Raw genomic sequence first — 109,063 nt, 5'->3', positions numbered from 1 at the left:
TGCGACGTCGCCCGGCAGCTCGCACCCGACCTGATCATCGAGCGCGCCCGGACGTCCGTCCTGCTGCGCCAGCCGCGCGACGAGGCCGAGCGGCGGCAGCTGCTCGCCGCGGCCCACGCCTGCCCGACCCGCTCGATCCGCCCCGGCGGCGGCCGGCTCGACCCGGTCACCGACCCCTTCCCGCTCGCCCTGGACGACGGGGTGCTGCTGCTCGGTCACAACTCCCGGCGCAACGCGGGCGCCAACTCGTACCTCTGCCGCCGTCCGAGCGGCTGGGTGATGATCGACACGCCCCGCTACAGCGAGGGGCTCGCCGCCCGCTACGAGGCGCTCGGCCCGGTCACCGACATCCTGCTCACCCACCGCGACCACGCCGCGCACGGTCGCGCCTACGCCGACCGGTTGGGCGCCCGGCTCTGGATCCACGAGGGCGACCTCGACTCCGCGCCCGACGCCGACCGGGTGCTGCGCGGCACCGAGCCGGTGGAGGTCTCCCCGGGCCTGGTCGCCCACCCCTTCCCCGGCCACACCCTCGGCAGCGTGCTGTACGTCGCCGACGAGCGCTACTGCTTCAGCGGCGACAGCCTGTACTGGTCCCGCACCAACGAGGACATCGAGGTGCAGGAGGCGGTGACCTGGTACTCGATCGAGGAGCAGTCCGCCTCGCTGGACCGCAGCCTGGGCGCGCTGCGCTTCGAGTGGCTGCTGCCCGGCCACGGCGACAAGCGCCGGATGCCCGCCGAGGAGGCGGACCGCCGGCTGCGCGACCTCGCCGTGCGCGCCCGGGCGCTGCGCACGGAGCCGGTGGACTTCGCCTCGGTGCGCTGGTAGTCGGCGGACGCCGGGGCCCGTGCGCCGGGGCTCGCGCCGGGTGCGCGGGGGGTTTGCGCCCGGCGGGGGCGCCCGCGCGGGTGTGCGAACGGGAGCGACGGGGCAGCCGCCTCTGGAAGGAGGTGCACCCCCGACGAGGTGCGCCCCCCGGCGAGGTGTAACCCCAACTTCCGGCGATCCGAGGACGGTTGAGCAATGCCCACGCACACCCCGGCACGTGCGGCGCGGCCGCGGCGCTATCTGATGTGCCGGCCGACGTACTTCACGGTGGACTACGCGATCAACCCGTGGATGGACCCGGCGCAGCCCACCGACACCGCGCTGGCCGTCCGCCAGTGGGAGCGGCTCTACCGGACGTACCGCCGCCTCGGCCACACCGTCGAGCTGATCGACCCGGTGCCCGGGCTGCCCGACATGGTGTACGCCGCCAACGGCGCCACCGTGCTGGACGGTCGGGCCCTGGTGGCGACCTTCCGCTACCCGGAGCGGGCCGCCGAGTCCGAGGCCTACCAGGCCTGGTTCCGCTCGCGCGGCTACCGCGCGGTCCACCGGGCCGGGCACGTCAACGAGGGCGAGGGCGACCACCTGGTGGTCGGCCGCCGGGTGCTCGCCGGGACGGGCTTCCGCACCTCGCGGGCCGCGCACGCCGAGGCGGGGAAGCTGTTCGGCGTGCCGGTGGTCAGCCTGACCCTGGTCGACCCCCGGTTCTACCACCTGGACACCGCGCTGGCCGTGCTCGCCGACGACCACGTCATGTACTACCCGGAGGCCTTCGACGCCCACAGCCGTTCGGTGCTGCGCTCGCTCTATCCGGACGCGATCCTCGCCGACCGCGCGGACGCCGAGGTGTTCGGGCTGAACGCGGTCTCGGACGGCCGTCGGGTGCTGCTGCCGGAGGCGGCCAAGAACCTGGCGGGCCGGCTCGCCGAGGCCGGCTACGAGCCGATCCCGGTGGACGTCTCGGAGCTGCTCAAGGGCGGCGGCGGAGCGAAGTGCTGCACCCTGGAGCTCAGGCCGCAGTGACGTCCGGCGAGGTCAGCAGCACCTCCAGGGTGCGCGGCCCGTGCACCCCCTCGACCCGCTCCAGCTCGATGTCGCTGGTCGCCGACGGCCCCGAGATCCAGGTCTGCGGGCGCGCCGGGTCGAGCCGGGGCAACGCGAGCGGCACCGAGGCGACCACCTGCTCGGGTGCCCGGACCACGCAGATGTGGTGGTCCGGGACGAGCGAGAGCAGCCGCCGGCCCTGACCCGGGCCGGCGTCCAGCACGATCGTCCCGGTCTCGGCGATCGCCAGCGCGCAGCCGGTGACCACGCTGTCCACCGCGTCCAGCCGGGCGGCGGTGAGGCCGCCGTCGTCCGGCAACAGCTCGACCCCGGTGGCCGCCGCCAGCCACTCGTCCGGCAGCCCGGCCGGCACGGCGACCGTGCGGCTGCCGCGTGCGGTGAGCAACCCGGCGATGCGGCCCGGCAGTTCGGCGGCGGAGCAGCGGTGCACCCGCGCCCGGTAGTCGGCCAGGTTGCGGTGCAGCAGGTCGAGCAGCGCCGCCGGATCGTCGGGCGCCACGTGCGCGCTCGCGTACTCACGCGGCAGCGGCTGTTCCGCCACCTCCCCGGTGTTCCCGAGCGCCGCCCGGATCCGGCCGAGGATCAATTCCCTTGATTTCATGCCCGGTTCCTCCGCCACCAGTCACGGAACGGTTCGGCCGGAACCTGTGGCAGGTCCCGGGTGTCGGTCCAGGCCCGCCCGGGCCCGGGCAGCCGGCTCGGGTGCAGGGCCCGGGTGCGCCCGGCCAGTCGTTCGGCGGCCGCCAGCGCCGCCGGGTGGTCCAGCACGTACCCGGCGGCGGCCATCGCCGCCCGCTCCAGCGGGTGCCCGCCCTGCTCGGCGACCCGCTCGCGCAGGTGCACCAGCACCTCGGGGATGTCGATCGCCACCGGGCACACCTCGTAGCAGGCCCCGCAGAGCGAGGAGGCGTACGGCAGCGAGGCATCCACCGGGCTCGCCGTGCCGCGCAGTTGGGGTGTCAGGATGGCGCCGATCGGGCCCGGGTAGACCGAGCCGTAGGCGTGCCCGCCGGCCCGCTCGTACACCGGGCAGACGTTGAGGCAGGCCGAGCAGCGGATGCAGCGCAGCGCCTGTCGCCCGACCTGATCGGCCAGTGCGGCGGTGCGCCCGTTGTCCAGCAGCACCAGGTGGAACTCGGACGGGCCGTCGCCGTCGGTCGTCCCGGTCCACAGCGAGGTGTACGGGTTCATCCGCTCGGCGGTGGAGGAGCGGGGGAGCAGTTGGAGGAAGACCTCCAGGTCCCGCCAGGTCGGCACGACCTTCTCGATGCCGACCACCGAGATCAGGGTACGGGGGAGGGTGAGGCACATCCGGCCGTTGCCCTCGGACTCCACCACCACCAGGGTGCCGGTCTCGGCGACCATGAAGTTGGCTCCCGAGACGGCCACTCGGGCGCGCAGGAACTTCTCCCGCAGGTGCAGCCGGGCGGCCTCGGCGAGTTCGGCGGGGCGGTCGGTCAACCCCTCGGGCGCCGGGCGGCCCCAGGCGGCCATCCGCTCGGCGAAGATCTCCCGGATCTCGGCCCGGTTGCGGTGGATCGCCGGGACCAGGATGTGCGACGGCCGGTCATCGCCCAACTGGACGATCAGCTCGGCGAGATCGGTCTCGTAGGCGGTGATCCCCTCGGCGGCCAGGGCCTCGTTGAGCCCGATCTCCTGGGTGGCCATCGACTTGACCTTGACGACCTCGTGCATGTCCTCGTCACTGGCGCCGGTGGCCTTCACGAGCCCGGCGACGATCCGGTTGGCCTCTTCGGCGTCGGCCGCCCAGTGCACGGTGCCGCCCGCCGCCGTGACCGACTCCTCCAACTGCACCAGGTAGCGGTCGAGATGGCGCAGCGTGTGGTCCTTGATCGCCTTCCCGGCGGCGCGCAACTCGGCCCAGTCGGCGAGCTCGGCGACGGCCCGGGCGCGCTTGTCGCGGATGGTGTGGGTCGCGTGCCGCAGATTGGCGCGCAGCCGCCCGTCCCGTACCGCCCGGGCGGCGGCCTGCGGGAAGGCGGGCATGCCGAGGAAAGTGCCGGTCATGCGGGCCTCCAGGGGTGCTCCTCGGTGCTGGCCAGGATCTCCGCGAGGTGCAGCGGACGCAGCGCCTCACCCCGGCGGCGCAGCGTGCCGCCGAGGTGCAGCAGGCAGGAGTTGTCGGCGCCGCACAGCACGTGGGCGCCGGTGCCGAGGGCGTTGGCGAGCTTGTCCTCGGCCATCGCCGCCGAGACCGCCGCGTTCTTGACCGCGAACGTCCCGCCGAAGCCGCAGCACTCCTCCGCGTCGGGCAGCTCCACCAGCTCCAGGCCCTTGACGGCGCGCAGCAGCCGCAGCGGCCGCTCGCCCAGGCCGAGCATCCGCAGGCCGTGGCAGGAGGGGTGGTAGGTGACGGTGTACGGGAAGTGGGCGCCGACGTCCTCGACCCCGAGCACATCGGTGAGGAACTCGGTGAGCTCGACCACCCGGGGCGCCAAGTCGACGGCGGCATCGGTGAGTTCGCTGCCCCGGCCCTCGGCGGCGGCCCGGGCTCCGATCCGGGGGTAGTTGTCCCGGACCATCGCCACGCAGGAGCCCGAGGGCGTCACCACGTGGTCGTACCCGGCGAAGGCCCGGGCGGTGCGCCGCACCAGCGGCTCACAGGCCCGCCGGTAGCCGGTGTTGTACTGCGGCTGCCCGCAACAGGTCTGCCCGGCGGGGAAGTCCACCGTCACCCCGAGGCGTTCCAGCAGCCGCACGGTGGCGACCGCCGTGGCGGGGTAAAGCGCGTCGTTGACGCAGGTGGCGAACAGCGCGACCCGCAACCCTGGCTCCTTCGGTCGAAGCGGCACCGGTCCGCCCGAGATCGTATCGGGCGGACCGGCGCTGACGAAGGACCTGACGAAGGACCTGACGAAGGAACTCAGGCGCCGAGCCAGAGGTCCGGCCCGAACACCTCGTAGTGGATGTCCGCCGCCGGGACACCCGCCGCGAGCAGCTGGCCGCGGACGGCGCGCAGGAAGGGCAGCGGGCCGCACAGGTAGGCGGTGGTGCCGGCCGGGATCTCCACGGTGGAGAGGTCGACCAGCCCGGTGCGCTCGGCCGGCCACTCGCCGAGCGGCTGCTCGTAGAAGACGTGGGCGGCGGCGTTCGGCAGCTTGGCGGTCAGCTGCTCCAGGTCGGCGCGGAAGGCGTGGCTGAGCTGGTCGCGGTCGCCGTGCACCGAGACGACCTGCCGGGCGGAGCCGGTCGAGGCGAGGTGGTCGAGCATCGCGATCATCGGGGTGTTGCCGATCCCGGCGGAGGCGAGCAGTACCGGGCCGTCGCCCTCGGCCAGGAAGATGTCGCCCATCGGGGGTGCCAGTTCGACGGTGCCGCCGGTCTTCAGGTGGTCGTGCAGGTGGCCGGAGACCTCGCCGCCGGGCTCGCGCTTGACGCTGAAGCGCAGCGCGCCGTCGGCGCCGCCGGACAGGCTGTACTGGCGGATCTGGTGGGCGCCGTCGGCCAGTTCGGTGCGGACCGAGACGTACTGGCCGGGGCGGGAGGTTGGGACGGGACGGCCGTCGGCCGGGCGGACCAGGTAGCTGGTGACGGTGTCGGTCTCCTGGTAGCGGGTGACCACGGTGTACGGGCGCCACAGGTCGGCCGGGTCCCCGCCGCCGGCGGCCTCGTCGCGCAGCCGGTCCTCGATGGCGATCAGCGCGTTGGCCATCAGCCAGTACACCTCGTCCCAGGCGGCGGCGACCTCGGGGGTGACGGCCTCGCCGAGCACCTCGACGATGGCGGCGAACAGGTGCTCGTGGACGACCTTGTACTGCTCGTTGTCGATGCCGACCGAGACGTGCTTGTGCGCGATCCGCGCGAGCATCGCGTCCGGCCGCTGGTCGGGGTTGGCGATCAGTGCGGAGGCGAAGGCGGCTATCGAACCGGCCAGTGCCTGGCGCTGGGTGCCGTTGGCCTGGTTGCCCCGGTTGAACAGGTCGCGCAGCAGCTCCGGGTGCGCGGCGAACAGCCGGTCGTAGAAGCGCGGGGTGATGTCACCGATCGCGGCGCCCACGACGGGCAGGGTGGCCTCGACGACCTCGGCGGACTTCAGGGACAGCATCAGAGGACTCCTAACTGGTATCTCAGATTCGCATTAAAGGCTGTGGATGCCGACTGACCCCCGGGGGGGGATGGGGTCAGTCGGCGGGTCTCGTGGTGAGGCTGAGCAGCACCGGACCGGTGGGGGAGGCCACCAGATCGTCGATGCTGAGCGGATCGAGCGCGGCGAAGAAGGCCTCCTGCGCGTTCCGCAGTGCCCCGCGCAGTCGGCAGGCCGCCCGCAGCGGGCAGGGCGGGTCGTCCTCGCAGCCGACCACGTCCCCGACGCCCTCCAGCTCGCGCAGCAGTAGTCCGATCGAACCGGTCCGCCCGGCGAAGGTGAGCATCAACCCGCCGCCACGCCCGCGCCGGGCCTCCACCACCCCGAGGTGCTGCAGCCTGCTGACCACCTTCGCCGCGTGGGTGTACGGCACGCCGACCGACTCGGCCACCTCCCGGGTGGTCGGGTTCTCGCCCTCGCCGAGTACGGCCAGCCGCATGGCGATGCGTAGGGCGATGTCGGTGCTCTTGGTCAGCCTCACGTTCAAAACGCTACCGAATACGACTCTCCAACTCCAATTTTCTGCACGATCCCGATCGAGACCCTGGTCACGTCCCCCGGTGGGCTCCTCGGGGGGCCGTCGCAGCCGCAGTCCGGTCGAATGACAGACGAGAGCAACGGGATGTCTGGACGAACTGTCCGAGCTGGACGTACAGTCCATGTATGCCTGCCGAAAACCTCGACCCGCGCGTCCGGACCTGGTCGCCGGTCTGCCGCGCGGTGGCCCTGCTGCTCGGCCCCTACGCCGAGGTGGTGCTGCACGACACCGCCACCGACCGGGTGCTGGCCATCTGGAACCCGATGACCACCCGTGCCCCCGGCGACCCCTCACTACTCGGCGAACTCGACCAGCTGGACCCCTCCGCGCCCGACGTCTACGGCCCCTACGAGAAGCTGCTGCCGGACGGCCGGCGGCTCTCCTCGGTCAGCGCCGTGCTGCGCGACCGGGCCGGACGCCCTTCGGCGGTGCTCTGCGTCAACCTCGACCGCGGCCCGCTGGAGCAGGCCGCAGCCCTGCTGGCGAACTTCGCCGCGCCGACCGTGGCCCGCCCCGAGCCGCTGTTCGAGCGTGACTGGACCGAGCGGATGAACGACGTGATCGGCGGCTACGTCCGCGCTCAGGGCCGCCCGCTGGAGCGCTTCACCCGCGAGGACCGGCTCACCGTGCTGCGCGAGCTGGACGAGGCCGGGGTGTTCGCCGTCCGCCGCGCCGTCCCCGCCGTCGCCACCGCGCTGCAGATCTCTCGCTCCACCGCCTACGCCCTGCTCGCCGAACTCAAGCACCCCGCGGGCCCCAGTGCCGCCAGCCTCAGGAAGGACTGAGACCATTGACCCAGCTGCCCGACTTCCGGCTCGAAACCTACTTCTCGCGCTGGGAGTTCACCGCCCGCCACCACCTCACCGCCTCCGACGCCCAGACCATGACGATGGCCGAGCTGCTCGCCATGGCCGGCCCCGAGGACCGCGAGGCGTGGGACACCCTCGCGCTCGGCTACACCGAGACCTTCGGCGACCCGGGCCTGCGCCAGGCCGTCGCCGGGATGTACGAGCGGGTCGGGGCGGACGACGTGATCTGCTTCGGCGGCGCCCAGGAGGGCATCAACCTCGCCATGCAGGTGCTGCTCGAACCGGGCGACCACGCCGTGGTGCTCACCCCCAACTACCAGTCCGCCGAGACCATCCCGCTCTCGCTCTGCGAGGTCACCGGCGTCGCGCTGGACGAGCACCGGGACTGGGCGCTCGACCTGGACGCGGTCGAGGCGGCGCTGCGCCCCAACACCAAGCTGCTGTCGGTCAACTTCCCCAACAACCCGACCGGCAAGGTGATCGACGCCGCCGACTTCACCCGCCTCGTCGAGCTGTGCGAGGAGCGCGGCATCCGGCTGTTCTCGGACGAGGTCTACCGCGGCCTGGAGCGCGACCCGGCCCGCATCCTGCCGCAGGCCGCCGACCTCTCGGCGACCGCGCTCTCGCTCAACGTGACCTCCAAGTCGCTCGGCCTGCCCGGGCTGCGGATCGGCTGGATCGCCTGCCGGGACCGGGAACTGCGCACCCGGCTGGAGCGGGCCAAGCACTACACCACGATCTGCAACTCGGCGCCCAGCGAGGTGCTGGCCCGGATCGCGATCACCGCCCGGGACCGGATCCTGGCCCGCAACCGGGGCATCATCGCGGAGAACCTGCCGCGGTTCGACGCCTTCTTCGCCGAGTTCCCCGAGCTCTTCGACTGGCGGGCCCCGGACGGCGGCTGCGTCGCCTACCCGCGCTACCTCGGTGCGGACGGGGTGGAGGACTTCTGCACCGCGCTGGTCGAGCAAGCGGGCGTGCTGCTGATGCCCGCGAGCATGTTCCGCTCCGAGCTCACCCCCACCCCGGTCGACCGCTTCCGGATCGGCGTCGGCCGCAGCGACCCGGGCCCGGCGCTGGAGGCCTTCGCGGACTGGCTCCGCAAGCGGTAGGAATCCGGACGGCCGCGGCGCCGACCACGGAGGTCGGCGCCCCGGCCGTGATGGCGCAAGGGTCAGAGCTCCTGCCAGACCGGCTTGGCCGCGTAGGTGTCGCGGAAGTAGTCGGCCAGCTTGAGGCGGGAGGCGGCGGCCTCGTCCACCACCACGGTGGCGTGCGGGTGCAGCTGCAGCGCCGAGGCGGGGACGGCCGCGGCGAGCGGGCCCTCGACGGCCAGCGCGACGGCCTCGGCCTTGGCCTCACCGGTGGCGAGCAGCACCAGGTGGCGGGCCTCCAGGATGGTGCCGATGCCCTGGGTGATGACGTGGTGCGGGACCTCGTCGATGCTGTCGAAGAAGCGGGCGTTGTCCGCGCGGGTCTGCCGGGTCAGGGTCTTGATCCGGGTCCGGGAGGCGAGCGAGGAGCAGGGCTCGTTGAAGCCGATGTGGCCGTCGGTGCCGATGCCGAGCAGCTGGAGGTCCACGCCGCCGGCCTCGGCCAGCGCGCGGTCGTAGGCGGTGGCGGCCGCGGCGATGTCGGCCGCGTTGCCGTCCGGGCCCAGGAAGGAGTCCTCGGTCAGGCCGAGCGGCTCGACGACCTCGCGCAGCACGACCGAGCGGTAGGACTCCGGGTGGCCGGCGGGCAGGCCGACGTACTCGTCCAGCTGGCAGATGCGTGCCCGGGAGGCGTCCAGGCGGCCGTCCCGGACCCGCGCGGCGAGGGCCTGGTAGATCGGCAGCGGGGTCGAGCCGGTCGCGACACCGAGCAGGGCGTCGGGCTTGTCGGTCAGCAGATCGGTGATCGCCGCGGCGATGAGTTCGCCGGCCGCTGAGGCGTCAGGGACGATCACGATTTCCATACTGGGTCCACCGTTCTGAGGCGAGTCTGAGGTCTAGACCTCCGAGGTCTAGACCAGTTTGCCGTGAACGGGGCCCCAGGTCCACCCGGGGCCCGGTGCGGACCCGTGGGCGTCGTGCCTGGTGGGGGCCGCCGGGGCGGATGCGGAGGGAGCCGGGGCGTGAACGCCCCGGCTCCCGGTGCCCGGTCTTGCGGATGCCGCCTCGTCGCGCGGAACGGGTGGCGCGTCTCGGTGGCCCCCGGTCAGAACGGGTTGGTACAGGTGGTGACCTGCTTGCTCGCGTCCAGCGCCGGGCCGGCGGTGGCGCAGATGATGCGCGGGGCGGTGGCGGTCACACGGGGGGTGACCGCCTGGGCCGAGCCGAGCCGCACGGTGGTGGCGCTGGCGACCGGCTCCCACGGGCTGCCCCAGGCCCGCTGGGTGCGGACCTCGACCTGAACCATCGTCAACTGATTCGCGTCGGCGCTGACCTGGGCGATACCGACGATGCCCTCGCCGTCGACCTGGTGCGATATGCAGGGGCGGTTGAGCACCGTGGCGCAGGCCGCGGTGCCGGTCTCGGACGTCGCCGTGGCGGCCGTGGCGGGACCGGCCGTCAGGGTCGCGATCCCTGCCACCGTCAGCATCACAGCTGCGATCCGAGTGCGCATGATACGAACCTCCTTGGAAATTAAGGGAATCTCACTCCTTGAGATGAGTCTTGCATAAATCATGGACGTGTTGTGTGTGCGTTGCGTCACACCCATGGTGACCGTTCAACTACTGGCTGCAATCATTCGCTGAATGTTCAGCGCGCGGACGAATTGTGGTCTGACGGATGATCAGTTCGTAGGTGGCGCGACCATCCGCCGCACGGTCGTCGCCCTGCCGTCCACCGGCACCGAGGCCCCGGCCTGGTGGACGAAGTCGTCGCAGGTCAGCGCCGGGATCGCCCGGGCGATCCCGGCCGGCTCGGCCATCTGCTCCAACCCCTCGACGTTCAGCGGTCCGTAGGCCTTCTCGAACTGCGCCCAGGCCGCGTCCGGGATGCCCGGCGGTCGGACGAAGGCGGTGTCCGTGGTGCCCGGGAGGGTCGCGTTGATCCTGATGCCTCGCGTCCCGTACGCCAACGCCGCCGCTTTGACCAGCCCTTGAATCGCCCTTTTACTGGCCGTGTACGCGCCGCCGCTCGGCCGGGGCGGCCTGGGCCCGCCCGGCGCCCAGCGTGGCGGAGGGCGACTCCCCGCCGACCGACCGGGGTTGGCGGTGGTCCTTCACTCGTCCGGGTGGCGCGTCGCCACTGCGGCGAATCGGACGGATACCATCGACCCGATCCCAGCGGAGGTGGCTGCGTGGACACGGTCATCGTGCAACTGCCCGGCCCGGCGCCGGACATGACGCCCGGCGCGGCGCCCGGACTGCTGCGGATGGGTCCGGGCGAGACGGCGGTGTTCGGGCGTGGCGAACCCGGACGGCCGGTCGCCATCCCGCTGCCCGACCAGGGTGTCTCCCGCCGCGCCGGCGAGGTGGCCGCCGCCGAGGACTACTGGCGGCTGTCCAACTTCAGCACCACCGCCACCTATGTGGTGGAGAACCTGGAGGGTGCGGGGGAGCACGTCAAGGTGGCCCCCGGCCGCCTGGGCGCGCCCGTGCCCTTCGAGCTCTCCCGGGTTCTGCTGCCCGCCCTCGGCGAACCCGCCTCCTTCAAGGTCTTCGCCCCGCAGCACGCCTACCTGGACGGCGGCCCGAGCGGTGTCGGCGGTGAGCGCACCGTCAGCCCCTTCGCCCTGGACCCGACCGCCAAGTACTTCCTCGTCCTGCTCGCGCTCTGCGAACCCCGGTTGCGCTCGCCCTCCACCGCGGCCGTCCCCGGCGTGACCGACGTGCTGGCCCGGCTGCGCGCGCTGCCCTCCTGCCGCGGGCTGACCCGCTCGGCGGTGAACTACCACATCGACTACCTGGTCTGCACCAAACTCCGGCTGCGCGAGCCGTACGAGGAGAGCCCGGCCGGCGGCAAGCGCGAGGAACTCGTCGCCCTGGCACTGAGGTTCGACCTCGTCCGGGAGGAGCACCTGGCCCTGCTCCCGCCCCGGCGCCCGGTCGCCCGGCCGTGAAGCCCGCCGCCCGGCCCGAGCCCCAGCCGCCGGAGGAGCACCTCCCGGCCGCGCGGCCGCCCTTCGAGGTCCCCGAGGGCTATCCCCTGGCCGGCTACCGCACCGGCGCATTCCTCGGCGCGGGCGCCTGGGGCAGCGTCTACGCGGCCGAAGGGCCGGACGGCACCCCGGCCGCCGTCAAGATCCTCGGCCCGGCCCGGTCCAGCCCCGGCCAGCGTCGCACCGCGGCCCAGATGGCCCACAGTGAGCTGCGCTTCAGCCGCCGCGCCGACCATCCCCACCTGATCCGCACCCTCGCGGTGGTCACCGTCGACGACCCCGACCGCCCCGCCCTGGACGGCGCCGTGGCCCTGGTGATGGAACGTGCCGCCCGCAGCCTGCAGGACCTCCTCGCCACCGTCCGCCCCGGGACGGCGGTGCCCGGCGCCGAGCGCATCCTCGCCCAGGTCTGCGCCGGGCTGACCCACATGCACCGGGCCGGCTGGGTCCACGGGGACCTCAAACCGGCCAACATCCTGCTGATGCCCGACGGCACCGCCAAGATCGCCGACTTCGGCCTCACCGCAGAACTGGAGGGCACCCACGCCTACGCCCCGCCGCTCGGCTCACCCGACCACGTGCCGCCCGAGTGGTGGTCCCAGCGCCCCGGCGCGCGCGGGGTCGCGCTGCGCCCCAGCGCCGACATCTGGGCCTTCGGGGTGATCGCCCACCAGCTGCTCACCGGCGGGCTGCACCCCTTCCTCGGCGCGACCGCCCGGGCCCGCTCGCTGGCCGCCCAGGCGTACGCCCGCGGCGCGGCCCCGCTGCGGCCGGACCAGGCGCTGCCCGCGGCCTGGCGGGCCGTGGTGGTCGCGTGCCTGGTCGCCGACCGGGACCAGCGCGCCCGTACCGACCTCGCCGCCCTGGTCGCCCGCGCCACCGTCCGAGCAGCCGGGCGCCGCCGGGCCGCCGTCCGGCCCGGCCTCGGCCTGCTGACCTGCGCCGCGGTGGTGCTCGCGCTGACCGGCGGCCCGGAGCCGGTCGGGTCGGCCGCCCACCGGGCCGCGCCGCCGCCCGGGGCGATCCCGGCCGGCGCGGACGTCCCGACGCCCTACCGGGGCATGATCGAGGACGCCGCCCGGCGCTGCCCCGAGTCGGAGGTCACCCCGATCCTGCTGGCCGCGATGGTCAAGGCCGAGAGCGGCTTCGACCCGAACGCGGCCCGCCCGGAGACCGGCGAGTACGGCATCGCGATGTGGACGCCCGCGGTCTTCGAGGCCTGGTCCAAGGCCGCCAACCACCCCGGTCCCACGTCGTACCTGGACCCGGGCGACGCGATCGCCGCGATGGGCAACTACGTCTGCTGGCTCGACCAGCAGCTCAAGCGGCGCGGCTTCACCCGCGACCTGCCGGCCCTGGTCACCGCCGCCTACCGCACCAGCGACAAGTCGGTGGCGGCCGCCGGGGGCGTCCCGGAGCGGGTCCGACCGCATGTCGACAAAGTGCTCAGGTACCTTTCCGACTACGGCGGGTGACTGCTCGAACGGGGATGAGTCGTGCCGCATCCCTACGTATCCGGCGCGGGCACCCGGGTGACCGGACCGAGGTCTGGGATCCTCGGCCGCATGATCACGAAGCTCCGCGCGGTCGCCGCGCAATGGACCGTCGCCGTCCCCGTGACGGCGTTCGTCGTCCTCGCCCTGACCTGGCACGAGAACCTGCCCGGCTGGGTGGTGGGCGTGGTCGCGTGCTTCCTGATGGGTGCCGTGCTGGCCGCCGTGCACCACGCCGAGGTGATCGCCCACTGGACCGGGGAGCCGTTCGGATCGCTCGTGCTCGCGGTGGCGGTCACCGTGATCGAGGTCGCGCTGATCGTGACGCTGATGGCCGACGGCGGGGACAAGTCCTCGACCCTGGCCCGGGACACCGTATTCGCCGCCCTGATGATCACCTGCAACGGGATCCTCGGCCTGTCCATCCTGGTGACCGCGCTCAAGTACCGCACCGCCGTCTTCAACGCCGAGGGCACCGGCGCCGCGCTCGCCTGCGTCGCGACCCTCGCCACGCTCAGCCTGGTGCTGCCGACCTTCACCACCAGCGCGCCGGGCCCGCAGTTCTCCACCACCCAGCTGAGCTACGCGGCCACCGCCGGGCGACCCTGCTCCAGGGCGCGGTGCACCTGGGGGTGCTGGCGGAGTTCGTGGTGCTGGCGGTGAACCCCTGAGGGCCCGTCGGCCGTACTCAAGAGTGGAAGCCCCTGGCCCGTCCCCCCGTACGGGCCAGGGGCTTCCCTGATGCCGCGGCTCAGACGCGGCGTGCGGCCTCCGGAGGGCTCAGACCCCCGGAGGCCGCGGCATCAGGAGACCCGGGGGCCTCCGGTGCCTCAGGAGGAGGTGCGGCGACGGCGGGTGTAGACCACCGCGCCCGCGCCGGCGGCCAGCAGGGCGGTGCCGACGCCCGCGTACAGCAGGGGGCCGTCGCTACCGGTGGTGGCCAGCTTCTTGCCGTCCGAGGCGGCGCCCGGGATCGGGGTCGGGACGCTGACCTTGGCGGGAACGACCAGCGGCTGGTCCGGGCTGACCTTGGTGCCGGTGCCGGGGTGCACCGGCACGGTGGCGGTCGGCGCGGTGGAGGGGCCGGCGCTCGGGGCGGTGCTGGGCGCGTCGCTCGGGGCGTCGGCGGCCGGGGTGGTCGGCGTGGGGGTGGCCGGAGTCGTCGCCGACGGCTGGGCGGCCGGGATGGTCGGCGGGACCGGCGCCGGGGTGGTGGTCGGGGTGGCCGAGTGGGTCGGCTCGGGGGTGTGGGTCGGAGCCGGGGTGTGGCTCGGCTCGGGGGTGTGGGTCGGCGCCGGGGTGTGCGACGGGGTCGGCGACGCGCTGTGCGAGGGTGTGGTGCTCGGCACGGCGGTCGGGCTGGCCGACGGGGCCTTGGTCGGGGTGGCGGTCGGCGAGGGCTTGCCGGTCGGGGCCGGGGTCTGGCCGCCGCAGTCGACCTTGAAGACCTTGTGCTTGGGGTTGCTGACGTCCGGGTGCTCCGGCAGCTCGCCGTTGACCAGGGGGACGGCCTTCCAGAACAGCTTGTAGTGGCCGTCCGGCAGGCTGATGTCCTCGGTGCGGACGTGGCCGTGGTCGTCGACCGGGATGTCGCCGTAGACGACCGGCTCGGACATGTCGTTCATGTCGAAGATCGCCCAGAGCACGTCCTGGTTCGGGTCGAAGCCGAAGGAGTCCAGGTAGAAGGTGCAGACCTTGGGCTCGTTGCGCACGTCCTCCTGGCCGGTGGCGGCGTCGTGGATCTTCACGGTGCCGTTGTTGCCGGGGGCGCCCTTGCCGTTGCCGTTGCCGCCGGCGGCGGCGTATGCGGCGGGGGCGAGCAGCATCAGGGCGGCGGCGGTCGGGACGGCCACCAGGGTGCGCGCGGCGGTGGAGCGGATGTGCATACGTGATCCATCGGGTACGGCAGGTCGGGACGAACCTGCGCAGTGGGAGGGAGCCCTCGGGTCGGCCGCCGGGCCGGGGGCCGGTGCCGTACGAGCGGGAGGGCACAAAAGTTCCGTAGTCAGAAACATGACGCAAGGGCGGTTTGGCCGAAATACATCACTGGGGGCGATAGATCCGATTAGTCCGCTACAACAATCCGATCACCCGATTGTGTCCAACTCGTGTGTGCCGCAAGTGGTTGAGGTGCCGGTCAATGGCGGGCCCCGCGTCGACGGGTGAACCGACGGGCCGCGAGGGTGGCCGGTTTCGGCCGGTCGGGACGGCGGGGTCGCGTGTCGGGGCGGCGGGCCGGGGCCGCGGTTCTCTATCGTCCGTCTGGAACCACCCGGTCCGCTCGGTCCGTCGGGTGATCCGGCGTGTGTTCCGTTGTCATGTGCAGCCGATCCGACCCAGGGGGAATGCTCGATGCCTGGCCCAGAGCAGCAGGTGCGACCGGACCGACACGCCGCAGGTCCGACCGAGGGCAGCGCCGACGTCATCGTGGTCGGCGCCGGACCGGCCGGCTCCACCGCCGCCTACCACCTCGCCCGCACCGGTCTGGACGTCCTGCTGTTGGAGAAGTCCGCCTTCCCGCGCGAGAAGGTCTGCGGGGACGGCCTCACCCCGCGCACCGTCAAGCAGCTGGTCGACATGGGCGTCGACGTCTCCGAGGAGGCCGGCTGGCTGCACAACCGCGGCCTGCGGCTGATCTCCGCGCGGCGCTCGCTGGAGTTCGACTGGCCCGAGCTCTCGGCCTTCCCCGGCTACGGACTGGTCCGGCGCCGCGCCGACTTCGACGAGCTGCTCGCCCGCAAGGCCGCCTCGGCCGGCGCCCGGCTGGTCGAACGCGCCAACGTGGCAGGTCCGTTGACGGACGAGCGGACCGGCCGGATCATCGGCGTCGGCGTCAAGCTGGGCGAGGAGCGCAAACCCGTCGAGTACCGCGCCCCGATCGTGGTCGCCGCCGACGGCAACTCCACCCGGCTCTCCGTCGCGATGAAGCGCCACCGGCGCACCGACCGTGCCATGGGCGTGGCCTACCGCACCTACTTCACCACCCCTCGCCACGACGACCGCTACCTGGAGGCCTGGCTCGACCTGCGCGACCCCACCGACCCCGCCCGCCGCCTCCTGCCCGGCTACGCCTGGGTGTTCGGTATGGGCGACGGCACCGCCAACGTCGGCCTCGGCGTCCTCGACACCGAGAAGACCGACCTCGACTGGCGGGATCTGCTGCGCCGCTGGTGCGCCGACCTCCCGCCCGGCTACGGCTACACCCCCGACGCCGTCACCGAGCCCATCCGCGGCTCCGCCCTCCCGATGGGCCTCAACCGGCAACCCCACTACGCCGACGGCCTCCTGCTGATCGGCGACGCGGGCGGCACGGTCAGCCCCGGTACCGGCGAGGGCATCGCCTACGCGATGGAGTCCGGCCGCTACGCCGCCGAGACCATCGTCCAGGCCCACGCCCGTCGCACCGACCGCGGCCGCGAACTCGCCCTGCGCGCCTACCCGCAGGCGCTGCACTCCGCCTACGCGGGCTACTTCGCGCTCGGCCGGCTGGCCGCCGACGTGCTCGGCCGCCCCAAGCTGCTCGGCGCCGCCGGTGCGGCCGGACTCGGCCAGCAGGCGCTGCTGAAGGTGGTGTTCCGGCTGATGGTCAACCTGACCGAGCCCAACTCCAAGGACGCCCTGGACCGGCTGCTCCACCTGATCGGGCGGGTCGCACCGGGGCGGTGACGACGAGGTCCGGGGTTTGGCCGAAACCGTGGAGTTCAGCGGGCGGTCGGCCAGGGCATGTTGACGAATGATCAGGCGGCCCGATTGCCTGGTGTCGATCCAGCCACGGAGGGTGAGCACCACGCCCCTCCGTGGCTGTTTTTCCGACCGATTCCCCGTTCGACGGAGACAGCGTGCGCCTTCGCCTTGGCCGCACGGGCCGTCAGCAGCTCGATCACAGCCCGATCCCCGCACCCGGCCGGCCCGCCGGGAAGCGGAATATTCGCTGGCGGGCGAGGGCGGGCAGGGGATAGGAAGGCCGGGTGACCCTCAGTGCCGGCGCGACCGACCAGCGCCTCTTCCGCCCCGCCGTCGTCGACCTGGGCGACGTCCAGCTGCGCCCGTGGGGCCGGGCCCTCGACCTGGCCGGCGGCACCGTCGCCGCCGTGACGGCCGCCGCCGTCGACCCGGAGATCGCCCGCTGGAACCCGCTGCGCGACGCCGCCGATCCGGCCGGCGCCGAGGCCTACCTCGACCGCTCCGACACCCGCTGGGCCGAGGGCAGCACGGCCTCCTTCGCCATCACCGACACCGCCGACGGCAGCCTGTGCGGCAACGTCGCCCTGCGCTGGACCGACCGGGCCGACGGCGTCGCCATGGTCGGCTACTGGCTGCTCGCCACCGCCCGCGGCCGCGGCCTGGCCACCCGTGCCACCACCGCCGTCACCCGCTGGGGCGTGCGCACGGCCGGCGTCCGCCGGATCGAGCTCTACCACGATGTCGACAACCAGGCCTCCTGCCGGGTCGCCACCCGCGCCGGCTTCCCGTACGAGGGCACCCTGCGCGACTCCTACCGCTACGGCGACGGCCCCTACACGAACGAGCACCTGCACGCCCGCCTCGCCACCGACCCGGACCTCGGCTGACCGAGCGCCCCGCCGAACTCGCCCGCCCCGTCACCGAGTCCCCGGCGAAGGCGCCGTAGACGCGACCCGTCGGTGGTACTGGGCGAGCTGGATGAGATTGCCGCAGGTGTCGTCCAGGACGGCGATGGTGACCGGGCCCGTCGCCAGCGGCTCCTTGGTGAACTGCACCCCGAGCCGGTGCAGGCGCTCGTACTCGGCGTGCACGTTGTCGACGGCGAAGGAGGCGGCCGGGATGCCGTCGGCGACCAGGGCCGTCTTGTACGGCTTGACGGCGGGGTGGGCGTCGGGTTCCAGCACCAGTTCGGTGCCCTCGGGCTGTTCGGGCGAGACCACCGTGAGCCAGCGGTGCTCGCCGAGCGGGACCTCCTCCTTCTTCACGAAGCCCAGCATCTCGGTGTAGAAGCGCAGGGCCTTGTCCTGGTCGTCGACGAAGACACTGGTCAGGTTGATCCGCATGAGCTGCCCTCCGGTGTGCGCTAGTCCTGGCGGCCGTCGCCGAGCCGATCGTAGATCGCGCGCAGCCAGGGCTGCCGGACGGCGGGCAGCCGGGCGAGCCGGTGCACCAGCAGGTGCCGGTCGGGCTCGAAGAGCCGGTACGGGCGCAGCGGCAGCGGGTCGTCGCGCTCCTCACCCGCGGGCAGCCGGGTCGTGGGGCGAAGGGGCGGGAAGGCCAGGTACGTCCACACCTCGGCGTCCAGCGCGGCGGGCACGGTGCCGTCGGCGGGCTGCCAGGCGGCACCCGTCCAGGGGTGTCGGGGCACCAGGGCGATGTCCGGAGCAGGGTCGGGGGTGAGCCCGGGCCCGGCCAGGCCCAGCGTGCGGGCCGGGCCGTCGGCGGGGAGCAGCCGGTCCAGGGTGCGGCCGAAGGTCTCGGCGAGCAGGCCGTCGGGCACCGCCACCGGCCGACCGTCGGAGGCCGCCAGGACCTCGGCCAGGGCGACGGCGACCGCGGCGCTCCACCGGTCGCTCCACCAGCCGTCCGGCTCGACCGGGGGCAGCGGTGTCACCGTCCAGCCGTCCCCGGCCGGACGGGCCGGTCCCGGGACGGGGAGGCGGCGGACGGCCTCCGGGCGGAGCCAGACGGCCTGCCAGCGGTAGCAGTCGTCGATCCGGGCGCCCACCGTCCGCCCGCACCGCTCGCAGGCCAGGTTCGGCCACCCGCCCGCTGCGCAGCAGCCGTCGCACTGCTCGGGGATCAGGACGGTGTCGCGGGTGTCACCCGGCGCCAGCAGCACCGCGCCGCCGGGGCCGCACCACAGGCCGCCGATCGGCGCGTACACGCCCCGGGCGGCGGCCTCGTCCACTCCGAGCTCGTGCCAGGGCCGCCACGGCGGTCCGGACGGCTCCGGATCGACCGCGAACGTCCCCGGCTCCATCAGCGCCGGCAGGTAGCGGTTCCCGCCCTCCCGGTGCGCGTGCGGTGGCAGCGCCACCTCCGTCACCGGCCCGGTCAGTTCCGCACCGCACCCCGCACACGCGAACACCGCCACGCGACCTCCCCCCGCCCGCGGACGCCCCGCTCGCGAACAACCGGAGTATCCTGCCCCGCCGACCGCCCGCCAAGCGGTTTTCGCAGGCCCGCGAACCCCTCCCGGCAGGCAGCGCGCCCGGCCGTGCGGCGGCCTAACCTGGAAGGGCGCATTCGGTGCGTGGCCTGCGGAACGGAAGCACGGAAGCGATGGCCATGACGGTGATCTCGGCGGCTCTCTTCGGTACCGACTGGCGGCCCCGGCTGCCCGGTGGGGCCGAGCTGCTGCGTGAGTGCGCCGCCCGCGGCTGGACGGTCGTGCTGACCGGGCCCGGGCCGGCCGGAGCGCCCGCCCTGACCGTGGCCGCTCCCGGCAGCGACCCCCTACGGGCGGCGCTGGAGCTGGTGGACGGCCCGCCCTCGCACGCCGTGGCCGTCGCCGGGAGCGTGCGCGAGGTGTTGGCGGCGAGGCGGGTCGGGGTGCCCTGCATCGCCCTGGAGACCGGCGGGGACGCCGGTCCCGAGCTGAGGGCGGCCGGCGCGGTCGAGGTCCACCGCGACGCCGCCGCCCTGCTGCGTGTCCTGGACGACAGCCTGCTCGCCCGTCCCCGGGCCTTCGGCCGCGTGGGCGTGGGAACAGGCGGTGCCTGGAGCGGTTAGCGCCGGCCCGTACCGGGCAACCGCCCGGGTGCGAGCACGTCACCGGGAAGTGTCGGAGGTGACCGATATGGACGGACCCGCGTTGAGCGGATGGGAGCGGCGGCTCCTCGAGGAGATCGAGTCCGATCTGCGCCAGGACACGCGCCTCGACCGGAAGCTGAGCACCATGGGTGCCAAACGGCCGAGCCGGGTTCTGGGCGTGCTGCGCAGCGCCGGGCACCGTGTCTCGGCCGCGGTGGTGCTGACCGCGCTGGTGATGACGACGATCTGCCTCAGCATCGGCGTACGGACTCCGACCACCGCCGTGCTGACCGCCCTCGGGGTGGTCTGGGCGGCCTCGGTGGCGGCCGCGGTCGCCACCTCGGAGCTGCTGCGGCGCCGCCGCGGTACGCGCCGGGCCGAGTCCGTGGACCCGGACCGGCCGGATCGGGAGGAGCGGCGCGAACGCCGTGAACGCCGGCCCTGGGACCGGCCGGAGGCGGGCGGCTGAGTGATGGGCACTGACCTGTGGGAGTACCGCCCGGGCTCCCATCCCGCCGCCGATCTCAGCCTGGTCGGGTACGAGGTGCACGCCACCGACGGCCCGCTCGGCCGGATCGAGCAGGACGCCGGGGACCATCTGATGGTCGACGCCTCGTCCTGGGTGCCGGGCACCCGGGTACTGGTCCCGGCCGGGCTGGTCGCCCGGATCGACCACCTGGACCTCGCCGTCCACCTCGACTGCCCGCGGGCCCGGCTCAGTTCAGCCCCGCCTGCCGCCGAGGACCTGACCGCTCCCTGTCCGCGCTGAACCATGGGCTGGCCGTCCACCACCCTGACCGGCCGGACGATCGCCTTCCTGGTCGCCCCGTACGGTGCCGAGCAGGACGAACTGACCTCGCCCTGGCAGGCTGTCGCCGAGTCCGGAGGCACCCCGCGCCTGCTCTCCACCTCCCCGGGGCGGGTCCAGGCCGTCCGGCACCGCGCCCTCGGTGACACCTTCGCGGTGGACGCCCTCGTCGCCGGTGCGGACCCGGCCGACTACGACGGGCTGGTCCTGCCCGGCGGCGTCGCCAACCCGGACCGGCTCCGGCTGGACCGGGCGGCGGTCGCCTTCGTGCACGGCTGTTGCGCCTCCGGCCGCCCGGTCGCGGCGATCTGCCACGCGGCCTGGACCCTGATCGAGGCCGACGCCGTCCGCGGCCGCACCCTCACCTCCTGGCCCAGCCTGCGCACCGACCTGGTGAACGCGGGCGCCCAGTGGGTGGACGAGGAGGTGCACGTCTGCCACGACGGCCCCTGCGTGCTGGTGACCAGCCGCAAGCCGGGGGACCTGCCGGTCTTCAACGACGCGCTGGTCACCGAGTTCGTCCACGCGACGGCGAAGCACCACCGGACGTGAGACGCCCGGTCAGACCGGGGCGAAGACGCTCTGGAAGACGCCGCCGGCCTCGGCCGGGCAGGCTCTGAGGAGCCGACTCCCTTGCCTGATGGTTGTGTCGATCGGTCTTCGCTAGTCCCCGCGCAGGCGGACGAAGGTGGCGGTGGGCGGGCGGCCGGTGAGGGTGATCTCGGCGCGCAGCGGGGTGGTGAGGGGGTGGACCAGGCCGTGGTCGGGGTCGGTCGAGGGCGGGCCGAGGAACGCGGCGGCGGCGTGGGCGATCTCGCGGGCCTGCACGGGGGTGAGCCGGGGTGTGGTCAACAGGACTCTGTCGTCGTCGAGTCGGACCACCAGCGCGTGGGGGCGGCCGGCCGGGCCGGTGAGGGCGTGGACGGTGGCGTCCACGGTGTCGCCGCGGCGGTACTTGACCCAGGTGCGGCCCGCGCCGCGCGGGCGGTAGGGGGAGCCGGAGGCCTTGCAGACCAGGCCCTCCACGCCGATGTCGGCGAGCTGGGTCATCCACTCCAGCGCCTCCGTCCGGTCGGTGGTGGCCATCACCGGCTGGATCGGCGGCGGGACGTCGGCCAGGGCGGCGAGCAGCAGGCGGCGCCGGTCGGTGAGCGGGAGGCGGCGGACGTCGCGGCCGGGCAGGGCGAGCAGGTCGAAGGCGATCAGCCCGAGGGCGACGTCCGGGGCGGCGGCCCTGGCCCGGCGGGTGTGCAGCAGCTCCTCGAAGGCGAACCGGCCCGACCGCCAGGCGACCAGTTCGGCGTCCAGCACCAGCCCCTCGGGCAGTCGCGCGACGGCGGCGGCGATCGGCGGGAACTCCGGTGCGAGGTCGCGGCCGGAGCGGGACTGGAGGAAGGCGGGGCGGTCGCCGCGGGCGAAGGCGACGCAGCGGAAGCCGTCCAGCTTCAGTTCGTACTGCACCCCGCCCCCGCCCAGCGCGTCGGTGAGCGGGACGGCGGTGACGGCGACGGGGCGCATCACCTCGACGGGCGGGCGCAGCACCTGGCGGGGCTGTTCGGGCGGTTTCGGCTGCGCGGGTTGCGACTGCGCGGGCTCGGGCCGTGCGGGTTCGGACCGCTGCGGCGGTGACGCCGGCGCGCCCGGCAGGGCCCGGGCCTCGTCCGGGTCCAGCAACGGCGCGAACAGGTCGCCCCGGGCCGCCAGCCGCCTGGGGACGGCGGCGAGGGTGAAGGTCAGGTCGTCCACGCCGCGCGCCCGTTCCAGCTCGGCCCAGGAGAGCGGGGCGGAGACCGTCGGCAGCGGCCGGGCCCGCAGGGTGTACGGCGCGGCGGTGGTCTTCTTGGCGTTGTTCTGCGACCAGTCGACCAGTACCCGGCCCCGGCGCCGCGCCTTGGCCATGGTGTGCACCACCAGCTCCGGGTGCTCGGCCTCCAGGGCGGCGGCCATCGTCTTCGCGTACGCGCAGACCCCGGCGCTGGGGGTGGGCTCGATCGGGACCAGCAGGTGCAGGCCCTTGGAGCCGGAGGTCTTCACCCAGGCCGTCAGGCCGTCCGCCGCCAGCCGTTCGCGCAGCAGCAGCGCGACCGCCCGGCAGGTCAGCACGTCCGCGCCCTCGCCCGGGTCGAGGTCCAGGACCAGCCGGTCGGCCAGGCCGGGCGCGGTCGCGTGCCACTGCGGGACGTGCAGCTCCAGGCAGCCCAGGTTGGCGACCGACAGCAGCGCCGCGCCGTCCTCCAGCACGACCTGGCGCAGGTCGCCGCTGCTGCTGGGCACCTCCACCGTGCGTACCCAGTCCGGGGTGCCGGGCGGCGGGTTCTTGGCGACGAACAGCTCCGCCTCGACGCCGTCCGGGCAGCGTAGGAAGGAGACCGGGCGGTCGCGAAGGTGGGGGAGCAGGGCGGTGTGCACGGCGGCGTAGTAGCGCAGCACCTCGCCCTTGAGGGTGCCGGTGCGCGGGTAGTACACCTTGTCGAGGTGGGAGAGGGCGAGGGTGCGCCCGTCCACCGTCATCTGCGGCATGGGCCGTCTCCGAAGCGTCCTGCGGGTGGCCCCCGCAGCCAGTCTGCCCCGCCGTGGGACCTGCCGCTCGTGGCTTTCACTGCCCGGGGCCTCCATCACGAACACCCTGCGGGGCGGCGGGTCGCGGTGCGCCCGGATAGGTGCCGAAGTACCAGTGGTTGCCTTCCGGGTCGGCGGCGGCGAAGTCACGCGAGCCGTAGTCGGTCTCGTGCAACGCGGTGGTGATCCGGGCGCCGGCGGCCGCGGCGCGGGCGTGCACGCGGTCCGGGTCGGCGGTGACCACGTACGCGGTGGAGGTGCCCGGGCGGGCGGGCCGGTGCCGGCCGCCCTCGGGGGTCCCGCGGTCGGAGCCGAGCATCACGCCGCCGCCCTCCGGCCAGGCCAGCTCGGCGTGGGAGACGAAATCGCCCTCGCCGTAGCTGACCACCTCCTGGAAGCCGAAGGCGTCCGCCAGGAAGCGGATCAGTCCCCGGGCGTCGGTGGCGCGCAGGGTGGGCCAGACCTGCGGGGCGGGGCTCTCAGGGTCCATGGCTCTCTCCTCCGGTAGGGGCGCCCACCCGGTGGGGGCGCTCAGGCCTCCCACTCTGTGGCAGCCCCGACCGCCCCGCCTTGGACGTTTCGGAACTTCGCCTCCTCCGGCCCTTCCATCGCCAGCCAGGCGCTCGGCGCCGCCCCGGCCAGCGCGCGGAACTCGCGCGCCAGGTGTGCCTGGTCGAAGTAGCCGCAGCGGACGGCCAGTTCCACCAGCCGGGGCGGTGGGGAGCCGGCGGCGAGCAGGCGCCGGGCCCGGTCGAAGCGGATCACCCGGGCGGCGGCCTTGGGGGTGAGCCCGGTCTCCCGGCGGAACCGCTCCTGGAGGTGCCGGGCGCTCCAGCCGGTCTCCCGGGCCAGCTCCGCCACCGGCAGCGCGCCGCCACTGCGCCGCAGCGCCCGCCAAGCCCAGCCCACCTCCGGCGGCACCCGCCCGGACGGCCGGGCGGCCCGCAGCAGCGCCCGGTCCAGCACGGCGAACCGCTCCTCCCAGCCGCCCGCGGCCTGCACCCGCTCCCGCAGCCGCGGCCCGAGCCGCCCGAGCACCTCCTCGGCGGGGAGGTCGATCCCGGCCAACTCCCCGGCGGGCAACCCGAACAGCGCCCGGGCGGCCAGCGGGTGCACGGCGATCTGCACGCCGGACTGGGCGCCCTCGTGGGTGATCAGCGCGGGGGAGGTGTGCAGTCCGCCGAGCAGGGTCGGGTAACTGCCGGGCGGCTGCGCGGGATCGGGGTGCCCGGCGATCACCAGCGGTTCGTCCAGGGTGAGGATGAAGGTCAGGTACGGGGAGGGCAGGCCGCGGTGCACGGCGGGGGCGAGGCCGCGCTGCCGGTAGCCGGAGTACCAGCCCACGTACGGGCGCAGCGCGGTCGCGGGCCGGGCGCGTACGGCCTCGTCGACGGTTCCGGTGGTTTCCGTCGTCACGCTTTCAGTATCGGCATTTCGGTATCGGGGCTGCGGCGTCGGCGCTCGCGGTCGCGGGTGGGAGCGGTGTTGCCTATGGTGATGGCACGGTCACACCGCGATCACTGGTGTCGACCTGCCAGGGGGAGGGCTGTCGGGGGGTAGTACCGACGAAGGAGTCCCCGTGACCACTGCCCGAGACATCATGCACACCGGCGCCCAGTGCATCGGCGCCCAACAGACGCTGGACGAGGCCGCGCGGATGATGCGCGACAAGAACGTGGGAGCGCTGCCGATCTGCGGCGACGACCAGAAGCTGCACGGAATCATCACCGACCGTGACATCGTGGTGCGCTGTCTCGCCGAGGGCAAGGACCCGGCCACCATGACGGCGATGGAGCTGGCCGGGCACCTGCACTGCGTGCGCGCCGACGACAGCATGGACACGGTGCTGAAGAAGATGGAGCAGCACCAGATCCGCCGCATCCCGGTGATCGACGGCGAACGGCTGGTCGGCATGATCAGTGAGGCCGACCTGGCGATGGGCCACCGCAAGGGCCACCGACTGACGGATCAGCAGATCATCGACTTCATGGACAGCGTCTATATGAAGCGTTGACCCTGCCGGCACCACTGCCTCTGGTGCCGGTGTGGAGCGAGCCCCGCTCGTGCGCCCGTGACCGGCCGGTCCCCTCGTACCGGCCGGGCCTTCCGAGGGTGCCGGGCGGGGCGGCTGCGCGTCTTGTACAAATGCGCAGCGACGCTCGAGCGACGTTCCGCGGCGGAGCTCAACCGGCGTTCAGCACCGCGCTGGTGACCCGACCGACGACCCGGTCGGCGGGCTCGGGCAGCGCGGCGGCCGAGCGCCTGGAGGCCAGGAACTCGCGTGGTGAGCAGCCGACCATGCCGCGGAAGGTGCGGTCCAGGTGTGACTGGTCGTAGTAGCCGCAGAGCGCGGCCAGGTCGGCGCCGGCCGGGTGACCGTCCGGTGTGGTGAGCAGCCGCAGCGTCCGCTGCAGCCGCAGGATGCCGGCGGCCTGTTTGGGCGCCAGCCCGAGGTGCTCGCGGAAGCGCAGCTCCAGCCGGCGGCGGCTCCACCCGCTGCCGTCGATCAGGGTGCGGATCGGCACCAGGCCGTGGGAGCACCGGAGCTGGTGCCAGGCCCAGGTGACGCACGGTTCCCAGGCCGGACCGTAGGCGAACAGGGCGGTGAAGTACCCGTCCAGCAGGGCGAATCGGGCCCGCCAGCCCGGGGCGTCGGCCAGCCGCCCGACCAGCGTGCGCAGCCGGGGCCCAGCACGTCCCCGGCCTCGGCCCACTGCCCGCCGAGCTCCCCGGCCACCGGCCCGAACGCCCGGAAGGCGCCCTGCGGGGTGAGTGAGACCGACAACCCGTACAGCACACCGGCGTGTTCGGCGATGGTGGCGGTCCGGCGCAGCCCGGCCGCGATCGAGCCGAGGTGGACGCCCGCCGTCGGCGCGACGGCGTCGCTGAGCCGCATGGTGCCCTCGAAGGCGAGCGCCAGAGTGACCACGTCCGTCGGCACCTCCAGCCTTCGGCGTGGGCGGTCCAGCACCATCCGGTAGCCGCGGTAGTCGAGGACGTACCGGCGCAGCGGGGCGGCGGGCGCGCCGACGGCTATGGTGTACCCGGCCGCCGGAAGAGTGTCCTGGACCATCTCAACTCCCGTGCTCGGCCAGGCGGGTGGTGGGTGCACCGGCCATCCTAGGCGGGCCCGGGGCGACGGGTCACCGTCTCATGGGACGGATTTTCCTTTCTCGCGGGCCGAGATGCGGGCACAATTGCGCACATGGGAAAGCAGTACGAATCCATCGACGGCCGGCTGCGGCAGTTCATCGAACGTCAGCCCGTCTACTTCGTGGCGACCGCGCCGCTGGCCGCCGACGGCCATGTCAACCTCTCGCCCAAGGGCCGCGCCGGCACCCTCGCGGTGATCGACGAACTCACCCTCGCCTACCTGGACTTCGGCGGATCGCAGGCCGAGACCGCCGCCCACCTGCGGGAGAACGGCCGGATCACCCTGATGTGGTGCGCCTTCGAGGGCCCGCCCACCGTGGTGCGGGTGCACGGCCGGGGCGAACCCGTCTTCCGCGACGACCCGCGCTTCGCCGAACTGCTGGGCCACTTCGACCCCGCTGCGGACGGCTCCGGCCTGCGCGCGATCGTCCTGGTGAAGGCCGACCGGGTCAGCGACTCCTGCGGCTACGCGGTCCCGTTCATGGACTACCGCGCCGACCGCGACCTGCACGCCCAGTACTTCGACCGCAAGGACGAGGCCGAGTTCAGCGCCTACTGCGAGCGCAAGCCGCTCGTCGCCACCAGCATCGACGGCCTGCCCGCCGTCCCGCTGCCGATCCCGCCCCGATCCGCCGCCTGACGTCCGGTCAGCCGCCCGGCCCGCCGAGGACCATCGGCTTCTGCGGGTCGGGGAGCGGGGTGGACCCCGCCCCGGCGTACCGGAGCGCCCCCTGCGCTCACCCTCGGTGGCGGGCATAGCCTTCCGTCCATGAGCAACGAGAGTGATGCGGCCGACACCGGCGCCGTCGGCGACGAGGACCACGAGGTGGCGGCCGTGCCCGCCGGCTTCGAGCTGGGGACCGACGGGCCCAAGGTGATCCTGGCGGGCCTGGACGGCTCCGATTCCTCCTGGCGCGCCACCGCCTACGCCGCCGGACTGGCCCGCCGCCAGGGGGCCGTCCTCGCGGTGGCCTACATCCAGCCGATACTCGGCGCCGCGACCGCCCTGGCCGGGGCCGCGGTGGAGGAGACCACCCAGGAGATCGCCGACGGACTGCTGGCCGCGCTGCGCGAGGCCGAGCAGCGGGTCCGCGAGGTGTGGAAGGTGGACTGGCGCTTCCTGACCATGCGCGGTGACCCGTACACCGGCCTGGCCAAGCTCGCCGACGAGCTGCGCGCCGACGCCGTCGTGGTCGGCGTCTCCGAACAGGCCGGGCACAAGGTGATCGGCTCGGTGGCCGTCCGGCTGGTCAAGGCGGGGCGTTGGCCCGTGACCGTCGTGCCGTAGGGCGGGTCCGACAATCCCGCCGGGCGCGAACCGTCGGACCCGCCCTCGCGCCGGAGCGGCAGCGGCAGCCGGTGCGGAACGGGCTCGGCCGGGCGGCTATCCTCCGCACTCATGATCGAGATCGCGGGGGTCCAGGCCGAGCCGGGCGGCAGCGTCACGCTGCGATTCGAGGACGGCGCGTTCCATGTCGAGCCGGAGAAGACGGGGGAGAAGGGGGAGAAGGGGGAGAAGCGGGGCACCAGCCTGGGAGACTGGATCCTCGGGACCGGGGGCATCGAGTACCAGCAGATCGACCCGGAGGGCGGGCTGCGCGCCACCGTACGCAAGCCGGACCACTCGCTCGTCCACTTCACCGCGCCGGGCGAGATCGGGCCGCGGCTCTACCAGGCCTTCGACGGGCTCTTCCGTCCGGGCGCGCAGCAGGGCACGCCGCAGGCCTTCCCGCAGCCCGCCCCGCAGGCCACGGCCCAGCCCGCCCCGCAGCCCGTCCCCCAGGTCCAAGCCCTGCCCGGTGGCTACGGCCAGCCGAACCCCTACGGCCAGTACCAGCAGCCCAACCCCTACGGGCAGCCCAACCAGCCGAACCCGTACGGCCAGTACCAGCAGCCGAACCCGTACGGCCAGCCCGGCCGGCCCAACCCGTACGGCGACTACGGCCAGCCGAACCAGTACCGCCAGGGCTGACCGCCCGCCGGAGCACGCAGGGGCGGCCGGTAGGGTGCGGAAGCATGACGGAAACGCCGGGCGCGCACCCTACCGAGCCGGCCCACCCGACCGGCAGCGACCTGCACCTCGACCTGCCCGCCACCGGCGGGCGCCGCGCCGCGCTGATGGCCGCGCTGCGCGAGGCGATCCGCAACGGCAGACTCGCGCCCGGCACCCGGCTGCCGCCCTACCGGACCCTGGCCGCCGACCTCGGCCTGGCCCGCAACACCGCCGCCGAGGCCTACGCCGAGCTCGTCGCCGAGGGCTGGCTGACCGCCCGCCAGGGCTCCGGGACCACCGTCGCCGAACGCGCCGCGCCCGTCCCGTCCACCCGGGCCCGCCGCCCCTCGGCGCGGCCCGGGCCGGTGCACGACCTGCGCCAGGGCCAGCCCGACGCCGCCTCGTTCCCCCGGACCGCCTGGCTGGCCGCCGCCCGCCGGGCCCTGACCGTCGCGCCCAACGAGGCCTTCGGGCCCGGCGATCCGCACGGCAGGCGCGAACTGCGCACCGTCCTCGCCGACTACCTCGCCCGCGCCCGCGGGGTGCGCACCGACCCCGACCGGATCGTCATCTGCTCCGGCTTCGCACACGCGCTGCGACTGCTCTTCGACGGTGCGGCACCCGCCCTGCCGCCCGCCGAACAGGGGCCGCTGGCCGTCGAGGCGTACGGGCTGGGCTTCCACCGCGGGCTGCTGGCCGCCGCCGGGGTCACCGCCGTTCCGCTGCCGATCGACGAACACGGCGCCCGGGTCGGTGAGTTGGCACACCGGCCGGACGTCCGTACGGTCCTGCTCACCCCCGCCCACCAGTTCCCGACCGGCGGGCCGCTGCACGCCGGCCGCCGCGCCGGCGTCATCGACTGGGCGCGCGGACACGGCGGGCTCGTCCTGGAGGACGACTACGACGGCGAGTTCCGCTACGACCGCCAACCGGTCGGCGCCGTCCAGGGGCTCGATCCCGAGCGGGTGTTCTACCTCGGCAGCACCAGCAAGAGCCTCAGCCCCGCGCTGCGCCTCGGCTGGATGGTCGTGCCGGACCACCTGGTCGACCGGGTGCTCGCGGTCAAGGGCGAACGCGAGGGCTGGGCCAGCGCCTTGGACCAGCTGACCCTCGCCGAGTTCATCGACTCCGGCGGCTACGACCGCCACGTCCGCCGGATGCGGCGCCGCTACCGCGACCGCCGGGACCAGCTGGTGGCCGCGCTCGCCGCGAACGCCCCGCACATCGAGGTCTCCGGCATCGCGGCCGGCCTGCACGCGGTGCTGCGCCTGGAGCCGGGCACCGAGCGTTCGGTGCTCAAGGCCGCCACCTACCGCGGCCTCGCCCTCGACGGCCTCGCCGACTACCGCCACCCGGCCGTCACCCCCGAGGCCATGCCGACGACGGACGGCCTGGTCGTCGGCTACGCCACCCCACCCGACCACGCCTACCCGGCGGCGCTCGCCGCGCTCTGCGACATCCTGCCGCCGCCGACCTGAGGGCGGGGTGAGGGGCGAAGCATAGGACCCCCGGACCGTCCGCCGGGCCCTTTCGCCGTTCGACCGGTCCCGGGCGTCCGCTCGCCGCTCCTGCGTCGGTACGGCTTCGGACCGAGGACGGCAACCGAAGCGGTACCGCCGCCTACGCTCCTTGGGCATGCGCAGAACACATCTGAGCCGGGCGGCGTTGGCCGCGTGTCCGGCCGTCGCCGTCGGTCTGCTCCTCTCCGCCGCGCCGGCCCGGGCCGACAGCCCGCTGCCCGTCACAGCGGTCTCCGACCGTCAGACGACCGTGCGGGGCGGTGAGTTCACGCTCACCATGACGCTCACCAACCCGTACGACACACCGATCCAGTTCGTCTACCAGAGCGTCCAGCAGACCTACGACACCAGCCTGGAGAAGGACCTCAAGTTCACCGCCACGGCCTGCGGCACCCAGGCCAACGGCTGCAGCGACAACGTCCACGGCGGTATCGCCCGCTACAACGTGCCGCTCGCCCCCGGCGCCAGCAGCACCTTCACGATCACGTACACCATCGCCCCCGACTCGGCCTGCGGCGCGGCGACCAGGATCGACTTCTACTCCTACCTGTACTACGAGTACAAGAGTGGTGAGGCCAACACCTCGGGCATCATCGGCGTCCCGGGCACCCAGGTCGCCTGCGCCTGACCCACCGCCAGTCGAACCACCTCTCCCGGCGCACCCCCCCTCTGCGCATCCCCCCGTGCCCCCGTCAGGTGCCGGCCACCCCCGTCCGGCACCTGGCGGGCCCTTCGCGCCGACGGACCGCGGTGCGCGGATCGGCGCATCTACCCATGGATGCCGAGCGGCCCCGACGACCCCGCCGAATTCCCCGGCGCGCTGATGCCGTACGGGCTCCACGCCGCGGTCGACGAGCGGGTGAGGGCGGGTGGGCGGCGAGGTCGGGCAAGGGGGGAAGGGCTTCGGTGGCGCGGGGATCACAGGTGGGACCGGATGTTCCTGCGGTCGGTGGGGCGCTGCGGGGTGGATGGGGGGAGATTCACCCTATCGGGGGGTAGTCGGTCGCCGTACGGGCCTGGTCGGGTTCTGGTGATCTAGGGTTCCGGATGGGCCGCCGCGAGACGGCGGCGCTCTCCCGACGCCCCACCAACTTCCCTACCAGTAAGCGGATCTGATGGTCCGTCATGGTTTGCGTGTCCAGGTAGGTGCGGTACGGCCCTGGCCGCGTGATCCGACCACACGAATGGAGACCCCTGCCGATGCCCGTGGACACGAGCCCGGAGACACAGCAGGACCGGCAGCAGAGCCTTGCGACGGCGGCTGCCCGCAACCTTGCCACCACGACCAAGTCCGCACCGCAGATGCAGGAGATCACCTCCCGCTGGCTGCTCAAGGTGCTCCCGTGGGTCGAGGCTCACGGTGGTGCGTACCGGGTGAACCGACGGCTCACCTACACCGTCGGCAATGGCGTGGTGGAGTTCATCAAGACCGGCTCCCAGGTCCGCGTGATCCCGGCCGAGCTGGGCGAGCTCGCCCTGCTGCGCGGCTACGAGGACGAGGACGTGCTGACCGCCCTCGCCGACCGCTGCCAGCAGGTCGACTTCGGCCCCGGCGAGGTCCTCACCACCCAGGGCGAGGCGGCCGACAAGATCTTCCTGATCGCGCACGGCAAGATCAACAAGATCGGCACCGGCAAGTACGGCGACGAGACCGTGGTCGGCGTGGCCGGTGACGGCGACCGCTTCGGCGACGACGCGCTGCTGAACGCGGACGCCGTCTGGGAGTACACCGCGAAGTCCGCCACCTCCGGTGTCGCGCTGACCCTGAGCCGGGACGACTTCGCCCGCATCCGGGACAACGCGCCGAGCCTCCAGGAGCACCTGGAGTCCTTCCTGGCCCTGCCGCTGCAGGCCCAGAACGAGCGCGGCGAGGCCGAGATCGCCATGTCGGCCGGCCACCACGGAGAGTACGAACTCCCCGGCGCCTTCGTGGACTACGAGCTCAAGCCGCGTGAGTACGAGCTGAGCGTCGCCCAGACCATCCTCAAGGTCCACACCCGCGTCGCGGACCTGTACAACCAGCCGATGAACCAGATCGAGCACCAGCTCCGACTGACCATCGAGGCCCTGCGCGAGCGCCAGGAGCACGAGATGATCAACAACCCGGAGTTCGGTCTGCTCAACAATGCCGACTTCGACCAGCGCATCCAGACCCACTCCGGCCCGCCCACCCCGGACGACCTGGACGAGCTGCTCAACCGCCGCCGCGACCCCGACTACCTGCTGGCCCACCCGCGCACCATCGCCGCGATCGGCCGCGAGTTCAACGCCCGGGGCATCTACCCGCACCATGTCGACCTCGGCGGGCAGCAGGTGCCGGCCTGGCGCGGTGTGCCGATCCTGCCGTGCAGCAAGATCCCGATCACCAAGGAGAACACCAGCTCGATCCTGGTGATCCGTACCGGTGAGGACAACCAGGGCGTCATCGGCCTCCACCAGACCGGCCTCCCGGACGAGTACCAGCCCGCGCTGTCGGTCCGCTTCATGGGCATCGACGAGAAGGCGATCATCTCCTACCTGGTCAGCGCCTACTACTCGTGCGCGATCCTGGTGCCGGACGCGGTCGGCGTCCTGGAGAACGTCGAGATCGCGCACCGTCGCCACTGAGCGCGAGGAACGGTGAGTGCGGGCCGTAACCCGCCGACGTGAAGATCGTTTGACCTCATGGCGGACGGCCCGCCCGCTGCGGCGGGCCGTCCGCCTGATCGTGTTCGGAAGTACCTGGTCGTACCCGATCGGTTTCCCGATTCGGACGTGACCGCTTCCGCCTGTTTCGTCGTGGCTGATCAGCCGAGCCCGTGCCGTCCACCCAGTCGACCCGAGAGGTGTGTGGAGCCCATGCCGCAGCGTCGGCAGTTCCGACGGATACCGCTGCCCGGCGGTGGGACTGCTACCCCCGCGCGGCGGGTACGACTGGTCGGCGCGGCGGTCGGCGTGGTGGCGATGTGCGCGCTGGTCAGCGGCGCCGCCGCCTCCGGGGCCGAGCGACCGGGCGGACACCCGCACGGTCTGGTGGTCGACACCTGCGTGTGCAGTGAGACGGACGTGTCGGTGTCGGTCGGCCCGGGCGGGAGCGTGGACGTCGGAGTGGACGTGGACGTTCAGGTCGGTGTGACCGTCGCCCCCGGCGCCTTGCACCACGAGCCCAAGCCGCCGCACGGGCACCACCCGTGCCACCCGCACCAGGCCGGCCCGTTCCCGGTGGCACCCCCGTTCTCGCCCTCGGCGCCGACCGACCTCCGGTACCAAGCGGGGCGGCCGGGCGACGAGCAGGGCGACCACGACGAGCAGGACGGTCGCGGCGACCACGACGGGCACCACCACCATCACCACCCGCACCCCTGCCCGAGCCCGACTCCGACGCCCACCCCGACTCCGACGCCCACCCCGACGCCTACGCCCACCCCGAATCCTTCACCGACGCACACGCCGACGCCGACTCCCACGCCGACCCCGCCGTTGTCCAGCCCGACCCCGGCGCCCACCCCACCCCCGTCGTCCACGCCTCCGCCGCGCCCGGCCCCCGCACCGGCCGCACCGGCCGCACCGCCCCCGGCGGCGCCCGCGCCCACCCACGCGGCCGCCCCCGCCCCCCAGCCGCCCCCGCCGGCCGCGCCGCCGAGCCCGGTGCACCCGAGTCCGGTGGCACGGCCGCCGGTGTTCCACGCCCGGCCGACCCAGCCGCAGCCCGTCGCGCGGCACCATCAAAGCGCCCCGGCGACCACCACGATGTTGCTGGTCACCGTCCCCGCCGTGCTGGCGGCCGCAGCCCTGCGCCCGGGTCGTGGCAACCAGGGCCGAGGTCGTTCCCAGTCCTGACGGCGTCCCGCCTCAGGCCCCCCGGGCCCCCAGGACCCCCCGGGCACCCCTGGGCCCGCGACCGCACGGCCGCCGGTCCCCGAGTCGGCCGACTTCCCGAGTTCCCCGTTCACGTCACAATCCAAGCCAGAGAAGGGAGTTCCCATGTCCGAGTGGGTGGTGCTGGCCATCGCCATGGCGGCGGCCTGTGCCGTCGTCGTGGCGGTGGTGCTGCTGAGGCACCGTCGGGTGGGCACCGAGAAGAACGTCGACGAGACGCCCGACGTCATCGAGTACATCACGATGATGATCGGCGTGGTCTACGCGATCGTCCTCGGTCTCGCCATCGCGGGTGTCTGGGAGGCGCGCGGCGCCGCTCAGGACGACCTGTTCCGCGAGGCGCAGTCGCTGCGGGAGGTGAGCGACCGGGCGGTGGTCTACCCGGCCGAGTTCCGCGACCAGGTCCGGGCCGACGTGGACGCGTACGTCACGTACGTGGTCAACGTCGAGTGGGACCACATGGCCAAGCACGGTGAGATCACCGACAAGGGCGCCGAGCTGCTGGAAAAGCTCCAGAACGACGTGGCCACCCGGCCGCCGGCCTCGGATCTGGAGTCCCAGGCCTACCAGCCGATCATGGACCGGATCAGCCAGGCCTCCGACGCCCGCAACCAGCGCGGCCAGAACGCCGGACCGGGCATGCCGGCCGTGGTCTGGTTCGGTCTGATCGGCGGCGCCGTGGTGACCATCGGCATGCTGTTCGCGCTGCAGATCCGGCGCACGCGAAGGGAGTTGATCCTGGCGGCCTGCTTCAGCGCCCTGATCGCCTTCCTGCTGTTCATGATCTGGGACTTCGACGATCCGTTCGCCAGAAGCGTCTCGGTCACCACGCAGCCGTTCGAGGACCTCTTCCCCTCGCTCAACCTCAAGGGTTGACAAAGGGTTCGGAGCCCCTCCGACCACGCCGTCCACCGGGAATCCGGGTAGGTGATCATCGGATGATCGCGCCTGGATTGTCGGGGGTGGCCCTCGGCCGAGGTATCGGGATCGGATCTGCTCCGCCTGCAGACACCGCGACGGCCCCGAACCACTGAACGTCCGCCGCTGGACATGCCTGTCCTGCAGCACCGTGCACGACCGGGACCGGAACGCCGCACGGGGCGGGCGGACCCGGTGCCGCGCTGATCCTCCGGGCACGGCGAGTGGCCCGCGTGGGATCCGCGCGGGCCACTCGCGTTCCGGCGGCCACACCGGCGACCAGCGGCCTGCCCGAGTGCGGCACCCCCGGCGGGACTGGACGGGGCCGGTATCCGCCGTCAACTGTGTCCGCCCGCTGGACCGTCCGGCCCGCGCAGGGCGACGCGGGGTGGTGGACCGGTAGGTTGACCGGTACCGAGCAGGCCGTCGAACGGAGGAGCGCCATGGACAGTCAGGGCTGGGACGACCGCTACGCCGCGAGCGAACTGGTCTGGGGCGCCGCGCCCAACCAGTGGGTGGTCCGCGAACTGACCGGACACACCCCCGGTCACGCCCTGGACCTGGCCGCCGGCGAGGGCCGCAACGCCATCTGGCTGGCCGCCCAGGGGTGGGAGGTGACCGGCCTGGACTTCTCCGCCGTCGTCCTGGAACGCGCCGAACGGCTCACCGCCGACCTGCCGGACGAGGTCGCCGACCACCTCACCTGGCGTCACGGCGACGCCCGAAGCTTTGAGGCCCCCGCCGCCGGCTACGACCTCGTCCTGGTCGCCTACCTCCAACTGCCCGCCGCGGACCGCCGGACCGCGCTGCGCCGCGCCGCCGACGCGCTCGCCCCCGGCGGCACCCTGCTGGTGGTCGGGCACGACCTGAGCAACCTCACCGAGGGCGTCGGCGGACCGCAGGACCCGGCCGTCCTGTTCACCCCGGACGACGTCCTCGCCGACCTCGCCGACCACGGCCTGCGCACGGTGCGCGCCGAGCGCGTGCACCGCACGGTCGGCGCCGAGCCCGGCCACAAGGACGGCGGCACGGGCGGCGGTGCGGCCGTCGCGATCGACGCGCTGGTGCGGCTGGAGCGGGGCGCCGAGTGACGGTCGTGACCTCCCGCCGCGTGCTGCTCAGCGGTCTGCTGACGGCCGCCCCGCTGGTGCTGGCGGGCTGCTCCTCCTCGGGGAAGAAGAACAAGGCCGACAAGAACGGTCCGGTGGCCAAGGCCAGTGATCCGGGCGGAGCGGCCTTCGTGATGATCATCCGGCACGGCGAGAAGCCCGACGGCACCCTGCCCGGCCTGGACGAGAACGGCAAGCAGGACGGCAAGTCGCTCACCCAGCGCGGCTGGGACCGCGCCAAGGCGCTGCCCACCCTGTTCGCCCCACCCGCGACCGGCCTGCGCACCCCGGCCCGGATCTTCGCCGCCACCGACCAGGGGCCGATGGCGGGGGCGCACCGGATGCGCCAGACCGTCACGCCGCTGGCCGCCAAGCTCGGGCTCACCGTGGACACCACGTACGCCGAGTCCCAGGAGTCCGAGCTGGCCGGCGCCGCGCTCGCCGGTACCCAGCCGGTGCTGATCTGCTGGGAGCACTCCCGGATCCCGCGGATCGTCGAGGCGCTCGGTGCGTCCGGCAGCGGCGTGCCGGGCACCTGGCCGGACCGGTTCGACCTGGTGTGGGTGTTCTCCCGGCCGGCCGGCGGGGCCTGGAGTTTCCAGGAGGTGCGCCAGCACCTGCTGGACGGCGACGCCTGATCCACCTGGGGCCGTACGCGAACCCGAGTGGGCGTCAACATGCCGGTGGGGCATGGAGAACCGCATGGTGATCGGCCCGGTGGCCGCTGTGGCGTCGCTGCCGAGACGGGTGCGCCGTCGGCCCGTTCGGTCCCGTTTCACGGCTGCGCCGGACGTCCGACCGACGGATCCCTCAGTGTGCGGAGTACCACCGGAAGTGCGGGCCGGAGGACTGCTGGGTAGGGGTCCTCGAAGTGCGCCGTCCGATGATCAGAGGTTTCCCCGGGGTGCGATAGATTCGCGGCACGGACGGCGGCAGGAACGAGGAGGGCGCGATGACCGTTTCGCTGGCCAAGGGGCAGAAGATCAGCCTGGAGAAGCCGGGCGGTGGGCAGTTGAGCCTGGTCCGGATGGGCCTGGGCTGGAAGGCCGTGGAGCGCAAGGGCTTCCTGGCCAAGCTGCTCTCCGCCGGGCGGGAGATCGACCTGGACGCCTCGGCGGTGCTGTTCTCCCAGGGGCGGGCGCTGGACGTGGTCTTCTTCCAGCACCTCACCAGCAACGACGGCTCGGTCCGGCACAGCGGTGACAACCTGGTCGGCGGCGCGGGCGACGCGACCGACGACGAGTCGATCACGGTCGACCTCACCAGGATCGCGGCCGAGGTCGACCAGATCGTCTTCACCGTCAACTCCTTCACCGGGCAGACCTTCCAGGAGGTCGAGGCGGCCTTCTGTCGGCTGGTGGACGAGACCACCGGCGTCGAGCTGGCCCGTTACACCCTCACCGGCGGCGGCCCGTACACCGCGCAGATCATGGCCAAGGTGCAGCGCACGCCGGGCGGTTGGCAGATGGCCGCGATCGGCCAGCCGGCCAACGGACGCACCTTCCAGGACCTGATGCCGGAGCTGGTCAAGCACCTCTGAGCCGGTCCGGTCCCGGCGTCCGGGGCGTCACTCGACGTCCCGGCGCCGGAACCCGGCCAGGGCCAGGGCGATCAGCGCGGCCGCGACCAGGGTGAGCACGGCCAGCGGCGTCCAGTCCATCCCGGCCGCCGGAAGCCGGGGCACCTGGCCGAAGGGGGAGAGCCGGTCCAGGCCCGAGGGGAGCTTCAGCAGCGGGCCCAGGTAGCCGATCACGAACGCGTAGGCCGGGACGATCCAGGCCAGCGGCATGGCCCTGGGCAGCCAGCCGTAGACGACGGCGGCGAAACCGACCGTCACCCACAGGGCGGGAGCGAAGGCCAGGGCCGCGCCGGTCAGCCGCAGGAACACGCCCGCGTCGCCGGTGGACAGTGCCCCGGACAGGCCGTACCCGACGCCGGCGGCGAGCATCACGGCGGTGGAGCCCAGCAGCGCCGCCGCCAGGTGTCCACCCAGCCAGCCGGACCGCGACACCCCGGTGGCCAGCACCGGCACGGCCCGTCCGGCGCTCTCCTCGGCGCGCGGGCGCAGCGTCGCGAGGACGGCGTAGACCCCGCCCACCACCGCGACGACCAGCATCGTCAGCGCGGCGAAGGAGTCGGCGAGGGTGCGGCCGCCGAGCCGGGCCAGCGCCTCCCTGATCTGGTCGACGTCCTTGAGCATCGAGTCGGCGTCGCCGAGCAGTGAGCCGTACATCGCACCGAGCAGCAGCAGGGCGACCGCGAAGCCGCCGACCAGGCCGCGGTGCAGGCGCAGCGCCAGGCCGAGCGGGGTGCCCAGGAGCGGGCTGCCGGTGGCCGGGCCTGGGCGGGTGGCGCGCAGCCCGGCGCCGTGGTCGCGGCGGGTGCTCAGCAGGAACCCGGCGGCCGCGGTGGCGGCGGTCAGCGCGAGCGCGGGCAGCAGTGGCCACCAGCGGTCGTCGACGAAGGGGTAGCTGCGCTGCAGCCAGCCGATCGGGGAGGCCCAGGAGACTCCGTTCTCCGCGGCGTCCCCGGCGGCGCGCAGCGCGTAGGCGGCGCCGAGGACGGACAGGGCCAGCCCGGAGGCGGTCCGGGTGTGCGCGGTGACCTGGACGGTGACGGCGGCCACCGCAGCGAACAGCAGCCCGCCGACGGCGGTCGCGACGCCGTAGAGCAGCGCGCCGCCGGTGGTCAGGCCGGGGACGCCGAGGCCGGGCAGGCCGACGGTGAGCAGCAGTGCGAGCGCCAGGTCGGCGACGGCGGCGGTGGCCAGTGCCGCGGCGAGCTGGGCGTGGCGGCCGACGGCGGCGGAGCGGATCAGTTCGGCGCGGCCGCTCTCCTCCTCCGCGCGGGTGTGCCGGGTGACGGTCAGGACGCTCATCAGACCGGCGAGCACGGCCAGCAGGCCGAGCATCCGGTGACCGAGCATGGCGCCCCAGGTGTAGTCGGTCAGGTAGTGGGCCGGGCCGGTCATGGCGAGCAGGGCCGGGTTGTCGGAGCCGTGGGCGATCGAGGCGCGGTCGGCGGCCGTGGGGTAGACGGTGTGGACGCTGTTGGCGGTCGCGATGGTGAGCAGCCCGAGGCCGAGCACCCAGACGGGCAGCCGGACCCGGTCCCGGCGCACGGCGAAGCGCAGCAGGGTGGTGGTACCGGCCAGGGCGGTGCGCTCCGCGGCGCGGCCCGGTTGGGCGCGGCGGGCGGTGGGTGCGGCGGTGGTGGTCATCGCGCGGCCTCGCCGTCGAGGCGGTGCCCGTTGGCGGCCAGCTCGTCGCCGTAGTGGCGCAGCATGAGCTCCTCCAGCGTGGGCGGGTGGCTGACCAGGCTGCGCAGCCCGGCCTCGCTCAGTTTCCTTACCGCGGCGTCGAGTTGGGCGCCGTCGACGGCGAAGTGGACGCGCAGCCCGTCGGTGCGCAGGGCGTGCACGCCGTCCAGGGCGTCCAGTCCGGTCACCGGGCGGCTGGTCTCGGCCTCGACGGTGGTGCGGGTGAGGTGGCGCAGTTCGCCGAGGGTGCCGGTCTGCACCACGCGGCCCTGCCGGATGATGCTGACCCGGTCGCCGAGCTTCTCCACCTCGTCCAGGATGTGGCTGGAGAGCAGGACGGTCCGGCCCTGTTCCTTGGCCTGCCGGACGACGTCCTGGAAGACCACCTCCTTCAGTGGGTCCAGGCCCGAGGTCGGCTCGTCCAGCAGCAGCAGTTCGGCGTCGGAGGCGAGCGCGGCGACGATGGCGACCTTCTGCCGGTTGCCCTTGGAGTAGCTGCGGCCCTTCTTGGTCGGGTCGAGGTCGAAGCGCTCGATCAGCTCGTCGCGGCGGCGCCGGTCGTGCCGGCCGCGCAGTCGGGAGAGCAGGTCGATGGCCTCGCCGCCGGTGAGGTTGGGCCAGAGCTCGACGTCCCCGGGGACGTAGGCGAGGCGGCGGTGCAGCTCGACGGCGTTGCTCCACGGGTCCTTGCCGAGCAGCCGGGCGGTGCCGCCGTCCGCCCGCAGCAGGCCGAGGAGAACACGTACGGTGGTGGACTTCCCGGCGCCGTTGGGCCCCAGGAAGCCGTGGACCTCGCCGGTCTCGACGGTGAGGTCGAGGCCGTCCAGCGCGGTGGTCCGGCCGAAGGTCTTGCGCAGGCCGGACAGGATGATGGCCTTGGTCATGCTTCTGAAGCTACCGTAGTTTCAGAAAAACGTGAATATTGGGAAGGCGTTAAAGTTCGAGCAGGGGGGGCGGATGATCACTGGAAAGGGGACGGCCGTGGAACGGGAGCCGGAGCAGGGGTGTGACGACCGGGCCGTGTCGGACTTCGTCGAGCGGTTCGCGGCCGAGCTGGTGGTCGCGGGCATGGGCCGGATGCCCTCCCGGATCTTCTCCTGCCTGATGGCCGAGGAGAGCGGCGTGCTGACCTCCGCCGAACTCTCCGAACGCCTGCAGATCAGCCCGGCCGCCGTCTCCGGCGCGATGCGCTACCTGATCCAGGTCGGCCTGGTCGCCAAGGAGCGCGAACCCGGCTCGCGGCGCGACCGCTACCGGGTGCTCAACGACGTCTGGTTCGAGTCCCTGACCCGGCGGGACGAGATCCTGCTGCGCTGGATCCGGGTGCTGAAGGAGGGCGAGGCTACCGTCGGCGCGGGCACGGTCGCGGGGGAGCGGCTGGCGGAGAGCGCGGCCTTCTTCGAGTTCATGATCGACGAGCTGCACGGCATGCTCGGCCGCTGGCGGGAGCACCGGGCGGGGCGGCCGGCGGGGGAGTAGGGGTGCCGCCCGGACACCGGGAGACGGCCGGTCGGGAAACGGCGCGGGGGGGGGGGGGGGGGGGGGCCCGGGGGGGGGGGGGGGGGGGGGGGGCGGGGGGCGGGGGGCGCGGGGGGGGGGGCCGCGGGGGGGGGCGCGGGGGGCCGGGGGGGGGGCGGGGGGGGGGGGGGGTGGGGGGGCCCCCCCCGCCCCCGGGGGCGCGGGGGGGGGGCCCCGGGGGGGGGGCCCGGGGGGGGGGGGCCCCCCCCCCCCCCCCGGGGGTGGTCCGACGGGCCGCGTTAGCGCTTCGTCGGGGCCGCCGAGGGCGAGAGCGAGGCGCTCGGCGTGCTGCTCGGCCCGGCGGACGGGGTGGTGCTCGGGGCTCCGCTCGGAGTGGTGCTCGGGGTGCCGGTCGGCGTGGGGGTCGGGCAGCCTGGGGTGGTGGGCGAGCCGGACGGCGTGGCCGTGGGCGTGCCGGTCGGCGTACCGCTCGGGGTCGCCGTCGGGGACGGGGTGCCGGTCGGCGTGGCGGTGCCGGCCGGCGTCGCGGTGGCCGTCGGGCTCGGGCAGGAGGTGGGCGTACCCGTCGGGGTGCCGGTCGGCGTACCCGTGGGGGTGGCCGTCGGGGACGGGGTGCCGGTCGGGGTGGCCGAGGTGCTCGCGGAGGGCGACGGTGAGCCGCTGGGCGTCGGGGTGGTGGTCGGCTGCGGGGATGTCGTCTGAGTCGGCGTCACCGCAGGTGTGGTCGGCTGCGGCCCGGGGGCGGGCGTGGTCGGCTGGGCGCTCGGCGTCGGGCTCGTGGTGGTGCCGGTACCCGTCGTGCTGCCGCCGGTGGTGCCGCCGCCCCTGGTGTCGGTCGGCGGGAGGTACGGCGTGGGCAGCGTGTCCGGCACGGTCGAACTGCCGGGGCGGTCCGGGACGGTGGTCACCAGGCCGCTGCCGTAGTGGGCCATCCAGTTGCGGACCGTCCGCAGGTACTCGGTGGAGTCGTTGTAGCTGAGGATCGCCCGGTCGAGCTGGGCCGGGTCGGACAGGTCGCGGCCGCCGGCGCACAGGTAGCGGGCTGCGGTCTCGGCGGCGTCGAAGATGTTGTTCGGGTCGGCCTTGCCGTCGCCGTTGGCGTCCACGCCCCAGGAGGCCCAGGTGGACGGGATGAACTGCATCGGGCCGACGGCGCGGTCCCAGCGTGAGTCGCCGTCGTAGCGACCGCCGTCGGTGTCGGGTATCGCGGCGAAGCCGTTGCCGTCCAGCGCCGGGCCGAGGATCGGCGTCAGGGTGGTGCCCGCCGCATCCACCTGGCCGCCGTTGGCCTGGCCGGACTCGACCTGGCCGATCGCCGCCAGCAGCTGCCACGGCAGGTGGCAGCCGGGCGTGCGCTGCGCGAGCGAGGCCTCCGCCTGCTGGTAGGCGGCGAGGACGGTGGCGGGCAGCGAGGCCCCGGTGGCCGTGAACGGGCCGGCCGAGGGCAGGCCGGACAGCGCGCCGGGCGGCTGGGGCAGTTGGACGGTGCCACCGCCGTCGACCGGGCGGCCGTTGCCGGGGGCGGCGGCGGTCGGGTCGCCGATCGGGGAGGTGGGGGCGCCGAACCCGTCGGTGCCCTGCGCGGTGGTGCTGCCCTGCGCCGGGTTGGGGTCTGCGGCGGCCGGGGCGAGCCCGAGGCCCGACACCTGAGAGCCGGTCAGCGCGGCCAGCGCGGCGAGCGCCGCCGCCGTCCCCGTGACCCGCTTGCCGAGCCGTACCTTCCGCCCTCCCTGGGCGCTGCCGAACCTCGCCACCATCTGCTGCCCCTCCCCGTCGCCGTCCGGACCATCCCGGAACGGCTGAGCCATCGTCATCGTGCCCGCCCGCCGGCCGACGGCACCCGTCGCCGCGACGATTAGTATCACGACGATCTGACAGGAACAGGATGGCCGGGTGGCGGACCGGCGTTCACCGAGGGGTGAACGTGGCACCTCAGCGAGGGTCGATCGGGTTCGAACCTTCGTGTCGGATATCGCCGCACGACTGATCTGCCGTGCGGCTGAGGCGAGTTGACCGGAGGCCCGACCATTGGGGTCCGGGCGCCCCGGCGGTCGGGGCGGCGTTCGAAGCGCGGGGGTGGTGCGTGGGCGTCATGTCGGGCTCCCCGGCGGCGCCCGCGGCCGACCACTCTGACCTGCCGTGATGTTCGGCGCCGGACCCGGCGACCCCTAGCAGGACGGACCGATCGGCACCAGGGGGCGTCCCTAACTCGGCCCTGGAAGGATGACGTTCAGGTGAAAGTGGGCATGCCAGGAAATCCTGTCCGGCATGCTGTGCCGCGTGACCATGCGGATGGAGGCCGAAGTCGTGAGTGCGAACCTGCCGGAGACCGTCGCCGGGGGAGCCGTCGTCCTGCCGGCGCCCCCTCGGGTGGTGGACGACCTGGCCCGTGACCTGACCCAGGCCGCCGCCGTCGTCCGGGCGGTGTCGCGGTCCGGCCGTACCGCCGGCGGGGACGTCGCGGTCGCCGCCTACACCGCGGTGGTGTGCACCGGCCGTTCGGCCGCCCGCGCTCTGGAGGAGGCGGCCGCCTGGTGCCGCCAGGCTCCGGATGCCGAGGTGCACTCGCTGGCCTGGGCCCGGGTGCCGGGGCACCGCGACGACGTCCACGAGTACCGGGTCACCATGGCCGTCAGCTTCCCGGACGACGAGACCGGCGAGCACCTCGGGGACACCCACCACTCCTTCCGCTGAGTTCCGCCTCGTTCCGAAGGCCCGAGCTCCGGGCCCTGCGCTCCGGACCCTACGCTCCGAACCCGGTGTCCGCGCTCACTGTCCGGGGCCTGTGCCCTGCGGCCCGAGGACGTATCATCGGCCGCATGGGTGATGGGGGTGCGAACGACATGGTCAACGGCGGCATGGCGGGTGAGTCGGTCAACGGCGCTGCCGGGGCCGCCACTTCGGACGTCACGGCCTGCGACGGCCCGCGCGAGTTGTCGCGGGCCGCCGCCGTGGGAGCCACCGTGCTGGCCGCCGTCTGCGGCTGCGGGGTGCTGCTGGCGATGTTCCACTGGCTGGGCTGGGCCGTTCCCGGAGTCGGCTGGATCGTCGCCAAGGCCGGGATCAAGCTGGCCGTCGGCGGTTTCGCCGGGCTGGCCGTCGCCGCCGCCTGGCTTCGGACCAAGCTCCGGGCAGGCTCCCGGAGTTGAGCGCTCGACGGATCAACCCGCTTGCGGGACCGGGCAGGTGAGGTCGTGCTCGGGCGCCTGGCCGTCCAGCAGGTAGCGCTCGACGGTGTTCGTGACGCAGGGGTCGGACCCCGGGTACTGGCCGTGGTTGCCGTTCCCGGTGACGGTGACCAGCTTCGAGCCGCGCAGCGCGCGGTGGGCGCCGAGCGCCGCCTCGTAGTACGTGGCCGGGTCGTGCAGCGAGTTGAGCATCAGCACCGGCGGCAGGTGGGCGCCGGTGACCTTGACCTTCGGCGCCGGGTCGGTCGGCCAGGACGCGCAGACCGCGCTGAAGGCCAGCGTACGGGCGCCGAGCAGCGGGTACCGGGCGGTGTTCTCCGCGCCGCGCTCGATCCAGGTGTCCAGGTCCCTGGTCCACGGGGTGTCGCCACAGGTGACCGAGAAGTACTCGGCGAGGAACTCCGGACTCAGGTACTGGCCGAACAGCTGGCGGGCCGTCTGCTTGGCGGCGGGATCGGCGCTCTGCCAGTCGTCCAGGGCGGTCAGGGCGCGGGCGAGGACCGGGAAGGCCTTCTCGCTGTAGATCGCGTTGATCGTGCCGTTGTCCAGCTGGTTCGGGCCGAGCGTCAGCGAGCCGTCGGTGATGGGCCGGTCGTGCAGGGCGGCGCGGCGCTGCTCCCAGTGCGCCTTGACCTCCCCCGGGGTCGAACCCCAGTGGTAAGTGGCGTCCCGGGCCGCCATCCAGGGCAGGAAGTCCTCTTCGAACCGGCGCTGGAAGCTCATCGGCTGGCCCGTCTCGAAGTGCTCCCAGCTGCCCTCGAAGCCGATGTTGCTGTCCAGCACCATCCGTTCGACCCGGTGCGGGAAGAGCGTCCCGTAGTAGGCGCCGATCATGGTCGCGTAGGAGACGCCGTAGTAGCTGATCTTCTTCTCGCCGAGCAGCGAGCGGTACAGGTCCATGTCGCGGACGGTCTGCTCGGTGGTCAGGTAGGGCAGCAAGTCCCCGCTGTGCTCCTCGCAACTCGCGACCAGCTTTCGCGAGTTGGCGATGACCCGGTCGATAGCTTCGGGGGACTGGTCGCGGTAGTCCCCGGCCAGGAACTCCTGGAAGTCCTCCGGGCTCTGACACTGGGCGTGGGTGCTGCGGCCGACGCCGCGCTGGTCGAAGCTGACGATGTCGTACGCGGCGGCCACCGCGGGGGCGCCTTGGGCCAGGTCCATCGGCCGCAGCAGGCCCTGCCCGCCCGGGCCGCCGGCCGCCTCCATCAGCGTCCCCTTCCGGTGCGCCGGGTCGGCGGCCCGGTGCCGGGAGACGGCGATGGAGAGGTCGGCCCCGACACCGGGGTGGTGCCAGTCGCGTGGTGCGGCCATGGTGGCGCACTCGAGCGCCGGCTGCCCCGCGCAGGGCTGCCAGTCGAGCACCTGGCGGGCGTAGCGGGCGGGCACGGGCTCGGCCTCGCCGGCGTTGCGGCCGGAGTCGGCGTTCGCCGCGGTGGGCAGGGCGAGGCCGGCGAGGACTGCGGTGGCGACGGCGACGGCCGCGCGGCGGGTGCGGGTTGCGGTGGTGTTCACGGGAAAGATCCTGTCCGAAGCCGCACCTGACGCGCGATGAGGCTGGACACCGTCTTCGGGGTGGTGCTGGATGCACCCCCGTCGGGGGTGCATCCAGCAGTCACGGTGTTCCCGGCGCGCGGTGTCTCAGTACCCGGCGGTGAAGCGGGCGCGCCGGTGGGCGGGGTTCTCGGCCTCGTCGAGCAGCGCGACGGCGAGGTCCTCCATGGAGATCGCCGAGTTGCCCTCGGGGTCGACCAGCAGCTCGTCCCGGCCGAGCCGGAAGCGGCCGGTGCGCACGCCGGGTTCGAGCAGGGCGGCCGGGCTCAGGTAGGTCCAGTCGACCTTCTCGGCCGCGCGGTAGAGGTCCAGCTGCTCCCCGCAGGCCAGCGCGATCGGGCGGATCTCGTCGGGGAAGCCGGGGGACTCCACCAGGACGGTGCCGTCGGTGCCGGGGACGGTCAGGCTGCCCGCGCCGCCGACCGCGATCAGGCGCACGCCCGTACCGGCCAGGCCGTCCAGCAGGCCCCGGGTGGCGGCGACCAGCTCGGGCTCGCTGCCGGGCGCGGGCCGGGTGGCGGTGATCACCAGGTCCTGCCCGGCGGTGAGCCGGGCGACGTCCCCGGGGACCCGGGCGTCGCCGACCGCGAGGGCGACGGTGGACGGCAGGGCGTGCGGCTTGGCCGGGTCCCGTACGACGGCGGTGACCTCGTGGCCGCGGGCGAGCGCCTCGGCCACGACGCGGCTGCCGACGTTGCCGGTGGCGCCGAACACGGTGATGCGCATGAAGGTTTCTCCTTGGATGGAACGTGGGCGGAGCGTGGACGGAACTACGAGATCTTCAGGGGGCGCGGGGTCAGGCCGTCTCGCGTACCGGCGGCGTGCTGAGCGTCTGCTGCGTGGCAGGGGCCGCGGCGGTGGGGCGGGGCCGCTGGGTCTGGGCGACGATCAGCGAGCCGAGCACGACGACCGCGCCGAGCGCCTGCAGCGGGCTGAGGTCCTGGTCGAGCGCCAGCCAGCCGGTCACGGTGGCGACCACCGGGCTGAGCAGGGAGAGGAAGGAGAGCGAGGTCGGCGGCAGGGCGCGCAGTCCCCGGAACCACATCGCGTAGGTGAGGGCCGCGCCGATCAGGCAGAGGTAGGCGTAGCCGAGCACGTTGTCGGAGGTGTAGTGGGTGGGTGGGGCGCCCTCGGTCAGCAGGGTGACCGGCACCAGCAGCAGGCCGCCGGCGGTGAGCTGCCAGCCGGTGGTGGCGAGCAGCGGCGCGGGGGAGACCCAGCGCTTGGAGAGGACGACGCCGAAGGCCATCACCACCGCGCCGCCGAGCGCGGCGACCACGCCGATCGCGTCCAGTCGGGCGTTGGCGCGCAGCACCAGCAGGCTGACGCCCGCCACGCCGGCGATGCCGGACAGCACGGTGCGCAGGGTGAGCCGGTCGCCGAGCAGCGCGGCCGAGAGTGCGGCGGTGATCAGCGGTTGGACGGCGCCGACGGTGGCCGCGATGCCGCCGGGCAGGCGGTAGGCGGCGATGAACAGCAGGGCCTGGAAGCCGCCGATGTTCAGAGCGCCGAGGATCAGCGCTCGCCACCACCAGTCGCCCTTGGGCAGGGTGCGGGTGAGGGCGATCAGCAGCAGTCCGGCGGGCAGGCAGCGGATGACGGCGGCCAGCAGCGGGCGGTGGGGCGGGAGCATTTCGGTGGTGACGAGGTAGGTCGTCCCCCAGATGGCGGGGGCCAGGGCCGTCACCAGCACGATGGCGAGGCGATTTCTTAGCACTAAGCCAATGTATCTCAGCGCTAAGACATTCTCCATCGGGTTCCGCCGGTGACGTGCCTCACAGTTACCTCACTGCTGAGGAATTTCACGGGCATCCCCTACCCTGAATCCGTGGCAGATCATCTGGACCGCGTCGTCGCGCAATGGGCCGCCGAACGGCCTGACCTGGACGTCTCCCCGATGGAGGTGTTCGGCCGGCTCAAGCGCCTCTACCGCGTGGTGGACGCGGAGCTCAACCGCACCTTCGCCGAGCACGGCCTGGACGCGGCCTCCTTCGACGTCCTCGCCACCCTCAAGCGCAGCGGACCGCCCTACCGCCTCACCCCCACCGGCCTGATGCAGTCCGCCATGGTCACCTCCGGCGCCATCACCCAGCGCCTGGACCGCCTGGAGGCCCGCGGCCTGGTCACCCGGACCCGCAGCGACCAGGACGGCCGCAGCCGCGACGTCGAGCTCACCCCCGAGGGCCACGCCCTGATCGACCGCGCCCTGCCCGACCACGTCGCCAACGAGCACCGCATGCTGGCCGGCCTGGACGACGGTCGCAGGGCCGCCCTGGTCGACGCCATGCGCGCGCTGCTGGCCGACCTCGGGGACAGTTCGGGCTGACCGTCCGTCAATCGTTCGACGGGCCCGGCCGCCCTCCCCTTGGACGGCGGCCATGGACGACCCGATCTGGCAGGCCCTGCCCGCCGAGACCCGGCGCACGGTGGACGAGCACCTCACCGCCTCGCGCAATGTGCACGCGATCAAGGCGATCCGCGACGCGTCACCGGAACCGGTGCCCGGCATCCCCGCCTGTATGGACGTGATCACGGATCGGCTGGCGGAACTCGGCCTCCTGTGACACGGGCCGACCCCGCCGACCGATCCGGCTACGGGTTGACCGCCACCGCCTTGAAGAAGGTGTAGTGAAACGTCCCGCCCGGTTCGGCCGCGCGGCGCAGCTCCGCGATGCCGTGGTCGAAGGCCTCCGGGGTGGTCAGCCCGGCGGCCAGCGCCTCCGACCGGACGGCCTCCACCATCGCGACGAAGGTCCGCAGGGTGAAGTCCTCCGCCAGCGCCGGGCGACTACCGTCCGCGGAGACCGTCCGCGGGCGGACCGTCACCTCGGCGAACCCGGCGGCCGTCAGCAGCGGGTACAGCCGGCGCCCGATCAGCGCGTCGCCGCCCGCCCCGGCCTGGAGTCGGACCAGATGGTCGACCGTACGGCGGGCCGCCGGGCTCTCCGGGTGGAAGAAGGCCGAGCCGTGGTCGCCCTCGATCACCGTGATCGTCCCGCCCGGCCGCAGCACCCGGCGCAGCGCCGCCAGGCCGGCCGCCGGGTCGGGCAGGTGCTCCAGGACGAAGCACAGGAAGACGTGGTCGAACGCTCCGTCGGGGAAGGGCAGTCGGTGCAGGTCGCCGTGGTGCCAGGTGACCTGCGCGGCGGGCGCTTGGGCCGCCACCCGGGACCGGGCCCGGGCCAGCGAGTCCGCCGAGAGGTCCGCCGCCGTCAGCAGCACCCCGGGGCTGGCGGCCAGCAGGTGCACCGTCTGCGCCCCCACCCCGCAGCCCGCCTCCAACACCCGGCTGCCCGCCGGGTACGACGTGCCCGCGTGCAGCAGCTCGGCGAGGGTGTCGGCCTGGTCGCCGAGGCGCTGCGCCTCGATCTGCGAGTAGCCGTGGACGTAGGGGCCGGGGTGGGCGCTCGTTCGGTGGGTGTTCGTTCCAGTGGTCATGGCCCAACCCTCGCGCCACTATGGACCGGTGAACAGGTCCAAAGACGAGGCAGTCGACAGGTCCAAAGAGCTCGGCGCCGACTTCCTCCAGCTCGACGCCGCCGACGCCCCGCCCGGCGGCCTCACCGACTGGCTCGCCCGGCGGCTGCGTGACGCCGTCGCCGACGGACGCCTCCCGGCAGGTAGCCGACTGCCCGCCAGCCGGGTGCTCGCCGCCGAACTCGGCGTCTCCCGAGGGGTGGTGACCGACGCCTACCGCCGACTGGCCGAGGCCGGGCAGGTCGCCGGCCGGGGCAGGGGCGGCACGGTGGTGGTCACGGGCCCGACCCCCGCCGCCGCCCCGCCCCGGCCCCGCCCGGCACCCGCCCTCTTCCGCGAGGACCCCGGCCCCGAGGTCTTCGACCACCTGCGCGTCGCCCCCGCCCGGATCGACCTCACCCCCGGCGTGCCGGACCTCGCCGCATTCCCGCGCGCCGCCTGGCTGCGCGCCGAGCGGGCCGTCCTCGACCAACTCGCCGCCCACGACCTCGGCTACGGCGACGTACGCGGCGCCCCCGCCCTGCGCGAGGCCGTCGCCCACTGGCTCGCCCGCAACCGGGGCATCCGGGCCGACCCCGAGGAGGTGCTCGTCGTCGCCGGGACCGCCCAGGCCCTCGCCCTGCTCGGCCGCGCCCTCGGACAGTCGGGCATCACCGCGGTCGCGGTCGAGGACCCGGGCTCGCTCGGCGCCCGCCAGCACCTCGCCCACTGGCTCGCCGCCACCCCACCCGTCCCCGTCGACGCCGAGGGCATCCGGGTCGACGCCCTGCGCGCCACCGGCGCCCCGGCCGTCCTGCTCACCCCCGCCCACCAGTACCCCACCGGCGTCGTCCTCGGCGGCGAACGGCGCCGCGAACTCCTCGGCTGGGCAGGCGAAGGCGGCCTCGTCATCGAGGACGACTACGACGCCGAACACCGCTACGACCGCCCGCCCGTCCCCGCCCTCCGGGCCGCCCTGCCGGACCGGGTCTGCTACGCCGGCAGCATCTCCAAACTGCTCGCCCCCGCCCTGCGCACCGGCTGGCTGCTGGTGCCCCCGCGCCTGCGCGACGCCGTCCTGGACGCCAAGCGCTTCGCCGACCTCGGAAACCCGGTGCTGCCCCAGCTGGTCCTGGCGCGGCTGATGGAATCCGGCGAACTCGACCGCCACCTACGGCTGCTGCGCCGCCGCCACCGTCGCCGCCGGGACGCGATGATCGACGCCATCCGCACCCACCTCCCCGCCGCCACCGTGCACGGCGCGGCGGCCGGCCTGCACCTGATGCTCACCCTGCCGGAGGAACTCGGTTGCAGCGACACCGAGTTGGCCACAGCGGCGCTGGCGGCAGGCGTGAAGGTGCAGCCACTGTCCTGGCACGCCCGCCTCCCGTACCCGCCGGGCCTGGTCCTCGGTTACGCGGCGCGCTCGCCGGGCGAGATCGAGGAAGGCGTGGCAGCACTGGGGGAGCTGGTCCGGCGCGCGGGACAGCCGGGCTTCCAGGGCCACTGGCCCGGCGAGATCTTCGCTTGACGTGGCGCACGGAACGCCGCCGGACGGAGTGGTCACGGCGAGAACATCGCCGACGGCACTGACATATCCGCCGTTCAGCCCTGCGGACGCCACCAGGGGTCGGCCTCGATCCGGGCCAGTTCCGCCTCGTACCGCTCGGCCTCGAAGGTGAACTCCAGCAGGGGGTCGACGACGTCCTCGCCGTTGACCCGGAGCCGTACCTGGGGCCCAGGGGTGGCCCGGCGCCAGCACCTGGATTTCCAGCCGATCGAAGATGCGATCACCCTGTGCTGCCAGCGCGGGCGGTCACGACGTTCTCCCGGGCTGCCGGACCGCCGATCCCTGGGTACGCTGACGGACCGGATGCCGCTGCTCACCCTGGAGGCGTGATGGCCCTGTTCCGGCGTGTTGCCCGGCTCGGGTCGGTACTGCTGGTGCTGGGGGCCGCGCTCGGGCCCGTCCCGGCCGGGTCGACGACGCGTGGCGGTGGGCTTCCCACGGAAAGGACCGCAACGGTGATCGGCCATGACCAGGACTCCCGTCAGCTCGCCGGGCGTCGGATCGTGCTCTCCTACCCGGGCCCGACACCGCCGCCCGGGGTGCTCCAGACCCTCCGCGATGGCCTGGCCGCCGGGGTGATCCTGTTCGGCGAGAACATCACCAGCACGTCGCAACTCGCCGAGGCTGTCGCCCAGTTGAAGCAGGCATCGGCCGAGGCGCCGCACCCGCGGCCGCTGCTGCTGATGACCGACCAGGAGGGCGGCAAGGTCCGCCGCCTGCCCGGCGCGCCCGAACTCTCCGCCCGCCGCACCGGAACGGCTCCGGATCCGCTCGCCGCCGCCCTGGACGCCGGCACCGGCGCCGCCACGACGCTCAGCGACGCCGGGCTGAACGTCAACCTCGCCCCGGTGCTCGACGTCTACGACACCCCGGACAACTTCATCGACCACTTCGAGCGCTCCTACGGCCAGGACCCCTCCCGGGTGGGCGAGTTGGGCCGTGCCTTCCTCACCGCCCAGCAGGGCCTCGGCGTCGCCGCCACCGCCAAGCACTTCCCGGGTCTGGGCTCGGCCGCCCGCGACGAGAACACCGACGCCCGCCCGGTCACCCTCCCCGTCCCCCTGCCCCAGCTCCGGACCCGCGGCGAAGCCCCGTACCAAGCCGCCATCGCGGCGGGCGTGCGCCTGGTGATGGCTTCCTGGGCGATCTACCCCGCCCTCGACCCCGACCGTCCGGCCGGTTTCTCGCCCACCGTCATCCAGGGCGAGCTCCGTGACCACCTCGGCTTCGACGGCGTCACCATCACCGACGCCCTCGAAGCCGACGCCCTCACCCCCTACCGCGACACCGGTACCCGGGCCGTCGCCGCCGCCTCGGCCGGCATGGACCTGCTGCTCTGCTCGGCCCGCGACCCGCAGCAGGCCGAGGACGCCACCGCCGCCCTGGCCGCCGCCCTCGATACCGGCCGCCTCGACCGCGCGGCCTTCGCGGCCGCCGTCACCCGTGTGGACGCACTGAGGGACGAGCTGCGCTGATTCGGGCGGCGATCCGCGCCTCGCCGCTCACCCCGGGGTGAGCGTCAGCACCATGGCGACGCCGGTCGACGGTGGCGGCAGAAGACGCGGAGCCGCTGCCGAACGGAGGAGTCGGACTGTGCCCCGGTCCTGCTCCGCCGACGGTCGGGTAGGCCCGGGCCGGCTAGTGGGTGAGCAGTGTGCGCAGGTCGATGAGGCGGTAGCCGCGGGCGCGGGCGGCGTCGATGATGCGGGGGAGGGCTTCGGCGTCGAGGCAGGTGTCCGGGCCGCCTTCGTCGGTGGCGCCGACGTGGAGCTGGAGGACGGCGCCCGGGGTGAGGGCGGCGAGGGCTCGATCGACGGCACGGTCGGCGGTCATGCCGTGCCCGGGGCCGAGGTAGCCGTTGGTGTCGGCGGTGTACTCCAGATCCGCGTAGCCGAGCCCGTTGACGGTCGCGACGGCCTGCGGGGTGGTCGCGCTGTAGGGGAAGCGGAAGAACGGCAGGGGGTCGGCGCCGCCGGCGCGGCGGATGGCGGTGTCGGCTCGGCGCACCTCGGCACGGGCCTGGTCGGGGGTGAGGGCCGTGAAGTCCGGATGGCTGTAGGAATGGTTGCCCAGGCCGTGGCCGGCGGCGGCGATGGCGCGGACGGCGTCGGGGTGGCGGTCGGCGAAGTCGCCGGTGGGGAAGAAGACGGCCGAGGCGTCGCGGTCGCGCAGCACGGCGAGGACGGTGTCCAGCCCGGTTTCGTTCCAGGTGGCGTTGAAGGTGAGGGCGAGGACGCGTTCCTCGGTGGAGATCCGGCGGATCTCGGCGCCGAGCAGCGGCGCGGGTGCCGGGGCGAAACCCACGAGCGCGGCGGGGGTGAGGAGCGCGAGCAAGGCCGCGACGGTGGTGCGGAGTCGGTTCACCCCGGGTTTAACGCGGCGACGCCCGGGGTGGTGCGGGCGTTCGCCCGTTCGCGCGGGAACGCGTCATCGAAGGTCTGCTTTCGGTCGCGTCGCTGGTTCGAAGGGGGAACCGGGATCAGGGGGTTGGAATCACATGGCAAAGTTTTGGTCATGGCGCATATGAAATATCACATGTGCCACATCACCTGTCCTTGACTCGTTTCCTCACACCCTCCGAAGGGGGAGTCCATGAACCGCATCATGCGTATCGCGGCGGGCGCGGCCGGCGCCGTCACGCTGCTCGCGACGCCCGTGTCCGCGCTCGCCGCCACGCCGCAGGCCGCCACTGCCACGGTCACGACCTGCGGCTGGTCCGGGCTGCAGGCCGGGCTGTCCACCAAGGTGTGCGCCGATGTGACCGGCGACGGCGTCGTGCTGTACGGCCAGATCGGGCTGGCCGGGCCGCCCTCGCCGGGGACGCCGTGGCCGCCGGCGCCGCAGGAGCTGGCCACCCGGCTGTCGGCCGAGGTCGTCGGCGGTGACTCGCTCGGCGCGGTGTCCGGGCGCACCGTTTTCGCCGTCAGTACGGTCCGGGTGAACGGCATCGCCGCCACCGTCCCGTGCGGGTCGGTCGTGCACGCCGCCTTTGCCGTCGAGGGGGGCTTCCGAGGACCGGCCCCGGTGACCCTGGATCTGCCGGTGCGTTGCTGACGTCTCGTCACTATGACTGCCGAGCCCGGGAGTTGGCAGCATCCCGGGCTCGGCCCCGGTCTGTGTCGAGATCCTCGGCGGTGTGGGGCGGGTCACCTCCCGCTGTGACGACTTGAAGAAATCTTCATCTGTCGCGATGATGCCTACCGGCCGCGGCGTGGACCCCGCCCGGTCGGACGACCACCGAGCAGGATCCGAGGAGGGAGCGGACTATGCCGGTCCCGCTGTACCAGGCCAAGGCCGAGTTCTTCCGCACTCTCGGGCACCCGGTGCGGATCCGGGTGCTGGAGCTGCTCCAGGACGGACCCCGACCGGTGCGCGAGCTGCTGGCGGAGATCGAGGTCGAGCCGTCCAACCTCTCCCAGCAGCTCGCGGTGCTGCGCCGCACCCAGCTGGTCACGGCCACCCGCGAGGGCAACACGGTGGTGTACGCGCTCAGCACCCCGGACGTCGCCGAGCTGCTGCGCGCGGCGCGCCGGATCCTCACCGAGCTGATCACCGACCAGGGCGCGCTGCTCACCGAGCTGCGCGCGACCGGCGGTCGGGCAGCCCGCTGAGTCCGCAGTCCGCACCCGCGCCCGACCCGACCGGCCGACCCGAGGAGAGCCGCACCATGAGCGACAGTGCCAGTGACAGTACGAGCGAGGAGAAGCGCCGCCGCAAGGCGATGCTGATCCGCGCGGGCATCTACATCTTCGCCACCCACCTGTTCGCCGGCTTCGTCCTGCTGCTGTTCGCGCTGGGCGACCGCAAGTAGCAGCCGTCGGCAAACGGGCCGCCCGTAGCGCGCGGCGGGCGCTCAGCGCGGCTGTGCGTCCGGCACCAGGTAGCGGTCGCTGGTGCTGGTCCAGGCCTGGACTCCCGCGACCAGCTCCCGGGTGCCGTCCAGGTACCAGCGCCCCGCCGGGTGGCGGCGGCGCAGTTCGCGGCGGAGCTCCTCGTTCTCCTGCCACAGCCGTGAGACCCGGGTGCGCACCGCGCGGACGGCACGGCTGCGGGTGCAGCCGCGGACCCGTTGCAGGGTGAGGACGGTGTTGAAGGCGGCCGCGCTCTGGCGTTCCTCCCGCTCCAGGGAGTAGAGGTCGTTGATCAGGGTGGCCGCGTCGGCCGTGTTGGCGCGCAGCCGGTGCAGCGCGGGCTCCGCGTGCAGGGCGGCGGGGGCGTCGGTGCCGTGGACCCGTTCCAGTATGTTCATGAACGGATAGAGGCAGCTGCCGTGGCGGCGAAGCCGCATGGTGTCCGCGAGGCTCAGCCCGAGGGCGGGGACGGTGCCGCGGGCCCGGTGTTCGGCCTCGGCGGGGAAGGTGGCCAGACAGGCCCGCCACTCGCGGGCGGCCCGGGCGCGCCAGGCGGGGGACATCGAGTCGGTCTGGCGGTCCCAGAGCTCCCGCCAGGCGGTGAGCAGCCGGCCGCCGGGGGTGGCCGAGGAGGCGGCCGAGGGGGCGTCGCCGTCGAGGGCGGTGATCAGCGGGTCGACCAACTCGCGGGCCTCGCCGGGGTGGCGTCCGGGCGGGCCGTCGAAGCGGTCGTCCAGGATGGTGAACCAGCCGAGCATGTCGACCAGCAGGTCCAGGTCGCTGCCGCGGGTGTTCGGGAAGGCATGACCGATCAACTCGTGCAGCGCGTAGGCCCGGTAGCCGGGCAGCTCGTCCGGGGCGAGCAGGCCGTGGCGGACCGCCCAGTCGGTGTGCCGGTCGGCGGTGGCGCGCAGTTCGGCGGGCGGGCGGTGTCGGACGCGGGCGGCCGGAGCCGCTGCGGCACCCGTGAACGGGCACCGGCCGGCCGCCGCCCGCGCGGTCACCGCCCGCTCGGTCACCGCCCGCTCGGCCGCCGGAGCGCCCGTGCCGCGATCCGCCGGAGCGGCCGAGCGCGGCGCCAACCGGACCCGCAGCCCCTGCGCCTGGACCGTCGTCCACACCACCTCCCGGGCCCGCGCCCCCGGCACTGCGACCGGCCGCCAGCGGCGCAGGATCGCCGCCGCCGCGACGATCAGCTCGGCCCAGGCGAAGGCCTCGCCGATGCACTTGTGCTTGCCGGCCCCGAACGGCAGGAAGGACGGCCGTCCGACCCCGCCACCGTCCTGCCAGCGCTCGGGGCGGAAGGCGAGCGGCTCCGGGTGCTGCACCGGGTCGCGGTGCAGCGCGGTGAGGCTGTAGAGCAGTTCGGTGCCGGCCGGGATGCGGTACGGGCCGAGCTCGACCGGCACCCGGGCGGTGCGCATCAGGAAGGCGTTGGGCGCGTGCAGTCGCACCACCTCCTGGGTGACGCTGCGGGTGTAGGTGAGCCGGGCGAGCGCCTCCGGGGTGGGGACGGTGCCGGCGGGCAGGTGCTCGTCCAGTTCGGCGAGCAGGCGCTCCTCGACCTCGGGGTGGCGCAGCAGTTCGTCCAGCAGCCAGGTCAGGGTGGTGGAGACGGTCTCCGTCCCGGCGCCGAACATGGTGATCGCCTCGGAGCGGACGTCGGCCTCGGTGAGCGGACGGCCGGTGGCCGGGTCGACGGCGGCCCGCAGGAGGGCCGGCAGGGTGCCCCGGCGCTCCGCCGACGGCGCCGGACCGGCGGGGCCCGAGCGGCCGTTGACGGCCTGGTCGACCACCCGGTTGAGCACCCGGACGGCGGCGTCGAAACGCCTGTTGACGGGCAGCGGCACCCTGGCGAGCGCCGGGTGCGGGTAGAGGGACTGGACGATCTGGCCCTTCACCATGTCCGGCAGCGCCCGGTGGAAGGCGAGGGTGGCCTCCTCGCTGAGCCTGGCGTCGAACAGCGAACGGGTGACGATCTCCAGCGCCAGGTGGTTCATCTCCTTGGCCACGTCGAGGACTTGGCCGGGCCGCCAGCGTCCGGCCCGTTCCTCGGTGACCTGGTGCATCACGGCCAGGTACTCGGCCATCCGGTCCGGGCCGAAGGCGGGCTGGATGATCCGGCGGCGGTCGCGGTGGGCCTGCCCCTCGGACATCAGCAGGCCGTCGCCGAAGGCGCTCTTCAGGGTGTCCTGGACGGCGCCGCGCGGACAGTCGTGGGCGAGCGCGACCAGCAGGGTGTGGACCAGCCGGGCGTCGGTGACCACGCAGACGGTGCGCGGCCCGAGCCGGATGCGGACCACGCCGCCGTGGCGGGACAGCGAGCCGAGGAAACCGAGCGGGTCGCGCAGCAGGGCGGCGGCGTGGCCGAGGCCGGGCACCGCGCCGGGGGCGAGCGGGGGGACGGCCGAGCGGGTCGTGGAGGGTGGTGTGGTTCTCGGGGGGACGATCCTTTTCCGCGTCTCTGCCAGCAGGGCATCAGTCAGCAGGGTCATGGCATTACCTCTCACCAGGGGGCCGGTGTGGGCGGTGCCGGGGAAGGGCACCGGCGGGCCGGCCGGGAGCCGGGGACCGGCGAGCGCGGACCCCGCGTGCACCACTGCGGGGAGGGCGCATGTCATGGGAAACGCGCCGGTTCCACGGGCGTTGCGCCGAACACCGGTGGATCACTCCAACGGTCGATCGGTCGGAGGTCCGGACCCCGTTCCGGAGGAAGCGGCTGACCTGCGGAAGCCGACGCCCGCGGACCCGCCGAGGGGGGTCTTTGGACCCTCGCCACCCCGGCGTGCGACGGCCAGCATGGTACCCGGAGAAGGAGGAATCTGATGACCCGTCTGCGCCACCGGCCCGCCCTCGACGTCCGGGTGGAGATCCGCGGCGAGCTGCCGCGCGAGGACGCCGAGTACGCCCGGGGCCGGGCGCAGGACACCGCCGCCGTCCTGGGCCCCGACGCCCACGCGCTGCGCCTGCGGCTCACCCGCACCCGGGACCGCTCGGTGACCCGGCCCGCGCTCGCCCAGGCCGGCGTGGAACTGGACGGCGCGGGCCCGGTCCGGGTGCAGCTGGCCACCGGCACCGTCCGGGAGGCCGTCGACCTGGTGCTCGGCACGCTGGCCGGCCGGGCCGTCCGGCTGCGCGAGCAGGGCGACATCGGCCTCGCCGCCGCGTACGAGAGCGCCTACCGCCCGCAGTACGCCGACCGCCCGCTGGCCGAGCGGCGGATCGCCCGGCGCAAGACGGTCGTGCTCGCCCGCCGCACGCCCGAGCAGGCCGCGCGCGAACTCCTGACGCTGGACCGGCGGTTCCACCTGTTCGCGGACGCCGCGACCGGGCGGGACAGCCTGGTGCAGCGCTGCCCGCTGAGCGGCGCGGTGCAGCTGTGGTCGGTGGACACCGACCCGGCGCCCCCGCTGGATCTCGCCGAGACGGCCCGCCGACTCTGGCTCACCGGCCGACCGTTCGTCTGCCACACCGACCCCGGCGACCGCCGCGCCCGGGTGCTCTACCGGCGCTACGACGGCCACTACGGCCTGATAACGCCGGTGTCGGACAGTCGGAGCGGGGCAGGAACCCCCTCGGCACAGGACTGATCAGAGAGATTCCACAACGCAAGACTCCACCGACGCCACGACAGGGGACCGGGACCATGGACTGCGACGACGAGGTCATGCTGACCGTCCGGATCACCGCCGCCGAGCGGGCGCTGCTGCGGTACCTCACCCGCGGGCACGGCGGCGACGTCTCCGAGGTGGCGGTCGACGGTCTGCTGGAGGTCGTCCCGGCGCTGTACGACGACGCCTCCGTCCTGCCGCTGCTGCGGGTCCTCGCCCGGCCCGCGCCCTGCGCGCTGACCCTCTGGCTGCCCGCCCCGGTCGCGGACCTGCTACCACTGCTGGGTGAGCGGCTCGCGCGCACCGGCGGGCCCTCGGCCGGGCCGGCCAGCGCCGCGCTCTCCGCCGCCCTGCGGCTCTGGCTCGCCGGGGACCGCGCCGTGCTCGCCGCCGGACTGGCCCGGCTGCACGGCGGCTGCGGCGCCGCCGGGGCGACGGCTGTCGAACCGGCCCGGATCGGGGCCGCCGCGTGACCGGCGAACAGGGGTGACCGGTCGTCGTGTGACGGGCGACACCGGCATGTTCGGGGCGGAAACCTGCCTGGTCAGAGCCCTGGTCAGGGCCCTGGTCGCGGCCCGCCGACAGGTCTAGCGCTCCGTCACGGCCGTCGGAGTCACCGGTCCCGGGACTCCGGCCGGGTGGCCGCCGACACCCCCTGCCGGGGAACGCACACCCCCCGAGTGCGCTCCCCGGCACCCTCATGTGCGCACCTGTAGGCCCGCATCCGCTGCGCCCGCATCTTTTTTGTGTCGTTGCCTTCGTGCCCGCACCGTCGCGTCCCCGCATGCCCGCCACCCGACATCTCGAACGCGCCGAAGAATTTCGCAAGAGGTTTCTGTTATTCCCACCCGTCCCAGCCGCTCTCCGGAGTGTCGGAAGGTCTGAGCGTCCCTCACCACTGGGCGCTCGGGTCGTCGCACGAGGAAAGGAACGCGATGGGACACCGGAGCAGCGAGCTGCGTCGGCGCAGGCGCCGCAGGCTTACCCGTAGGAGCGTCGTTGTCGCCGCAGCGGTGGCAGCCGCACTTGTTGCGGGAACGTTGGGCCTGCGCACGGCGCTGGAGCCGGCCGCGCACAGCGCCGTCGCAGTGGCGGACGCTCCGGCCGATCGGGTCGCCGCGGTCGCCGACGGCGGCGACGACGGCGGTCCCGGCGAGACCGGCACGGCCGAGGGCGGTACCAAGGCGCCCGCCGCCCCGAAGCGGGACGAGAAGGCCGCCCCGCCCAAGGCGATACCCAAGGACCAGCCGGAACGAGGGCTGGTCTACACGGGTTTGAACCTGCCGAGCAGCGACCGCTGCGGCAACATGCTGGAGGTCACCGGCAGCACCCAGTGCAGCCACGGCCCGGACGTGCCGCCCAAGGACGTGGACATCCACAAGGACGTCCAGCCGGTGGCCGCCCCGGCCGCCCAGGCGCCCGCGCTCACCCCGGCGGCGAACGCCCAACCGCCCGCCGCCGCCGACCTGCTGAAGGGCGGCGCGCCCGTCCTCGACGCGACGCAGAAGGCGCTGCTGAGCGACTCCGGCACCGCGGCTGCCCCGCAGGGCGCCCCGTCCCAGGCCCCGGCCGGCGGCTCGGGCCTGGTCTGCGAGGGTGACGGCAGCAGCGGCAACCGCGTCCAGGTGGTGTACGTGCACACCCCGGGCAACGACCGCTTCGCCCAGTACCTGTCCTCGTTCAAGAAGTGGGCCGCGGACGTCGACGTCATCTACAATGCCAGCGCCCAGGAGACCGGCGGCGTCCGGCACGTCCGCTTCGTCACCGAATCCGACTGCACCGCCTCGGTGTTGAACGTGCAGATCTCCGACTCCGAGATCCAGGACTTCAACGCGAGCAACCGGGCCCTCGCCGCGCAGGGGTTCAACCGCAAGGACCGCAAGTACATGATGTTCACCGACGCCAAGGTGTACTGCGGCATCGGCACCTTCGCCGGCGACGAGCGCCCCGGCCAGGACAACCTCAGCAACTTCGGCCCCTCGTACGGGCGGACCGACTCCGGCTGCTGGAGCGGCTCCACCGCCGCGCACGAACTCGGCCACAACCTGGGCGCGGTGAACAACAGCGCCCCCAACTCCAGCAAGGCCGGCCACTGTACGGACGAGTGGGACATCATGTGCTACTCGGACGCCCCCTACTACCCGCAGATGCGGACCGTCTGCCCGGACCGCGCCCATGACGACCGGCTGGACTGCAACCACGACGACTACTACAACACCTCGCCCGCGCCCGGCAGCTACCTGGCCACGCACTGGAACGTCGCCAACAACCGCTTCCTCATCGCGGGCAACGGCACCGGCCCGAACCCCACGCCCACGCCCACGCCCACGTCGACCCCTACGGCTACAGGATCGCCCACCCGCACGCCCTCGCCGTCCCCGACGCCCACCGGCAGCCCCACCGCCACGCCGACCGGCTCCCCGTCGCCGACCGCGACCCCGACCACGGGAGGCAACGCCCCTGACGTCACGACCAGTCAGGTCACCCAGAACTCGGTGATGCTGAGCTGGACCGCCGTCCCGGCCGCGACCGGCTACGACGTCCAGCTGAACGGCCAGACCATCGGCACCGTCCGCTCGACCGTGGTCGGCGTGGTCCGACTGGCCCCCGGCACCTCCTACACCGTGGCCGTCGCCGTCCACGACGCCGCCGGAACCGTCGGCAAGCCCGGCCGCGCGACCACCTTCAAGACCCTCGCGGACGCGGGCCGCCCGCAGCCCAGCACCCACTACACCATGGTCAACGGCCTCACCGGCCAGGCCGCGGACCTGTGGGGCAGCTCGATGAACGACGGCACCGTCGCCATCGCCTACCAGCGCACCGGCTACGCCAACCAGAAGTGGGTCTTCGACGACGCCGGCAACGGCGCGGTGCGGATCAAGTCCGTGCGCTCCGGCAAGTGCCTGCAGCTCGGCGGCACGCCCGTCGCCGGGCAGTACGTCGCGCAGCAGCCGTGCGGCGACGCCGCCGCGCAGAAGTGGCAACTCAACGCCACCGAGGGCGGGTTCACCGTCACGGCGGACGGCTCCACCCTGGTGCTCGGGCTCAGTGACCGTTGGTACTACGGTGGTTGGCTGTTGGAACTGCAGCAGCCGAACGGCCGGCCGTACCAGAACTGGTCGCTGCTGAAGACCACGTAAGCACGCTCGAACCCGCACAACACGGGTGCGGCCGCCGTCACCACCCGACGGCGGCCGCACCCGGCACTACTGTGCCAAGCACCCTCACCCCCACCGCCCCGAGGAACGCCCGCCATGCGAACCCGCCCGCTTCTCGCCGCCCTCGCCCTCTCCGCCGCGGCCGTCCTGCCCCTCGCCGCGCCCGCCGCCGCCCACGGCGACTCCGTCCACCTGGACCTCACCGGCCAGCAGAACGGCCACGTCAGCACTGTCGCCACCTGGGAGAACGACCACGACCTGGTCACCGAGGAGTTCGCCGGCACGCTCTCCGCGACCGCCGCCGACGGCCGTGCCGTCGGCCCCTGGCGGCTGGTAGCCGTCCCGGGCAGGCCGGGGACGTACACCACCCGCGAGCTGCTGCCCGCCGGGCACTGGCGGGTGACCGTCGACTGCGCGTTCCCCTCCCTCGGCCACGCCGAGCGCGAATTCGACGTCGAGGCGGCCGCGATCACCGACCCGGCGCCGTTGGGCCTGAGCACGGAGTCCGCGCCCACCCCGGTGACGGCGGCGGCGACCACCGCCACCCCCGCCCACGAGACCACCGACAACGCCACCACCTGGGCCGCCATCGGCACCGCCACCGCGGCCGTCCTGATGGTCGCCGCCGGCTTCTGGCTCCGCCGCCGCACGCGCGGCTGACCGCCGCCGGAACTGACCGCCGCCGCAACTGACCGCAGGCGGGGTCTACTTCACGGCCTCGCCGGACTTCGCCCAGTTGTCGTGCAGACGGTCGAGGTAGGACTGCGCCTGCGAACCGATCTTGACGCCCCGGGCGAAGGCCAGCATGTTGCCCGCGCCGGCGTTGTAGCCGAGGGCGAGCAGTTCGTCCTTGTCGAGCGGCGCGCTCGGCCGCGCGGGCAACTGCCCCGCGAGGTCGTGCAGATGCCAGGCGGCGGCCTCGATGGCCAGGTTGCGGTCGTCCGGCAGTTCCTCCCACTGGCGAGAGGCGAACGGGCGGCCCGGCTTGGTGTCGTCGAAGGCGGCCCGGTGCATGTTGGCGATGCCGAAGGAGGCGTCGGGCTTGCCGCGCTGCCAGGCCCGTTCGAGATCCGGGTCGTGCGGCTTGTACGACTCGTTGTAGAGGATCGCCATCAGCAGCTGCGGATCGACCCCGGCCTCGGCGGCGTACCGGCGCACCGGCGCCGCGTAGTCGGCCGGGTCGTAGCGGCCGGAGGGCTTGGACGGCGCGGCCGAGGACGCACCGGCGGACGGCGAGCCGGACGGCGCCGCGGCTACTGCGCCACCGGCGGAGGAGGGGGACGGCGAGGAGGGGGCCGCGGCGTCGTGCCCGCCCCCGCGAACGATGCCCCACCCGGCGGCGACCAGGACGCCGATCACGATCCAACGCCCCCAGCGCGTCTGCTTCCGCTCCTCGCTCACCGCTTCCGGCCCCTCCCCGTCAGCTCGTTCCCTCGTTCGATCGTGGTACAGCCGATCGTGCCTCGCGGCGGGCCTATTCGGTGGGCTTCTGGTCCCCGTCGAGGTTGCGCAGGAAGTCCTTCGCCTTCTCGACACCGGTGTCGATCTGCCCGCTGTACTTGCCGTCCGTGCGGTCGTCGATCACGTCGCCGACCTTCTCCAGACCCTGCCCGAGCACGTCGCTGTGCTCGCGGGCGAGGTCGGTGGCCTTGTCCGCGAGGTTCTTCAGACTCTCAAACATGGTGACGCTCTGCTCCTCTGATGCGTTCCTGTTGGTGTGCCGACGTGGCGGGGATCATGGTCATCCTAACGACGGCGCACCGGGCGGTTCGGCCCTGCCGAACGGCGGCGGGTGACTTTGCTGAAATGGGTTTGTATGCTCCAGCCCAACCTCTACAGGCCTGTAGAAGTTGGGAACGCCGCAGGACGGAAGGCGTCCCGGCACGTGCGGTGGCGTGGTCGCGCCGCCGCAGCCGACACGACCGAGGGATGTGCGCATGGCCGGCCAGCGGGCGAGAACGCCGTACCAGGACGCGGGACCGCGCACCGAGGACCCCGCCGTGCCCGCCCAGCGCTCCCGCGCGGCCGGCGGCGACGCCGAACCGGTCCGGGACACCCGCGCCCAGCGCGCCGGGGCCGCGCGCCGCAGGCAGCAGGCGCGTCGGCGCGACGGACTGCTGGCGGCGCTGGCGGCGGTCGGCGTGCCGCTGCTCGGCGGGATCGCGGACGAGCTGGGCGGCCCCGGCGTCGGCATCCTCTTCGCGGCCGGCGCGGTGCTCGGTACGGCCGTCGCGGCCGCGCTGTGCAGCTGGACCGGCCGCTGGTGGGTGGTCACCGCCGCCCCGATCGTGGTGCTGCTCACGGCGTCGGGCGTCGAGTACTCGTCGAACCCCGACAAGTACCACGGCAAGGGCCTCGGCACCGGCGCGGTGCGCTGGGTGGTCGGGGCGTTCCCGGTGATGGCGGAGGCGGTGGCCGCCGGGCTGGTGGTCATCGTGATCCGGACCGTGCTGGACCGCCGCCGACCCGGCCGGGCCGCCGCCCCCAGTGGAAGGAGTCGCCGTGGCTGAGCGCGGTAACCGCCCCCGCCCGCGCGGCCGGGCGCCGCGCCGAGGGGCCGCCCCGCTGACCGTGGCCGGCCGCACCCTCGCCTGCACCGTCTCGGCCACCGTGCTCGGCGCCAGTGGCTTCACCTGGTACGAGTACCGCAGCCTGGACGACGGCATGATCAAGTCCACCGCGCTGAGCGAGGCCAAGAAGAACGCGCCGCCGCACCTGGACAAGTCCGTCAACCTGCTGCTGATCGGCCTGGACAGCCGCAAGGACATGGACGGCAACGACCTGCCCAAGCAGTTCGTCGAGGACGAGCTGCACGCCGGCTCCAGCGAGATCGGCGGGTACAACACCAACGCCCTGATCGTGCTGCACATCCCGGCCAACGGCGGCAAGGTCACCGCGCTGTCCGTCCCGCGCGACGACTATGTGCAGACCGTCGGCGCCGACGGCAGGACGCACAAGATCAAGGAGGCCTACGGCATCGCCAAGGAGGCCGCCGAGGCGAAACTCGCCGGCAAGGGGCTCTCCAGGGCGGACATGGAGCGGCAGAGCCGGGAAGCCGGGCGCTCGGCCACCATCCAGACCGTGCAGAGCTTCCTGGACGTCCCGATCGACCACTTCGCGGAAGTCAACCTGATCGGCTTCTACGACATCGCCAAGGCCGTCGAACCGATCCAGGTCTGTCTCAACCACCCGGTCGACGATCCGATCATCGCCCGCACCGCCACCCACGAGGGCGGCGGCACCGGCCTCAAACTGCCCGCCGGGATCAGCTCGCTCGACGCCGCCCAGGCGCTCTCCTTCGTCCGCCAGCGCCACCATCTCACCAACGGCGACCTCGACCGCACCCATCGGCAGCAGGCGTTCATCTCCTCCGTCGAGTACAAGCTCAAACAGCGGGGCATCCTCAACGACTTCGGGCAGATGCAGAAGCTGTTCGGGGTGGTGAAGAAGGACGTCGTCATCGACAACGAGTGGAACATCCTCGACTTCGCCCAGCAGGCGCCCAACCTCACGGGCGGCAACGTCGAGTTCAACACCCTGCCGATCGCCGGGTTCAAGACCATCGGCGGGCAGGAGGTCAACACCGTCAACCCGGACCTGATCAAGAAGATCGCCCGACAGCTGTTCAGCCGTGAACCGGCACCCGGGGCTCCGGCGGCCGCCCCGAGCCAGGCCCCGAGCGAGACGGCCGCCGCGGCGCCCTCGCCCAGCGCCGCGCCCAAGTCCGTGGTGGACGTCAACGCGGCGGCGGGCGCGGGCGCGGCCTCCACCGAGTCCAAGGCGCTGGTCGAACTCGGCTTCCAGGCGGGCAGGATCGGCGACGCGCCGGCCAGGACCCGGGCGACGACGGTGACGTACGGCAGCGGCGCCAAGGCCGGCGCCCAGCAGATCGCGGCGCGCTACGGGGTCACCGCCGTCCCGTCCGCCGCGGTCGCGGCGGGCCACGTCGTGGTCACCCTCGCCGCCGGCAGGACGCCGACGCCGACTTCGGCGGCGCCCACGGCGGGCGCCTCGGGCTCGACCGACGGCTCCACCGACCCGGCGGCGGGGCTGCCCATGCAGGGGCCGGCCGTGAAGGCGGGCGGGATCCCCTGCGTGGACTGAGCCGTCGAGGGGCGGGCGCCTACCAGCCGGTCTGGTCCGGTCGGTTGGCGCGGAGGTCCCGCAGGGGCTTCCGATCGAGCACCTCGTCGTGGACGACCCGGCCGTCCACGACGGCACCGACGCGGGGGCGGGCGGTCAAGGGCGCGGGGCCTTCGCACCGTGCACGGCGATGTACTCGGCGGCGAGCCAGGGGCCGAGGTCGTCGACGAGCGTGCCGAGGGCGGCGCGGTCGGCCGTGGGGGTGCGGGTGATGGACGCGGCGAGGCGCATCTGGTCGGCGCGCTGCGGGTAGTAGCCGGCGAAGGCCTCGGCGGAGGCGGTCAGGTCGCTGGTCCAGCCGCCCCAGCGGGGCATGACCAGGGTGAAGCCGGTACGGACGATCCGGCGGGAGACCGTGCGGCTGAGCGCCTTCAGGCCGGCGTCCGAGTCGGCGGCGTCCAGCCGTTCGCGCCAACGGGGGAGGGCGAGGGCGAGGTCGCCGTTGGTCTCACGGGCGAGCAGGGAGGTCGGGCGGTAGCGGGGGAGTCGCCCGGCGAGGTCCCCACCGAGCAGCGGGGTGCACAGGCAGGCGATGAACCAGCCCAGGTCGTGGCGCTCCAACTCGCTGAGCAGCGTACCGGTGGAGAACAGGAGTACGCCGACGCCGTCGATCTGGGGGAAGGTGGCGTCCAGCCCGGCCTCGAGTGCGTCGGCCTCGGTGCGGTCGGCGGGGGTGGGCTCGTGGCGCAGGGCGAGCAGCAGGTCGAGGTCGGAGACACCGGGGACCGCGGTGCCGCGCGGGATGCTGCCGTAGAGGTAGGCGCTGTGCAGCCCGGCGGGGTCGAAGGCGGCGGCGATCCGCTCCCGGGCGGTTTCGACCACCGGCGCGAACTCTGCGGGAACCCGCTCCAGCGAGCCCTCCCGTGCGATGTACCCGTCTTCGTCCAGTCCCCTGTCGATCATGACGGCACTCTGCCCGCCCGAAGCGCGGTCGGCCAGCGAATATCCCCGGCGACCGTCGCCGGGTCGAGTTGTCAGCCGGGTGTGCCAGCATCCGTCGTGCACGAATGCAGAAAGGGTCGGTATGGGCACCTGAGGCATCTGCCCCGAGACGTGCCGCTGCCACCGGCCGTGGTCGGACGGTGGCAGCGGAGGTCGGGCAGCGTCACTGAGCGGCGCTGCTCGTCGTCGTGCCGGTACTCGTGGTCATGCCGGTGCTCGTCGTCGCGCTGGTGCTCGTCGTCGTGCTCTTACTGTTCGGCGACTGGGTGAGCGTCGAGGTGGTGCTGGACGTCCCCGTCGAGGCTCCGGAGGAGGTGTTCGTCGTCGCGGTCGGTGCCGACGGTTTGGCCGAGCTGGTCGAGGCCGAGGCCGATCCCGTTCCGGTCGAGGCTCCGGAGGAGGTGTTCGTCGTCGCGGTCGGTGCCGACGGTTTGGCCGAGCTGATCGAGGCCGAGGCCGATCCCGTCCCGGTCGAGGCTCCGGAGGGCGTGGCGCCCGACGAGGTGGCTCCGGAGGATGTGGCGCCCGACGAGGTGGCTCCGAAGGACGTGGCGCCCGACGAGGTCGCGCCGGAGGACGTGGCTCCGGAGGACGTGGCGCCCGACGAGGTCGCGCCGGAGGACGTGGCTCCGGAGGAGGTGGCACCCGACGAGGTCGCCCCCGAGGTGGTCGCCGGCCGAGACCCGGACGTGGCGCCGGAGGCCGACGTCGTCCCCGACGGCGTGGCCGGCTTCATCGGTGCGGGCGGCGGGACACCGGGTGCCAGCGGCCCCTTCGGCGCGTCGACGTGCTGGTCGACGACCTCGATCCGCCCGGTCTGGCGGGCGAACCAGCCGCCAGTCTCGACGTTGATCAGGATGATCTCGGTCACCGGCTGCGGCGCGGGGACCACGATGATCAGGGTGGTCGGCTGGAAGCCCGGCCACGGGTGCCCGATGTACTTGGCGTTGGAGACCAGCACCGGCGGCTTCATCGGGTTGCCGCACGAGCAGCGAACCCGGGGCACACCCTGCGCGTCCACCAGCACGGCGGTGCCGGCCTGGAGCGCCGACTGGTACTCCGTCACCACGCCGCTCTTGTAGGTGTGGTTGGTCACCCGGGTGTCCACCCGCAGGTACGCCGAGGTCAGCGAGCGCAGGTAGGACGGGATCGCGGACTGGTCGATGCCCGCGGCGGAGGACCAGGCCCGGCCGACGTCGCCGGTGGAGACCATCGTGATCAGCCGCTCGGTGTCGCAGCTCGGCTTGGACATCGTCCCGGCGTACAGCCCGTTCGAGGTCCCCTGGACGCTGTGCAGGGCCGCCGGGGACGTGCTGTGGGCCGTCTGCCCGGGCGGCTGCGTCTGGGAGGTCGCCCGGGAGGTCGTCGGGGAGGTCGCCCGGGAGGTCGCCGGTGGGGTCGGCGGTGGGGTCGCCTGGGAGGTCGCCTGGGCGGGAGCGGGTGCGCTCACCGGGTTGGTTTCCACCGATGGGGTGAACGGGTCCGGGCCCGGGTCGGCCGGCGCCTGCAGGGCGACCTCGTTTGCGGTCGGGACCGTCTCGGTCTTGGTGCCGCCGCCCTGGTCGCTGACGATCAGCACGGTGGCCACCACGGCCGCCGCCAGTGTGGCGGCGGCCGCCGCCAGGCCCTTCCCGGAACGCCACCACGGCGTGCGCGGCCCGCCACCCTTGCCACCGCCCGCAGGCGGGCCGGAGGGCGGCGGGGGTACGGACGGCGGTCCGGACGGCGGTCCGGCCGTACCGCCACCCGGCGGGGGCCCGGCGAGGGGGCCGGACGGGGGACCGGCCGGCGGGCCGACGGGCGGCTCGTTCGGCGGGCCGGAGGGAGGCGGTTGGGAACTCATCGAGGCTCCGTTTCGCAGGCGGCCGGCGCGTACGGCCGGCACGGGAAGCTCCTGCCATATCGGGTTCCATTTCTCCCCCGCTGCCCGTTCGCCGCAACAGCAGGTTTCGCGGTCGTCGCCGAGCGTGCCCATCCGCCGTCGGTCACGCTGGGAACCGACACCCCGGGGAACCGACCGCCGGGAACCGATCGGGCCCGCGGAGCCAGAGGAGGCGGCATGCAGCAGCCCACCACCCGGGCCGCGGGCCCGCCCGGCGCCGCACGCGGCTGGCTGGACGCGCTCGCCGTGGTGCTGGCCGGGCTGGTCGCGATGGCGGTGACGGCCGCGCTCGGCCTCTGGCTGGCCGGCGCCGGCGACCTCCCCGAGGGCGGCTTCCCGCCCGTCCTCGCCGCGACGATGGCGCTCGCCGTCGGCGGATCCGTCCAACTCGACGGCGGCGCGGGAAGTTTCGCCGCCGTGGACGCCGGCATCACCGCGATGCCGCTCACCGTCTCGCTGGTCGGCGCGGTCGCGATGGCCGAGGTGTTCCTGCGTCAGCTGCGCTTCCGAGCGGTGGCCGGGGGAGGCGAACTGCTGGGCCGCATCGCCCGGACGGTGGTGCTCTGGGTGCTCGCCCTGGTGCTGATCACTGTCGTCGCCACGCACACCTTCGTGATCCAACTCGGCGGCGGCCTGGTGCAGTCCATCGGGGGCGCGCTCGGCCTCACCCCGGAGGTCGGCTTCCACGCGGACGGCCTGACCACGATCGGCATCGGGCTGGCCTGGCTGCTGTTCGTCCTCGCGGCCGTCTTCGCGGTCTCCCGGCGGGCGCCGCTGCCCGGCATCCTGCTGCGCTACCAACTCGCCGTCCGCCCGGCCGCGTTCGCGCTCTGGATGGTGCTACTGGCGTATGTGGCGATCGGCGCGGTGGCCGGGGTGCTGACCGCGATCGTGCACGGCAACGCCCGACAGACCCTGGCCGTGGTGCTGCTCGCCCTGCCCGATCTGGTCTGGCTGGCCTTCGGCATCGGGCTCGGCGCCCGGTGGCACGGACAGCTGGTCGGCGCGCTCGGCCTGCCCGTCCCCGAACCGCTCAGCGCGGTGCTACGCACCCCGAATGGTGAGGAGGCGACCGTCGACCTCGGCACCCTGGCCGAACACGACGCCCGTAGCTGGTGGCTGCTGGCGGTGGCCGCCGTGCTGCTGCTCGCCGCCGCCTTCCTCGCCGCCCACCGCTCCCCGCGCACCGTGCGGCTCTGGCAGCACGCCGTCCGCTTCGCCCTGGCCACCGCCGTCACCGTGCTGCTGGTCGGCCTGTGGACCCGGATCGACGCCCACTACGGGCTCTCGGTCCTCGGCGTCGGCCTCGGCCAGGGCGGTCTCGCCGACCTTCTCAACACCGTCCTCGGCGGCAACAACCCGGTGGCCGGGCTCGGCAGCGGCAGCCTGACCCTGCTCCTGGAGTTCTGGACGGCCGTCCCGCTGGCGGCGGGCTGGGGGCTGCTCACCGGAGCGCTCGGCGCGCTGCTCGCGGCCCGGTTCCGGCATCGCGGCGAGGTGACGGAGAGCGGCGGCTGAGACCGCCCGCCGAAAGGTTCAGACCGCCCCGGCGATCAGGATGACCGCCGCCGGGACGGCCTGGCCCAGGGCGCCGCGCCACAGCTTCGGCTCGGACACGAACAGGGTGATCCCGCCGGCCACCATGAACGCGCCGATGTAGAGGATCACGGGCCGCCCCGACCCGGCGTGCCCGGTGTGCAGCAGGACCAGGCCCGCGACCAGGCCGAGGGCCAGGAAAAGGTTGTAGAAGCCGACGTTGAAGCGCCACAGCCGGACCTCCGGGGCGTCCGCCGTGCTGCCGGTGAGCAGGTAGCGCACCCGTGGGTGCCCGTACAGGTAGCTCTCCAGCGGCCACACCACCAGGTGGATCGCGGCGGCGAGCATGGCGAAGACCTGGCTCACGGCGTTCATGGTCGGCGGCTCCCTCTGGCTCTCGGGGCAGGACGGTCCCGGCGGTTCAGTTCCGGGGTGGTGGGTGGACCGCTGACACGGCCCAGGCGGGCGGCTCGGGGACCCGGAGCAGGCCGGGGTCGACCACCGGGACGACCTGGGTCGGCGGCCCGCCACCGGCCCACGGGGCGGGGACGATGGCCGCCCGCAGCTCGGCGACGAACTGCAGACAACTGGCGTACCGCTCCCCGGACACCTTGGCAAGGGCGCGGGAGACCACCGCCGCCACCGCCGACGGGAGGTCCGGCCGGTGCTCGCTCAGCAGCGGCGGCGGGTCGTTGAGGTGGGCCCAGAGCAGTGCGAGGTCGCTCTCCCGGCGGAACGGCGGCGCACCGGCGAGCATCTCGAAGACCACGCAGCCCAGGCTGTACTGGTCACAGCGCCCGTCCAGCGGCTTGCCCGAGATCTGCTCGGGCGCCGCGTAGTCCAGCGTTCCGACGATCTGGCCGACGCTGGTCAGCCCGCTGAGCGACAGGGACTTCTTGGTGAGCCCGAAGTCCGCCAGGTAGAGGTGCTCGGGGTGCTCGCTGTCGGTCCCGGCGGCGACCAGCACGTTGCCCGGCTTGACGTCCCGGTGCACCAGGTCGTGGTCGTGCGCGGCGTCCAGCGCGGAGGCGATCTGCAGCGCCAGCCGGGCGGCGCGCTCGACGGGGAGCGGGCCCGCCCGGTTCATCAGTCCGCGCAGGTCCCCGCCCTCGACGTAGCGCATCGCGAGATAGAGGATGCCGTCGTGCTCGCCCGCCTCGAACACCGGGATGATGTGCGGGTGGTCGATCGCCGCGGCGGCCTCGGACTCGTGCATGAAGCGCTGCCGGAACACCTCGTTGCGGGCCAGCTCGGGGGCCAGCAGCTTGACCGCGACGGTCCGGCCCAGTCGCAGGTCCTTGGCCCGGTAGACCACGGCCATCCCACCGCGCCCGATCTCGCCCTCCAGCCGGTAGCCCGCGACCTTCCGTCCGACCAGTCCGGCGGGCAGGCCGGTGGTGGTGGGCGGCTGGGCGGGGATCACGGCTCGCCGGTCCGGGTGGGCGCGTACGGGCTGCGCACCGACGGGGTCGGGGAAGCGGGCGCGGGCCCGGGCGCGGGCGCTTGCGGAGGCGAGAGCGCGGGCTGTGGCGAGGGCCGGTCGGTGGCCGCGTAGGTCTGCAGCTGCAGCCCGTCGCAGTAGCACCAGCGGTCGTGCACCGGGTCGAACACCCAGAGCTCCTCGCCGTCCGCCACCAGGCCGATCCGCAGGCCGCGGGCCCGCTCCCGGAAGGACTCCAGGTCCAGGACGCCGACCGCGAGGTCCTCCAGCAGGGCGCGGTAGCGGGTCAGCGCGGCCTCGGCCTCGGCGAGTGCCGGGCGCGGGTCGGCGGTCCGGGCGGGCGGGCCCCCGGCGGCGGGCGGCGGCTGGGGGAGGGCCACCAGCAGGCGGCCGTCCACCCAGGTGGTCCAGCCGTTGGCGCAGAGCACCTGCGCCCAGTCACCCTGGCCGGTGATCAGCCGCAGCGGGAGCAGCGGGTCCAGCCGGGCGGAGGGTCGCGCCGGATCCGGGGCCGCCCAGGTCGCCATCCCGGTCGGCGGCGCGACATGGGTGGGGCGGAACGCGAACTCGTCCATCGGCGGCTCTTCCTCCGCCGCGCGAGCCGGAGCCGGGGGCAGGGGCTACGTGCGGCACTCGCACCACAGTTCGGTTCCCACTCTACCGGCGGGGGCCGGGGCGGCTACTTGCGCATGATCGTCGGCTCGTGCCGCCGCAGCAGGGCGAGCACCACCGACCCGTACGCCGCCGCGAGGACGGGCAACACGACCATGCTGAGCACCCATCCGGCGCGCTCGTGGCGGAACATCGGGTCCGCGGTGATCGGGGTCGGGACGGTGAGTTGGCTCAGGTCGACGGTACGGGCCATGGCTGACAGGCCCCACCGGGACGGAATCAGCCAGGCGAACTGCTCCAGGCCGGGCACGCCCTGCAGCTTGAGCATCAGGCCGCTGAAGACGATCTGGACGATGGCGAGGAGCACCAGCAGCGGCATCGTGGTCTCCTCCTTGTCGACGAGCGCGGAGACCACCAGGCCGAGCGTCATCGCCGAGAACGCGAGCAGTGCGACCGCGATGATCAGTTCGGGCAGCTGGGGCATCAGCACGCCGGTCGTCACCGGGGGCGGGGCGTTCGGCCGCGCCTGCGCGGTGAGCGTGACCCCGGCCAGGCCGACCACGGTCAGCACCGCGGCCTGACCCACCGTGATCGCGCCGAGCACCACCACCTTCGAGACCAGGTAGGCCGAGCGGGACAGTCCGACCACGCGTTCCCGCCGGTAGATCGCGCGCTCCTTGACCACCTCACGCACCGCGTTGGCCGAGCCGATGAGCACACCGCCGAGGCAGAGCGTGAGCAGGCAGTTGATGGCGTTCTCATCGGTGAGCCGCGAGCCGGCCATCACCCGGCACATCAGGCCGATGATGAACGGCAGCGCGACCATGACGGTGAGGAACAGGCGGTCGGCGGCGAGCACCGCGGTGTACCGGCGCACCAGGGTGCCCAACTGGGCGAGCCAGCTCTGCGGCTTCTCGTGGCCGATCGTCGGGGTGGACGCCACTGGATCGTGCAGCGGGTGCGCCGCTTCGGCCTTCACGTACCGCTGGTACTGCGGCGAGGCGCGGAACCGCTGCCGACAGATCCCCTCGGCGTCGTTCTCGAACGCCTCGAAGGCCTCCGGCCACTCCTCGTAGCCGAAGTACGCCAGCGCCTCGGTCGGTGGCCCGTAGTAGGCCGTCCGGCCGCCGGGGGCGAGTACCAGCAGGCGGTCGCACACGTTGAGGCTCAGCACGCTGTGCGTCACCACGACGACCGTGCGGCCGTCGTCGGCCAGCCCGCGCAGCAGGTGCATCACCGAGCGTTCCATGCCCGGGTCCAGGCCGGAGGTCGGCTCATCGAGGAAGAGCAGCGAGGGCTTGGTGAGCAGTTCGAGGGCGATGCTGACCCGCTTGCGCTGGCCGCCGGAGAGACTGGCGATCACCTGCTCCTCCCGCTGGTCCAGGCCCAGTTCGTGGATCACCTCGGAGACCCGGGCCTCCCGCTCCTCCTTCGCGGTGTCACCGGGGAAGCGCAGCTCGGCGGCGTAGGACAGGGCCCGGCGGACGGTCAGCTGGGTGTGCAGGATGTCGTCCTGCGGGACGAGACCGATCCTTCGACGCAGCTCGGCGTAGTCGTGGTAGAGGTCGCGCCCGTCGTACAGCACGGTGCCCTGGTCGGCGGGGCGCAGCCCGGTGAGCGCGTTGAGCAGGGTGGACTTGCCCGCGCCGCTCGGGCCGGCCACCGCGAGCAGCGCCTTCTCGGCGAGCGGGAAGCTGACGTCGTCCAGCAGCACCCGGTGGTCGGGGCCGACCCGGACGACCAGGTGCTGGACGTCGAGCGAGATCTCGCCGGTGTCGGTGTACTCGACCAGCCGGCCGTCGACCAGGCAGAGCGCGGAGTGGCCGATCCCGACGATGTCGGCCGGGCCGACCGGGGCGCGCTCGACCGGACGGCCGTTGAGGTAAGTGCCGTTGTGGCTGTCCAGGTCGACGATCTCGTGTCCGCCGGCCGGCAGTTCCCGCAGCTCGGCGTGGTGCCGGGAGACCACCAGGTCGTCCAGCACCAGGTCGTTGTCGTCCGAGCGGCCGATGCGTACGGTGCGGCCGGGGAGTTGGAGGACGGTGCTCGGGCTGCGGAAGACGCCGGAGGACTGCGGGGTGAGCAGGGCGGTGTGCTCGCCCGGGGCGGGGCCGGGCAGCTCGGTGAAGGTCGCGGAGGGGCCGGTGGCCGGATCGCCGAAGTGCAGCCGGGTGCCGGGGCCGACGTCCTCGCGGCTGATCCGCTGGCCCTGGTCGTAGGTGCCGTTGGTGCTGCCGACGTCCTCCAGTAGCCAGTGGCCCTCGGCGGCGCGCAGCACCGCGTGGTGCCAGGAGACCCGGGGGTCGTCCAGGACGATCTCGCTGGTCGGGTCGCGGCCGAGGTGGTAGGCCCGGGTCGGGTCGACCAGCTGGGAGTGGCGGTCGGTGACCAGGACGAGGGGCGGCGCGGTGGGCGCGCCGGGGCGCTCTCCCATGCTGGGCAGTCTATCGCCGCCTCCGGTGAACGGCCTTTCCGGACTGCCTTTTCGGCTGCGGGGATTGGGGGATTGGACTGGACCACTGAGGGCCGGATCGTCGCCGGACTGTCCGCGCTCACCTGGACGAGGGAGCGCGGGCCGGTGCGATCAGCTCACCCCGACGAGTCCTCGCGCCCCTCGGCGTGCCCCCACGGAAGGTCCCAGGAGCAGGCCGAAGTCGCCCCCGAGGTGAGCCCCCACGGGTTCGGCACCTCCTCCTCGTCCCCGCTCTCCCCGCCCTGCAACGGCAGCCGGTCGATCACCGCGACCAGCGCGGGCGGCAGCTGCGGCGCCAGCCCGTGGTGCACCCGGGCGAGGATGTCGCGCCGCACGTCCTCCGGCAGCAGTGGCCTGCCCATCAACAACGGCCCCGGCGCGGGCGGGCGTTCGGCCGTGGAGAGCTGTTCCGACCAGGCCCGCCAGTAGTCGGCGTCGTCGGTCTCGCCGAGCTTGAGGTGGTGCAGGTGCAGGCAGTACGCGGCCGTCCCGCTGCCCGAGCCGGCGGCGAAGCGCCACCAGAACTCGGCGCCCTCCTCCTTGCCGGTGGCGTACAGCAGCGCGCCGAACACCTCCGCTCCCTCCGGTTGGATCCGGCGCGCGTTGACCAGCAGGTCCAGTCCCCGGGAGGCGCACGGCGCGCCCAGCACCAGGGCGACCACCAGGCCCAGTTCGAAGGCGGCCTGCTCGTGCTCGGTGGGCAGGTGGGCCGGGGCGGCCGTCAACCGGGCCTGCCGCAGGGCCGCGATCCGCTCGGCGTGGGCGCGTGCGGGTCGGGGCACGTGGAACACCGCGCGCCCCCCGCCGACGGTGCACGCCCCGTTCGGTGCCCGCTCCTCGTGGCCGGTGGTCACAGTTCCCCTCCCCGGTCCGGCAGTTCGCGCACACCGAGCCGGAGTGCCAGTCGCTCCCGGGCGTGCCGGAGGTTGGAGTGCACCGTCGCCACCGGCCGTCCCAGGTACGCGGCGATCACCTTGGCGTGCAGACCCAGCAGATAGCGCAGGATCACCACATCCCGTTGCCGGTCCGGCAGTTCGAGGATCGCCGCGTACAGCCGTACCTCATCGGCCTCGCTGTGCAGCAGCCCGTCGGCGACCCGCTTGAACGCCCCGATCACGGCCGCGAAGGTGACCGCCTCCACCTCGACCGGCTCATCGGCGGCCACCCAGTCCGCGACGTGCCGGGTGGCCAACCGCCAGGCGTACGCGGCGGGTTCCTCGAACCGCAGCACCTGCGGCCAGCTGCGGGCCAGGTCGGTCTTGACCGCCTCGACCACCAGCGCGGCGTCGGCCCGGCTGCCTATCCGGGTCAACGCGAGGGCGTGCCAAGCCGGTTGGTGGGTCTCGCAGAACGCGGCGTAGGTGAGGTCCAGGCGCAGGCCGACGCCGCTTTCGGTCGCCCACTGCGTCCCGGTCCCGCCGGTGTGCTCCACCGCCGCCCCTCCCCGGTACCCGTGCACGGGGGCACCCCTGTCGATCGTCATCGAGCCTGCTTTCCGTGGCCGCCGGCTACTCACCGCGCCACCCGAGGGTCGGGCCGTCCGTGCCCATCCTCATTCCATCAGGCCTGTCACTCCAGGCTGCAAATCGAATACAGATTGTCATCTCATGGGATGTAGCGATTCGTTGAGCCCGAGTGGAGACGATTGGCCCCCGGACAGCGTGGGCAGCAATCGGACGGTGTCCGCGATGCCGAGGGGGGAGTGAGATGAGTCTCTACGACGGAGTCGACCTGCGGTTGAACGTGCCGCATTCAGCCCGCATGTACGACTACTTCCTCGGTGGCTTCACCAACTTCGCCGCCGACCGCGAGGCCGCCGGGCACGTCCTCGCCATCGCGCCCTGGGTGCACGACGCCGCCCGGGCCAACCGTTCCTTCATGCACCGCTCGACCCGCGCCCTCGCCCTGGCCGGCATCGACCAGTTCCTCGACATCGGAACCGGCATCCCCACCTCGCCCAACCTGCATGAGATCGCCCAGGGCGTCGAACCGCGCGCCCGGGTCGTCTACGCCGACAACGACCCGATCGTCCTCACCCACGCCCAGGCCCTGCTCACCGGCAACCCCGAGGGGCGCACCGCGTACGTCGAGGCGGATGTCACCGACCCTGTCGGCCTGCTCGCCGCACCCGGTCTGCGCGACACCATCGACTTCAGTCGCCCGGTCGCGCTCTCCCTCAACGCCCTGCTCCACTTCGTCCCCGACGCCCACGGGGCCTACGAGCTGGTCGACCACCTCAAGTCCGTCCTCGCCCCGGGCAGCGCCCTGGTGATGACCCACCTCACCGCGGAGTTCGCCCCCGAGGAGATCGGGCGCGTCATCGGCATCTACGAGGCCGCCGGCACCGCCGTCCAGGCCCGCGCCCGCGCCGAGTTCGCCCGCTTCTTCGACGGCTGGAGCCTGCTGCCCCCCGGCGTGGTCCCCATCCCGCACTGGCGACCGACGGCGGACGAGCCACCCCTCTCGGCCTCCGAGTCCACCGGGTACGCGGGCGTGGCGCTTCGGCCCTGACCCGTCGGACGTCCCCGATTGTTGACGAACCATCGGAGCGGCCACCGCGTCCTGTCGAACAAGGACGCGGTTCGCACCGCGCGATTCGGACAGAGGGGAACCATGTACGCGCAGTCTTCGGAATCCCGGCACAGCCGCCGCTCCGTTCTGGCCCTCGGCGTGGGAGCGGCGGCGGTCGCCGTCGCGGCGTCGACCGGCGGAACGGCACACGCGGCGGACGGGCTCGACACCCACCGCTCGCTGGCCGAGCTCGAACAGGCGCACTCCGCCCGGCTCGGCGTCTACGGACGCAACCTCGCCACCGGCCGGACCGTCCGCTACCGGGCGGACGAGCGGTTCCCGATCTGCTCGGTGTTCAAGACCGTCGCCGTCGGCGCCGTCCTGCGCGACCTCGACCACGACGGCGAGTTCCTCGCCGAACGCATCCACTACGCCCAGGCCGACATCGACCGCGCCGGCGGTGCACCCGTCACCGGACTGCCCGCCAACCTGGCCGACGGCATGACCGTCGGGGAGCTCTGCGCGGCCGCCATCGACCACAGCGACAACACCGCCGCCAACCTGCTGCTCCGCGAGCTCGGCGGACCGACCGCCGTCACCCGCTTCTGCCGCTCGATCGGCGACCGGACCACCCGGCTGGACCGCTGGGAGCCCGAACTCAACTCCGCCGAGCCGGACCGGACCACCGACACCACCAGCCCTCACGCCATCGCCCGCACCTACCGCCACCTGGCCCTCGGCCGCGCCCTCCCGCCCCGGCAGCGCGAGCACCTGCTCACCTGGCTGCGCGGCAACACCACGAGCACCCACCGGTTCCGCGAGGGCCTGCCGCAGGACTGGACGCTCGCCGACAAGACCGGCACCGGCAGCTACGGCACCACCAACGACGTCGGCATCGCCTGGACCCCGGCCGGCCACCCGGTGGTCCTCGCCGTGCTGACCACCAAGCCGACGGACCCGGCCGCCCGGGCGGACGAACCGCTGGTCGCCAAGACCGCCGCACTGCTGGCCACCGCGCTCGGCTGATCCCGTGGTCCGGCGCCCTCGCCTGTTCGAGGGGTAGCCGGGCCTGTTCCGACACGGGCGGGGCGCGAGGGGAAGCCATGGCTGGAGAGGGCGCCCGTTCCGGCCATGCGCCCCTGAAACCCCTGAAGAAGGAGAACGGTCATGCGTCGTCGTGTCGCGGCGGTCGGCCTGCTGGCCACCGCCAGTGTGTTCGCGCTCGCGGTTCCCGCCCAGGCAGCGACGGGAGTCCTGATCGTGAACGGTGTGCCCCACGAGAACCCCCAGCGGGGCTGCTATGCGACCTCGTCGCCGGTTTCCCTCCAGAACCGCACCCATTCCATGGTGCTGGTGCACGCCGCGGCGAACTGCCAGGGCCCGGTGACCGCCGAGGTGGACCCCGGCCACTCCGCCTCGACCTTCGGCGCGAGTTACTTCGTGTTCTGAGCGCCGGGGCGGTCGGCCGCTGCGGGGGACTCCTGCCGGCGGGTCGGGCCACGGGTACCCGTCATCCGACCCACCGGCCCCGCTCGGCCTGTCGAGCCCGGAACGACCGTCACGCCCACCCGGCTCACCCGTGCGCCCCCGCCACCCCGGGCACAGACTGGTGGTGACACCGATGCCGCCCGGCGAGGCTGGAGAGGCATGCTGCTGGGACTCACCACCGCGCTGGTCGCCACCGTCTGCTTCGGCTTCGGGGCGGTGTTCCAGGCGCGCGGGGCGCGCTCGGCGCCGCGGGCGGACCGGGTGCGGGCGGGCCTGCTGGCCGCGTTGCTGCGGTCCTGGCAGTTCATCGTCGGCACCTTCCTGGACATCCTGGGCTTCGTGCTGAGCATCGTCGCCCTGCGCAGCCTCCCGCTCTTCCTGGTCCAGGCCGTCACCAACGCCAGCCTCGCCGTCACCGCCCTGGCCGCCGTCCGGCTACTGGGTGCCCGACTGCGCCGCAGCGATGTCGGGGGCATCCTCGCGGTCGTCATCGGCCTCACCCTGCTCGCGCTCGGCTCCGGTACGGAGGGCCGGGAGTACGCCCCGGCCGCCTTCCACTGGGCGCTGCTGGCCACCACGGCCGTCATGCTCCTGGCCGTCCTGGTCCTGGTCCGCCGGGACGGCACCGCGGCGGCGGTCGGGCTCGGGTTGCTGGCGGGGGTGGGCTTCGGGATCACCAGCGTGGCGGTGCGCGTCATGGACACCTCCGGCCTGGTCGGCGTCCTGACCGATCCCGCCGCCTACGCCCTGGCCGTCGGCGGGCTCGGCGGCTACCTCGCGTACGCCCTGGCCCTGCAGCGCGGCACCGTGACGGCCGCGACCGCCGCCGGGACGGTGGCCGAGACCTTCGGCCCGGCCCTGGTCGGGGTGTTGTCGTTGGGGGACGCCGCACGTCCGGGCTTCGCCTGGTGCGCCCTGACGGGCTTCGCCGTGGCGGTCGGCGGAACGTTCCTGCTCTCCCGGTTCGGCGAGCTGGAGGGCGAGTCGGCCGAGCTGTACGCCCCGCAGGCGGACATCGAGGCGGAGCCCGTCGTCCCGCCCCGGTAGCCCGGACGGCTCTGCCGTGCGAAGGTGACGTGCCGGACAAATCGGACGGTGGAACGCCCACGGAGCGGAAGGTGCACGATGGCGGAGGAAGTCCAGCCCCGATCCCGGCGGTCGGAACCGACCGACCGGCCCGTCGTGCTGATCACCGGCGCCTCCTCCGGCATCGGACTCGTCACCGCCACCCGTCTGGCCGACGCCGGCTGGCGGACCCTGCTCTCCGGCACCGACCGCGCCCGCCTGGACGCGCTCGCCGAACGCACCGGTGGACGCGCCCTGCCCGAGGACCTCAGCAAACCCGACGGCCCCGCCCGCCTCGCCGAGGCCGCGCTCGCCGAGACCGGCCGGGTGGACGCGCTGATCGCCAGCGCGGGCCTCGGCTGGCGCGGGCCGTTCGCCGAGACACCCTCCGACACCCTGGACCGGATGATCGAGGTCAACCTCGCCGCCCCGCTGCGCCTGGTCCGCCTCCTGCTGCCCGGCATGCTGGAACGCCGCCACGGCCGGATCGTGCTGCTCGGCTCCATGGCCGGGCAGGTCGGTGTGCGCGACGAATCCGGCTACGCGGCCACCAAGGGCGGCCTGGCGATGTTCGCCGAGAGCCTCTGGTACGAGCTGCGCGGCACCGGCGTCGGGGTGCGCCTGGTCCTGCCGGGAGCGGTCGACACCCCGTTCTTCGACCGGCGCGGGACCCCGTACCATCGCGAGCGGCCGCGCCCCGTCCCGGCTGAGCGGGTCGCGGACACGGTCGTCGCCACCATCACCACCGAGCGTGACCGCCTCTACGTGCCGCACTGGCTCGGTTTCCCGGCCCGGATCCACGGTGTCGCGCCCAGCGTGTTCCGGCGGATGGCCTCCCGCTTCGGATGAGCCTTCGGGTGACCACGGCCCTCGCCGCCGCGGCGGGCCTGGAGTTCCTGCACCTCGCCCCGGCGGCGGTCCGTCTCCCGCCGGTGCGCCGCACCCTGGCCCGCCGCACCGCCGGGTACGGCTCCGACCCGCGCCACCTCGCCCTGACCTTCGACGACGGCCCCGACCCGCGCAGCACCCCGTACGTCCTCGACGCCCTGGACGAACTCGGTGCCCGCGCCACCTTCTTCCTGCTCGGCGCGATGCTGGAACGCGCTCCCGCGCTCGGCCGCGAACTGGTGCTGCGCGGCCACGAGGTCGCCGTGCACGGCTGGCACCACCGGCAGCAGTGGTACCCGGCCCCGGCCCGCGACCTGCGCGAACTGCGCCGCGCCACCGAGGCCGTGACCGAGCTGTGCGGCGCCCGCCCGCTCTGGTACCGCCCGCCGTACGGCGTGCTGACCGCCGGCCCGGCCCTGGCCGCCCGCCGCCTCGGCCTGCGCAGCGTGCTGTGGACGGCCTGGGGCCGCGACTGGACGGCCGAGGCCACCGGCGCCTCCGTCTACGCCTCCGCCCGCCCCGGTCTCACCGGCGGAGCGACCCTTCTGCTGCACGACTCCGACTGCACCTCCGCCCCCGATTCCTGGCGCGCCACTCTCGCCGCCCTCCCGCTGATCGCCGCCCACTGCCGGGGCCGCGCCCTCACCCTCGGCCCGTTGCGCGACCACGCCGTCCCGCCTCTCGCCCACCGCCAGGGCTAGTCGGGACGACGGCGCGCCGCCGGACCAGGGCCCGGTGGACGCAGGCCGCGCGGCGGACGCGTCGTCAGGGCGGCACCACTCCGACAACGCCCGCACCCACCCCGACCGCACGAACCCGTCCGCGCCCACCTCGCCTGGAGCCGCCCCGCCCGCAGCCACGGCCGCCCGCGCCGGGCTGCCGGGCTACACCAACCCCACCCGCTCCAGCGCCGCCCCGAAGCCCTTGCGCCACCCGTCCGGCGAGGCCCCGACCGACGGCTGCGGCTCCGGCCGCCCCAGTGCCGCGAGCGCGTTGCGGACCACCTCGGCCGGACGGGCGGTGGCGACATCGGCGTGGCCGAGCTCCAGTTCGTGCTGGAGGTTGTCCCGCCCGTGGCCCTGCACCACGTCGAGCAGCAGCAGTCGCCGCCCGAGCGCCCGGGCCTCGCTGCAGGTGTCGCCGGAGCTGGTGACCACCAGGTCCGCGGCCGCCATCAGCGCCGGGATCCGGTCGGTGTAGCCGAAGGGGTGCAGTCGGGGGCGGCCGCGTGCGGCCGCCCGCAGCCGCCGCTCCAGCTCCTGGTTGCGCCCCGCCACGGCCAGCACGTGCGGCCCGGCGGAGGCGAGCGAAGCGGCGGTGCGGGCGATCGGCCCGAGCCCCCAGGAGCCGGACATCAGCAGGACGCACTCGGCCTCCGGCGGGACGCCCAGCTCGGCGCGCGCCTCGGACCGGCCCGGCGCCCGGTAGAACGGCTGCCGCAGCGGGGCGGGCACCACGGCGATGTCGGCGTCCGGCCGGTAGCGGCGCACCGCGCAGGCGGCGACCTCGGAGGTGACCAGGAACACGTCGGTGCCGTCCTGCACCCAGAGCCGGTGCGGCGTGACGTCCGTGCAGAACACGAAGTGCGGGAAGTCCCGGTCCGGCAGCTTGTTCACCGCCGAGGTGGCGGTGGCGAACACCGACACCACCAGCTGCGGCCGTTGTGCCCCGACCAGCTCCCGCAGCGCGGGGACCAGCCGGGTCCGGGCGGCCGCGTCGACGAGCAGGGCGAGCCGCGCGCCCGGGCGTAGTGCCGAGAAGTGAAAGGCGTCGTAGGCCCCGGGCAGGTCGAGCAGCCGCCGGAAGACGGCCTCCCCGGCGGCGCCCGAGCGCTGCCCGAGCAGGGCCATCGCGTCCACGGTGCTGGTGGTCCAGCCGCGTTCCCGCAGGGTGTCCGCGCAGGCCTGTGCCATCACGTCGTGGCCCCGGCCGAGCGAGCCGGAGACCAGGAGGGCGTGCGGCATCGGGCGGCCCCGGTCAGCCGGCGGCGGACGCGGCGGCGGAGGTCCGGTACCAGTCGGCGTACCGGCGCACGCCGTCGGCGAAGTTGGTCCGCGGCGACCAGCCGAGCAGCCGCTTGGCCTGGGCGGAGGAGATCCGCCGCCCGGTGTAGTCGGCCTTGCGGCCGTCGATGTGCTCGATGGTGACCGGTCCCAGCAGCCGGTCGACGGTGTCGGCGATGTCGCGCACCGAGACGGCCGTCGAGCCCTCCAGGGCGAAGGTCTGGTCCTCGGCGTCGGGGGAGAGGGCCCGGACGTGGGCGTCGGCGAGGTCCTCGACGTAGACGAAGTTGCGGCTCTGCCGGCCGTCCCCGGCGATGGTGATCGGCCGCCCGGTCAGTGCCGCCTGGACGAAGCGGGCGACGACCAGCTCGTCGCGCATCCTCGGGCCGTACGGGATGCCGTAGCGGAGGATGGTGAAGTGCTGCCCGTACAGCTCGCGGTAGCTGTGCGCCAGCATCTCGGCGGCGAGCTTGGTGGCCACGTACAGGTGCCCGCTGTGCTCCAGCTCGATCGGCACGTGTTCGTCCAACTCCTGCTCCTCGCCGTCTAGTTGCTCGTCGGTGAGGGCGGCGCCGTAGACCCACACGGTGCTCGCCAGGACGGTGCGGCTCAGGCCGCTGCGCCGGGCGGCCTCCAGGACGGCCTCGGTGCCGTCGATGTTGGTGCGCACGGCCCGGACCGGGTCGGCGAAGACCTGCTCGACGTCGGCCATCGCAGCGAGGTGGTAGACGACCTCGCTGCCGGCCAGCGCCGAGGTCAGCGCCGGCAGGTCGAGGACGTCGATCCGGGCGTGCTCGGCGTCGGGGTGGAGGTATTTGTCGTTCGGGTCCACGGCGAGGACTTCGTGGCCGGCCGCGATCAGGTGGTCCACGACGTGTGAGCCGATGAACCCGCAGCCACCGGTGACGGCTATCCGCACGGTCTTGTTCCCTTCGCTCCGGCTACCCGGCCATCCGCCGGTGCACCGCCGAGACGGCCTCGATCACCAGCTCCGCCTCGTCCTCGGTCATGTCGGAGTGCACCGGCAGGCAGACCTGCCGGGCGCAGACGTCCTCGGCCGCCGGCAGCGGCCCGCCCCGGTACGGCTCGAGCACCGGCTGCAGGTGCAGCGGCAGGTCGTACACCTCGCCGGACAGCCGTACGCCGTACTCCTCGGCCACCGCCCGCTTGAACGCGGCGCGGTCGACGCCGGGCGGCAGCAGCGCCACGTACTTGTAGTAGTTGCCGCGGCAGCCGGCCGGTTCGAGCACCGGCTCCAGCCCGTCCAGGCCGGCCAGTGCCGTGTCGTAGCGGCGGGCGACGGCGCGGCGGGTCTCGATGAACTCCTTGAGGCGGCGCAGGTGCACCGTTCCGACGACGGCGTGAAGCTCGCTCATCCGCCAGGAGTAGCCGAGCCGGACGTGGTGGTTGGTGCCGAAGGAGCCCTTGCCCTGGTCGCGGTAGATCCTGGCCTCGTCGCGCAGCTCCGGCGACTCGGTGAGGATCATGCCGCCCTCGCCGCTGGTGGTGACCTTGGTCGGGTAGAAGGAGAAGGCCCCGGCCAGGCCGAAGGTCCCGGCGGCACGGCCGTTGTAGCTGCTGCCGTGGGCGTGCGCGGCGTCCTCGATCAGCGGGATGCCGCGCTGGTCGCAGAGGGCGCGCAGGGCGTTCACCTGCGGGGTGACCAGCCCGCCGATGTGGACGAGTACGACGGCCGCGGTATCCGGGGTGAGGGCCGCGGCCAGGGTCTCGGGGGAGAGCGCGAGGGTGGCCGGGTCGACGTCGGCGAACACCGGGCGGCCGCCCGCGTGGACCACCGCGCCGGCCGTGGCGTAGAAGGTGACGGCGGGGACGACCACGTCGCGGCCGCGGACGTCGACGGTGCGCAGGATCACCTCCAGCGCCGCCGTGCCGCTGCTCACCGCGACGGCGTGCGAGGCGCCGTGCCCGGCGGTGAAGGCCTGCTCGAAGCGCTCGGTCCACGGACCGAGGGTGAGCGCGCCGGTGGTGAGCATCTCGGTCACGGCGTCGGCGACGGCCGCGCGGTCGTTCTCGTCGAACACGATGCGGGCGGCTGGAACGCCCATGGGGCACCTCCGGCGGCGGGCTGGGGTCAGCACCGATCGGGTCGGATCAACCCGAACCATACGGAAACGGTCGGGCCAGGCACATCACGCTACTTCGCCCGGGCGGCCCCGGCCCGTCGTCGCCGCCCGCCCAGGTGACCCGGGACTGCTCCCGCCGTAGGGCACCACCCTGCTCCCGGCTGCTTCCGGGCGAGCCTGCGGCTGCTTCCGCCGCAGGGCGTGCGCTCCTCCGTACGGGGGAGGGGCGTACTGCGTCCGCAGTACGCAAACGGCCTGCGCAGGGACGACGACGGAGCAGGGGGCCGCGATCAAGGATTGGTCATGCTGCGGGCGGACCGGGTCCGCCCTCGTTCACCCGTCCCCGCCCCCGAACCCGAATCCGAAGGAGTCCGCTCTCCCGTGGCCACGTTCCTCTACCGCCTGGGCCGATGGGCCTTCGTCCGGCGCCGGCTGGTGACCCTGCTCTGGGTCGCCGTGCTGGCGGCCTGCGGAGTCCTGGCGGCCAAGGCGCCCGCCGCCCCTGACGACGGCTTCTCGATGCCCGGCACGGAAGCGCAGAAGGCCTTCGACCTGATGAACGAGCGCTTCCCCGGCGGGCACGCCGACGGAGCCTCGGCCCGCCTGGTGTTCGTCGCGCCCTCCGGCCAGAAGATCACCGCGCAGTCCAACCAGCAGGCCGTGGAGAAGACGGTCGCCGAGCTCGCCCACGCCGAGCAGGTCACCGGCGTGGTGGACCCGTTCAAGATGCAGGGCGCCGTCTCCAAGGACGGCACCACGGCGTACGCGACGGTCAACTACTCCGCCAAGGCCGGCGGACTCTCCAAGGGCGCCACCGGCGCCCTCCAGCAGGCCGCCCAGCACGGCCGGGACACCGGGCTCAAGGTCGAGATCGGCGGCAACGCGCTGATGGCCAAGCCCGAGGCGGGCGGCAGCAGCGAGGCGATCGGCATGGCGCTGTCCGCCGTCGTCCTGGTGATCACCTTCGGCTCGCTGGTCGCCGCCGGCCTGCCGCTGCTCACCGCCGTGATCGGCGTCGGCCTGGGGATGTCCCTGATCGCCGGGCTCGGCAGCACGCTCGGCCTCTCCTCGACCACCGGCACGCTGGCGATGATGCTCGGCCTCGCCGTCGGCATCGACTACGCCGTGTTCATCGTCTCCCGCTACCGGGCCGAGCTCTCCGAGGGCCGTACCCCGCAGGAGGCGGCCGGCCGGGCCGTCGGCACCGCCGGCTCCGCGGTGGTCTTCGCCGGTCTCACCGTGGTGATCGCCCTCGCCGGGCTCTCCGTGGTCGGCATCCCGCTCCTCGCCAAGATGGGCATGGCCGCGGCCGGCACCGTCGTCATCGCCGTGCTGGTCGCGCTCACCCTGGTGCCCGCGCTGCTCGGCTTCATCGGCCGCAAGGTGCTGCCCCGCAAGGTTCGCAAGGCCGAGGGCCCCGCCCAGCCGGCCGGGGCCAAGGAGAACGGCGGCGCCCGCTGGGCCCGCTTCGTGCTGCGCCGCCCGCTCGCGATGCTGGTGCTCGGCGTGATCGGCCTCGGCGCGCTCGCGGCCCCCGCGCTCGACCTGCGGCTCGGCCTGCCCGGCGACGAGGCCAAGCCCACCTCCACCACCCAGCGCCGCGCCTACGACCTGCTGTCCGAGGGCTTCGGCCCCGGCTTCAACGGCCCGCTGACCGTCCTGGTGGACGTCAAGGGCACCGCGGACCCGAAGGCCGCCGCGGGCGAGGTCGCCAAGACCGTCTCCGGCCTGCCCGGCGTGGTCACGGTGACGCCGCCGATGTTCAACAAGGCGGGCGACACCGCCCTGCTGAACGCCATCCCGGCCACCGGCCCGGCCGAGGCCGCGACCAAGGACCTGGTCCACACCATCCGCGGCCACGCGGCCGGCCTGAACGCCTCCACCGGGGCGACGGTCCTGGTCAGCGGTACGACGGCGATGAACATCGACGTCTCGCAGAAGCTCACCGACGCGCTGCTGCCCTACCTCGCCGTGGTCGTCGGCCTCGCCGTCCTGCTGCTGCTGGTGGTCTTCCGCTCCGTCCTCGTCCCGCTCAAGGCCGCGCTCGGCTTCCTGCTCTCGGTGGCCGCCGCGCTCGGCGCCGTGGTCGCGGTCTTCCAGTGGGGCTGGCTGGCCGACCTGATCGGCGTGGAGCAGACCGGCCCGGTGATGAGCATGATGCCGATCTTCATGATCGGCGTGGTCTTCGGCCTCGCCATGGACTACGAGGTGTTCCTGGTCACCCGGATCCGCGAGGGCTACGTGCACGGCGAGCAGCCCGGTGAGGCCATCGTCACCGGCTTCCGGCACAACGCCCGGGTGGTCACCGCCGCCGCCTTCATCATGATCGCCGTCTTCGCGGGCTTCATCGGGATGAGCGAACCGATGATCAAGATGATGGGCCTGGGCCTCGCCGCGGCCGTCGCCTTCGACGCCTTCGTGGTCCGGATGACCATCGTCCCCGCCGTCCTCGCTCTGCTCGGCCGCCGTGCCTGGTGGCTGCCGCGCTGGCTCGACCGGCTGATACCGGACGTCGACGTCGAGGGCAGCAAGCTGCACGCCGCCGCCCCCGAGGCGGCGGCCCCGGTCCGCGAGTCGGTCACCGTCTAGTCCCGGCACCGCCCGGCACGAACCGGCACCGCCCGGCGCTGCGCGGACCGGTCCCTGCCACACCGCAGGGACCGGTCCGGCAGCGGTCGGCTCGGACACCGGTTCGACCTCCAACCGTTACCGTTGCTGTCAGGGCGCCGTCCGCGCGGCGGCCCCCGACCCGGCGCGCCGCACCCCACCCGGGGCGCGGCGCGGCACGAACTGGCAGAACCCGGCGAGGGTGCGGCCAGGGCACCCCGACCCGGAGAGCACGACCATGAGCGACACCTGGCAGCGCCTGCGCCGCGACCACCCCCGGCTGCTCGACGCCGTCGGCGGCGCGGCCATGATCGGGATCACCGCCCTCGGCGCCACGGTCGACCAGACCAGCGGGCGCTTCACCCCGCTCGACCCGGCCACCGGCGTCCTGGCGCTGATCGCAGCCGCAGCCGTGTTCCTCCACCGCCGCCACCCGCGCGCGGTGGTCGTCGTCACACTGCTCTGCACCATGCTGATGACGTCGACCAGCCCTCGGCTCACCCCGATGCTGGCCACGCCCCTGCTGCTCGCGCTCTACTTCCTCGCCGTCCACACCGACCGCTCCACCGCCCTGCGCGCCTCGATCGTCACCGCCGTCCTGCTCTTCGGGATGTCCCTGCTGGCCGGTCCGGGCGGCCCGATCGGCGAGCGGATCAGCGTGCTCGCCTGGGCCCTGCTGCCCGGCGCCCTCGGCGACTCCATCCGCAACCGCCGCGCCCAGCTCGCCGAGATCGAGCAGCGCGCCGAACGCGCCGAACGCACCCGCGAGGAGGAGGCCCGTCGGCGGGTCGCCGACGAGCGGATCCGGATCGCCCGCGACCTGCACGACGTCGTCGCCCACCACATCGCCCTCGCCAACGCCCAGGCCGGTATCGCCGTCCACCTGATGGACACCCACCCGGTCCAGGCCCGCGAGGTGCTCAGCCACATCGCCGACTCCACCGGCTCCGCCCTCCAGGAGCTGCGCGCCACCGTCGGCCTGCTGCGCCGAGCCGAGGAGCGGGCCCCGCTGGAACCCACCCCCGGTCTGGACCGCCTGTCCGAGCTGATCAACACCTTCGAGCGGGCCGGCCTGTCGGTGCGGCTCACCGTCGAGGGCGAGGCCCGGCCGCTGTCGCCCGGCGTCGACCTCACGGCGTTCCGGATCCTCCAGGAGTCGCTGACCAACGTCGCCAAGCACGCCCACGGCGCCGACGCCGAGGTCACCCTCTCCTACAGCGGCAGCCGGGTCGCCGTCAGCGTCGTCAACAGCCGCCCGCCCGCCACCGGGCGCCCCCGTACCACCCTGCTGCCCCAGCCGGCCCCCGGCGAGAGCGGCTTCGGCTTGATCGGCATGCGTGAGCGGGCCGGCGCGGTCGGCGGCCGGCTCACCGCCGACCGGCGGCCCGACGGCGGCTTCCTGGTCCTCGCCGAGCTGCCGCTGCGCACCGGCGCCCGGGACGACGGCGCCGTACGGGCGGAGGACACCGCCCGGCCCGGCGGCGCCGCCCGGTCCGGGGAGCCGGACCGCCCCGACGAGCCGGCCCGACCCGCCCCCGCCGTCCGACGGGACTGCCCGGTGCTGCCCGACCGCTTCACCCGCCCCGACCGCGCCGCCCGCCCCGAGCGCTCCGTCCGACAAGCTCGCGCCATCCGAAAGGACAACGACCGCACATGACCATCCGCGTGCTGCTCGCCGACGACCAGGCCCTGCTGCGCGGCGCCTTCCGGGTGCTGATCGACGCGGAGGAGGACATGGAGGTGGTCGGCGAGGCCGCCGACGGCCGGGAGGCGGTGGAACTCGCCCGGGCCACCAAGCCCGACATCGTCCTGATGGACATCCGGATGCCCGGCGCCGACGGCCTCGGCGCCACCGCCGAGATCTGCGGCGACGAGGAGCTGTCCGGCACCCGGGTGCTCATCCTCACCACCTTCGAGATCGACGAGTACGTGGCCCAGGCGCTGCGCGCGGGCGCCGGGGGCTTCCTCGGCAAGGGCGCCGACCCGAAGGAGCTGCTCGCCGCCGTACGCACGGTCGCGGCCGGCGACGCCCTGCTCTCGCCCGCGGCGACCCGGGCGGTGATCGACCAGTTCCTCGCCCAGCCCGATCCGGCCGCCGTCGCGCCCGCCGAGCGCCTCGCCGTGCTGACCGCCCGCGAGCGCGAGGTGATGTCCATGGCTGCCACCGGGCTCACCAACGAGGAGATCGCCGAGCGGATGTTCGTCAGCCCGTTCACGGTCCGTACCCATGTGCACCGGGCGATGTCCAAGCTCGACGCCCGTGACCGGGCCCAACTCGTCGCGATCGCCTACCAGTCCGGCCTGGTCCCGCCCGGCCGCCCGTCCTGACGACCGCTCACCCTGCGTGCCGACCGGCCGCAGATGTGCGGCACTTGATTGCTGAGCGACAGTCAAAATGTGAACCGGAAAAGCAGTTCGAGATCTCACCTGACCGAAAACGGCCTCCGAACTGGTGTATCGGCGAGTAGTCTGCCGATGACTCAGAATGAGGAGGACGTTCGTGGAAACCAAGGACACGGCAGGCGAGGTGCGGATTCTCCAGCCGTTGCCCGGACGCAGGGAGGACGGATCGCAGGCGTTCGAGCTGCGGCTCGCGCGGCTGCTCCTCCTGCTCGGGGTCGAGGTCGCGCCGGGTGCGGACTACCCGGGTGCGGCCCGATGGGAGGTCCACAAGGCGCTCGCCGGGCGGTCCGAGCTGCCCGAGGAGTACTTCGAGGCGCTGATAGAGGCCGCGGTCCACGACCCCAACCCGAGTTTCAACCGCCGCTTCGTCGAGCCCGCCATGATCGCCTTCGGTCAGCGCCGGGTCCGCCTGGCCCTGCTCGGCTACCTGCAGACCGGGACCGACCCGGAGCGCGCCGGCGCCGCCCGCGCCTGGTACTGGACGGCCCTGTCGGTCGGCAGCGGTCGCAACGCGACCGCCGACGAGGGCGCGATCGTCCGGGACAGTTGGAACGAGGCCGCGCTGCGGGAGTTCGTCGCCAACGATGACATCGACGTCCGCCGCTGCATCCTCCCCGGTCTCCCGCTGGTGCCGCGCGCCTACCCGGCCGAGCTGCACGCCCTGGTGGAGACGGCCATTGCGATCGCCCAGTCGCACCCCGACGAATACATCCGCCACCGCGTCGAGATCCAGACCGGCCTCTGAGCTTCGGGCGCGCCCGCTTCGGGCGCGCCCGCCCAGGTGCGTACCGGAGCGGTGAATCCCCCCGGATTCCCGTTTCGTCCACGACCCGCCGAATTCGGACGCCAACTGGCCGTTCCCGCCGAATAATTCGTGGGCTTGTCGTCCGATCACGCCGATCCCGGTCGACCGCCATCCGTCGTACGGCGCTGCCACCATGGCGTCATGACCGAGCCCCGGCCCACCGCCGTCCGCCTCCTGGAGCCTGCCCGGCTCCGCCTGGCCGAGGCGGCCTGGGAGCAGAACCGCGCGGGAGCCGATCCGGCGGACTTCCCGCGCGGCAGGCCGCCTTCGCCCCAGGGCTTGCGCGCGACCGCTCGGTACATGCTCACGCGCTCGGGGCCGTGAGGTCGGCCGGAGTCCCCGTGTCGCCGGGCTCCCGCATGCACTCGTATCCCGCGGCCGCCGTCCCCTCTGACTGGACAAGCCGGACACGCTGTGACCGAACGAGACCGGGCAGTCGGCCCGTGGCGGGACGGGCCGACTGGCTGACAGGCTGAAGCCCAGGTCGGCGCCCTGCCACTGGGTGGTCGGGTCACCCCCGTAGGTCCCTTTCGTCGTGCTGCGGGGCCCGTCCCGGCGCAGGATGGAAGCTCCGGGCTGTGCAGCCGGCGGCAGCCGCGACACGGGAGGTCCGAGGCCATGGGGATCGCTATGGCAGACATCCGCGAGTGGCGCGGCCACGCCGTGGTCGACGAGAAGGGCCGCCGCGTCGGCGCGCTGGAGTCGGTCTACGTCGAGACGTCCACCGACGAGCCGTTCTTCGCCACCGTCGTGGTCGGCATGATGGGCAGGCGCCGTCTGGCGTTCGTCCCGCTGGAGGGCGCGGTGGCCGGTCCGGGCTATCTGCGCGTGGCGTACCCGCGGAACAAGGTCCGGCAGGCCCCCGCGATCGGCACCGACGACATCCTGCCGGCCACCGACGAACCCGGGGTGTTCGCCTACTACGAGCTGTCGTACGCTACCGGCGCCGGAGGCGAGCGCCGCCTTGCCCGGCGCTGAGCTCATCGCCGAGCCCGTCGGCGGACTTCCGGGCCGCCCGGGAATGAATACCCCACCGGGTACACTTGTCAATCGACAGTCGATCGGAAAGGCGGCCCGGACATGCAGGTGGACGAGGAGGCGGTTGGCGCGGTCCTGAACCGACTGCGTCGCGCCCAGGGCCAGTTGGCCGGGGTGATCGCGATGATCGAGGCGGGTCGGGACTGCAAGGACGTGGTCACCCAGCTCGCCGCCGTCTCGCGCGCCCTTGACCGGGCGGGGTTCAAGATCGTCGCGAGCGGGATGCGCCAGTGCATGGCCGCTGCCGACGAGGAGGCCCCGCCGATGAGCGAGGCCGAGCTGGAGAAGCTGTTCCTCGCCCTGGCCTGAACCGCCGGCCGGACCCGGCGGGTGCGGCCGACAGCCCAGGAGGGCCGTGACGGATCGTCCGTCGCGGCCCTTCCACATGTCGCGATGATGGTTCCGCCACGGAGTTCCCCGACCGCCCGACGCTCGGTCATGTGTCGTTCACGCGCCGGTCGCTGGTCTTCGGGTGAATGAGGGCCGCCCGTAGTTGTACAGCCAACTGCGGGTGTTCTCCCTCCCAACCTCCGTGACCAGCCGCGCGCGGCCCCGGCACCGTCCCCCGGCGGACCGGGCCCGTTGGCGGCGGACAGGACAACCGTGGCCGCAGGCAGCGCCCTGACCCTGACCTCATCCAGCAGCCCCGCCGAAGGCGACCGGCTCAGCTTCCACTGGACCACCGACGCCCCCGACGCCAAGAACTGGGTCGGCATCTACGACGGCAGCCGCCAGCCCGGCAACGGCGCCTCGCTGCTGTGGAAGTACACCCCCGGCACGTCCGGCGACCTCCAGCTCGACACCTCCGCGCTGACCGGCGGCCCGTACACCGCCTACCTGCTCGCCAAGGACGGCTACGGCGTCCTCGCCCAGACCGCCCCGTTCGGCTTCCTCCCCAAGCCCGCCGTGGTCCGCCCGCACGCCGCCGTCGACTCCTTCACCGCCACCCCCGTCGCCCCGGGCGCGGCCGTGCGGATCAAGCTCGGCGGCCTCTGGTCCCGCCCGGCCGGCAACGCCCCCGGCTCCGCCGCCTACCGCAAGCTCGGCGGTGCGGCCTGGGCCTCGGTCGCCGCCGACGGCACCCTCACCGGCACCGCCCCCGCCACCCCCGGCCGGAACCCCGAGCTGGTCGTGGTCGGCGTCAAGGACAGCACCGGCGCCACCGACACCCTCACCGTCCTGGTCCCGGTCGCGGACCCGGCCGCCCCGCCCCGGCTCAAGGCTGCCAGCTGGAACCTGCACAACGCCGGCGCCGCCTACACCGACGCGCTGGAGAAGCAGCTGCGCGTCGTCCTGGCCCAGGGCCTGGACGTGCTCGCCCTGCAGGAGACCGCCGGCGAGCGGGCCAAGGCCCTGGCCGACGCGCTCGGCTGGTACGCCCACCAGAGCCCGGGCAGCGTCGGCATCCTCAGCCGCCACCCGCTCATCGACCTCACCCCGGCCACCGCGGAGCTGCCCGCCGTCGCCGCCACCGTCCAGCTGCCCGGCGGCCGCGGCGTCCGCTTCTGGGCCGCGCACCTCGACGAGGCCGGCTACGGCCCGTACGCCGTGCAGGACGGCGGCGGCGCCGCCCAGGTGACCGCCGCCGAGAACGCCTCGCTGCGCTTCAAGCAGGCCAAGGCGCTGGCCGAGGCCGTGCGGGCGGACCTGGCCCGGCACCTCCCGGTGGTGCTGGCCGGAGCGCTCTCCTCGCCCTCCCACCTGGACTGGACGGCCGCCACCGCCGCCGCCCACAACGGTGTCGGCGCGCTCAACTGGCCGGTCACCGCGGCCTTGCAGGCCGCCGGGCTGACCGACAGCTTCCGCGAGGAGAACCGCGACCCGGCCAAGGTCCCGGGCTCCACCTGGTCGCCCACCCGAAAGCGGCGCGGCGACCGGCCCGAGCCGCAGGACCGCATCGACTACGTCCAGTACGCCGGGCCGCTGAAGCTGATCGAGGCGCACACCCTGGTCGCCGACTGGCCGCAGCCCGAGCCGAACTCCGCCGCCAACGAGTGGCCCTCCGACACCGCCGCCGCCGTCGCCACCTTCCAGCTCTGAGAGGCCAGTTCGTGATGCCCGAGCTCTCCCGCCGCACCTTCGTCGGCGCCACCGCGGCCGTCGGTGCCACCGCCCTGACCGGCCTGTCCGCCACCCAGGCCCAGGCCGCCCCCGCCGACGAGACCGCCGGCGCTCTCACCGGTACCGTCAAGGACGTCAAGCACGTCGTCGTCCTGATGCAGGAGAACCGCAGCTTCGACCACTACTTCGGCACGCTGAACGGCGTCCGCGGCTTCGGCGACAAGCAGGCGCTCCAATTCCCGGACGGCACCGACGTGTTCCGCCAGCCCGACAGTCGTCGCAGCGACGGCGGGGCGATGCTGCCCTACCGGATGGACACCGCCAAGTACAACGCGCAGAACGCCGGCGGCCTCGCCCACGACTGGGCGACCGGCCACCAGGCCATCAACAACGGTGCGATGAACAAGTGGGTCGCCGCCAAGGGCGAGCGCACCATGGGCTACTTCACCCGGGACGACATCCCCTACCAGTACGCCCTGGCCGATGCGTTCACCCTCTGCGACGCCTACTTCACCTCGCTGGCCGGCCCCACCGACCCCAACCGGCTCTACCTGTGGACCGGCACCGCCGGGCCCGGCCGCGACGGCACCACCGGCCCCTGGATCGACAACACCCCGGTCACCGACAACCCCGTCGCCGACTGGACCACCTACGCCGAGCGCCTGCAGGCGGCCGGCGTCAGCTGGCGGGTCTACCACAACCCCAGCAAGGACGACCGCACCGGCGACTACGACGACAACGCCCTCTCCTACTTCAAGCAGTTCCACGACTTCCCGCACGACGACCCGCGTTACATCAACGCGATGACCAAGTTCGACCCCACCGACTTCGACCGCCACTGCAAGGACGGCACCCTGCCGACCATCTCCTGGCTGGTCGCGCCCTACCTGTTCTCCGAGCACCCGGAGGCCGGCCCGGCGTACGGCGCGCACTGGGTCAACCAGGCGCTGCAGTCGTTGATGTCCAACCCCGACGTCTGGCGGCACACCGTCTTCCTGGTCATGTACGACGAGAACGACGGCTACTTCGACCACATGGTCCCGCCCACCCCCGAGCCCGGCACCCCCGAGGAGTTCACCCACGGGCGCGCCATCGGCCTCGGCAACCGCGTCCCGCTCTGGGTGGTCTCGCCCTGGTCGCGCGGCGGCTGGGTCAACTCCCAGGTCTTCGACCACACCTCGGTGCTGCGCTTCATGGAGCTGGTCACCGGCGTGGCCGAGCCCAACATCTCGCCCTGGCGCCGGGCCGTCTGCGGCGACCTCACCAGCTGCTTCGACTTCGCCGCCCCGGACGCCTCGCTCCCGAAGCTGCCCGACACCAACGCCCTGATGGCCAAGGCCGACGCGGGCGCCAAGCTGCCCGGCGTCGCCCTCCCGGCGGTCGGCGCCCAGTCGATGCCCGTCCAGGAGCGCGGCGAGCGCCCGCACCGCCCGCTGCCGTACCAGCCGTGGGCCGACGTGGCGGTGGACCGCAAGACCGGCAAGGTCACCTGCGTGATGGGCAACGACGGCTCGGTGGCCTTCCCGTACACCGTCTACCCGAACATCCTGTTCCCGTTCGCGGGCACCCCGTACACCGTCGCCCCCGGCGCCAGCGCGACGTACGTCTGGGACGCCGCCGCCACCGACGGCCGCTACGACTTCACCCTGTACGGCCCGGACGGCTTCGTGCGCCGCTTCGCCGGCACGGTGGTCCGGGACGGTCAGGACGGGCAGAACGACATCGGCGTGCCGATCGTCACCGCGGACCTGCGCGGCGACCTGAAGCTCACCCTCCAGGTGGCCAACGACGGCATGACCGACGTGGCCTTCACCGCCGCGCCCAACGACTTCGCGGGCACCGCGCAGACCGTCTGGGTCAAGCCCGGCAAGCAGGTCAACCTGCCCTGGCCGCTGGACAAGCAGGGCCGCTACGATGTCGTCGTCACCGCCCACACCGGCCAGCGCTTCACGCAGCGCTACGCGGGCTGGGTGCACTGACCTACGGCGGGCCCGGCCGGGGGCGCCGATCCGGTGACCCACGGCCGTGGCTCGGCCGCCGTGGCAGAGCCCGCCGCTACCGTCGGGCGCATGCAGAAAATCACCACCTTCCTCTGGTACGACGACCAGGCCGAAGCGGCCGCCCTCTTCTACACCTCGCTGTTCCCCGACTCCGGAATCACCAAGGTCACCCGCTATGGCGAGGCCGGCCCCGGCGAGGCCGGCTCGGTGATGACCGTCGAGTTCGAACTCGCCGGCCGGGAGTACACGGCCCTCAACGGCGGCCCCGAGTTCACGTTCACCGAGGCGATCTCACTCCAGGTGGAGTGCGAGGACCAGCGGGAGATCGACGAACTCTGGGCCAAACTCACCGCCGACGGCGGCCAGGAGGGCCCGTGCGGGTGGCTCAAGGACCGCTACGGCCTCTCCTGGCAGATCACGCCGCGCGTCCTGCTCGACCTGATCGCCGACCCGGACCGGGCCAAGGCCGACCGCGTGATGGCCACCACGCTGCGGATGCGGAAGATCGAGATCCAGCCGCTGCTCGACGCGGCCAGGGGCTGAGGCCGTGACCGCCTACACCCACCGCGCCACCGTCTACCTGCGCGCCACCCCCGAGCGGGTCTGGCACGCGCTCACCAACGCCGACGAGTCCGGCCTCTACTGGGGCCACCGCAACGTCTCCACCTGGCTGCCCGGCGCGCCCTGGGAGCACCAGCGCGCCGACGACTCCGGCATCGCCGACGTGATCGGCATCGTCGAGGTCGCCGAGCGCCCGCACCGGCTGGTCACCACCTGGGCCGGGCCGGAGGAGCGGCGCCCGGGCGGGCCCTCCCGGGTCAGCTTCGACATCCAGCACTGGCAGGACCTCAGCCGCCTCACCGTCACCCACGAGAACCTCTCCGACGAGACCGAGCGGACGAACGCCGAACAGGGCTGGTCAGCGGTGCTGTCCAACCTCAAGACCTACCTGGAGACCGGGCACCCGCTGCCGCAGCAGCCCTGGCTGATGCCCTGACGTCCCGCTGCTGTGGCGCCCTGATGCCCTTATGCCCTGGTGTCCTGATGCCTTGATGTCTTGAGCCTGCGGCAGGATCAGCGCCCGGCCCCCGCCGCCGGGCGCTCCGCCGTTCCGGACGTCCGCCGGCCGGGCCCCCGCTCGCCCCGGACGAAGCGGCGCAGCCCGGCGAACCGCGAGAACCGCTCCCGACTCGCCACCGAGGCCCGGTCGAGCTCCTCCATCAGCCGACGGCTGCGGTGCTCCAGGTCCAGTTCGTCCAGGATGCGGTCCACCTCGGCCAGTATCGAGCCGTGCAGCTGCCAGGCTTCCGGGTGCTCCTGGACCTGGCGCAGCAGCACCTGGGCGACGTTCTCCCGGCAGGCCCAGGCCGCCGCCAGCTCGGCGGTCAGCCGCTCCTCGGCCTCCTCGGCGCTGCGGCTCACCTGAGTGGTGACCAGTACCGCGAAACTGACCATCGCCCCGCCGACGTGCGCCAGCAACTCCTCCAACCCGACCGCGACCTCCGGCGGGAAGAGCCGCTCGCCGGGCCCGCGCCGCTTGGCCAGGTCGGTCAGCGAGCGGGCCAGCACCCGGATCACCACCACGCAGATCTCCAGCGTGTCCAGTCCGGTGCGCAGCACCAGCCGGGAGAGCAGCCCCTCGCTGATCCGGGGGTTGAACCGCAGGCTGTCCTCGGCCTGGCGCAGCGCCGCGTCCACCTCGACGATCGCCTGGTCGAGCCGGCGGGCCTCGTACAGCCGTTCGGCGGCCCGGGCCACCGGGGTGGGGCGCCCCAGCTCCTCGGAGATGTCCAGCAGCAGCTGGCGGGCCCGCCGGGCGAGGTCCTCGATCGAATCCCCGGCGGTGTCCACCCAGACCGGCGGGGCGAAGAGCAGGTTGAACAGCAGGCCGGCGGCCGCGCCGATCAGCGTCTCCAGCACCCGGTCCCAGGCCTGTGAGGCCAGCTTGGTGACGCCCAGGATCAGCATCGCGCTGATCGCGACCTCCTGGACGAACTCCTCGACCCGGACGAACCGGCCGATGACCAGGGAGGCCAGGATGATCAGTCCGAGGCTCCACCAGGAGAGTCCGACCACGGCGCTGAAGCCGATCGCGATCAGCACACCGACCACCACCGAGTTGACCCGGCGGATGCTGGTCTTGAGCGTCGAGTAGACGGTGACCTGGACCACCAGCAGCGCGGTCAGCGGCGCCGTCAGCGGGGCGGGCTCGCTGCTGAGCCGGGTCGCCGCCGCGTAGGCGAGGGTGGCGGCCACGGTGGCCCGCAGGGTCTGGACGACGAAGGGCTCTCGGGCGCCACGGCGGACCAGGGCCGTGAGGGACTCCGGGAAAAGGGCCATGACGGCCTTCTTTCCCCGCAGCCGCCGCTCACACCGCCGTTCGACCGTCCTGCTACCCGATTGACCGCGCCGGAGACGCCGGTCGCGTCTGGCTCTAGTTCAGCTCGCCGCGCCCGTCGGCGCGGTTGAAGCGCAGCTTCCAGGGCGCGAGCGCGGACTCGACCTGGACCCCGATGCTCATCTTGGACGCGCCCTCGATCCGCTCCTCGAAGCGGATCGGCACCTCGCGGATGGTCATCCCGCGCTGGATCACCCGGTAGTTCATCTCGACCTGGAACGAGTAGCCGTTGCTCTGCACGGTCGGCAGGTCGATGGCCCGCAGGGTGTCGGCCCGCCACGCCTTGAACCCGGCGGTGGCGTCGCGTACGCCCAGGCCGAGGATCGCGTTGACGTAGAAGTTGGCCCAGGCGGAGAGCGCCTTGCGGTGCCACGGCCACTCCGAGGCGGTCGAGCCGCCGGGCACGTAGCGGGAGCCGAGCACCACGGCGGTGTCGTCGGTGAGCAGGGCCTCCACCATCGCGGGTATCACGGAGGCCGGGTGCGAGAGGTCGGCGTCCATCTGGACCACGACGTCGGCGCCCTCGTCCAGCGCCCGGGCCATGCCGGCCAGGTAGGCGCGGCCGAGGCCGTTCTTCTCGGTGCGGTGCAGCACGCCGACGGTGCCGCCGGAGTCGGCGGCGAGCTCGTCGGCGAGTTCGCCGGTGCCGTCGGGGGAGTTGTCGTCGACCACCAGCAGGTGCAGGTTCGGCACCGGGAGTTCCGCGAGGAGCCCGGCGAGGACCGGAAGGTTCTCCCGCTCGTTGTACGTGGGGACGACGACAACGACCTTGGGGGAGGCCTCGACCATGTTCTGTTTCCCTCGTGTCCTCGCCGGCCGGCATCAGTGCCACACCGGTCGGTTGTCCGGACGAACTGCGCTGGTGTTAGAGCATGTGAGTCTATCCGGCCCCAGGGCGTCCTCCTGCCCCAGGGTGCCCTCCCGCCCCGGGGAGTGCGGCCGGGCGGATCCCGGCGGGGCGGGCCCGTTACGCCGGGCCGTAGACGGCCGACAGGTTGTCCTGGGCGGGGTGGCTGCGCCCGGCCGGGCCGGAGGCGAAGGCGCGCAGGATGTTCTCGGTGACCTTGCGGACCAGGTCCCCGGCGTGCGAGTCGATGCCGTGGTCGGCCTTGCCGCCGCCGGGCCCGTGCGCGTCCAGGGCCTCCACCCAGCGCATCGTCCCGCTCGCGAAGACCCCGGCGCCGCTCGGCACGGTGTAGTAGGCGGTGTCGGAGTGGGAGCGGCGGCCCTCGCAGACCACGGGCGAGTGGGCGATGACCTCGATCGGGCGCGGGGTGGGGAAGCCGGTGTCCACCCGGTCGTACTCGACGCCGACCAGGTGCGGGAAGGACGCCCCGGCCGCGACGCCCGTCCCCTCGAAGGTCCAGTGCCCCGGCGAGGTGACGACGTACGGGGCGTCCACCGGGTAGCCGTCGTAGATCACGCCGAGCATCGAGCTCTCCGGGTCGGCACCCGGGCCGGCCCGGAAGTCGGTGGTCGCCGGGGCGCCGGCCTGGTGGCCCGGGTCCTGAGCCCAGGCGTCCTTGTAACAGACCACCGTGCGGTCCGGGCCGAGGTCGGTGGGCTCGAAGCGGACCCGGCGGAAGCAGCAGTTGGCGCCGAGGATCGCCAGGTTGGTCCCGGCGTCGCGGGCCGCGACCACGTTGGCCCGCTGCTCGGGGGACCAGTACTCGTCGTGGCCGAGCGAGAGGACGGCGGCGGCGCCGCGCAGCAGCCCCGGGTCGCGGGCCACGTCGATCCCGGTGGTGTAGGCGAGCGGCAGCCCGAGCCGCTCGGCGAGCGCGATCAGCGGCGCCTCGTAGACCAGGAACAGCCCGGCGCCGTGGTCGTAGTCGTACGGCCGGTCGAAGACCACCCGCAGCGAGCGGGTGGCCAGGGTGCCGGTCGGGCCGTTGTAGAGGCTGTAGCCGCCCCACTCGTTGTAGGCCTGCCAGGTCGCCGGGGCGCTCATGACCACGGTCCTCCCGGCGGTGCTCGCCGAGCGGACGGTGAGCGGGACGTAGCGGCGGCCGGGGCCGCCCTCGACGTCCAGGCGCAGCAGGTAGGCGCCCTCGGGCCAGCCGGTGGTGTCCACGGCGAGCGTGCGCGGCCAGCCGGTCAGCACGGTGCGGGTGGCCTGGTCGACGTGCGGCGCGGCCTGCTCGCCGCCCGGGACGTGCTCGCGGCGCCAGACCAGGCGGGCGCGGGCGCCGTCGTACCAGCCCATCCGGTAGGCGGAGACGGTGAAGGCGGCGGCCAGGGTGGAGACGTGCAGGCCGAAGGACTCCCCGGGCAGCACACTGACCCGGTCGGCGAAGCCCTCGACGGCGTCCGCCGGGCCGGCGTCGGTGATCTCCCAGTCGGGGTTGCCGGGCTGGGACTGCTCGCTCTTCAGGCCGACGTGCTGGGCGGTGGTGGGGTCGGCCCTGCCCGGGGTGCCCTGGGCGTCGGGGGAGGGGTTCGGGGCCGCGTCCGGGTGGTGGGTCCCGCAGGAGGCGGCGGTGGCCGCCATCAGACCCAGGCCCAGAATCCCCCGCCGGCTCGGTTCCGCCACCACGGCCTCCCTGTCGTCCGTCGCTGCACCCCGCGGCCGTGGGGTCGCCGTCAACCTCGTGTGTCAATGCGCGCGGTCATCCTCACCCGTTTCGGCCGGTTCATGCCGACCGCCGCGCCGGAGCCGCGATCACGGCCGGACGGCGGCCGCCACCCGGGAGGGCCGGACGGACGGACCCTGGCGTGTTGGCGCGCGGTTCCCGAGCGCCCGCGATCCGGTCACCTAGCCTGACCAGGCCCGCCGTCCGGCGGCCAGCAGGGGGCCCGGAGCCGCGCGCGGCCGGCCGAAGTCGTGGACAGGGGTGTACGTGGTTTCGTCGGGTTCGGCCGAACCGGGAATGGCTCCTCCGACGCGGGGCACGGGATTCCGGGCGTGGATGCTGGAAGGCCTGTCGGACATGGCCAAGCAGCACCCCGGCCCGCACGCCCAGGCACCGGGGCACGAGGGCCAGAGCTGGTGGCGGGTCATGTGCCTGACCGGCGTGGACTACTTCTCGACCCTCGGCTACCAGCCGGGCATCGCGGCCCTGGCCGCAGGCCTGCTCTCTCCGGTGGCGACCGTCGTCCTGGTGGTCGTCACCCTGCTCGGGGCCCTCCCCGTCTACCGGCGGGTGGCCCGGGAGAGCCCGCACGGGGAGGGCTCGATCGCGATGCTGGAACGGCTGCTGTCGTTCTGGCAGGGAAAGCTCTTCGTACTGACCCTGCTCGGCTTCGCGGCCACCGACTTCATGATCACCATCACTCTGTCGGCTGCCGACGGTGCCGCGCACCTGGTGGAGAACCCGCACGTGAGCAGTGTGCTCGGCGGGAGGCAGATGCTGGTCACGCTGGTGCTGGTGGCCCTGCTCGGCGCGGTGTTCCTCCGGGGCTTCGGGGAGGCGATCGGGGTCGCCGTCGTGCTGGTGGCGGTCTACCTGGCGCTCAACGTGGTGGTGGTGGTCAACGGTCTGTGGCACGTCCTGAAGTCGCCGCACCTGGTCACCGCCTGGTCGGACGCCCTGACCGCCGAGCACGGCAACGCGATCGCCATGATCGGCGTGGCGCTGACGGTCTTCCCCAAGCTCGCACTCGGCCTCTCCGGTTTCGAGACCGGAGTCGCCGTGATGCCGCACATCAAGGGCGACCCGGAGGACACCGAGCAGCGCCCGACCGGCCGGATCCGCGGCGCCCGCAAGCTGCTCACCACCGCTGCCGTGATCATGAGCATCTTCCTGATCGCGACGAGTTTCATCACCACCGTGCTGATCCCTCCCGACGCCTTCAAAGCCGGTGGGCAGGCCAATGGTCGCGCGCTGGCCTACCTCGCCCACAAGTACCTGGGCAGCTCCTTCGGCACCGTCTACGACGTGTCCACCATCGCGATCCTCTGGTTCGCCGGCGCCTCCGCGATGGCGGGCATGCTCAACCTGATGCCCCGCTACCTGCCGCGCTACGGCATGGCCCCGCACTGGGCGCGCGCGGTGCGGCCGCTGGTGATCGTCCTCACCCTGATCGCCTTCCTGGTCACCTGGATCTTCGACGCCAACGTGGACGCCCAGGGCGGCGCGTACGCGACCGGTGTGCTGGTGCTGATCAGCTCGGCCGCCATCGCGGTGACCATCGCCGCCCACAAGATCGGGCAACGCCGCTGGCGGGCCGGTTTCGCGGTGATCGCCGCGGTGTTCCTCTACACCACGGCCGCGAACATCGCCGAGCGGCCGGACGGCGTCAAGATCGGTGCCTGCTTCATCGCCGGCATCGTGATGGTCTCCTTCCTCTCCCGGCTGAAGCGGTCCTTCGAGCTGCGCGTCACCCGCGTGGACCTGGACGACGTGGCGGAACGGTTCGTGCGGGACTACATGCACCGCCCGTTGCGGCTGATCGCCAACGAGCCGAACAGCCGGGACCTCGCCGAATACCGCGACAAGCTCCGTCAGATCCGCAAGGACAACGACATCCCGGCCGAGGACGACCTGGTCTTCGTCGAGGTCACCGTGCTCGACCCGTCCGACTTCGAGGCCGCACTGACCGTGCGCGGCGAGGTGCTGCACGACCGCTACCGCGTGCTGTCGCTGGAGAGCTCCAGCGTGCCCAACGCCCTGGCGGCGCTGCTGCTGCAGGTGCGCGACCTGACAGGGCAGCAGCCGCACATCTACTTCGAGTGGACCGAGGGCAACCCCTTCGCCCAGTTCCTGCGGTTCTTCCTGTTCGGACAGGGCGAGATCGCGCCGGTCACCCGCGAGGTGCTCCGCGAGGCCGAGCCGGACCGCACCCGGCGGCCCGCGGTGCACGTGGGCTGAGACGGTTCAGTCCTCGTCGTCGAAGGGCTCGGCCGACCAGCGGAGCGCCGCCCGGTCGTCGCGTATGTGCGGCAGGAACTCGGCGACTTCGCCGAGGTGAAGCCCTGGTTCGACGAGTCCGCCGGAGATCTCCGTCGGGCATCGGCACACCCTCCCGTCCGGGCCCGTCCGGTGAGCCCTGGCGGGAGTCTTGCACCTGCCACTGACAATCCGGCCTGACGCCGGGTCAGCGGGGTGGGCGGGACTTGCTCCAGGCGGGTGCGACGAAGGCCACCAGGGCCACGGCGAAGCCGAGTTGGAGGAAGTGGCGGATCCAGTCGATGCCTGCGGTGTGGCGGACGCCGATCCAGCCGGAGACGGCGTTGCCGAGCCAGGCCCCGGCGGCGCCGAGCAGCATGGTCAGCCACCATGGGATCGACTGCGGTCCGCGCAGGATCAGCTTGGCGAGCACGCCCAGCACGAAGCCGATGAGCAGAATCCACAGGAGCTGGAACATTGCGGTCCACCTTCCCGGCGCGCCGGAGGGCACCGGCGCGCCGAATCGCCGAAGGCGCGGTTCGTCCCATGATCACCCGGTTCGGCCGAACGGGCATGTCGGCGGGGCTCCGGAGGTGACGGTCACCGGCGCTGACCGGTCCGGGTCGGACAAGGGCGAGAACCCGCCGCCGGTGGGGCCGGAAACGCACTGTTCGGCGGGTTATTCGTACCGGTAGGAATGGGCCCTGGCGCGGACACGCCGCGCCACCCGAGAGGAGCCGCTCCAGTGACCCGACTTCGTGCCGCCGTCCTCACCCTCGGCTGTACCGCCGCCGCGCTGACCCTGACCATGGGCACCGCCCAGGCGGCGCCCGGCGACACCAGCACCACCTGCTCCTCCTCGCTGACCCCGGACGGCTACGTGGACGTCCAGTGGTGGAACAGCGCCGGCTGCGGCTCCGGGTTCAACCCGAACACCAAGAAGATCATGCAGCTCACCGGCTACCCGGTCGGCACCGTGGTCAACGCCTGCGCGTCCACCTGGCCGCCGGCCGGCTGGACGATCGTCAGCAGCTTCTACAGCCCCGGCTGCCAGTACTCCTCCGTACCGAGCTTCAACAACAACTCCTGGCAGCTGAAGCGCGTCTCCTGACGGCTTCCGACAGCGGCCGGTCGCAGCGGTCCGCGGGGCCTCAGAGCTCCCGGACCGCCGCGACGGCCTCGCGGACCTCCGGGTGCGGGTCCTCGGCGAGGCCGTCCAGCAGCTCGGCGACACCCGGGGTGGACCAGCCGTAGACGGCCCAGACCAGCTCCCTGCGCACGCCCGGGTCCGGGTGGTCGGCCAGTCGGGCGAGGAGGTCCACCGGGCCCCGGCGGCGCAGGCCGAACCAGTGCAGGGCGGCGTGCAGCTCGGCCGGATCGCCCGGGTCGCCGGCCGCCTCGATCCGGGCGAGCAGGACGGGGACGGGCGGCGGCGGGCCGTCCAGTGGGTGCGGGTGGCGTTCGCGCAAGCGCCGGTCGCCGTAGCCGCCGCGCAGGCGGCAGCCCGCGCAGTTGCAGGGGCGGGTGCCGTGGGCGTTCGGGAGGTAGCGCCAGCCCGCGACCTGCGGCACGGCGCGGATCCGGTGCACCTCGCGGGCGCCGAGCGCGCGCGGTACGACCACCTCCCAGCCGCGCGGATCCGTGAGCGCGCCGACCCTCGCGACCGCCTCGGCGGCCGAGAGCCACTTCTGGGCCTCCTTGGCGCGGTCCCGGTAGTGCCCGACCAGCACCTGCTGGGTGTCGTCCAGTCGGACGTGCACCGCGACCAGCGACCCCTTCGGGCCGAACCGGGCCAGCTCGCGCAGCCACTGGTGGGTGAGCGTGAACGAGGGCAGCACCGGGAAGCAGTACACCCCGCGCACACCGCCCTGGCCCCGGCTGTCGGCCCGGAGGCCGGCGCGGCGGATGCGCGGCGCGTTCGCCGCGGCAGTCAGGTGTACGAACATCGCCATGGGGCGGGATGCTAGCCGTCCCCGGGGGTGCCGATCGAGCGGTTATCGCGGCGGTCGGGGTTCCGTCCGGCGCGCGATCAGGGCCGCCAGGCCGTCCAGGATGCGGTCCAGGCCGAAGTCCAGGGCCTGGTCGTGCCCGCCCGGCTCGGCCATGGCGGCGGCCAGGGCGGGGTAGCGGTCGGCGTGCCGGTGCACCACGGTGCCGAGGGCGGCGAGGAGTTCGGCCTCGGGGGAGCCGTTCGGGCCGACCGCGCGGGCCTGTTCGGCGATGCCGCGCACGTGCCCGGCGAGCAGCACGGCGGCGTCCATCCGCTCGGCGCCGGTCAGCCCGTGGGCGTCGAGGGCGGCCACCACCCGCTCCAGCCAGGCGAGTTCCTTCGGACCCGGCACCCGGGGGCCGACGGTGGCGTCCAGCAGCCAGGGGTGCCGGGTGAAGGATGCGGCCAAGTGGTGGGCCCAGGCGGTGAGTTGCTCCCGCCAGTGGGCGCCATCGGCGGGCGTCGGCGGTTCGTCGACGGCCGACTCGACCATCAGGGCGATGAGTTCGGCCTTGCCGGGGACATAGCGGTAGAGCGACATCTTGGTGAAGTCGAGCAGTGCGGCCACCTTCTGCATGGAGACCGCGCCGAGCCCCTCCGCGTCCGCCACCTCGACGCCGGCGGCGGCGATCCGTTCCAGGCTGAGGGTCGGCTTCGGTCCCCGGGTCGGCTTGGCCGGCGGGCCCCAGAGCAGCCGCACCGTGTCGTTCGCAGCCTCGCCCATCGTGTCCGCTCCCGTCCTGGGGGTTGCCTGTCCGCGCCAACTGTGTCTACCGTACACAGCAATGAACAGTGTCCGCGAGACACAGTTACTCGACCCTCGACGTTCGACTCCCGAACGTCGACCATCGGACGGAGTGGTTCCCATGAGCGGCTTTGCACACGGCGCCTGGGGTGGTTCCCCGCGCGATTCCCGCCGCGCCAAGGTGCTGATCTCGGGCGCGAGCATCGCCGGTCCGGCACTGGCCCACTGGCTGAGCCGGTACGGCTTCGAGGTGACGGTGGTCGAACTCGCCCCGGCGCTGCGCGGTGGCGGCCAGAACGTCGACTTCCGGGGCCGCACCCACCTGACCGTGCTGGAACGGATGGGCATCCTGGAGGAACTGCGAGCGCTCGACACCGGTGGCAGCCCGATCACCTTCGTGAACCAGGACGGACGGCAACTGCTGCACCTGCCCGCCGAGTTCGCCGGCGGCGAGCTGGAGGTTCCGCGCGGTGAACTGGCCCAGCTGCTCCACCGCCACAGCAGCGCCCGCGCCGAGTACCTCTTCGGCGACTCGATCACGGCCCTGGAGGAGACCGCGCATGGCGTCCGGGTCGCCTTCCGGCACGGTGCACCCCGCGAGTTCGACCTGGTGATCGGTGCCGACGGGCTGCACTCCAACGTCCGGCGGCTCGCCTTCGGCCCCGAGCAGCGGTTCGTCCGTCACCTCGGGTACTACGCGGCCACCTGGCAGCTGCCGAACGACGGCGGCCTGCCGGCCGGCGGGGTGAGCCTCAACGTGCCGGGTCGGCTGATGTCCGTCGGGGCCGACCACCGCGACCCCGCCCGGGCCGGGGCCTTCTGCCTGTTCGCCTCGCCCGAGCTGCGCTATGACCGCCACGACTCGGAGCGGCAGAAGGCGCTGATCCGGGACGCCTTCGCGGGCCTCGGCTGGCGGGTGCCGCAACTGCTGGCGAGCCTGGACGCCGCGCCCGAGCTGTACTTCGACTCGATCAGCCGTGCCGACGTCCCGACCTGGTCCACCGGCCGGACCGCCCTGCTCGGCGATGCCGCCTGCGGCGCCAGCATCGGCGGCATGGGCACCGGGACGGCCGTGGTGGCCGCGTACGTCCTGGCGGGGGAGCTGGCACTGGCCCGCGGCGACCACCGCGCGGCCTTCGCCCGGTACGAGCGGCTGCTGCGCGACTACGCCCAGGGCTGCCAGAAGGGCGGGGACCGGACCGGTCCGTTCCTGGCGCCGCGCACCGCGACCGGGCTGCGGTTGCGCAACGCCGTGCTGAACCGGCGGTGGGCGCTGGACAAGATGCTGGAGCTGGGCAAGCAGGTGTCGAGCGTCGAACTGCCGGACTACGGGCAGGCGTTGGCCGACCGGGTCAGTGCGGCGGGCTGATCCGGTCGCCGTTGTCGAGGAGCGCCTCGGCCCGGACGGCCACCCGGGCGGGGCGTTCGAGGGCCAGGGCGCGGTCCGGGGCGGCTCGCTCCGGCCCGTCGGCTCCGTGTTCGCAGGTCAGGGCCATTGGTCCCACCCGTTCAGCCCCTTGGCCCCTGGCGATCTACGCCGTTCGGGGCCATGCTGCGGGTACCGGCCGGGACGATCCGCGCCCGGTCCGACCAGCACCGTTGGACGAGGTGAACCGGCGTGCGGCATGCCACCGTCGAATCCGTGATGACCAGCCCCGTGGTCCGGGTCGCGCCCGAGACCGGTTTCCGGGAGATCGTCGCGCTGCTGACCGACTACGACATCACCGGCGTGCCGGTGGTCGACCCGGAGGGGCGGCCGCTCGGCGTGGTCTCGGAGGCCGACCTCCTGCGCACCCTGGCCGCGCAGGAGGACCCGGGCGGTCTGCTGCCCGCGCCCGAATCGGCGAAGGCCGGGCCGGGCGGCGAGATCACGGCGGCCTACCTGATGACGGCCCAGCCGGTCTGCACCACGCCCGACACCAGCGTGGTCGCGGCGGCCCGGCTGATGAGCCGGCACGGGCTGAAGCGGTTGCCGGTGCTGGACGAGGAGGGCCGGGTCATCGGCATGGTGAGCCGCGGCGACCTGTTGCGGGTCTTCCTGCGCGAGGACCGGGTGATCCGGCGGGAGATCGTCGAGGAGGTGCTCGGCCGGATCGACGGGGTGAGCCCGGCGGAGATCGGGGTGGAGGTCGACCAGGGTCGGGTGGTGCTCAGCGGCACCGTGCCCGAGGCGCACCTGGTGCCGGTCGTGCTGAACCTGTGCCGCTCGGTGGACGGGGTGGTCTCGGTGACCGACCGGCTCCGGGCCGGAGGTGCCGCCGCGTCGGTCGGCTGAGCCGGGCCGACCGTCCGGCTGCCGCTTCGGATCCGGCGGACGTGCCGAGCCTGCTCCGGATGTCTCCGGAGCCTGCTTCGGGCCCGGACGGTCCCCTTCGCATACTGCGTAACGTATCGGGTAACTCACTCTGTGTGCCCGACGGTTCGGACTGTCGGGGCGCCGGAGCACTGGGGAGGCGGCCGTGGCGGTCGTGTTCGACGCGGACTTCACTTCGACCAGGCAGTGGATCGCCGGGCGCAGCAGCGCCTACCCCCGGATGGGGCCGACCAACCGGACCGACCACAAGCTGGACTACCTGAGTCACCAGTACTGTCCCGGTGGGGTGTTCGCCGCCGTCCGGCGGCCCATCGGCGGGCTGTGGACCTGCAACCTGCTGACCACCGAGGGCAGTCCGGAGCGCTTCCAGGTCCGTACCGGGGACGTGCTGTCCGCGCGGGTCACGCTGCCCGTCGAGCTGGGCGCCTGGCCGGCGATCTGGACCTGGCGGGACGGCGGCAACGAGGTCGACATGTTCGAGTACCACCCGGACAACCCGGACCTGTTGGAGATCTCCAACCACGTCCGGGGCGGCTTCCGCTACTGGCATGGCGGCAGCGTCGGGATCGAGCCGGGGGCGACCTTCGGCCTGCGGGTGCTGCTCGGCGCGCACTCGGTGGACTGGTACGTCGAGGACGAGCTGGTCTACGCGGACCTGCACGGCGTGGGGACCGGTTGGCATGCCTACCTGATCGTCAACCTGTCGGTGGCGGACGGGACCTACCACGACCAGCCCCCCTTCGAAGGACCGAACCGGCTCAGCTGGGTCTGCCACAGCCTGCAGGTCGAGCGCTGACCCGTCGGTCTGGGGAATTCTCGGCGCTCGTCGGTTTCGCGGCGCGCTCGTGGGTTCGCAGCGTGCCCGTTGGTTCACGGTGTGTGCGTCGGTTTCACGGTGCGAACGATGCGGTGATCGGGCCGCCCGGGCCGGAGCGCTGGAACCAGACCGCCCGGCGGTGCGGGCCGATGTGCGCGGGGTCGGTCACGTACAGGTCGTCGCGCGGGGCGCGCTCGTTGCCCGGGGCGAGCGCTGCGTCCACGGCCCGGTCGGCGATGGCGCGCAGCAGGGCGGCGGCGGTGGCCTCGGCGGCGGCGGGGGCGATGGCGAGGGCGGTGAGTTGGGTCCAGAGCGCGATGGACACGTAGGCGATCGGGGAGCGGCCGAGCGCCTGGTGGGGGCCGTGGTCGGTGTGGCGGCGGAGCGTCCCGGCGGCGACGAGCTGCTCGGGGGAGCGGTGGCCGTCCGACGGGTGGTAGCTCATGGGTGGCAACGCTACCCCGGGGTCGGGGGTGCGAGCGCCGTGACGTTTTCTCAGCCTCTCTTCACAGCGCTTTGACCGGTCGCGGGCGCACGATGGTGGTAGGGCGCTGATCACCCCGGGCGGTCCCGCTTCCTTTGTGGCGCTGCTCCCGGCGCGACGGCGCCTCCGGCGGCCCGGCACCCCGGGCGGTACGGCACCTTGGGAGGCCCGGCACCTCGGGCGGTACGGCGCCGGTCACCTCGGCGGGCCCCGACGGGCCGGAGGAGGAGGTCTTGATGAGGCACTGGCACGGGTACGGGCCCGGCCACGGACCGGGTGGTTGGGGCATCGCGGTGATGGCGATCGGCGCGCTGCTGATCCTGGCGCTGCTGGTGCTCCTGGCCATCGCCCTGTTCCGGTACATCTCCCGCTCGCGGCAGCCGGTTCCGCGCGGCCCCGTGGCTGCGGGCGCCGCCGGGCCGGGGCCGGGCGGACCGCCCGGTTGGGCGCACGGTCCGACCCCGGAGCAGCTGCTCGCGGAGCGGTTCGCGCGGGGTGAGATCGACGCGGAGGAGTATCGCCACCGACTGGAGACGTTGCGATCGGCGGACGGGCCGGGCAGCGGCTGACCGGGGGGCACGGAGTGCGTCCGAGGCCCGCCACGTGTGCGGCGGGCCTCAGCGTTCGGCTGCCGGGCGTCGGTGCTCGGTCGGCTCACCTGGTGTACCCGGCTAGCCCGACTCTCCCGATGTGCGCCCGACTCATTCGGCTTCGACTTAGGGCGTCCGCCAGTAGGTGCCGAGCTAATTGGTAGTAGCAGGGCAGGCACGGTTCGCCCGATCATGGAGTTCTCTACGCTTCATGATCACCGGG

The 109,063-nt window shown here is 73.6% G+C and carries 112 protein-coding genes and 3 pseudogenes (1 of these 115 cut by a window edge); 66 read left to right on the top strand and 49 right to left on the bottom strand.

The genetic code is table 11. The annotated features are described in order from the left end of the window. Together ACH4E7_RS27190 and ddaH are read left to right on the top strand one after the other, a co-directional pair. A protein-coding gene (locus ACH4E7_RS27190) for an MBL fold metallo-hydrolase (RefSeq protein WP_396251669.1) crosses the window boundary here: on the top strand, positions 1-831 show its 3' portion. It extends 63 nt beyond the left edge of the window; 831 of the gene's 894 nt are visible here — the last part of the coding sequence; its start codon lies off the left edge, out of view; its stop codon occupies positions 829-831. 195 nt (positions 832-1,026) lie between these two features. Next, entirely contained in the window at positions 1,027-1,854 is an 828-nt protein-coding gene (gene ddaH, locus ACH4E7_RS27185) for a dimethylargininase (protein WP_396251668.1), read from the top strand. On the opposite strand, the gene ACH4E7_RS27180 is transcribed toward ddaH, so the two are convergent. From ACH4E7_RS27180 to ACH4E7_RS27160, 5 genes are all read right to left on the bottom strand, one after another. Beyond that, positions 1,841-2,497, bottom strand: a complete 657-nt coding sequence (locus tag ACH4E7_RS27180; protein ID WP_396251667.1) for a lactate utilization protein C — start codon at positions 2,495-2,497, stop codon at positions 1,841-1,843. The genes ddaH and ACH4E7_RS27180 overlap by 14 nt on opposite strands. Continuing rightward, entirely contained in the window at positions 2,494-3,924 is a 1,431-nt protein-coding gene (locus ACH4E7_RS27175; RefSeq protein WP_396251666.1) for a lactate utilization protein B, read from the bottom strand. The genes ACH4E7_RS27180 and ACH4E7_RS27175 overlap by 4 nt, the downstream gene beginning before the upstream one ends. After that, the gene (locus ACH4E7_RS27170; RefSeq protein WP_396251665.1) at positions 3,921-4,682 is read right to left on the bottom strand and encodes a (Fe-S)-binding protein; all 762 of its coding nucleotides are present in this window, start codon (positions 4,680-4,682) and stop codon (positions 3,921-3,923) included. Before ACH4E7_RS27170 ends, ACH4E7_RS27175 begins: the two co-directional genes overlap by 4 nt. A gap of 98 nt (positions 4,683-4,780) precedes the next feature. Next, entirely contained in the window at positions 4,781-5,962 is a 1,182-nt protein-coding gene (locus ACH4E7_RS27165) for a globin domain-containing protein (protein ID WP_396251664.1), read from the bottom strand. Between the two features lie 76 nt (positions 5,963-6,038). After that, complete coding sequence (locus ACH4E7_RS27160; RefSeq protein WP_396251663.1) at positions 6,039-6,482, bottom strand: RrF2 family transcriptional regulator; 444 nt, start codon at positions 6,480-6,482, stop codon at positions 6,039-6,041. A gap of 182 nt (positions 6,483-6,664) precedes the next feature. Here ACH4E7_RS27160 and ACH4E7_RS27155 point away from each other — a divergent pair, with 182 nt between their 5' ends. After that, complete coding sequence (locus ACH4E7_RS27155) at positions 6,665-7,324, top strand: transcriptional regulator (RefSeq protein WP_396251662.1); 660 nt, start codon at positions 6,665-6,667, stop codon at positions 7,322-7,324. A gap of 5 nt (positions 7,325-7,329) precedes the next feature. Then, the gene (locus ACH4E7_RS27150) at positions 7,330-8,460 is read left to right on the top strand and encodes an aminotransferase class I/II-fold pyridoxal phosphate-dependent enzyme (RefSeq protein ID WP_396251661.1); all 1,131 of its coding nucleotides are present in this window, start codon (positions 7,330-7,332) and stop codon (positions 8,458-8,460) included. A 62-nt stretch (positions 8,461-8,522) separates the two neighbouring features. Here ACH4E7_RS27150 and nagB read toward each other — a convergent pair whose 3' ends face one another. The 3 genes and pseudogenes from nagB to ACH4E7_RS27135 form a co-directional block, all read right to left on the bottom strand. Beyond that, positions 8,523-9,305, bottom strand: a complete 783-nt coding sequence (gene nagB / locus ACH4E7_RS27145) for a glucosamine-6-phosphate deaminase (protein WP_396251660.1) — start codon at positions 9,303-9,305, stop codon at positions 8,523-8,525. 242 nt (positions 9,306-9,547) lie between these two features. Then, positions 9,548-9,955 carry a hypothetical protein gene (locus ACH4E7_RS27140; RefSeq protein ID WP_396251659.1) on the bottom strand — a complete coding sequence of 136 codons (408 nt, stop codon included), beginning with the start codon at positions 9,953-9,955 and terminating at the stop codon, positions 9,548-9,550. Between the two features lie 171 nt (positions 9,956-10,126). Further along, positions 10,127-10,471 (bottom strand): annotated as a pseudogene (locus ACH4E7_RS27135) (SDR family oxidoreductase); the annotation flags it as partial. A gap of 165 nt (positions 10,472-10,636) precedes the next feature. Between ACH4E7_RS27135 and ACH4E7_RS27130 the strand changes: the two are divergent. The 3 genes and pseudogenes from ACH4E7_RS27130 to ACH4E7_RS27120 all read left to right on the top strand — a co-directional run. Next, entirely contained in the window at positions 10,637-11,398 is a 762-nt protein-coding gene (locus ACH4E7_RS27130; RefSeq protein ID WP_396251658.1) for a serine/threonine protein kinase, read from the top strand. Then, on the top strand, positions 11,395-12,912 hold the full coding sequence (locus tag ACH4E7_RS27125) for a serine/threonine-protein kinase (RefSeq protein WP_396251657.1): 1,518 nt from the start codon (positions 11,395-11,397) through the stop codon (positions 12,910-12,912). Before ACH4E7_RS27130 ends, ACH4E7_RS27125 begins: the two co-directional genes overlap by 4 nt. Positions 12,913-13,002: 90 nt before the next feature. Beyond that, a pseudogene (locus ACH4E7_RS27120) lies at positions 13,003-13,527 on the top strand (ionic transporter y4hA); the annotation flags it as partial. Between the two features lie 233 nt (positions 13,528-13,760). Here the strand turns inward: ACH4E7_RS27120 and ACH4E7_RS27115 are convergent. Continuing rightward, a complete protein-coding gene (locus tag ACH4E7_RS27115; protein ID WP_396251656.1) occupies positions 13,761-14,816 on the bottom strand; it encodes an LPXTG cell wall anchor domain-containing protein in 1,056 nt (351 codons plus the stop codon). A 466-nt stretch (positions 14,817-15,282) separates the two neighbouring features. Here ACH4E7_RS27115 and ACH4E7_RS27110 point away from each other — a divergent pair, with 466 nt between their 5' ends. Further along, positions 15,283-16,596, top strand: a complete 1,314-nt coding sequence (locus tag ACH4E7_RS27110; protein WP_396251655.1) for a geranylgeranyl reductase family protein — start codon at positions 15,283-15,285, stop codon at positions 16,594-16,596. Between the two features lie 302 nt (positions 16,597-16,898). After that, a complete protein-coding gene (locus ACH4E7_RS27105; protein WP_396251654.1) occupies positions 16,899-17,501 on the top strand; it encodes a GNAT family N-acetyltransferase in 603 nt (200 codons plus the stop codon). Positions 17,502-17,531: 30 nt separating this feature from the next. Here ACH4E7_RS27105 and ACH4E7_RS27100 read toward each other — a convergent pair whose 3' ends face one another. Continuing rightward, positions 17,532-17,957 carry a VOC family protein gene (locus ACH4E7_RS27100; RefSeq protein WP_396251653.1) on the bottom strand — a complete coding sequence of 142 codons (426 nt, stop codon included), beginning with the start codon at positions 17,955-17,957 and terminating at the stop codon, positions 17,532-17,534. A gap of 20 nt (positions 17,958-17,977) precedes the next feature. After that, positions 17,978-18,991 carry a hypothetical protein gene (locus ACH4E7_RS27095; protein WP_396251652.1) on the bottom strand — a complete coding sequence of 338 codons (1,014 nt, stop codon included), beginning with the start codon at positions 18,989-18,991 and terminating at the stop codon, positions 17,978-17,980. A 194-nt stretch (positions 18,992-19,185) separates the two neighbouring features. On the opposite strand from ACH4E7_RS27095, the gene ACH4E7_RS27090 reads away from it, so the two are divergent. From ACH4E7_RS27090 to ACH4E7_RS27075, 4 genes are all read left to right on the top strand, one after another. Further along, a complete protein-coding gene (locus ACH4E7_RS27090) occupies positions 19,186-19,629 on the top strand; it encodes an HAD family hydrolase (protein WP_396251651.1) in 444 nt (147 codons plus the stop codon). Positions 19,630-19,696: 67 nt separating this feature from the next. Beyond that, entirely contained in the window at positions 19,697-20,119 is a 423-nt protein-coding gene (locus ACH4E7_RS27085) for a hypothetical protein (protein ID WP_396251650.1), read from the top strand. A 3-nt stretch (positions 20,120-20,122) separates the two neighbouring features. Next, entirely contained in the window at positions 20,123-20,419 is a 297-nt protein-coding gene (locus tag ACH4E7_RS27080) for a PRC-barrel domain containing protein (protein ID WP_396251649.1), read from the top strand. A 3-nt stretch (positions 20,420-20,422) separates the two neighbouring features. After that, a complete protein-coding gene (locus ACH4E7_RS27075; protein WP_396251648.1) occupies positions 20,423-21,010 on the top strand; it encodes a type 1 glutamine amidotransferase domain-containing protein in 588 nt (195 codons plus the stop codon). A gap of 111 nt (positions 21,011-21,121) precedes the next feature. Here the strand turns inward: ACH4E7_RS27075 and ACH4E7_RS27070 are convergent, their stop codons facing one another. From ACH4E7_RS27070 to ACH4E7_RS27055, 4 genes and pseudogenes are all read right to left on the bottom strand, one after another. Next, positions 21,122-21,976, bottom strand: a complete 855-nt coding sequence (locus tag ACH4E7_RS27070) for a DNA ligase (RefSeq protein ID WP_396251709.1) — start codon at positions 21,974-21,976, stop codon at positions 21,122-21,124. A gap of 117 nt (positions 21,977-22,093) precedes the next feature. After that, a pseudogene (gene ligD, locus ACH4E7_RS27065) lies at positions 22,094-22,978 on the bottom strand (non-homologous end-joining DNA ligase); the annotation flags it as partial. Between the two features lie 76 nt (positions 22,979-23,054). Beyond that, complete coding sequence (locus ACH4E7_RS27060) at positions 23,055-23,507, bottom strand: VOC family protein (RefSeq protein ID WP_396251647.1); 453 nt, start codon at positions 23,505-23,507, stop codon at positions 23,055-23,057. A 41-nt stretch (positions 23,508-23,548) separates the two neighbouring features. Further along, complete coding sequence (locus ACH4E7_RS27055) at positions 23,549-24,433, bottom strand: helix-turn-helix domain-containing protein (protein ID WP_396251646.1); 885 nt, start codon at positions 24,431-24,433, stop codon at positions 23,549-23,551. Between the two features lie 163 nt (positions 24,434-24,596). On the opposite strand from ACH4E7_RS27055, the gene ACH4E7_RS27050 reads away from it, so the two are divergent. Continuing rightward, positions 24,597-25,031, top strand: a complete 435-nt coding sequence (locus ACH4E7_RS27050) for a CBS domain-containing protein (RefSeq protein WP_396251645.1) — start codon at positions 24,597-24,599, stop codon at positions 25,029-25,031. Positions 25,032-25,200: 169 nt separating this feature from the next. On the opposite strand, the gene ACH4E7_RS27045 is transcribed toward ACH4E7_RS27050, so the two are convergent. Beyond that, complete coding sequence (locus ACH4E7_RS27045) at positions 25,201-25,542, bottom strand: helix-turn-helix domain-containing protein (protein ID WP_396251644.1); 342 nt, start codon at positions 25,540-25,542, stop codon at positions 25,201-25,203. Continuing rightward, entirely contained in the window at positions 25,524-26,090 is a 567-nt protein-coding gene (locus tag ACH4E7_RS27040) for a hypothetical protein (RefSeq protein WP_396251643.1), read from the bottom strand. The genes ACH4E7_RS27045 and ACH4E7_RS27040 overlap by 19 nt, the downstream gene beginning before the upstream one ends. Positions 26,091-26,222: 132 nt before the next feature. On the opposite strand from ACH4E7_RS27040, the gene ACH4E7_RS27035 reads away from it, so the two are divergent. From ACH4E7_RS27035 to ACH4E7_RS26980, 12 genes are all read left to right on the top strand, one after another. Next, a complete protein-coding gene (locus tag ACH4E7_RS27035) occupies positions 26,223-26,810 on the top strand; it encodes a pyridoxamine 5'-phosphate oxidase family protein (protein WP_396251642.1) in 588 nt (195 codons plus the stop codon). Between the two features lie 129 nt (positions 26,811-26,939). Then, complete coding sequence (locus tag ACH4E7_RS27030; RefSeq protein ID WP_396251641.1) at positions 26,940-27,458, top strand: universal stress protein; 519 nt, start codon at positions 26,940-26,942, stop codon at positions 27,456-27,458. Positions 27,459-27,569: 111 nt separating this feature from the next. Beyond that, positions 27,570-28,142, top strand: coding sequence for a hypothetical protein (locus ACH4E7_RS27025; protein WP_396251640.1), 573 nt, complete (start codon positions 27,570-27,572; stop codon positions 28,140-28,142). A 44-nt stretch (positions 28,143-28,186) separates the two neighbouring features. Further along, positions 28,187-29,641 carry a PLP-dependent aminotransferase family protein gene (locus ACH4E7_RS27020; RefSeq protein WP_396251639.1) on the top strand — a complete coding sequence of 485 codons (1,455 nt, stop codon included), beginning with the start codon at positions 28,187-28,189 and terminating at the stop codon, positions 29,639-29,641. Between the two features lie 157 nt (positions 29,642-29,798). Beyond that, positions 29,799-30,311, top strand: coding sequence for a hypothetical protein (locus ACH4E7_RS27015; RefSeq protein WP_396251638.1), 513 nt, complete (start codon positions 29,799-29,801; stop codon positions 30,309-30,311). Positions 30,312-30,883: 572 nt separating this feature from the next. Next, entirely contained in the window at positions 30,884-32,290 is a 1,407-nt protein-coding gene (locus ACH4E7_RS27010) for a family 2B encapsulin nanocompartment shell protein (protein ID WP_396251637.1), read from the top strand. A gap of 231 nt (positions 32,291-32,521) precedes the next feature. Continuing rightward, positions 32,522-33,502 (top strand): hypothetical protein, encoded by a 981-nt coding sequence (locus ACH4E7_RS27005; RefSeq protein ID WP_396251636.1) that lies wholly within the window; start codon positions 32,522-32,524, stop codon positions 33,500-33,502. A gap of 144 nt (positions 33,503-33,646) precedes the next feature. Then, a complete protein-coding gene (locus ACH4E7_RS27000) occupies positions 33,647-34,417 on the top strand; it encodes a hypothetical protein (RefSeq protein WP_396251635.1) in 771 nt (256 codons plus the stop codon). A 76-nt stretch (positions 34,418-34,493) separates the two neighbouring features. Beyond that, entirely contained in the window at positions 34,494-34,862 is a 369-nt protein-coding gene (locus ACH4E7_RS26995; RefSeq protein WP_396251708.1) for a zinc ribbon domain-containing protein, read from the top strand. Positions 34,863-34,902: 40 nt separating this feature from the next. After that, positions 34,903-35,550 (top strand): class I SAM-dependent methyltransferase, encoded by a 648-nt coding sequence (locus ACH4E7_RS26990; RefSeq protein ID WP_396251634.1) that lies wholly within the window; start codon positions 34,903-34,905, stop codon positions 35,548-35,550. 5 nt (positions 35,551-35,555) lie between these two features. Beyond that, positions 35,556-36,206: a hypothetical protein gene (locus ACH4E7_RS26985; protein WP_396251633.1), complete on the top strand. Its 651-nt coding sequence runs from the start codon at positions 35,556-35,558 to the stop codon at positions 36,204-36,206. Between the two features lie 314 nt (positions 36,207-36,520). Beyond that, positions 36,521-37,108 carry a TerD family protein gene (locus ACH4E7_RS26980; RefSeq protein WP_396251632.1) on the top strand — a complete coding sequence of 196 codons (588 nt, stop codon included), beginning with the start codon at positions 36,521-36,523 and terminating at the stop codon, positions 37,106-37,108. Positions 37,109-37,135: 27 nt separating this feature from the next. Here ACH4E7_RS26980 and ACH4E7_RS26975 read toward each other — a convergent pair whose 3' ends face one another. After that, positions 37,136-38,788 carry an ABC transporter permease gene (locus ACH4E7_RS26975; protein ID WP_396251631.1) on the bottom strand — a complete coding sequence of 551 codons (1,653 nt, stop codon included), beginning with the start codon at positions 38,786-38,788 and terminating at the stop codon, positions 37,136-37,138. Next, positions 38,785-39,711, bottom strand: coding sequence for an ABC transporter ATP-binding protein (locus ACH4E7_RS26970; protein ID WP_396251630.1), 927 nt, complete (start codon positions 39,709-39,711; stop codon positions 38,785-38,787). The genes ACH4E7_RS26975 and ACH4E7_RS26970 overlap by 4 nt, the downstream gene beginning before the upstream one ends. A 73-nt stretch (positions 39,712-39,784) precedes the next feature. Here ACH4E7_RS26970 and ACH4E7_RS26965 point away from each other — a divergent pair, with 73 nt between their 5' ends. Then, positions 39,785-40,306 carry a GbsR/MarR family transcriptional regulator gene (locus ACH4E7_RS26965; protein ID WP_396251629.1) on the top strand — a complete coding sequence of 174 codons (522 nt, stop codon included), beginning with the start codon at positions 39,785-39,787 and terminating at the stop codon, positions 40,304-40,306. Between the two features lie 278 nt (positions 40,307-40,584). On the opposite strand, the gene ACH4E7_RS26960 is transcribed toward ACH4E7_RS26965, so the two are convergent. Then, positions 40,585-42,120: a lytic transglycosylase domain-containing protein gene (locus ACH4E7_RS26960; protein ID WP_396251628.1), complete on the bottom strand. Its 1,536-nt coding sequence runs from the start codon at positions 42,118-42,120 to the stop codon at positions 40,585-40,587. Between the two features lie 493 nt (positions 42,121-42,613). On the opposite strand from ACH4E7_RS26960, the gene ACH4E7_RS26955 reads away from it, so the two are divergent. Together ACH4E7_RS26955 and ACH4E7_RS26950 are read left to right on the top strand one after the other, a co-directional pair. After that, positions 42,614-43,000 (top strand): hypothetical protein, encoded by a 387-nt coding sequence (locus tag ACH4E7_RS26955; RefSeq protein ID WP_396251627.1) that lies wholly within the window; start codon positions 42,614-42,616, stop codon positions 42,998-43,000. A gap of 125 nt (positions 43,001-43,125) precedes the next feature. Continuing rightward, the gene (locus ACH4E7_RS26950; protein WP_396251626.1) at positions 43,126-43,455 is read left to right on the top strand and encodes a hypothetical protein; all 330 of its coding nucleotides are present in this window, start codon (positions 43,126-43,128) and stop codon (positions 43,453-43,455) included. 12 nt (positions 43,456-43,467) lie between these two features. Here ACH4E7_RS26950 and ACH4E7_RS26945 read toward each other — a convergent pair whose 3' ends face one another. From ACH4E7_RS26945 to ACH4E7_RS26935, 3 genes are all read right to left on the bottom strand, one after another. Then, entirely contained in the window at positions 43,468-45,006 is a 1,539-nt protein-coding gene (locus tag ACH4E7_RS26945; RefSeq protein WP_396251625.1) for an alpha/beta hydrolase, read from the bottom strand. A gap of 126 nt (positions 45,007-45,132) precedes the next feature. After that, positions 45,133-45,771 (bottom strand): NAD(P)-dependent oxidoreductase, encoded by a 639-nt coding sequence (locus ACH4E7_RS26940; RefSeq protein ID WP_396251624.1) that lies wholly within the window; start codon positions 45,769-45,771, stop codon positions 45,133-45,135. A 70-nt stretch (positions 45,772-45,841) separates the two neighbouring features. Then, complete coding sequence (locus tag ACH4E7_RS26935) at positions 45,842-46,762, bottom strand: EamA family transporter (RefSeq protein ID WP_396251623.1); 921 nt, start codon at positions 46,760-46,762, stop codon at positions 45,842-45,844. A gap of 111 nt (positions 46,763-46,873) precedes the next feature. Here ACH4E7_RS26935 and ACH4E7_RS26930 point away from each other — a divergent pair, with 111 nt between their 5' ends. Together ACH4E7_RS26930 and ACH4E7_RS26925 are read left to right on the top strand one after the other, a co-directional pair. Continuing rightward, positions 46,874-47,371, top strand: coding sequence for a MarR family winged helix-turn-helix transcriptional regulator (locus ACH4E7_RS26930; protein ID WP_396251622.1), 498 nt, complete (start codon positions 46,874-46,876; stop codon positions 47,369-47,371). A 52-nt stretch (positions 47,372-47,423) separates the two neighbouring features. Next, entirely contained in the window at positions 47,424-47,609 is a 186-nt protein-coding gene (locus ACH4E7_RS26925) for a hypothetical protein (protein ID WP_396251621.1), read from the top strand. Between the two features lie 28 nt (positions 47,610-47,637). Here ACH4E7_RS26925 and ACH4E7_RS26920 read toward each other — a convergent pair whose 3' ends face one another. Then, the gene (locus ACH4E7_RS26920) at positions 47,638-48,483 is read right to left on the bottom strand and encodes a methyltransferase domain-containing protein (RefSeq protein ID WP_396251620.1); all 846 of its coding nucleotides are present in this window, start codon (positions 48,481-48,483) and stop codon (positions 47,638-47,640) included. Between the two features lie 28 nt (positions 48,484-48,511). On the opposite strand from ACH4E7_RS26920, the gene ACH4E7_RS26915 reads away from it, so the two are divergent. Then, positions 48,512-50,032: a PLP-dependent aminotransferase family protein gene (locus tag ACH4E7_RS26915; RefSeq protein ID WP_396251619.1), complete on the top strand. Its 1,521-nt coding sequence runs from the start codon at positions 48,512-48,514 to the stop codon at positions 50,030-50,032. Between the two features lie 74 nt (positions 50,033-50,106). On the opposite strand, the gene ACH4E7_RS26910 is transcribed toward ACH4E7_RS26915, so the two are convergent. Beyond that, positions 50,107-50,295, bottom strand: a complete 189-nt coding sequence (locus ACH4E7_RS26910) for a hypothetical protein (protein ID WP_396251618.1) — start codon at positions 50,293-50,295, stop codon at positions 50,107-50,109. Between the two features lie 231 nt (positions 50,296-50,526). Between ACH4E7_RS26910 and ACH4E7_RS26905 the strand changes: the two genes are divergently transcribed. Next, the gene (locus ACH4E7_RS26905) at positions 50,527-51,546 is read left to right on the top strand and encodes a glycoside hydrolase family 3 N-terminal domain-containing protein (RefSeq protein ID WP_396251617.1); all 1,020 of its coding nucleotides are present in this window, start codon (positions 50,527-50,529) and stop codon (positions 51,544-51,546) included. A gap of 163 nt (positions 51,547-51,709) precedes the next feature. On the opposite strand, the gene ACH4E7_RS26900 is transcribed toward ACH4E7_RS26905, so the two are convergent. Beyond that, positions 51,710-52,435 (bottom strand): polysaccharide deacetylase family protein, encoded by a 726-nt coding sequence (locus ACH4E7_RS26900; RefSeq protein WP_396251616.1) that lies wholly within the window; start codon positions 52,433-52,435, stop codon positions 51,710-51,712. Between the two features lie 228 nt (positions 52,436-52,663). Between ACH4E7_RS26900 and ACH4E7_RS26895 the strand changes: the two genes are divergently transcribed. The 3 genes from ACH4E7_RS26895 to ACH4E7_RS26885 all read left to right on the top strand — a co-directional run bounded on the left by ACH4E7_RS26895 (position 52,664) and on the right by ACH4E7_RS26885 (position 53,882). Further along, positions 52,664-53,125: a hypothetical protein gene (locus tag ACH4E7_RS26895; RefSeq protein ID WP_396251615.1), complete on the top strand. Its 462-nt coding sequence runs from the start codon at positions 52,664-52,666 to the stop codon at positions 53,123-53,125. 212 nt (positions 53,126-53,337) lie between these two features. Beyond that, on the top strand, positions 53,338-53,682 hold the full coding sequence (locus ACH4E7_RS26890) for a metalloregulator ArsR/SmtB family transcription factor (RefSeq protein WP_355675747.1): 345 nt from the start codon (positions 53,338-53,340) through the stop codon (positions 53,680-53,682). Between the two features lie 56 nt (positions 53,683-53,738). Further along, entirely contained in the window at positions 53,739-53,882 is a 144-nt protein-coding gene (locus ACH4E7_RS26885; protein WP_355675748.1) for a DUF6126 family protein, read from the top strand. A 42-nt stretch (positions 53,883-53,924) separates the two neighbouring features. On the opposite strand, the gene ACH4E7_RS26880 is transcribed toward ACH4E7_RS26885, so the two are convergent. Beyond that, positions 53,925-56,417 (bottom strand): cytochrome P450, encoded by a 2,493-nt coding sequence (locus ACH4E7_RS26880; protein ID WP_396251614.1) that lies wholly within the window; start codon positions 56,415-56,417, stop codon positions 53,925-53,927. Positions 56,418-56,747: 330 nt separating this feature from the next. Here ACH4E7_RS26880 and ACH4E7_RS26875 point away from each other — a divergent pair, with 330 nt between their 5' ends. The 4 genes from ACH4E7_RS26875 (at position 56,748) to ACH4E7_RS26860 (ending at position 61,351) form a co-directional block, all read left to right on the top strand. Then, positions 56,748-57,512 (top strand): sigma 54 modulation/S30EA ribosomal C-terminal domain-containing protein, encoded by a 765-nt coding sequence (locus ACH4E7_RS26875; protein ID WP_396251613.1) that lies wholly within the window; start codon positions 56,748-56,750, stop codon positions 57,510-57,512. A 56-nt stretch (positions 57,513-57,568) separates the two neighbouring features. Further along, positions 57,569-58,006: a hypothetical protein gene (locus ACH4E7_RS26870; protein ID WP_396251612.1), complete on the top strand. Its 438-nt coding sequence runs from the start codon at positions 57,569-57,571 to the stop codon at positions 58,004-58,006. 540 nt (positions 58,007-58,546) lie between these two features. Beyond that, positions 58,547-60,673 (top strand): RICIN domain-containing protein, encoded by a 2,127-nt coding sequence (locus ACH4E7_RS26865; RefSeq protein WP_396251611.1) that lies wholly within the window; start codon positions 58,547-58,549, stop codon positions 60,671-60,673. A gap of 114 nt (positions 60,674-60,787) precedes the next feature. Then, positions 60,788-61,351: a hypothetical protein gene (locus tag ACH4E7_RS26860; RefSeq protein ID WP_396251610.1), complete on the top strand. Its 564-nt coding sequence runs from the start codon at positions 60,788-60,790 to the stop codon at positions 61,349-61,351. A gap of 45 nt (positions 61,352-61,396) precedes the next feature. Here the strand turns inward: ACH4E7_RS26860 and ACH4E7_RS26855 are convergent, their stop codons facing one another. Together ACH4E7_RS26855 and ACH4E7_RS26850 are read right to left on the bottom strand one after the other, a co-directional pair. Continuing rightward, a complete protein-coding gene (locus tag ACH4E7_RS26855) occupies positions 61,397-62,092 on the bottom strand; it encodes a transglycosylase SLT domain-containing protein (protein WP_396251609.1) in 696 nt (231 codons plus the stop codon). 73 nt (positions 62,093-62,165) lie between these two features. Continuing rightward, positions 62,166-62,372 carry an antitoxin gene (locus ACH4E7_RS26850; protein ID WP_396251608.1) on the bottom strand — a complete coding sequence of 69 codons (207 nt, stop codon included), beginning with the start codon at positions 62,370-62,372 and terminating at the stop codon, positions 62,166-62,168. 256 nt (positions 62,373-62,628) lie between these two features. Between ACH4E7_RS26850 and ACH4E7_RS26845 the strand changes: the two genes are divergently transcribed. Next, on the top strand, positions 62,629-63,201 hold the full coding sequence (locus ACH4E7_RS26845; RefSeq protein ID WP_396251607.1) for a DUF6542 domain-containing protein: 573 nt from the start codon (positions 62,629-62,631) through the stop codon (positions 63,199-63,201). Then, on the top strand, positions 63,194-64,795 hold the full coding sequence (locus ACH4E7_RS26840) for an LCP family protein (protein ID WP_396251606.1): 1,602 nt from the start codon (positions 63,194-63,196) through the stop codon (positions 64,793-64,795). The genes ACH4E7_RS26845 and ACH4E7_RS26840 overlap by 8 nt, the downstream gene beginning before the upstream one ends. 135 nt (positions 64,796-64,930) lie before the next feature. Here ACH4E7_RS26840 and ACH4E7_RS26835 read toward each other — a convergent pair whose 3' ends face one another. Both ACH4E7_RS26835 and ACH4E7_RS26830 read right to left on the bottom strand, forming a co-directional pair. Then, on the bottom strand, positions 64,931-65,737 hold the full coding sequence (locus tag ACH4E7_RS26835; protein WP_396251605.1) for a nucleotidyltransferase: 807 nt from the start codon (positions 65,735-65,737) through the stop codon (positions 64,931-64,933). A gap of 202 nt (positions 65,738-65,939) precedes the next feature. Beyond that, complete coding sequence (locus tag ACH4E7_RS26830; protein ID WP_396251707.1) at positions 65,940-67,028, bottom strand: DUF6777 domain-containing protein; 1,089 nt, start codon at positions 67,026-67,028, stop codon at positions 65,940-65,942. A gap of 807 nt (positions 67,029-67,835) precedes the next feature. Here ACH4E7_RS26830 and ACH4E7_RS26825 point away from each other — a divergent pair. Then, positions 67,836-69,176 (top strand): streptophobe family protein, encoded by a 1,341-nt coding sequence (locus ACH4E7_RS26825; RefSeq protein ID WP_396251604.1) that lies wholly within the window; start codon positions 67,836-67,838, stop codon positions 69,174-69,176. A gap of 18 nt (positions 69,177-69,194) precedes the next feature. Here ACH4E7_RS26825 and ACH4E7_RS26820 read toward each other — a convergent pair whose 3' ends face one another. The 6 genes from ACH4E7_RS26820 to ACH4E7_RS26795 all read right to left on the bottom strand — a co-directional run bounded on the left by ACH4E7_RS26820 (position 69,195) and on the right by ACH4E7_RS26795 (position 75,203). Beyond that, entirely contained in the window at positions 69,195-69,569 is a 375-nt protein-coding gene (locus tag ACH4E7_RS26820; protein WP_396251603.1) for a DUF1304 domain-containing protein, read from the bottom strand. A 46-nt stretch (positions 69,570-69,615) separates the two neighbouring features. Continuing rightward, positions 69,616-70,617 carry a serine/threonine-protein kinase gene (locus ACH4E7_RS26815; protein ID WP_396251602.1) on the bottom strand — a complete coding sequence of 334 codons (1,002 nt, stop codon included), beginning with the start codon at positions 70,615-70,617 and terminating at the stop codon, positions 69,616-69,618. After that, a complete protein-coding gene (locus ACH4E7_RS26810; RefSeq protein WP_396251601.1) occupies positions 70,614-71,210 on the bottom strand; it encodes a hypothetical protein in 597 nt (198 codons plus the stop codon). Before ACH4E7_RS26810 ends, ACH4E7_RS26815 begins: the two co-directional genes overlap by 4 nt. Positions 71,211-71,314: 104 nt before the next feature. Next, positions 71,315-73,681 (bottom strand): FHA domain-containing protein, encoded by a 2,367-nt coding sequence (locus tag ACH4E7_RS26805; RefSeq protein WP_396251600.1) that lies wholly within the window; start codon positions 73,679-73,681, stop codon positions 71,315-71,317. A gap of 155 nt (positions 73,682-73,836) precedes the next feature. Next, on the bottom strand, positions 73,837-74,574 hold the full coding sequence (locus ACH4E7_RS26800; protein WP_396251599.1) for a hypothetical protein: 738 nt from the start codon (positions 74,572-74,574) through the stop codon (positions 73,837-73,839). Beyond that, the gene (locus ACH4E7_RS26795) at positions 74,571-75,203 is read right to left on the bottom strand and encodes an RNA polymerase sigma factor (protein ID WP_396251598.1); all 633 of its coding nucleotides are present in this window, start codon (positions 75,201-75,203) and stop codon (positions 74,571-74,573) included. Before ACH4E7_RS26795 ends, ACH4E7_RS26800 begins: the two co-directional genes overlap by 4 nt. A gap of 224 nt (positions 75,204-75,427) precedes the next feature. Between ACH4E7_RS26795 and ACH4E7_RS26790 the strand changes: the two genes are divergently transcribed. The 6 genes from ACH4E7_RS26790 (at position 75,428) to ACH4E7_RS26765 (ending at position 80,373) form a co-directional block, all read left to right on the top strand. Then, positions 75,428-76,231: an SAM-dependent methyltransferase gene (locus ACH4E7_RS26790; protein WP_396251597.1), complete on the top strand. Its 804-nt coding sequence runs from the start codon at positions 75,428-75,430 to the stop codon at positions 76,229-76,231. A 102-nt stretch (positions 76,232-76,333) separates the two neighbouring features. After that, on the top strand, positions 76,334-77,257 hold the full coding sequence (gene bla / locus ACH4E7_RS26785) for a class A beta-lactamase (RefSeq protein ID WP_396251596.1): 924 nt from the start codon (positions 76,334-76,336) through the stop codon (positions 77,255-77,257). A gap of 141 nt (positions 77,258-77,398) precedes the next feature. Further along, complete coding sequence (locus ACH4E7_RS26780) at positions 77,399-77,680, top strand: hypothetical protein (RefSeq protein ID WP_396251595.1); 282 nt, start codon at positions 77,399-77,401, stop codon at positions 77,678-77,680. Between the two features lie 198 nt (positions 77,681-77,878). After that, complete coding sequence (locus ACH4E7_RS26775; protein ID WP_396251594.1) at positions 77,879-78,766, top strand: hypothetical protein; 888 nt, start codon at positions 77,879-77,881, stop codon at positions 78,764-78,766. Positions 78,767-78,844: 78 nt separating this feature from the next. Further along, positions 78,845-79,633, top strand: coding sequence for an SDR family NAD(P)-dependent oxidoreductase (locus tag ACH4E7_RS26770; RefSeq protein ID WP_396251593.1), 789 nt, complete (start codon positions 78,845-78,847; stop codon positions 79,631-79,633). 8 nt (positions 79,634-79,641) lie between these two features. Further along, positions 79,642-80,373, top strand: a complete 732-nt coding sequence (locus tag ACH4E7_RS26765; protein WP_396251592.1) for a polysaccharide deacetylase family protein — start codon at positions 79,642-79,644, stop codon at positions 80,371-80,373. A gap of 183 nt (positions 80,374-80,556) precedes the next feature. Here ACH4E7_RS26765 and ACH4E7_RS26760 read toward each other — a convergent pair whose 3' ends face one another. From ACH4E7_RS26760 to ACH4E7_RS26750, 3 genes are read right to left on the bottom strand one after another with little or no spacing between them, the layout of a single operon-like run. Further along, the gene (locus ACH4E7_RS26760) at positions 80,557-81,636 is read right to left on the bottom strand and encodes a hypothetical protein (RefSeq protein ID WP_396251591.1); all 1,080 of its coding nucleotides are present in this window, start codon (positions 81,634-81,636) and stop codon (positions 80,557-80,559) included. 13 nt (positions 81,637-81,649) lie between these two features. Continuing rightward, positions 81,650-82,594: an NAD-dependent epimerase/dehydratase family protein gene (locus ACH4E7_RS26755; protein WP_396251590.1), complete on the bottom strand. Its 945-nt coding sequence runs from the start codon at positions 82,592-82,594 to the stop codon at positions 81,650-81,652. A gap of 22 nt (positions 82,595-82,616) precedes the next feature. After that, positions 82,617-83,741, bottom strand: a complete 1,125-nt coding sequence (locus ACH4E7_RS26750) for a DegT/DnrJ/EryC1/StrS family aminotransferase (RefSeq protein ID WP_396251589.1) — start codon at positions 83,739-83,741, stop codon at positions 82,617-82,619. Positions 83,742-84,140: 399 nt separating this feature from the next. On the opposite strand from ACH4E7_RS26750, the gene ACH4E7_RS26745 reads away from it, so the two are divergent. From ACH4E7_RS26745 to ACH4E7_RS26695, 11 genes are all read left to right on the top strand, one after another. Continuing rightward, on the top strand, positions 84,141-86,348 hold the full coding sequence (locus ACH4E7_RS26745) for an MMPL family transporter (protein WP_396251588.1): 2,208 nt from the start codon (positions 84,141-84,143) through the stop codon (positions 86,346-86,348). 256 nt (positions 86,349-86,604) lie between these two features. Further along, on the top strand, positions 86,605-88,023 hold the full coding sequence (locus ACH4E7_RS26740; RefSeq protein WP_396251587.1) for a sensor histidine kinase: 1,419 nt from the start codon (positions 86,605-86,607) through the stop codon (positions 88,021-88,023). Continuing rightward, positions 88,020-88,694, top strand: a complete 675-nt coding sequence (locus ACH4E7_RS26735; protein ID WP_396251586.1) for a response regulator — start codon at positions 88,020-88,022, stop codon at positions 88,692-88,694. The genes ACH4E7_RS26740 and ACH4E7_RS26735 overlap by 4 nt, the downstream gene beginning before the upstream one ends. A 172-nt stretch (positions 88,695-88,866) precedes the next feature. Continuing rightward, positions 88,867-89,514 carry a hypothetical protein gene (locus ACH4E7_RS26730; RefSeq protein ID WP_396251585.1) on the top strand — a complete coding sequence of 216 codons (648 nt, stop codon included), beginning with the start codon at positions 88,867-88,869 and terminating at the stop codon, positions 89,512-89,514. Between the two features lie 201 nt (positions 89,515-89,715). Next, entirely contained in the window at positions 89,716-89,898 is a 183-nt protein-coding gene (locus tag ACH4E7_RS26725; protein ID WP_396251584.1) for a hypothetical protein, read from the top strand. A 306-nt stretch (positions 89,899-90,204) separates the two neighbouring features. Continuing rightward, a complete protein-coding gene (locus tag ACH4E7_RS26720) occupies positions 90,205-90,552 on the top strand; it encodes a PRC-barrel domain-containing protein (RefSeq protein ID WP_396251583.1) in 348 nt (115 codons plus the stop codon). Positions 90,553-90,654: 102 nt separating this feature from the next. Beyond that, positions 90,655-90,921 carry a metal-sensitive transcriptional regulator gene (locus ACH4E7_RS26715; protein ID WP_396251582.1) on the top strand — a complete coding sequence of 89 codons (267 nt, stop codon included), beginning with the start codon at positions 90,655-90,657 and terminating at the stop codon, positions 90,919-90,921. A gap of 294 nt (positions 90,922-91,215) precedes the next feature. Next, a complete protein-coding gene (locus ACH4E7_RS26710) occupies positions 91,216-92,652 on the top strand; it encodes an endonuclease/exonuclease/phosphatase family protein (protein WP_396251581.1) in 1,437 nt (478 codons plus the stop codon). Between the two features lie 14 nt (positions 92,653-92,666). After that, on the top strand, positions 92,667-94,652 hold the full coding sequence (locus ACH4E7_RS26705) for a phosphocholine-specific phospholipase C (RefSeq protein ID WP_396251580.1): 1,986 nt from the start codon (positions 92,667-92,669) through the stop codon (positions 94,650-94,652). Between the two features lie 90 nt (positions 94,653-94,742). Next, complete coding sequence (locus tag ACH4E7_RS26700) at positions 94,743-95,216, top strand: VOC family protein (RefSeq protein ID WP_396251579.1); 474 nt, start codon at positions 94,743-94,745, stop codon at positions 95,214-95,216. Positions 95,217-95,220: 4 nt separating this feature from the next. Next, positions 95,221-95,670 carry an SRPBCC family protein gene (locus ACH4E7_RS26695; protein WP_396251578.1) on the top strand — a complete coding sequence of 150 codons (450 nt, stop codon included), beginning with the start codon at positions 95,221-95,223 and terminating at the stop codon, positions 95,668-95,670. A 77-nt stretch (positions 95,671-95,747) separates the two neighbouring features. Here ACH4E7_RS26695 and ACH4E7_RS26690 read toward each other — a convergent pair whose 3' ends face one another. The 3 genes from ACH4E7_RS26690 to ACH4E7_RS26680 form a co-directional block, all read right to left on the bottom strand. Further along, positions 95,748-97,013: an aromatic acid exporter family protein gene (locus ACH4E7_RS26690; RefSeq protein WP_396251577.1), complete on the bottom strand. Its 1,266-nt coding sequence runs from the start codon at positions 97,011-97,013 to the stop codon at positions 95,748-95,750. A 94-nt stretch (positions 97,014-97,107) separates the two neighbouring features. Then, positions 97,108-97,860 carry a polyprenol monophosphomannose synthase gene (locus ACH4E7_RS26685; RefSeq protein WP_396251576.1) on the bottom strand — a complete coding sequence of 251 codons (753 nt, stop codon included), beginning with the start codon at positions 97,858-97,860 and terminating at the stop codon, positions 97,108-97,110. 178 nt (positions 97,861-98,038) lie between these two features. Further along, positions 98,039-99,604: a N,N-dimethylformamidase beta subunit family domain-containing protein gene (locus tag ACH4E7_RS26680; protein ID WP_396251575.1), complete on the bottom strand. Its 1,566-nt coding sequence runs from the start codon at positions 99,602-99,604 to the stop codon at positions 98,039-98,041. 337 nt (positions 99,605-99,941) lie between these two features. On the opposite strand from ACH4E7_RS26680, the gene ACH4E7_RS26675 reads away from it, so the two are divergent. Next, the gene (locus ACH4E7_RS26675) at positions 99,942-101,882 is read left to right on the top strand and encodes an amino acid transporter (protein WP_396251574.1); all 1,941 of its coding nucleotides are present in this window, start codon (positions 99,942-99,944) and stop codon (positions 101,880-101,882) included. 6 nt (positions 101,883-101,888) lie between these two features. Here the strand turns inward: ACH4E7_RS26675 and ACH4E7_RS26670 are convergent, their stop codons facing one another. Together ACH4E7_RS26670 and ACH4E7_RS26665 are read right to left on the bottom strand one after the other, a co-directional pair. Further along, positions 101,889-102,032, bottom strand: coding sequence for a hypothetical protein (locus tag ACH4E7_RS26670; RefSeq protein ID WP_396251573.1), 144 nt, complete (start codon positions 102,030-102,032; stop codon positions 101,889-101,891). A gap of 76 nt (positions 102,033-102,108) precedes the next feature. Beyond that, entirely contained in the window at positions 102,109-102,378 is a 270-nt protein-coding gene (locus tag ACH4E7_RS26665; RefSeq protein WP_396251572.1) for a GlsB/YeaQ/YmgE family stress response membrane protein, read from the bottom strand. Between the two features lie 267 nt (positions 102,379-102,645). On the opposite strand from ACH4E7_RS26665, the gene ACH4E7_RS26660 reads away from it, so the two are divergent. Next, on the top strand, positions 102,646-103,011 hold the full coding sequence (locus ACH4E7_RS26660) for a hypothetical protein (protein WP_396251571.1): 366 nt from the start codon (positions 102,646-102,648) through the stop codon (positions 103,009-103,011). Positions 103,012-103,051: 40 nt separating this feature from the next. Here ACH4E7_RS26660 and ACH4E7_RS26655 read toward each other — a convergent pair whose 3' ends face one another. Both ACH4E7_RS26655 and ACH4E7_RS26650 read right to left on the bottom strand, forming a co-directional pair. Next, complete coding sequence (locus tag ACH4E7_RS26655) at positions 103,052-103,852, bottom strand: HEAT repeat domain-containing protein (protein ID WP_396251570.1); 801 nt, start codon at positions 103,850-103,852, stop codon at positions 103,052-103,054. Positions 103,853-103,894: 42 nt separating this feature from the next. Further along, on the bottom strand, positions 103,895-104,614 hold the full coding sequence (locus ACH4E7_RS26650) for a TetR/AcrR family transcriptional regulator (RefSeq protein WP_396251569.1): 720 nt from the start codon (positions 104,612-104,614) through the stop codon (positions 103,895-103,897). Positions 104,615-104,756: 142 nt separating this feature from the next. Here ACH4E7_RS26650 and ACH4E7_RS26645 point away from each other — a divergent pair, with 142 nt between their 5' ends. Beyond that, on the top strand, positions 104,757-106,004 hold the full coding sequence (locus ACH4E7_RS26645; RefSeq protein WP_396251568.1) for an FAD-dependent monooxygenase: 1,248 nt from the start codon (positions 104,757-104,759) through the stop codon (positions 106,002-106,004). Here the strand turns inward: ACH4E7_RS26645 and ACH4E7_RS26640 are convergent. After that, the gene (locus ACH4E7_RS26640) at positions 105,988-106,131 is read right to left on the bottom strand and encodes a hypothetical protein (RefSeq protein WP_396251567.1); all 144 of its coding nucleotides are present in this window, start codon (positions 106,129-106,131) and stop codon (positions 105,988-105,990) included. The genes ACH4E7_RS26645 and ACH4E7_RS26640 overlap by 17 nt on opposite strands. Positions 106,132-106,280: 149 nt before the next feature. On the opposite strand from ACH4E7_RS26640, the gene ACH4E7_RS26635 reads away from it, so the two are divergent. After that, a complete protein-coding gene (locus ACH4E7_RS26635) occupies positions 106,281-106,910 on the top strand; it encodes a CBS domain-containing protein (protein ID WP_396251706.1) in 630 nt (209 codons plus the stop codon). 184 nt (positions 106,911-107,094) lie between these two features. Beyond that, a complete protein-coding gene (locus ACH4E7_RS26630) occupies positions 107,095-107,745 on the top strand; it encodes a beta-glucanase (RefSeq protein ID WP_396251566.1) in 651 nt (216 codons plus the stop codon). A gap of 94 nt (positions 107,746-107,839) precedes the next feature. On the opposite strand, the gene ACH4E7_RS26625 is transcribed toward ACH4E7_RS26630, so the two are convergent. Next, complete coding sequence (locus ACH4E7_RS26625) at positions 107,840-108,211, bottom strand: hypothetical protein (RefSeq protein ID WP_396251565.1); 372 nt, start codon at positions 108,209-108,211, stop codon at positions 107,840-107,842. Positions 108,212-108,486: 275 nt separating this feature from the next. Here ACH4E7_RS26625 and ACH4E7_RS26620 point away from each other — a divergent pair, with 275 nt between their 5' ends. After that, positions 108,487-108,819: an SHOCT domain-containing protein gene (locus ACH4E7_RS26620; RefSeq protein ID WP_396251564.1), complete on the top strand. Its 333-nt coding sequence runs from the start codon at positions 108,487-108,489 to the stop codon at positions 108,817-108,819. Positions 108,820-109,063: the final 244 nt, after the last annotated feature.

Source organism: Kitasatospora sp. NPDC018058, from assembly GCF_044327205.1.
Classification (GTDB): domain Bacteria; phylum Actinomycetota; class Actinomycetes; order Streptomycetales; family Streptomycetaceae; genus Kitasatospora.
Note: the sequence above shows the minus strand (reverse complement) of the source record. Positions and strands in the feature narration are given on the sequence as shown.

What these genes read in the sequence shown, in the direction of transcription:
- ddaH (WP_396251668.1), top strand. Translation starts at nt 1,027, where the DNA reads ATGCCCACGCACACCCCGGCACGTGCGGCGCGGCCGCGGCGCTATCTG.
- ACH4E7_RS27180 (WP_396251667.1), bottom strand. Translation starts at nt 2,497, where the DNA reads ATGAAATCAAGGGAATTGATCCTCGGCCGGATCCGGGCGGCGCTCGGG.
- ACH4E7_RS27175 (WP_396251666.1), bottom strand. Translation starts at nt 3,924, where the DNA reads ATGACCGGCACTTTCCTCGGCATGCCCGCCTTCCCGCAGGCCGCCGCC.
- ACH4E7_RS27165 (WP_396251664.1), bottom strand. Translation starts at nt 5,962, where the DNA reads ATGCTGTCCCTGAAGTCCGCCGAGGTCGTCGAGGCCACCCTGCCCGTC.
- ACH4E7_RS27155 (WP_396251662.1), top strand. Translation starts at nt 6,665, where the DNA reads ATGCCTGCCGAAAACCTCGACCCGCGCGTCCGGACCTGGTCGCCGGTC.
- nagB (WP_396251660.1), bottom strand. Translation starts at nt 9,305, where the DNA reads ATGGAAATCGTGATCGTCCCTGACGCCTCAGCGGCCGGCGAACTCATC.
- ACH4E7_RS27140 (WP_396251659.1), bottom strand. Translation starts at nt 9,955, where the DNA reads ATGCGCACTCGGATCGCAGCTGTGATGCTGACGGTGGCAGGGATCGCG.
- ACH4E7_RS27115 (WP_396251656.1), bottom strand. Translation starts at nt 14,816, where the DNA reads ATGCACATCCGCTCCACCGCCGCGCGCACCCTGGTGGCCGTCCCGACC.
- ACH4E7_RS27110 (WP_396251655.1), top strand. Translation starts at nt 15,283, where the DNA reads ATGCCTGGCCCAGAGCAGCAGGTGCGACCGGACCGACACGCCGCAGGT.
- ACH4E7_RS27100 (WP_396251653.1), bottom strand. Translation starts at nt 17,957, where the DNA reads ATGCGGATCAACCTGACCAGTGTCTTCGTCGACGACCAGGACAAGGCC.
- ACH4E7_RS27090 (WP_396251651.1), top strand. Translation starts at nt 19,186, where the DNA reads ATGACGGTGATCTCGGCGGCTCTCTTCGGTACCGACTGGCGGCCCCGG.
- ACH4E7_RS27085 (WP_396251650.1), top strand. Translation starts at nt 19,697, where the DNA reads ATGGACGGACCCGCGTTGAGCGGATGGGAGCGGCGGCTCCTCGAGGAG.
- ACH4E7_RS27080 (WP_396251649.1), top strand. Translation starts at nt 20,123, where the DNA reads ATGGGCACTGACCTGTGGGAGTACCGCCCGGGCTCCCATCCCGCCGCC.
- ACH4E7_RS27075 (WP_396251648.1), top strand. Translation starts at nt 20,423, where the DNA reads ATGGGCTGGCCGTCCACCACCCTGACCGGCCGGACGATCGCCTTCCTG.
- ACH4E7_RS27070 (WP_396251709.1), bottom strand. Translation starts at nt 21,976, where the DNA reads ATGCGCCCCGTCGCCGTCACCGCCGTCCCGCTCACCGACGCGCTGGGC.
- ACH4E7_RS27060 (WP_396251647.1), bottom strand. Translation starts at nt 23,507, where the DNA reads ATGGACCCTGAGAGCCCCGCCCCGCAGGTCTGGCCCACCCTGCGCGCC.
- ACH4E7_RS27040 (WP_396251643.1), bottom strand. Translation starts at nt 26,090, where the DNA reads ATGGTCCAGGACACTCTTCCGGCGGCCGGGTACACCATAGCCGTCGGC.
- ACH4E7_RS27035 (WP_396251642.1), top strand. Translation starts at nt 26,223, where the DNA reads ATGGGAAAGCAGTACGAATCCATCGACGGCCGGCTGCGGCAGTTCATC.
- ACH4E7_RS27030 (WP_396251641.1), top strand. Translation starts at nt 26,940, where the DNA reads ATGAGCAACGAGAGTGATGCGGCCGACACCGGCGCCGTCGGCGACGAG.
- ACH4E7_RS27025 (WP_396251640.1), top strand. Translation starts at nt 27,570, where the DNA reads ATGATCGAGATCGCGGGGGTCCAGGCCGAGCCGGGCGGCAGCGTCACG.
- ACH4E7_RS27020 (WP_396251639.1), top strand. Translation starts at nt 28,187, where the DNA reads ATGACGGAAACGCCGGGCGCGCACCCTACCGAGCCGGCCCACCCGACC.
- ACH4E7_RS27015 (WP_396251638.1), top strand. Translation starts at nt 29,799, where the DNA reads ATGCGCAGAACACATCTGAGCCGGGCGGCGTTGGCCGCGTGTCCGGCC.
- ACH4E7_RS27010 (WP_396251637.1), top strand. Translation starts at nt 30,884, where the DNA reads ATGCCCGTGGACACGAGCCCGGAGACACAGCAGGACCGGCAGCAGAGC.
- ACH4E7_RS27005 (WP_396251636.1), top strand. Translation starts at nt 32,522, where the DNA reads ATGCCGCAGCGTCGGCAGTTCCGACGGATACCGCTGCCCGGCGGTGGG.
- ACH4E7_RS27000 (WP_396251635.1), top strand. Translation starts at nt 33,647, where the DNA reads ATGTCCGAGTGGGTGGTGCTGGCCATCGCCATGGCGGCGGCCTGTGCC.
- ACH4E7_RS26990 (WP_396251634.1), top strand. Translation starts at nt 34,903, where the DNA reads ATGGACAGTCAGGGCTGGGACGACCGCTACGCCGCGAGCGAACTGGTC.
- ACH4E7_RS26980 (WP_396251632.1), top strand. Translation starts at nt 36,521, where the DNA reads ATGACCGTTTCGCTGGCCAAGGGGCAGAAGATCAGCCTGGAGAAGCCG.
- ACH4E7_RS26975 (WP_396251631.1), bottom strand. Translation starts at nt 38,788, where the DNA reads ATGACCACCACCGCCGCACCCACCGCCCGCCGCGCCCAACCGGGCCGC.
- ACH4E7_RS26970 (WP_396251630.1), bottom strand. Translation starts at nt 39,711, where the DNA reads ATGACCAAGGCCATCATCCTGTCCGGCCTGCGCAAGACCTTCGGCCGG.
- ACH4E7_RS26965 (WP_396251629.1), top strand. Translation starts at nt 39,785, where the DNA reads ATGATCACTGGAAAGGGGACGGCCGTGGAACGGGAGCCGGAGCAGGGG.
- ACH4E7_RS26960 (WP_396251628.1), bottom strand. Translation starts at nt 42,120, where the DNA reads ATGACGATGGCTCAGCCGTTCCGGGATGGTCCGGACGGCGACGGGGAG.
- ACH4E7_RS26950 (WP_396251626.1), top strand. Translation starts at nt 43,126, where the DNA reads ATGGGTGATGGGGGTGCGAACGACATGGTCAACGGCGGCATGGCGGGT.
- ACH4E7_RS26940 (WP_396251624.1), bottom strand. Translation starts at nt 45,771, where the DNA reads ATGCGCATCACCGTGTTCGGCGCCACCGGCAACGTCGGCAGCCGCGTC.
- ACH4E7_RS26925 (WP_396251621.1), top strand. Translation starts at nt 47,424, where the DNA reads ATGGACGACCCGATCTGGCAGGCCCTGCCCGCCGAGACCCGGCGCACG.
- ACH4E7_RS26920 (WP_396251620.1), bottom strand. Translation starts at nt 48,483, where the DNA reads ATGACCACTGGAACGAACACCCACCGAACGAGCGCCCACCCCGGCCCC.
- ACH4E7_RS26895 (WP_396251615.1), top strand. Translation starts at nt 52,664, where the DNA reads ATGAACCGCATCATGCGTATCGCGGCGGGCGCGGCCGGCGCCGTCACG.
- ACH4E7_RS26890 (WP_355675747.1), top strand. Translation starts at nt 53,338, where the DNA reads ATGCCGGTCCCGCTGTACCAGGCCAAGGCCGAGTTCTTCCGCACTCTC.
- ACH4E7_RS26885 (WP_355675748.1), top strand. Translation starts at nt 53,739, where the DNA reads ATGAGCGACAGTGCCAGTGACAGTACGAGCGAGGAGAAGCGCCGCCGC.
- ACH4E7_RS26880 (WP_396251614.1), bottom strand. Translation starts at nt 56,417, where the DNA reads ATGACCCTGCTGACTGATGCCCTGCTGGCAGAGACGCGGAAAAGGATC.
- ACH4E7_RS26875 (WP_396251613.1), top strand. Translation starts at nt 56,748, where the DNA reads ATGACCCGTCTGCGCCACCGGCCCGCCCTCGACGTCCGGGTGGAGATC.
- ACH4E7_RS26870 (WP_396251612.1), top strand. Translation starts at nt 57,569, where the DNA reads ATGGACTGCGACGACGAGGTCATGCTGACCGTCCGGATCACCGCCGCC.
- ACH4E7_RS26860 (WP_396251610.1), top strand. Translation starts at nt 60,788, where the DNA reads ATGCGAACCCGCCCGCTTCTCGCCGCCCTCGCCCTCTCCGCCGCGGCC.
- ACH4E7_RS26850 (WP_396251608.1), bottom strand. Translation starts at nt 62,372, where the DNA reads ATGTTTGAGAGTCTGAAGAACCTCGCGGACAAGGCCACCGACCTCGCC.
- ACH4E7_RS26845 (WP_396251607.1), top strand. Translation starts at nt 62,629, where the DNA reads ATGGCCGGCCAGCGGGCGAGAACGCCGTACCAGGACGCGGGACCGCGC.
- ACH4E7_RS26835 (WP_396251605.1), bottom strand. Translation starts at nt 65,737, where the DNA reads ATGATCGACAGGGGACTGGACGAAGACGGGTACATCGCACGGGAGGGC.
- ACH4E7_RS26830 (WP_396251707.1), bottom strand. Translation starts at nt 67,028, where the DNA reads ATGTCCAAGCCGAGCTGCGACACCGAGCGGCTGATCACGATGGTCTCC.
- ACH4E7_RS26825 (WP_396251604.1), top strand. Translation starts at nt 67,836, where the DNA reads ATGCAGCAGCCCACCACCCGGGCCGCGGGCCCGCCCGGCGCCGCACGC.
- ACH4E7_RS26820 (WP_396251603.1), bottom strand. Translation starts at nt 69,569, where the DNA reads ATGAACGCCGTGAGCCAGGTCTTCGCCATGCTCGCCGCCGCGATCCAC.
- ACH4E7_RS26810 (WP_396251601.1), bottom strand. Translation starts at nt 71,210, where the DNA reads ATGGACGAGTTCGCGTTCCGCCCCACCCATGTCGCGCCGCCGACCGGG.
- ACH4E7_RS26805 (WP_396251600.1), bottom strand. Translation starts at nt 73,681, where the DNA reads ATGGGAGAGCGCCCCGGCGCGCCCACCGCGCCGCCCCTCGTCCTGGTC.
- ACH4E7_RS26795 (WP_396251598.1), bottom strand. Translation starts at nt 75,203, where the DNA reads ATGACGATCGACAGGGGTGCCCCCGTGCACGGGTACCGGGGAGGGGCG.
- ACH4E7_RS26790 (WP_396251597.1), top strand. Translation starts at nt 75,428, where the DNA reads ATGAGTCTCTACGACGGAGTCGACCTGCGGTTGAACGTGCCGCATTCA.
- bla (WP_396251596.1), top strand. Translation starts at nt 76,334, where the DNA reads ATGTACGCGCAGTCTTCGGAATCCCGGCACAGCCGCCGCTCCGTTCTG.
- ACH4E7_RS26780 (WP_396251595.1), top strand. Translation starts at nt 77,399, where the DNA reads ATGCGTCGTCGTGTCGCGGCGGTCGGCCTGCTGGCCACCGCCAGTGTG.
- ACH4E7_RS26775 (WP_396251594.1), top strand. Translation starts at nt 77,879, where the DNA reads ATGCTGCTGGGACTCACCACCGCGCTGGTCGCCACCGTCTGCTTCGGC.
- ACH4E7_RS26770 (WP_396251593.1), top strand. Translation starts at nt 78,845, where the DNA reads ATGGCGGAGGAAGTCCAGCCCCGATCCCGGCGGTCGGAACCGACCGAC.
- ACH4E7_RS26760 (WP_396251591.1), bottom strand. Translation starts at nt 81,636, where the DNA reads ATGCCGCACGCCCTCCTGGTCTCCGGCTCGCTCGGCCGGGGCCACGAC.
- ACH4E7_RS26750 (WP_396251589.1), bottom strand. Translation starts at nt 83,741, where the DNA reads ATGGGCGTTCCAGCCGCCCGCATCGTGTTCGACGAGAACGACCGCGCG.
- ACH4E7_RS26740 (WP_396251587.1), top strand. Translation starts at nt 86,605, where the DNA reads ATGAGCGACACCTGGCAGCGCCTGCGCCGCGACCACCCCCGGCTGCTC.
- ACH4E7_RS26735 (WP_396251586.1), top strand. Translation starts at nt 88,020, where the DNA reads ATGACCATCCGCGTGCTGCTCGCCGACGACCAGGCCCTGCTGCGCGGC.
- ACH4E7_RS26725 (WP_396251584.1), top strand. Translation starts at nt 89,716, where the DNA reads ATGACCGAGCCCCGGCCCACCGCCGTCCGCCTCCTGGAGCCTGCCCGG.
- ACH4E7_RS26720 (WP_396251583.1), top strand. Translation starts at nt 90,205, where the DNA reads ATGGCAGACATCCGCGAGTGGCGCGGCCACGCCGTGGTCGACGAGAAG.
- ACH4E7_RS26715 (WP_396251582.1), top strand. Translation starts at nt 90,655, where the DNA reads ATGCAGGTGGACGAGGAGGCGGTTGGCGCGGTCCTGAACCGACTGCGT.
- ACH4E7_RS26705 (WP_396251580.1), top strand. Translation starts at nt 92,667, where the DNA reads ATGCCCGAGCTCTCCCGCCGCACCTTCGTCGGCGCCACCGCGGCCGTC.
- ACH4E7_RS26700 (WP_396251579.1), top strand. Translation starts at nt 94,743, where the DNA reads ATGCAGAAAATCACCACCTTCCTCTGGTACGACGACCAGGCCGAAGCG.
- ACH4E7_RS26690 (WP_396251577.1), bottom strand. Translation starts at nt 97,013, where the DNA reads ATGGCCCTTTTCCCGGAGTCCCTCACGGCCCTGGTCCGCCGTGGCGCC.
- ACH4E7_RS26685 (WP_396251576.1), bottom strand. Translation starts at nt 97,860, where the DNA reads ATGGTCGAGGCCTCCCCCAAGGTCGTTGTCGTCGTCCCCACGTACAAC.
- ACH4E7_RS26675 (WP_396251574.1), top strand. Translation starts at nt 99,942, where the DNA reads ATGGCTCCTCCGACGCGGGGCACGGGATTCCGGGCGTGGATGCTGGAA.
- ACH4E7_RS26665 (WP_396251572.1), bottom strand. Translation starts at nt 102,378, where the DNA reads ATGTTCCAGCTCCTGTGGATTCTGCTCATCGGCTTCGTGCTGGGCGTG.
- ACH4E7_RS26655 (WP_396251570.1), bottom strand. Translation starts at nt 103,852, where the DNA reads ATGGCGATGTTCGTACACCTGACTGCCGCGGCGAACGCGCCGCGCATC.
- ACH4E7_RS26650 (WP_396251569.1), bottom strand. Translation starts at nt 104,614, where the DNA reads ATGGGCGAGGCTGCGAACGACACGGTGCGGCTGCTCTGGGGCCCGCCG.
- ACH4E7_RS26645 (WP_396251568.1), top strand. Translation starts at nt 104,757, where the DNA reads ATGAGCGGCTTTGCACACGGCGCCTGGGGTGGTTCCCCGCGCGATTCC.
- ACH4E7_RS26640 (WP_396251567.1), bottom strand. Translation starts at nt 106,131, where the DNA reads ATGGCCCTGACCTGCGAACACGGAGCCGACGGGCCGGAGCGAGCCGCC.
- ACH4E7_RS26635 (WP_396251706.1), top strand. Translation starts at nt 106,281, where the DNA reads ATGACCAGCCCCGTGGTCCGGGTCGCGCCCGAGACCGGTTTCCGGGAG.
- ACH4E7_RS26625 (WP_396251565.1), bottom strand. Translation starts at nt 108,211, where the DNA reads ATGAGCTACCACCCGTCGGACGGCCACCGCTCCCCCGAGCAGCTCGTC.
- ACH4E7_RS26620 (WP_396251564.1), top strand. Translation starts at nt 108,487, where the DNA reads ATGAGGCACTGGCACGGGTACGGGCCCGGCCACGGACCGGGTGGTTGG.